This is a genomic window from Mesorhizobium sp. B2-4-13 (genome assembly GCF_006658535.1).
Taxonomy (GTDB): domain Bacteria; phylum Pseudomonadota; class Alphaproteobacteria; order Rhizobiales; family Rhizobiaceae; genus Mesorhizobium; species Mesorhizobium australicum.
This window is the reverse complement of record NZ_VFVB01000002.1, coordinates 219,964-331,253: the sequence shown is the minus strand read 5'-3', so window position 1 is coordinate 331,253 and position 111,290 is coordinate 219,964. Positions and strand designations below refer to the sequence as shown.

Here is a 111,290-nt window from a genome sequence, read left to right as displayed (position 1 = left end):
GTCGCAGACCGCCGTCGGCACGTCCAACACGGTCATCAACGGCAAGACCTACGCCTTTGCCGGCACGACCCCGGACGGCACCGTCAGCGTCGGCGATGCCGGCGCGGAGAGGACGATCACCAATGTCGCCGCCGGACGCGTTTCTTCCGACAGCACCGATGCGATCAACGGCTCGCAGCTCTACGCCACCAACACAGCGATCGAAGACCTGACCAAAACGATCGGCGGCATCGGCGGCACCGTCCAAAACACCGTGCAGTACGACACCGTCACCAATCCGGACGGATCGACGACCAAAATCAACAAGATCACGCTGCAGGGCGGCGATCCGAATGCGCCTGTCGTCATCTCCAATGTCGGCCCCGGCGTTGCCGGCACCGACGCGGTCAACGTCAACCAGCTGAACCTGAACCTGGCTCAGAGCAAGACCTATACCGACCAGGTGGCTGTCACGACGTTGCAACAGGCCAACACTTATACCGACCAGAAGTTCAGCCAGCTCAATTCCGACATCAGCGGCATCAGGGACGAAGCACGGCAGGCGGCGGCAATCGGTCTGGCGGCAGCCTCGCTCCGCTACGACGACCGTCCCGGCAAGCTCAGCGTGGCGGCGGGCGGTGGCTTCTGGCGGGACTCGAGCGCCCTTGCCTTCGGCGCGGGCTACACCAGCGAGGACGGCCGCATCCGTGGCAATGTGTCCGGCACGGCGGCGGGTGGAAATGTCGGTGTCGGCGCCGGGCTGAGCTTCACCTTGAACTGAGGCGGGGACCTGGGGCGGGAATGAACAGGCGAACCGGCCATGTCAGGCCAGGCTCGAATCCGGGAAACCCGTTTGGTTTTCCCGGACTAGCCATGGCATTCCTGACCTGCCTGGCGCTTGCCGGCGGGCTGGCGCCGGCTGCCGCGCAGACGGCTTCGCCCTATAGGGTCAAGCCCTCCGACGTGGTCGTGCCGCCGGACGTGAAGCTCGGACAATACCAGCGCACCATCCGTCCCTTCGAGAACTGGACGCTGATCTGCGACGAGAACCTCAAGGCGCGCAAGAAGGTCTGCAACGTCTCGCAGGTGATCGAGGACGGGGCGGGCAAGATGGCGTTCAGCTGGTCGCTCGCCGCCACCCAGGACGGCAAGCCCTACATGATCCTGCGCACCGCGCCGAACGCCAGGAGCGATGGGCTGGTATCGCTGAAGTTCGAGGGGCGCGCCGAATCCATCGACGTGCATCTGAATGGCTGCAACGAAATGGTCTGTGTCGGCATGCTGCCGGTGGGACCCCTGATGCGCCAGGAGATAGCGCAGAAGGCGACGCCGGCGATTTCCTACCCGACCGTCGATGGCCAGACCGTTACCGTCACCGCAACGCTCAAGGGGCTGTCCGAGGCCCTTGCGCCAGTCAAATAACCGAGGCAGCACCGTGAGCCAGCAAGACCCGTTCATCTCCGCGACGCGCAGCAACCCGACCGTCGAGCCGGACCGCAAGAGGACCGTCGAGCCGCCGCGGCGTTGGCCGCGCGTCATCGGTTTGTGTGCGCTGGGGCTGGTCATGATGGGCATCGGCTTCGCCGCAGCGAACTATGCCGCGATCGCCGGTCTCGTCGGCACGCCGACGGCCGCTCAGGCCGGCACGGCGCCGCCCGCGCTGCCGGACTCGCCCTTCCTCCAACACGTCAAGCAATCCGGCGTGCAGGCCTGTTCAACCGTCTATCCGGTGCTCGGACAGCTCTTGACGACCGGCTCGAAATACAGCGTCAAGTCGCTGTGGAGCGACCAGGCCGCCGACAAGCACGCCGTGCAGGCGCTTGTCGGCCTGGACTATGCGACCGAGCGCTACAGCGGGCCGGCCGCCGGCATCGTTTTTGCTTCGCCCACCGCCACGGGTTGCGAAGGCACCATGGTGCGGGTGGCGCCGTTCGCCAGCCCCTGCGCCGACGTCACGTCCGCGCTTCCGCAAGGCAGCAAGATCACGGATCATCTCGGACAGGTCGAAGTCTACGAGCTTGGCGGCAACACGGGCGAAGCCCTTGTGCTGCCGACCGGCAACACGTGCGTGGTGATTTCCATCGCATCGGCGGCCAAGTGAGAATGTCAGGCGAATGGGCGAGGCGCCCTGGAAAGGATTGCGGACCATGAAATCGCGACGTTTGACAGTCTTGTGCATGGCCTTGCTGTGGAGCGGGCAGGTCGTCTCGGCCGATCTGGTGGAGCCGTCCGAGCCACCGCAGGAGGAGAAAGGCATCTGGGCCGCAATCGCCTACTCCCAGACCGATACCAAATACGGCTTCTTCTGGGGCGCCGACAAGCGGCAGGAAGCGAAGGACATAGCGCAGAAATATTGCGAGAATGCCGGTGGAAAGGCCTGCAACGTCGTTACCGTGTTCCGCAATCACCGTCATTGGACGGACGACGATAAGACCGGATTTCCCTACAAGCATTGCGGCGCGCTCGCCGTGGCAGACAAAGTGGAGCACCGGTTCACCCCGTGGGGCGTGAACTCCGCCGAGACCCGCCGGGAAGCGGAGGATCTCGCCCTGCAAGCCTGCGAGGCAGGGGGGACCCAATGCAAGATCCGTGAATGGGTCTGTACGTGACGATAAACACGGGTCCTCGAGCCGCTACTTCGGGCATTTGCCCGGCACCCAAGAGAAGGCAGCATTCATTGGTTCGTAGACAGCTTTTCCCGAAGGCAGCCGTCATCTGCGCGGCTGCCTTCGCCGCTTCGGTGCCGGCCGTTTTCGCGCAACAGCAGCAGGCTTCGCTTCCCAATGGCGCATCGTCGCTCCAGGAAACCTATCAGGACTGGCAGCTGGCCTGCGGCATGCAGGACAATTCCCGGGTCTGCACGGTCACGCAGGACCAGACGCAGAAAAACGGCCAGAGGCTTCTGGCCGTGGAACTGCGCGTGGGGCAGAAGGGCGGGCTGATCGGAACCTTGCTGCTGCCCTTCGGCATCCTGTTCGAGCCCGGCGTGACGCCCCAGATCGACGACCAGCCGCCCGTCGGGCCGTTGAAGTTCAGGACCTGCCTGCCGAACGGCTGCGTGGCGCTGTTTCCGATCGACCGGGCGCTGATGCAGAAGCTCAAGGCGGGGACCGAGCTGAAACTCGACGTCACCACCGCGGCCGACATCAAGCTGAGTTTTCCGGTGTCGCTGAAAGGCCTTGGCGCCGCCCTCGATCGCATGGTCGCGCTGAGCGCACGTTGACGAGGGTGCCGTACGCGACTGCCGGCGGATGCCAAGGTCCTCGTACCCTGCGGGCGCTCAGCGTCATACCGGAGCCTGACCCGGTCGGGTCATTTCAAAAGGCCCATTGCAGCGCGAGGCCGATAACCGACAATCCCATCGCAGTCGTCGCGAGCCAGCCGAGAAAGCGCAGCCAGCCCTCGACGGGGAATTCGCCCATGATCTCGGAACGCCCGGTCATCAGCATCATGACGACCATTACGGGAACCGCGCATATGCCGTTGATGACGGCGCTCCAGTAAAGCGCCTTGATGGGATCGATCGGCGTCAGCATGATCCCCATTCCCAGCACCACGGCGGCGGCCAAGGTCGCATAGAATGCCATCGCTTGCTTCGGCTTGCGCTCCAGCCCCACTGGCCAGCGGCGCGCCTCGCCCACGGCGAAAGCGGCCGAGCCGGCGAGAACCGGCACGGCGAGAAGGCCAGTGCCGATAATCCCCATCGCAAAAATCACAAAGGCGAATTTGCCCGCGACCGGCTCCAGTGCCTTGGCTGCGTCGGTGGAGGAATTGATGTCGGTCACCCCCGCCCTGTGCAGGGTGGCGGCCGTGGTGACAATGATTGCAATGGCGATCAGGTTCGAAAAAGCCATGCCCACCAAGGTGTCGGCGCGAATGCGCTGGAACGCGCGCGGCGCCTGCCACGGTGCCCATTTCAGCGGCTTGGCCTTCGGGTCGATCTTCTCCTCTTCGACCTCTTGCGATGCTTGCCAGAAGAACAGGTAGGGAGAAATCGTGGTGCCGAGTATGGCCAGAAGCGTCGTGAAGAACGCCCGGCTCCATTCGACATGCGGAACAACGATTCCCTTGAGCGCCTCGCCCCATGGGATATCAGTCAGAAACGCGGCCACCACGTAGGCAAAGAGGCTCAGCGTTGTCCATTTCAGGACCGTGACGTAGCGGCTGTAGTCGAGGAAGACGATCGCCAAAACGCATGCCACGCCGAACGCAACGACGTAAAGCGAGCTTGGGCCGCCCACCAGCAACCACAATGCATCAGCCATCGCGCTCAGGTCCGCCCCGATGTTGATCACGTTGGCGGCGAACAAAAGCAAGGCTACAAAATACATCAGCGGAGACGGGTAGTGCCGTGCGAGGTTGCCGGAAATACCTCGACCTGTCGTCCGGCCTATTCGCGCTGCTATCTCCTGGATCGCGACCATGAGCGGAAAGGTGAAGACCATCGTCCAGCCGACATTGAACCCCAACTGGGCGCCCGCCTGGCTGTAGGTGCCGATGCCCGAAGGATCGTCGTCCGAAGCGCCTGTGATGAAACCAGGCCCGATTGTGCGCAGCAGCCGCTGGAATGGCCCTTTTGCCCGAAGATTGCTCTGTTTCTCAGAGACTTCGGCGCTTATGTTGCTCATGCAGGTGCTCCAAATACGGGGTCCCTTCCGTAATCCGCCTGAAGCAAAATTCGGCGATAGCCATTCGGTTCCGTTAGCTAGCGCTGAAACGCCGTTGGTGCCGTGTCGCCAGGTCGTGCTTGCTTTGCCGGCGATATGCTATTTCTCAGGCGCGCGATCGAGCGAAGGTCTCGGCGATCGCGAGAACCGCGGCGTGTATAGGTCCCGCGGTTAGACTGGGCATGATCGACGCGTCGACGACAAAAAGATTGTCGAGCGCCTTCAGCCGCAGATCCGCATCGACGACGGCGTCCGGATCCTTGCCCATCCTGCAAGTGCCACAGGGATGATGATGCGTGATGACCGACTGCGCGATGAAGTCGTCCATGTCAGCCGCGCTGTTCAGGCTGCCTGGCAGGAGTTCGCGCTCGCGCCAGCCGGCGAGTTCATCCCGATGTCCGATCGTCCGGGCTGCCTCGAGCGCCTGGCGAAACAGCGCACGGTCCCGGCCGCTTTGCAAATATGCGGGGTCGATGATCAACCGATCGTCGAGCTCCGGCCCGCTTATGCGCACGCTGCCGCGGCTCATCGGATGGGTGATCCCGAACAGCAGCGAATATGCCGTGCCGGCGGAAGGCGCCTGAAAGCGTTCGGACACGATGGGCGCGATGCCGCAACCAACGACAATTTCGGGCTGACCGGTACCGGTGAACCCGTCGGCGCGCATATACGCCATCGATTCCGAGTGCTGGAGGCGCGATGGAGGAACGTGCCTGCGAGCCGCATAAAGGTTGCCGGCGCCAAGCAGGTGATCCTGAAGGTTTCGACCGACTTCCGGCATATCGATTAGGCAGCCAACGCCGGCGGTATCGAGCATGTCGTGCGGACCGATGCCCGAGCGCATCAGCAAAGCCGGACTTTCCAGCGCGCCGGCGCAAAGGACAATTTGATCCGCGAGGATTTCGACCGGACCCTGTCGCCCTGCGATTTCGAGGCCGCGGACCCGATTGCTCGCCAGGTTAAGCCGCCGCACTCGCGATCCCGTGAGGATGGTCAGGTTCTCGCGGCCTCGAACAGCCGGCGTGAGCCAGGCGTCCGCCACCGTAACCCGCCGCCCATCGCGAATGTTCAAGGAGTTCGGGGTGACGCCGATCATCTCCCCGCTGTTGTGCCCTTCAAGACGCGGCAGGCCGAGCGAAGCGCCGGCTTCGATAAACGCGCGCGCGACCGGACTGACCTCGTCGGCCGGCAAATGGACGGGCATCGGCCCGCCCTTGCCGTAAAGGCCGTTGCCGCCGAGCGGGTGATCCTCGATAGCCCGAAACGCGGGCAGCAATTCATCCCAGCTCCATCTGTTATCGCCGGTCGCGTCGACCCATGCCTGGAAGTCCCGGGGATGACCACGCATGTAACCCATCGCGTGCAGGCAACTCGAGCCGCCGACCACCCGCCCGCGCGCCCAGCGATGCACCCGGCCAGCGGTCCCGGCTTGCGGCTCCGTGCGATAGTCCCAATCGTAGCCACGGCCCTGAAGTGCCGGCCATGCGGCGGGGTTCCAGATGTCGGGATCCACCGCTTCTTCGCCTGCCTCGATCAGCAGAACGCGGCTGTCCGGCTTTTCACTCAGTCGCGCCGCAAGCAATGCGCCAGCCGACCCGCCGCCGACGATGACGATATCGGCATCCCGTTCGAGCTCAAAATTCGCCCAGCTCATCATCACTCCATCTGACGCTTGCGTATTTGGTCGGCAAGTTTGGCGCCGGCACGAGGTGGCCTACGCATCGAGCTGTGCGCGGACAGTCGATCCGCGACATCCTCAAAGGCTTCGGGTTTCAGGCGGAGCAACTGTCTTTCGAAAGACTCAAATCGCGCTGTCCATGGACATCTTCGCTGCCGCTTTGGCCTTCAACAGGTGATTTTTGGAGGCCTTGCGGGCGGCCTTCTCGTCGCCGGCGGCGATGGATTCGTATATCTCCTTCATCTCCGCCAGGCTGCTCTGTGCCCTGCCATCCAAGGACATCGATCGTCCGCGAAAGAAGCTGATCCTGGCTACAAGGCCACGATGGACCTCCTCAAGGATCGGGTTGCCGCAATTGGCCAGTATGATCGAATAGAAGTCCGCGGCGGTCATGACCTGTGCCAGGCTGTCATTGCTGGACGCCGCCGCTTCGAACGCGGAAAGAGATTTCTCGAGTTCAAGCAACTGCTCCGGGGAAATTCTCGACGCGCAGCGTCCCGCGGCCTCGACTTCAAGCAGCTCTCGAACCTCGTAGATGGCGGTTGCCACCTCCCACGTAAGCGACGGTATCGACGGCCCGCGGTTGGGGACGATCTCGATCAGGCGCTCGGCCTCGAGACTGCGCAAAGCCTCCCTTAGCGAAGGGCGGCTGATGCCAAGCTGTGTGCACAGCTGACTTTCGATGAGGCGGCTTCCCGGCTGGAACAATCCGGAGAAGATGGCGAGCCGCAACTTGTCGACGGTCTCCCGTTGAACTGTTCGTGGAGAAATTCGCAAATTCAAATCTGGAGGCATTTCTAACGTCTCATCGGTTTGAGTCGCAATCTCCTAACCAGCATACGTCACGCCGTGGAAAATAGCCAGATTGTCAAATCTGAAGATTGCAAGAATGTCAGACAATCTGCTTGACGTCCTTCTGGCTGTATGATCCTTTTGACCGAGACGGGCAGTGACGGTGAGGATCATGAACATTGCGGCAGGGATAGCTTCCGACCGATTTGGCTCGCGACGCATCGACACCGGCCGCATCACCGTGAATGTGCGCGAGGCCGGCAACGGCCCGTTGATGCTTTTTTTCCATGGCATTACCTCCAATTCCGCGGTCTTCACGCCGTTGATGGCTAGGCTTTCGGATCGCTTCACGACCGTGGCCGTCGACCAGAGAGGGCACGGCCACAGCGACAAGCCGGAAGGCGGTTACGAGGCGCATGACTACGCCGACGACATTGCCGGCTTGATCCGTACCCTCGACCGGGGTCCTGCCATCCTCGTCGGACATTCGCTTGGCGCGAGAAACTCCGTCACGGCAGCCGTGCGACATCCAGATCTGGTGCGGTCGGTCATCGCAATCGACTTCACGCCCTATATCGAGACCGAAGCGTTGGATGCGCTGGAAGCCCGGGTGAACGCGGGAAGCCAGCTTTTCGAGGATATCAAGGCCGTCGAAGCCTATCTTGCTGGCCGCTATCCGAACATTCCCGCCGACGCCATCAGGATCCGAGCCGAGAGCGGCTATCAGCGGGTCGACGGCGGGCTGCGACCATTGGCGTCGCCCGCGGCCATGGCCCAGACGGCCAAGGGCCTGCGATCGGACCTGGTGCCCGCCTATCGGGATGTGGCGAAGCCCGTCCTCATCGTTCGGGGCGAGGCGAGCAAATTGGTTTCGGCGGCGGCGCTGGCGAAAACAAGCCGGCTACGGCCCGATCTGCCCGTGGTCGTCGTTCCGGGCGCCGACCACTACGTCAACGAGGTATCTCCCGAGATCACGCTGAAAGCGATCACGAATTTCATCGACGCCTGACGGCCCAGCACGCCGTCTTCTTGTACGCAGCATCAGGATAGAAAATGGCCAATGTAAACAAAACCCAGGGTAAGGCGCGCCGTGCCGAGGTCGCTGGCGGCGGCTTTGCCGGTCTGACCGCCGCCATCGCTCTGAGGCAGAACGGTTGGGATGTCAGGCTGCACGAAAAGAGCTCGGAGCTGCGGGCATTCGGCGCGGGCATCTATCTCTGGCACAATGGCCTTCGCGTGCTCGAAGGACTGGGCGCCCTGGATGATGTTCTCCAAGGTTCGCACACGCCCCCGACCTACGAGACCTGGATGCATAACAAGTCGGTTTCCAAGGAGACGTTCAACGGTCTCCCGTGGCGCATCATGACCCGGAGCCACCTGCATGACGCCCTGGTCAACCGCGCCCGCGCGCTGGGTGTCGACGTATCGGTCAACTCCGAAGCGGTTGCCGCCGATCCGGAAGGTCGCCTGACGCTTCAGACGGGAGAGGTTCTCGAAGCCGACCTGATCGTCGGCGCCGACGGTGTTGGGTCCAAGGTCAGGGACTCCATTGGCTTCAAGCAGGACCGATGGGTCTCCAAGGACGGTCTCATCCGGCTGATCGTGCCTCGCAAGAAGAAGGAACTCGGTCACGGCGAGTGGGACAACACCATAGACATGTGGAACTTCTGGCCGCGCGTTCAGCGGATCCTCTACTCGCCCTGCAACGAGAATGAGCTTTATCTCGGCCTCATGGCTCCAGCCGCCGATCCCCGGGGGTCGCAGGTCCCGATCGACCTTGAGGTCTGGGTCGAGATGTTCCCTTTCCTGGAGCCGTGCCTGATCGAGGCGGCGAAGCTGAAAACGGCCAGGTACGACAAGTACGAAACGACCAAGCTTGACAGCTGGACAAGAGGCAAGGTCGCCCTGGTGGGAGATGCCGCGCATGCGATGTGTCCGGCTCTTGCCCAGGGCGCCGGTTGCGCGATGGTCAATGCCTTCAGCCTGTCGCAAGATTTGCAGACTGGCTCTTCGGTCGAGGACGCGCTCGTCGCGTGGGAAAAGCGCATTCGCCCGATCACCGATCGCTGCCAGGCCCTGTCCGGCGACTATGCGGCGAACCGCTCGCTCTCGAAGGGAAACATGTTCACGCCGGCGGCATTGGAAGCAGCCCGCTACGACCCGCTGCGCGGCGTCTTCTCATGGCCGCAGTAGCATCGGACGAGCCGCTCAACGCATTAATCGGCGCGCGCGCAAGCTGCGCTCCCTTCAGGAGATAAAGATGAACTATTCCAGTGAAGTCGAACGGGATTACGATGTCAGGGGGTGGTACGCCTCGGTCCAGGAAAGCCGGCATGATGGCGGCCAGCCTGGCGAGACCCTCGTCAAAGTCGCGACTGGCGTGGTCATCCGCAATCCGTTCGCCGGAAAGTTCGTCGCCGAACTGTCCGACCTGACCAATCCCAGTTCAGCCATCGGTCATGCGCTCGGCGAGCGGGCGGTGGCGCTGCTCGGCAACAGGCCAGTCGAAAGCTATGGCAAAGGCGGTATCGCGGGCACATCCGGCGAGCAGGAACATGTCGTCGCCTGCATCACCACGGTGTTCGGAGATCCGCTGCGTCAGCAAGTGGGCGGCGGCAAGGCCTGGATCTCGTCGGTCAGCAAGGTCGCCGCAGCCGGCACATCCATCGATATCCCGCTTGCCCACAAGGACGAGCTCTACATCCGTTCCCACTATGATGCCGTCACATTTTCGGTGCCGGATGGCCCGCGCCCCGATGAGCTTTTGATCTGCGTGGCCGTCGCATCGGGTCCGCGCGTTCATCAGCGCGTCGGGGGCAAATCCGTCGCCGACCTCAAGGCCGGTGTCTAGTTCGATCGAAATTGGCGAAGGACGAATTCCATGCCCCTGAACATCAAGGACCTCAAGATTACGTCGGCGGATTTCAAGCCGCTCGGGAAGTTGCGCGACGAGCATGCCGGCGACAAAGGCAATGTGTTGCCCAGGCTTACGGTCAGCGGCGTCCCCGCGGGCACGAAGGAACTCGCGGTCATCTGCCATGATCCCGACGCGCCCTTGCCCAACGGCTTCACCCATTGGGTCGTCTACGGCATCGATCCGTCGACCACCGATCTTTCGGACGCGCAGGAAAAGTTTCGCGTCGGGCCAAACGGCGCCGGCGGCAAGCAGTATTACGGGCCCCAGCCGCCTGCAGGCCATGGAGAACATCACTATTACTTCTGGGTCTATGCCCTGGACACCAAGGTCGAAGGGACCCCTACCAGGGAGGAGTTCCTGCAGAAATACGCCGGGAACATCATCGAGCAAAACCGGATCGTTGGCCTCTACGAAAACAAGTGAAATCCGCGACGCCGGCGACCGATAAATAAGAATAAAAATGGTCGCCAGCTCCGCGAAATGGGAGAATTTGGAAATGAAAGACAACAGCCCAGCGCACCAGACGGTCTTCGAAGAGCTGGTCACGGCGACGAAGATCCTTCTGAACGAAGGCATCATGGATACGTTCGGGCACATCAGTGCCCGTGACCCCCAGGATCCCCAAAGCTTCTTCCTGGCGCAGAAGCTTGCTCCGAGCCTGATAACCGTCGACGACATCCAGCGTTTCAATCTCGACGGCGAGACGTCGGACAATCGGCCGTCCTATCTTGAGCGCTACATCCACAGCGAGATCTACAAGGCGCGGCCCGACGTTCAGTGTGTGCTCCACACCCATTCTCCGGCTGTCCTGCCGTACTGCTTCGTCGATACGCCGCTTCGGCCGGTCACCCACATGGGAGCTTTCATCGGCGAGAAAGTCCCGGTCTACGAGATTCGCGACAAGAATGGCGACGAGACGGATCTCTTCGGCGGCAGCCCCGGGATCTGCGCTGATATCGCCGAAAGTCTCGGCCACCAGACAGTGGTGCTCATGGCGCGGCATGGCGTCGTCAATGTCGGCAACTCCGTGCGTGAGGTCGTCTTCCGGGCGTTCTATCTCGAGCAGGAAGCGGCAGCGCTCACGGCCGGCCTGCGGATCGGCAACATCAAATATCTATCGCCGGGCGAGATAAAGACGGCAGGAAAACTCGTCGGCGCCCAGATCGATCGAGGATGGAATCACTGGTCGCAGCGTCTGAGAGAGGCCGGCCTGGCCTAGTGCCGGCCGCCTTGAGGAATACCTAGTCCATCCGGCCCCGGCCGGGATGGTCCAGGCTCGGTTTCAATAGTTCCCTGGCGCAGGAGCGCCGGACCAAGGCAATGAAACGCACCATGCCGCACGCGGAAAGTTACGACTACATCATCGTTGGGGCCGGATCGGCCGGTTGCGTGCTCGCCAACCGGCTGAGCGCCGACCCCGGATGTTCGGTGCTGCTGCTCGAGGCCGGCGGCTGGGATCGCGACCCCATGATCCACATCCCGCTTGGCTGGGGCAAGATCCTGACCGAGCGACGTCACGACTGGATGTATTTCTGCGAACCGGAAGACAATGTCGGCGGACGCAGAGTCGAGTGCGCCCGCGGCAAGGTGATCGGCGGATCTTCGTCGACCAACGCCATGGCCTATGTGCGGGGAAATCGCGGCGATTACGACCGTTGGGCGGCCAGCGGGCTCCAAGACTGGTCGTACGACAAGGTGCTGCCCTATTTCCGCAAGCAGGAGAGCTGGGAAGGAGGCGCGAGCCACTTTCGCGGCGGCAATGGTCCGGTCAGCACCCAGTTCTGCCGTTACAAGGACCCGCTGATCGACGCGTTTGCGCAGGCCAGCGTGGAGGCAGGATATCCACAGACGGACGACTACAATGGTGAGCGGCAGGAAGGTTTCGGCCGCCTCCAGATGACAATCTCGAAAGGTCGGCGCAGCTCGACCGCGTCCGCCTATCTGCGGCCAGCCCTGAAGCGGCCCAATTTGACCGTGCTGACCGGAGCGACGGCGACGAAGATCACGCTGGAGGGCACACGCGCCACCGGGGTGGTTGTGAACCATGGCGGCGGCCAACGGTCGGTCGTCGCCCGCAAGGAAGTCCTGCTCTCGGGCGGCGTCATCAACACGCCGCAACTTCTGATGCTGTCCGGCATAGGGGCGCCAGAGGAACTCGCGACGCACGGTATCCAGACGCGGGTCAACCTGCCGGCGGTCGGCAAGAACCTGCAGGATCACGTCTCGGTCATTCTCATGTACCGGCGCCGGGGGCCGGGCGGCCCTTTCCTTCGCAACATGCGTGCCGACCGGATCGGGTTCGATTTCGCCAAGACCTACTTCACGGGACGAGGTTTCTCGGGAGATGTGCCCGGTGGGGTCGTCGCGTTCCTGAAAAGCGGCCCGGAGCGTCCGTTGCCGGATGTGCAACTGCTGTTCACGGCCGCCCCGCTCGCCGCGTGGCCGTATTTGGAGCCGTTCAAGGCGCCATTTCCGGACGGGTTCGCCACACGGATCGTGGCGACGCAGCCTGAAAGCCGGGGCGCGGTGAAATTGGCCTCGGCCGATCCTCTCGTGGCGCCACTGATCCACCAGAATTTCCTCGCCTCGCCGAAGGATTGGGAGTCGCTTCGGGCCGGCTTCCGAGTGGCGAGGGACCTCGCGTCGCAGCCCTCCATGCAGCCCTTCATCGAGGCGGAGTTTTTCCCTGGCCCGAAGTGCCAGAGCGACGACGAGATCGATGAGCATATCCGCAAGACCTCGATCACCGTGCATCACCCGGCAGGAACCTGCCGGATGGGTGCCGACGCGGCCTCGGTCGTCGACCCGCAATTGCGGCTTCGCGGCGTCGACGGCCTGAGGGTGGTGGACGCTTCCGTCATGCCCGACCTGGTCTGCGGAAACATCAACGCGGCGGTGATCATGATCGCCGAGAAAGCCGCCGACCTTATCGCGGCATCAAAAGCAGCAACGCAAAGCAGGGCAGCATAATGATCCAGCGTATCGCCATCATCGGTCTGGGTACGATGGGGCCTGGCATGGCCGCCCGGCTCGCCAGGGGCGGCCTGCAGGTCGTCGCCTACGATGTTGCCCCGGCCGCGATCGAGCGCGCGGGGTCCATGCTGGGCGTGGCCGAGGGCGTTCTCGACGCCCTGGGTATCGCGGTGCCTCCGGCCGGCGCCGGAACGGTCCGCTTCACGGATGATATCGCAGACGCGGTATCGGGCGCCGACCTCGTCATCGAGAACGTTCCGGAAAACATTTCGATCAAGGCCGATGTCTATCGCACGATCGACAGCCTGATCGCATCGGACACGATCGTGGCGTCCGACACGTCGGGCATTCCGATCACCAAGCTGCAGGCGCACGTCTCCCATCCCGAGCGGATGGTGGGCATGCACTGGTCGAACCCGCCGCATATCATCCCGATGATCGAGGTGATCGCAGGCGAAAAGACCGCGCCGCGTATCGTGACGACGATTCGCGACCTGATCCGCTCGATCGGTCTCTTGCCGGTGGTGGTGAAGAAGGATGTTCCGGGCTTCGTCGAAAACCGCGTGCTCTATGCGTTGCTGCGCGAGGCGGTCGACCTTGTCGAGCGCGGTGTCATCGAGCCGGAAGATCTCGACACCTGCGTCTCGTGGGGCATCGGCTATAAGATCGCGGTCATCGGGCCGATGGCGCTGCTCGATATGGCGGGCCTCGATATCTACAAGTCCGTTTCGTCGTTCCTCAACGCCGATCTCTCCAATCGCGACGATGTCGCGCCGATGGTGCTGGAAAAAACGAACGCGTCGAAGCTCGGCATCAAGTCGGGGGAGGGCATGTTCTCCTACACGCCCGAGCAGACAAAGGCGCTGCAAGGCGAACGGGCGCGCAAGCTCGTCGCGGTGCGGCGCATCCTGGAGGGCCGGGAGTAGCCATGACACATCGTGCTCACAAGGCCGGTCGGGTTGAGGTACCGCATGGAGGGCCAAGCCATGCGTGTTGAAACCATCCGGGCAGCCGGTGGCCGGCCGGCCCATATACGTCACGACGACCTGATCTCCGCCAAGGGCGTTTCGGTTGTCATGGCCAGGCAATTGGTTCTGCAGAACATCGATCTTTCGGTACCGAAGGGATCGTTTGTTTCCCTCATCGGTCCTTCCGGCTGCGGCAAGAGCACCTTGCTCAAGGTTCTGGCCGGACTTGTAAATCCGACAAGCGGCAGCGTTTCGATCGCCGGGCTTTCGCCGGTCGAGGCGGCGCGCAAGCGCATGATCGGCCTCGTCTTCCAAGACGCCAACCTTTTGCCGTGGAAGAACGCCGTCGACAACGCTTCCATGCTGCTCGGCATCGCCGACAAGTCGCTTTCGCGCGCGGAGCTGCGGGCGCGCGGCCAGGAGATGCTTGAGCTGGTCGGCCTGGGCGATGCTGCCCACAAGCGTCCAAACGAATTGTCGGGCGGCATGCGCCAGCGCGTCGCCATCGCGCGGGCCCTGGCGCTCGATCCGGCGGTGCTGCTGATGGATGAACCGTTCGGCGCGCTCGACGCCATTACCCGCGACCAGATGGGTCAGTCGCTGCTGGAGATCTGGCAGCGCACCGGCAAGACCATCGTTCTTGTCACCCACTCCATCGACGAGGCCATTCACCTGTCTCGCCATGTTCATGTGCTGGGAATCAAGCCCGGCCGGATCACCGAGAGCCTCGATATTGGCCTGCCCTATCCGCGCGATCTGTCGGTGACGGAAGATCCGGAGTTCGTCAGGCTGGTGGTTCAACTGCGCACCATGCTGCGCGCCAGCCACCAACCGGGAGGCGCGTCATGAGCGATCAACCCATCACCAATCCCTCCGACTCGCGGCTTACCTCGAGTTGGGTGGCCGCGACCGGCAGCTGGCTGCCGGCGATCATACTTTTGCTGGCGACGATCGTCGTATGGGAAGCCGTGGTGCGAATTTTCGCCATCTCCGCCTTCATCATTCCTGCCCCGTCCGAAATCGCGCAATCGCTGGTCGCGCAATGGGCTACGCTGATGCAAGCGACACTGGTGACGGCAGGCGAGATCCTGTTCGGGTTCCTTGTCTCCGTGGTTGTCGGCGTCGCCATTGCGCTGGTCATCGTGCGCTTCGACTGGCTGGGCCGGGCGCTTTATCCGCTGGTGGTGCTGTTCCAGAACGTGCCAAAGGTAGCGCTGGCGCCGATCTTCATTCTCTGGTTCGGCTATGGGCTCGCGCCCAAGATCGGCCTGATCCTGGTCATCGCCTTCTTTCCGGTGACATTGTCGATGCTGGCCGGCATGCAGTCGGTCGACCGTTCGCTGCTGTCGCTGATGAATTCGGTCGGCGCCAGCCCGACGCAGATCCTGTTCAGGATCCGCGTTCCGCATTCGCTGCCGAACCTGATGGCGGGAACCAAGATCGCGGCCACGCTGAGCGTGATCGGCGCCATTGTCGGCGAATTCGCCGGCGCCTCGGACGGCTTGGGCTACGTCATCCAGTTCGCCTCGACCCAGCTCGACACCGCGCTGGTCTTCGCGGCGCTGCTGCTCGTCTCCGTGCTTGGCATCGCCTTCTACTATGCCGCCGAAATCCTCGAACGCATCGTGGTGCCCTGGGCACCGAAATTCAGCCAGGCCTAGGCCTCTCGATCAACCACCGTCAATAAAAGGGAACAAAAATGCTGAGACGCTCACTTATCAAGGTAGCCACGCTTGCGGCCTTTGCCGGCGCGCTTGGCTTCTCGAACGCGGCGCTGGCGGCTGACAAGGTCACCGTCCAACTCGATTGGGTGGTGCGCGGCAACCACGCCATGTTCTTCGTCGGCAAGGAAAAAGGCTTCTTCGCCAAGAACGACATCGACGTCGCTGAAATCCGAAAGGGTTCGGGTTCGCCGGATGCCATGCGGCTGGTGGGCAACGGGAACGCGGATTTCGGTTTCGGCGATCTTCCCACGCTCGCCGTCGCCCGCTCGCAGAGCGTTCCGGTGGTGGCGGTGGCCGCCGTCAACCAGCACTCGCCGCTGGCAATCATGTCGCTCGCCAAGACGGTGAAGCTCACCAAGCCGGCCGATCTCAAGGGCCTGACCATCGGCATTCATCCAGCGGGCTCGACCTACATCTTCTTCAAGGGCTTCCTGGCGGCCAACGGCCTGACCGAAAAGGACATGACGCTGAACAGTGTCTCGCCGCCCTATGAAAGCTATCTGCTTCTCGGCCGGGTCCAGACGGTGGTCGGCTATGTCGACGCCGAGGTTCCCGAACTGGAAGCCAAGGCGGGCGGTCCCGGTTCGCTCAGCATCATGATGGGCGCCGACCATGGCTGGAAGGCTTATGGCTCCGGCCTGTTCACCTCGGAGACAATGATCAAGGACAAGCCGGACGTCGTCGCCCGTTTCGTCAAGGCCTACAGGGAAGCCTTCGACTATGTTGTCGCCCATCCGGAAGAAGCCGCCGAGATCACGGCGAAGGCTGCTCCAGGCTATGCCGACAAGAAGGATGTGCTGCTGGCCCAGATCAACGCGGACATCGCTTCCACCTTCACCAGCCCCGACACCAAGGACCACGGCCTCGGCTGGATGACGAAGACGCAGTGGGAGGAAACGCTGAAGACGCTCACCGACCAGGGCGTGCTCAAAGCGGCGCTGTCGGCCGACGACGTCTTCACCGACAAGTTCCTGGCGAAGGAATAGGGCACCATGGCCCGGACGGACCGATCAATGAGCGCCTACCGGCATGCCAGGCTGTCCTGCTCCATGCCGCAGGACACCTCGCGCTCGCCTTTGGCGGCGTCGGTTCGGTCGAGCGCGATCTGCCCGCGCGTGGCATATGCGCGACCCGCGAGGCCACACCACAGGCGCTCGACCGGCAGGTTTTCGCGCTTGTCGTTGAGGATGGTGAAGGTGCCGGTCTTGGGATCGAACCAGAGTTCGACACGAGCGCTCATGCCCGGCTCTATCGTGGCGATCCCTTCTGAATACCAGTGGGCGAAGTCGGCGTTGCAGGACACGCCTTCCTTGCCGGCATTCGAAATCGTCAACGGCACCATATCGAGCCCGTCGGTGCCCTTGCGGACGATCACGTGGTGCAACTCAACGGCGTTGGCAAGCGATGTGAACGCCAACATCACGGGGAGGATATAACGGACTTTCACTTTGCCTGAGCTCCATGGGTAGCTTTCTCAGGCAGTCTATCTCGCTTGTGCGCAATAACAATAAAAATATTGATTGGAAATCAAACAGAGAGGGTAACATGTTAAAGATCCTGAAGCGCAGCGTAAGTGCATTAATACTGTCTGGTATCTTGACGGGCGGCGCGCTTGCCGGCGAAGTCAAGTCGATCGCCATCCTCACGCCTGAAGAAGGCACGGACTATGGCTGGAACCAGCAAGGCATCGACGCCGCCAAGGCAGCCGGCAAGGCAGCCGGCGTCGAGGTGGTCGTGGCGCAGGGCCTCGGCTATGGCGATGTCCGTCCGACGCTGCGCGAGCTCGCGTCCGACGGCGCCAGCCTGCTGATCGCGCATGCCAGCGGCTACAACACCTCGGCGCCCGAGATCGCCAAGGAACTGAAGGTTCCGGTAGCGATCGTCGATACGCCGAACGGGCTGGAGAAAGGCCTCGTCGCCGACTACACGCTGAGCGGCCACCAGGGCGCCTATCTGGCCGGCCGTCTCGCCGCCAAGATGTCGCGCTCGAAGTCGGTCGGCATCGTCGTCTCCGGTGAACCGCCATCGTGGAACTCGCAGTCGGCGGCGTTCGCGCAAGGGGTGAAGGCGGAGAACCCGGACGTCAAGATCACCTATGCGGTGATCGGGCCGGCCGCCTACAGTGACGCTGCCGGCGGCAAGCGCGTCACCGAAAGTGTCATCGCCTCGGGCGCCGACATCATTTTCGGCCAGGGCAACGGCTCCAGCTTCGGCATGCTGCAGGCGGTCGAGACGACCAAGGCCGCCGATGGCGGCAAGGTCTATTTCATCGACGTCATCGGCGACAAGTCGCCAATCGACAAGGGCTTCCTGCTGTCATCGGTGGTGTGGAACATCGAACCGGTCTACGCGGCGATGATCGCCGACCTGAAGGCCGACACGTTCGGTACCAAGCATTATTCGATCGGCCTCAAGGACGATTCCGTGCAGTTGCTGAAGACCGCCGCCATCCCCGACAAGGTCTGGGGCGAAATCCAGGCGCTTCGCGAGGACGTCATTTCCGGCAAGATCAAGGTCGAGCCAGTCTATGACGCGGCCGCCGTCAGGGCACTGATGACAAGCGTCGCCCAGTAAGGCGATCAGAAGTCGGCTGCCGGAGGGGCGATCGGTTCGCCCCTCCGGATATTTCCCGTTTTCCAGTGCTGGGCTTTCATGAGCAGTCTTTCTTCATCGCCCGTCGACAGCCGCGACATCGTCGCGCTCGAAGCCGTGACCAAACGCTTTCCCGGCATTGTCGCCAACGACAGCGTCGACCTGTCGATCCGCCCTGGCGAGGTGCATGTGCTGCTCGGTGAGAACGGCGCGGGAAAATCCACCTTGATCGGCATGCTGTCTGGCCTGCAGCAGCCGGACGAGGGGCGCATACTGGTCGACGGCAAGCCGACGCCGATCACGTCGCCGCGCCATGCGCTGGCGCTTGGCATCGGAACGGTGTTCCAACACATGATGCTGGTGCCCACCCTGACGGTCGCCGAGAACCTGCTTCTTGGCGGGCCCTGGTGGCAGCGTCCGAGGACCGAAGAGCTTGCGGCCCGCGTGGCCGAGATCACTGGCAGCCTCGGCATCACGGTAAAACTGCATGCCAAGGTTTCGGAACTTTCGCTCGGTGAGCAGCAGCAAGTCGAAATCCTGCGCGCCATGGTGCGCAACAGCCGGCTGCTGATCCTCGACGAATCCACCTCGATGCTGACGCCGAGGGGCATCGAGGAACTTGGCGCGCTGATGCGGCGCCTCGTCGAACAGGGATTGGCGATCGTCTTCATCACCCACAAGCTCAAGGAGGCGGCCGCCTTCGGCGACCGCATCTCGGTTCTCAAGCTCGGCCGCAAGGTGGGCGAGATCCCGCCCGAGCGGTTTCGCACGCTCGGCGAACAGGAGATTATTTCCGAGATCGTGGAGTTGATGTTCGGCAAGCAGAAGGACGATCCCGAAGCGGTCGAACGTCCGGCCCGCGCCGTCGATGCCAGTGCCGCGCCCCTGCTGCAGGTCGCGGATCTCACGGTCGCGCCGACCGACAATGCACCCGGCCTGTCGTCGGTCTCCTTCGACATCCGTCCGGGCGAGATACTCGGCATCGCGGGAATTGATGGCAACGGCCAGAAACAGCTGGCGGAGGCCTTGGCCGGTCAACGGGTGGCGACCAGCGGCTCGGTCCGGCTGGAGGGCACCCCCATCGAGGCCCTGAGCGTCGGCGAACGCCGCCAATGCGGCCTTCGCTACCTGACCGACGACCGGCTGGGCGAGGGCACCGTCGGCACGTTCCCGGTCTCCATGAACTTCTTCCTCAAGCAGCTAGGGGCGGCGCCCTTCTGGCGCAGCGGCGTCGAGCAGCGCGCCGAGATCGACAAACGCGCCGCCGAACTGGTGCGCGAATACGATGTGCGCACGCCAAGCCTGAAGACGCCCGTTGCGCGGCTCTCCGGCGGCAATATCCAGAAGGTGCTGCTGGCGCGGGAACTGGCCGAAGGCGCCAAGGTGGTGATCTTCAACAAGCCGACCTACGGGCTCGATCTCGCCAACACGCTGGCCTCGCGCCAGCGCATCCGCGACACGGCGGCACGCGGCCTCGCCGTACTCTTGATCTCCACCGACCTCGAGGAACTGCTCAGCATGTGCGACCGCATCGCCGTCATCGCCAATGGCGCCCTGGTCGGCACCGTGGCGAATGCCGACGACGCCCGTGCCAGGGTCGGCCGCCTGATGATCGGACTTGCCGCATGAGCATCGACACCGCACCCACCGCCGGCGCCACCGCACTCGATGCCACGAGCGCCGCCGCCACGCGGCGAGACATAGTGCACCGGCTGCTGATGACGCTTGGGCCGATCCTTGCTGCTCTCGTCATCGCCGGCTGCATTCTGCTTGCCGTCGGCGTCGACCCGCTCGCTTACTATGGCTACGTGCTGGAGAAGGGCCTCTTCTCGCCGCTCGGCATCCAGCAGACGCTGACGCGCATGGCGCCACTGCTGTTCCTCGCCGCCGGCCTGATCGTTGCCTTTCGCGCCGGCATGTGGAACCTCGGCGGCGACGGCCAGTTCCTGCTCGGAGCCGTCACGGCGGCGGCCAGCGCTCCCGTGCTGGTGCAGGTCATGCCAGCCTGGCTGGCGTTGTTCTGCGCGTTCCTGATCGCAATGGTGGTCGCCGTGATCTGGTCGCTGGTGCCGGCGCTGCTGCGCGCCTATCACGGTGTCAACGAGATCATCACCACCCTGATGATGACGTTCCTCGGCACGTCGCTCGCCAATGTGCTGGTCAAGCTGGTGTTTCGCGATCCCGGCACGACCGTGCCGCAGACCCGCACGCTGCCGGTGGAAGACCGGCTGCCGCGCCTGTTCGAAACCACCATCACCAGTGGCCTGCTGCTCGGCCTGGCGGCAATCATCATCGTGCATCTGGTGATGACACGCACGGCGTTCGGCCTGAAATTGCGGATCGTCGGCGCCAATCCACGCGCGGCGGTTCATTCGGGGCTGGGTGTGCCCGGCCTGACGATTGCCGTCTTCGCCATTTCCGCCGGGCTCGCCGGCCTTGCCGGCGCTGTCGACATCGTCGGCGTGCAAGGCAATGTTCGCGCCGACTGGAACCCCGCCTATGGGCTGGCGGTCATTCCGGCCGTGTTTCTCGCCCGCATGAACGGCTTTGCCGCGATCGGCTTCGTGTTCCTGCTTTCGGTGCTGTCGATTGGCGGCGAAAGTGCTGCACGGCGGCTTGGCGTGCCCAATCACTTCACGCTGGTGCTGGTCTCCATCGTGCTGATCGTGCTCGCCTTGGCCGAATATGTCGACCACCGCTATCATCAGTCGAGAAAGGCGTAGGGCATGACCGGGCTCTTCAGCGAAGTCTTTCTCAGCGCATTGCTGTTTGGCGCCGTCACCGCCGCCATTCCGCTGCTGCTTGCCGGACTCGGCGAGCAGATGTCGGAAAAGGCCGGTGTGCTCAACATCGGCATCGAGGGCATGATGCTGGCCGGCGCTTATCTCGGCTTCGTCGGCGCATTCTATTCGGGATCGCTGTGGCTGGGCTTCCTCACCGGCGCTGCGGGCGGCGTCGCGGTGGCGCTGATCATGGCGCTGCTTTGCGTGCGCATCGGGTTGAACCAGATCGTCATCGGCATCGCGCTGACGCTTGGTCTCGAAGGCCTGACGGCGCTGCTCCATCATTTCCAGTTCTCGCGCAGCTATCCCCGCCTGCCGGCGGCGGACGCAACCGTCATTCCGGTGCTGTCCGACATTCCGGTGCTCGGCCCGGCCTTCTTCAGGCATCACTTGATCGTCTATCTGGCGGTCGCCCTGGTGTTCGCCATGAGCTACCTCTACCGCCGCACGCAACTCGGTCTCAACCTGCAGGCAGCGGGCGACAAGCCGGCCGCGCTCGATGTCGCCGGCATCGACGTCATCAGGACCCGCACCATCGCGGTGCTGACGACCGGCGCGCTGGCAGGGCTTGGCGGCGCCTATCTCGCCAATGTCGGAGCGGGCCTGTTCATTCCGTTCATCACCAATGGCGCCGGCTTTCTCGGCATCGTGCTGGCCATGCTGGCGCGGGGACGGCCGATCTGGGTGCTGTTCGGCGCTCTTCTGTTCGGCGTGTGCCTGTCGCTGACGACGGCCATGCAGGTGGCGGGCATCAACATACCGACCGATGTCATCCAGATGCTGCCGTTCCTGGCGGTGATGATCATGCTGGTGCTGTTCGGGCGGCGGGCCAGCCTGCCGGCGGCACTGGGCATTCCATACGAGCGCGGCGCGCGCTGAGAAAAACCAGACGCGCGGATGGAACCCGCGCCGGAAAAGGAGGCAACAATGTCGGATACCAAGGTCTACCTGCTCGACGGCGGCTCACTTGTCCTCGACGGCTATCATGTGTTCTGGAACCGTGGCCCAGGCGGCGAAGTGCGCTTCCCCGTCTATTCGATCCTGATCGAGCATGCCGAGGGCCGCTTCCTCATCGATACCGGCTATGACTACGACCATGTCATGAAGGTGCTGCCCTTCGAGAAGCCGATCCAGGAAAAGCACCAGACCATTCCCGGCGCGCTGGCGCTGCTCGGGCTGGAGCCGAAGGACATCGACGTCGTCGTCAACTCGCACTTCCATTTCGACCATTGCGGCGGCAACAAGTATTTTCCGCATGCCAAGAAGATCTGCCACCGTTCGGAGGTGCCGCAGGCCTGCAATCCGCAGCCCTTCGAACATCTCGGTTATTCCGATCTGAGCTTCTCGGCGGAAGCGGCGGAGGCACGCGGCGCGACCGCGCAATTGCTGGCAGGCACGACACGGGCCAACTCGACCTTCGAGGGCATCGACGGCGACATCGAACTGGCCAAGGGCGTCAGGCTGATCTCGACCCCCGGCCACTCGATCGGCCATTACAGCCTTCTGGTCGAGTTTCCCAAGCGCAAGCCGATCATGTTCACGATCGACGCCGCGTACACGCAGAAGAGCCTGGAAACGCTTTGCCAGGCGGCCTTCCATATCGACCCGGTCGCGGGCGTCAATTCGATGCGCAGGGTGAAGAAACTTGCCGAGGACCATGACGCCGAGCTGATGTACTCGCACGACATGGACAACTTCAAGACCTACAAAACCGGCACACAGTTCTACGGCTGATCGCCGTCAATCCGGAGACCAAGACCATGCGCTATCCCGATCACGCGGATCCGGTCCTCACGCTGACGGCGGGGCCAGTCAATGCCTATGCCGAGGTGCTGCGGGGCCTCGGCCGCACCGTGCTCTACGACTATGACCCGGCCTTCCAGCTCTTCTATGAGAAGGTCGTCGACAAGGCTCAAAAAGCGATGCGGCTTTCCAACAAGCCAGTCATCCTGCACGGAGAGCCGGTGCTGGGTCTTGAGGCGGCAGCGGCGTCGCTGATCACATCGGACGACGTCGTGCTCAACCTTGCCTCGGGCGTCTACGGCAAGGGGTTCGGCTATTGGGCGAAGCGCTATTCACCGCATCTCCTCGAAATCGAAGTGCCCTACAATGAGGCGATCGACCCGCAGGCGGTTGCCGCCATGCTGAAGGCGCATCCGGAAATCACTGTCGTCTCCGTCTGCCATCACGACACGCCGTCGGGCACCATCAACCCGATCGATGCCATCGGCGCGCTGGTGTCGGCGCATGGCGGTTACCTGATCGTCGATGCCGTGTCGTCTTTCGGTGGCATGAAGACGCATCCGGAGGACTGCAAGGCCGACATCTATGTGACCGGCCCGGGCAAATGTCTTGGCGCGCCGCCAGCGCTGACGATCATGGGGGTCAGCGACCGCGCCTGGGCCAAGATGAAGGCCAACAAGGCGGCGCCCCGCGCCTCGATGCTGAGCATCGTCGACTGGGAGAACGCCTGGTCTCGCGACAAGCCATTCCCCTTCACGCCCTCGGTGGCCGAAGTGAACGGCCTCGATGTGGCACTCGATCTCTATCTCAACGAGGGGCCGGAAGCGGTTTGGGCGCGCCATGCACTGACGGCCAAGGCCATGCGGGCAGGCGTCGTCGCCATGGGCCTGTCGATCTGGGCCGCCAGCGATGCAATCGCCTCGCCGAGCACCACGGCCGTTCGCACACCCGACGGTGTCGACGAGAAAGCACTTCGCCAGGCAGCGCGCGCCTGCTACGGCGTGGTGTTTTCGTCGGGTCGCGGTGAAACTTTGGGGAAGCTTACACGCATCGGCCATATGGGCCCGACGGCACAGCCGATCTATGCGATCGCGGCGCTGACGGCGCTTGGCGGCGCCATGAACGCGGCTGGCCAGAAGCTTGCGGTCGGCAAGGGCATCGACGCGGCGCTGGCGGTGATCGACGCCGACGCCTGAACAGACATCAACAGACTGCGCATTGAGGGAGAAATTTCATGACTGAACGGCTTGCGGGAAAGACGGTGCTGGTGACGGGGGCGGCACAAGGCATCGGCAAGGCGATCGCGGTGCGGCTGGCGGCCGACGGCGCGACCGTCATCGTCAGCGACATCAATGCCGAGGGCGCCAAGGCCGCGGCCGCCGAAATCGGCGGCAAGGCGAAGGCGATTGCAGCCGATATTGCCGATCCGGCTTCGGTGAAAGCGCTGTTTGGCGAGATACAGGCACTCACCGGCGGCGTCGACATCCTGGTCAACAATGCCAGCATCGTGCCGTTCGTCGCCTGGGACGACGTCGACCTCGACCATTGGCGCAAGATCATCGACGTCAACCTGACGGGGACCTTCATCGTCACCCGCGCGGCGACCGACCAGATGCGGGCGGCGGGCAAGGCCGGACGCGTGATCAGCATCGCCTCCAACACCTTCTTTGCCGGCACGCCGAACATGGCGGCCTATGTCGCGGCCAAGGGCGGCGTCATTGGCTTCACCCGGGCGCTGGCCACCGAGCTTGGCAAGTACAACATCACGGCCAATGCGGTGACGCCCGGCCTGATCGAGAGCGATGGCGTCAAGGCAAGCCCGCACAACGAGGCGTTCGGCTTCGTCGAGATGCTCCAGGCGATGAAGGGCAAGGGCCAGCCCGAACATATCGCCGATGTCGTGTCGTTCCTGGCCAGCGACGACGCCCGCTGGATCACCGGCCAGACGCTGAATGTCGACGCCGGGATGATCAGGCACTAAGGGCAATCGTCAAGTCCGGCGCCTGCCGGCCCGATCGCCGGCCATCGAAACGTCTGGCTTTTCGCTGGCCTCCAGCCTCCCGGCTAGGTCAGCGTGTTCGCAAAGCCTGGCGTCTACCGGCGGCATTTATCGGGGTGCACCTCGATAACGCCGCCGGGACTTATTAGCGGCTCGCGGTTGCGAGCGATGCATCCGGCCGCTATGCCGGGCCGGGATTTCTTGACGAGAAGGCAGAGCTGATGAAAGTCGTTTCCACGTCCAAGTCGCATGGCGGCGTGCAAGGTGTTTATTCACACGCTTCCGAAGCCTGCGCCTGCGACATGACCTTTGCCGTCTTCGTGCCGCCGCAGGCCAAGGATGGGCCACTGCCGGTGCTCTGGTATCTGTCGGGCCTCACCTGCACTCATGCCAATGTCATGGACAAGGGCGAATACCGGCGTCTGGCGGCCGAGCTCGGCCTGATCGTGGTCTGCCCCGACACAAGCCCACGCGGCGAGGGTGTGGCCGACGAAAAGGATAATTGGCAGTTCGGCTCGGGCGCCGGCTTCTATCTCGACGCGACGCAGCAGCCCTTCGCCAGGAACTACCGGATGCACTCCTATATCGTCGACGAGCTGCCGGCCCTGATCGCCAGCCAGTTCCCCGCCGATATGGAGCGCCAGTCGATTTTTGGCCACTCCATGGGCGGGCATGGCGCGCTGACCATCGCGCTGAAGAACTCCGAGCACTTCAGAAGTTGCTCGGCGTTCGCACCGATCGTTCAGCCGATGACGGCAGACTGGTCGCGGCCGGCTCTGGAAAAATATCTCGGCAAGGACGAGAAATCCTGGCGCGCCTACGATACAACAGCGCTGATCGAAGACGGGCACCGCTTCGGCGAATTCCTGGTCGATCAGGGCACCGCCGATGGCTTCCTCAAGGACGGCCTGCGGCCATGGCTTCTCGAAGACGCCTGCAAGAAGTCCGGCATCGCGCTCACCTTGCGCATGCAGGAAGGCTACGATCACTCCTATCATTTCATCTCGACCTTCATGGACGACCATTTGAAGTGGCACGCCGCGCGCCTGGCCAAGTAGGAGCACGCCAGGGGGCACTCACTCCGTGAGGATCGGGTTCGGGTCCGGCAAGGCAATCCCATAGGCGGTGTCGGCCGCGCCTTCGGCTATGTCGCTGGCGCAGGATCCGCAGGGCAAGAGCCTGAGCACGCTGATGCTGACGCGGCGGCGCGGAAATCGGCCGCGAACTCGATCGTTACGCGCTCAAACGGGTATGGCTGCGTGTATAGCAAAACCGAGCCAAGGTTCTCGGGCGCCGGAGCCCATTAGTTTCTGAAATTATTCTAGAAATTGGTAGCGGGAGAGGGACTTGAACCCCCGACCCCAGGATTATGATTCCCGTGCTCTAACCAACTGAGCTACCCCGCCAGGGCGGCGACAGGCCCGAAATCCGCCTTAAATCGAAAGGCATTTCGAGGCGTTCGCCAAGGTCGCGCGGATATAAGGTTGGGAGGGCGAGCCTGTCAAGCTTCGATGCATTCGATATCAGGGCTATTCTCGATGGGGAAAAAGCTTTGCCGCACGAACAGCTGGTTGGTGCCGCCGGGGTTGAGTTCGACGGGGCACGTCGCTATGTCTCGGCCACGAGTTTTTAGAGTTTGAAACAGATGAAGCCGCGCATTGCAGTCCTCGGTTGCGGATACTGGGGCTCCAACCACATCCGCACCCTCAAGGCGCTCGGCGCATTGCACGCGGTTTCCGACACCAATCGGGCTCGCGCCGAAGGTTTCGCCAGCGAACAGGACTGCCTGGCGATCGAGCCGGACCAACTGTTCGTCCGCGATGACATCGACGCCATCATCATGGCCTTGCCGCCGCAGTTCCATGCCGATCTTGCCGTGCGCGCCGTCGAGAACGGCAAGGACGTGCTGGTGGAAAAGCCGATCGCGCTGACGGTGGCCGATGCCGAGCGCTCGGTGCAGGCGGCCAAGGACAATAGCCGCGTGTTCATGGTCGGCCATGTCCTGCGTTTCCATCCCGCCTTCGAGACGTTGAAAGGGCTGATCGACAAGGGCGAGCTCGGCGAGGTCCGCTACATCCATTCGCACCGGCTGGGGCTCGGCAAGTTCCATACCGAGAACGATGCGCTATGGGACCTGGCGCCGCACGATCTGTCGATGATCTTGGCCATCACCGGCACCGAGCCGATCGAGGTGCGCGGCGAGGGAGCGGCACTCCTCGACAATCTCAGCGATTTCGCGCATCTGCACATGCGCTTTCCCAACGGACTGCGCAGCCATCTTTTCACATCGCGGCTCAACCCTTATCGCGAGCGGCGGCTGACCGTGGTCGGAACCAAGGCGATGGCGGTGTTCGACGATGTCGAGCCATGGGAGCGCAAGCTTGCGGTCTACCGCCACGCCGTGTGGCAGGACAGCGGCCAGTGGGCATTCACCACCAATGAGCCGTCCTATGTCGCGGTTGCCCAGGGCATGCCGCTGACGCGCGAACTGGAGCACTTCATCCACTGCATCGAAACGCGCGCCGAACCACGCACCAGCGGCGAGGAAGCGATCAGGGTGCTGCGCATCCTGACGGCCGGCACCGTCACCCACACCAAATCCACGGCCTGAAGGAAGGCTACGTCGTACTGGTACGTCGCACTCCTGGTACGATGGCCAGGGGAGAGCTACTCGGCGGGAACTTGCGCCGGCTTCGCGGCCAGCCGGCTCAGCATCGCTTCGGCTTCGGCGCCGCGCTCGGAGCGCACGATGAAGCCGCCGCCGAAGACACGGGCCTCGTTGCCGTCGTCGGAATAGAGCACGCAGGCCTGTCCAGGCGCGATGCCGGATTCACCGTCGGCCAGTTCGACCGAGGCCACACCTGCCTCGTGACGCAGCACGGCCGGCCGTGGCGGCCTGGTCGAGCGCACCTTGGCGAACAGCTCGATGCCGCCGGCGGGCACATCGGCGAGGCCTCCGTCTCCCAGCCAGTTCATGTTGCGCAGATAGATCTTGTGCGTCTCCAACGCCTCGCGCGGGCCGACCACGACACGGGCGCGCTCGGCGTCGAGATGGACGACATAGAGCGGCTCGCCGGACGCGATGCCGATGCCACGGCGCTGGCCGATCGTGTAGCGCAGAATGCCCTCGTGGCGACCGAGCACACGGCCGTCGATATGAACGATGTCGCCTGGGTTGGCGGCAGTCGGCTTCAGCTTGGCGATGATGTCGGAATATTTGCCTTGCGGCACGAAGCAGATGTCCTGGCTGTCCTGCTTGGCGGCCACCGTCAGCCCCATCTCCTCGGCGATGGCGCGAACCTGGGGCTTCGACAGGCCGCCGAGCGGAAAGCGCAGGTAGTCGATCTGCGCCTGCGTGGTGGCGAACAGGAAGTAGCTCTGGTCGCGGTCGGCATCGACCGGCCGGTAAAGCGCCCGGTGAGCGCCATTGGCGCCGGAGCGGATGTAGTGGCCGGTGGCCAGCGCGTCGGCGCCGAGATCCTTGGCCGTGGCCAGGAGATCGGCGAACTTGACCGTCTGGTTGCAGGAAACGCAAGGAATGGGGGTTTCGCCGGCGACGTAGCTCTCGGCGAACGGATCGATAACCGCCTTGCGGAACCGCTCCTCGTAATCGAGCACATAATGGGGAATACCCAGCGTCTCGGAAACGCGACGGGCATCGTCGATGTCCTGGCCGGCGCAGCATGAGCCGGCCCGATGCGTTGCCGCACCATGATCATAGAGCTGCAAGGTGACGCCGACGACATCGTAGCCCTCGCGCTTCAACAAGCCGGCGACCACTGATGAATCGACGCCGCCCGACATGGCGACGACGACGCGGGTCTCTTCGGGACGTGTGGGAAGGTCGAGACTGTTCATGGTGCTTTCATTTCGCGGCAGCTCAATGCCAATGTCGAGAATATAGGTCAAGCTTTCATGCGGCGCCAGCTTGCAGGAAGACCCCGGGGTGGCGGACGCTGCGAACGGGCACATTTCTCCCGGCTCAAACGGCGCTTCCGGCCGTATATTTCAAATGCCCGCTAAAAGACTAACGCGGCGTTCACGATCCTTACCTAGTCATTAGGGTCTGCTTAGGCAATTTTTAAAGCTGTGGCGGTAACGTGGCGGGGATTGGGTCTTTGAGTTTTTTGTAGAGAGTACGATGACCGATCTGGTTAGACCTAGAGTCAAATATGTTATCGGGCCTGACGGCAGCCCTCTCACGATTGCCGATCTGCCGCCGACGAACACGCGTCGCTGGGTTATCCGGCGCAAGGCGGAGGTTGTTGCAGCAGTGCGCGGCGGGCTTTTGAGCCTTGAAGAGGCATGCCAGCGCTACAAGCTGACCACGGAGGAATTCCTGTCCTGGCAAGCGTCGATCGACGAATATGGCCTTGCCGGGCTGCGCACCACGCGTATCCAGCAGTACCGGCACTAGGCCGGTCTCACCACAAGCAAAGGGCGCGGCATGCCGCGCCCTTTGCTTTCAGTGTCGCCGCTCAGACCGTCAGCGCTACCTTGCCGATCGGCTTGGTTGCGAGAAAGGCGTGGACGGCTCCCGCCTGGTCGAGCGGAAAAGTCCTGGCCACATGGACGGCAGGCTTTTGCGCGTCGATCAAGCCGGCGAGCCCTCGCGGTCCGGCACCACCGACATGCGCTCGACCCTGATATCGCGCGAACTGGCGTCGGCGCGCGCGGCGTCGTTGACGTTGAGCAGTGACGCCAGCACGCCGCCGGCCTGCGGCGTGGGATCGGGCAATTCAGCGGTGACAAGAACGTCGGGTCCGCCAACTGAATTTTGGGGTAATGGCACCCATTAAATCTCTCCTGCTTGGAGAGTAACGGTCTATTGGCCAGCAAATGGCTCGGTCTGGTGGTCTGCGCGCTGCGCAAAGGCCGGCTGCACAATGGCGCGCTTGCCACGCGTCGAATATGAACTGACCGAACTCGCCCACGACCTGGCCTGATATTAGGGATGCCCGGGCGAGGGCCAGCGCCAAAAAGGAGGATTGGGCGGCGTAGGTCTTGCGTGCCAGCAGCGCTTCCGCGGCGGCTTGCTGTTGCCGGTTCGAGCTGTCGCCTGACAGGGCGCGCGCTTGTGCGCCAAATAGCGCCGATGTCGGCCGACTCAGCCGATCATGGCGCTGCGGCCGCCAGTTTCGGTCTCGCGAACCTTGGTATCGCGCGATTCCAGCATCTCAGCCTTGGAAAGCTCCGCTTCAGCTTCGCCGAGTAATGATTCGGCGGCGCTTCGCTGCTGGGCGAGGTCGCCTTGTGAGTTCCTGAGATTGTCGCGGCGCAGGCGCGCCGCCTTGGCGAAGGTCGGATAGGCGAAATGATTGATATCTGTGATGCCGGCTTTCTTTTCCTCGGCGGTGATCTGAAGCTCCAATTCGACGGCCATGCGCTCGAACTCGGCGATCATCATGTCGAGCTGCAGCAGCTGGCGCCGCTTCTCATTCACCTGAAATTGCTTCAGCCGAACGAGGTTTTCACGTGACTTCATGATTCGGTACTCCCGGAAACGCACACCCGCACATATCGTCCAAACCACCTGGAAAGGTCCAAGCGCTGCCCGTATCCACCGGCTTTCCCCGCACTATGGGAAACAAAACCCTAAAGTTTTTTGCCGACGGTAACCATTCGTTTACGGGCATTGTTAATCATACGGGTCAGGGCTTAAGGCCGGGTAAAAATTCCGGCCGCCGAAGCGAAGCCGCGTCGATGAGTCCCTGGAGTCACTTAGTCCGGGTTATTAATGTGCTGCATTAGGAATTTTGGTCTGTGATTCGTTATTAGATTCAAGAGGGTGTAGAAAGGGGTTAAAAAATCTGATACCGTATTGGACGGGAAATTAGGTTTTGTTAACCATTCGATGGCAGCCTCTGCACAAGGCAACCACTGCTCCGGGACAGGACGGGTCGTGAAATGGTCCGGCGGCAGAAAAGGGGAATGAAATGCGTGTTCTGCTGATAGAAGATGACAGTGCAACCGCACAAAGCATCGAGCTGATGCTGAAATCGGAAAGTTTCAACGTCTATACGACAGACCTCGGCGAAGAGGGTGTCGATCTGGGCAAGCTCTACGACTACGACATCATCCTTCTCGATCTCAACCTGCCGGACATGTCCGGCTACGAGGTCTTGAGAACGCTTCGCCTCTCCAAGGTAAAGACGCCCATCCTCATCCTCTCCGGCATGGCCGGCATCGAGGACAAGGTACGCGGCCTCGGCTTCGGCGCCGACGACTACATGACCAAGCCGTTCCACAAGGACGAGCTGGTGGCGCGCATCCACGCCATCGTGCGCCGCTCGAAGGGACACGCCCAGTCGGTCATCACCACCGGTGACCTGGTGGTCAACCTCGACGCCAAGACCGTCGAAGTCGGCGGCCAGCGCGTGCACCTCACCGGCAAGGAATACCAGATGCTGGAGCTGCTCTCGCTGCGCAAGGGCACCACGCTCACCAAGGAAATGTTCCTCAACCACCTCTATGGCGGCATGGACGAGCCGGAATTGAAGATCATCGACGTCTTCATCTGCAAGCTGCGCAAGAAGCTCGACGCCGCGTCCGGGGGCCAGAACTACATTGAGACTGTCTGGGGCCGCGGCTATGTGCTGCGCGAACCGGAAGATATCCGCGTCAGCGCCTGAGCGCAGTCGGCAACGCACTTCTAAAAAACCCGGCTTGGCCGGGTTTTTTTGCATTGTGGAGCAATTATTTGTTTTTGTGCGACACGACAGACCACCGCGCGGTTTGCCTGGAACAGCTTCCGTTCAGGCAGCGATTTTCAAGGCGCGAAAACGTTCGAGCAGTTGCGGGCGATTGAAGGGCTTCAACAGATAGCCCTGGGCGCCGGCGCGCTTGGCTCGCATGATCGACGCGATATCGAGTTCGACCAGCGAGATCAGGATCTGCGGCCGGATCGGGCTTTCCATGGCGCGCACGCGCCGGATGAGGTCGACCGCCTGCATATCCGGCAAGGCGCCGTCGATGACGATGATGTCGGGCATGTCGGCGGCGCACATCTCCAGTGCGTCAAGCCCGCTGGCCGCCTCGATGACCATCATGTCGGAACCGCCCAGGATGCGTTTTGCAACCTTCCTGATGACGCTTGAATCGTCGACGAACATGCAGCGTTTCATTTCCGCGTCCTCTTTGCCCTTGGGCGATCCGGTCGTGCGGGGCATCTACGGCGCAGCCTAGACCGATCTGGTAAAGAAGCCGAAAAGCCGTTAGGTAAAATTTTTCCAAAGAAACCGTTCGGCGGGTTTTTCCTTGCGGATGCTTCGGTGTCGACGAGCGGGCAAAGATCATCGCGCCGCGATTGTGGCGTCAATGAAATATTTCAGACTGAAATACTTCGTTTGGTCGCGCTGCCGGCGCCGACTTTCAGGCCACTGAAAGAACGATTTCTTCAGGCGTCGCGTGGATCGAAATCGTCATGTTGGCCTCGCGGGCCAACAGCAGCGTGTAATAAGGTTGCACCGAATGCGCGTCGATCGGCTCTTCCGGCTTGTGGCCGGAATGCAGTTCGAGGAATTTCGGCGGCACACGCAGCATCGGCCCGCTTGCCGAAAGCGAAAAACGCGGCTCGGTTTCGAGATTCTCGAGCGTCACGACCAGCTTGCCGCCGCGCGGAATGGCGGCGTTGGCGACCAGCAGCAGGTTGAGCAGCAGCTTGACCTTGTTCTTGGGCAGCAGCGCACGGGTTCCATTCCAGACCAATTCCGGCTTTTCGTTCTTGAGGAAGGCGATGGCGACGGCCTCGGCATCTCCGGTGTCGATCATCATGCCCGCCGAGCCGGCCGCGCCAAAGGCGATGCGGGCGAACTGCAAACGCGCCGAAGCGTTTTTTGCACTCTGACGGATGAGCCGCATGGCGTCTTCGTCGGCGCCGCCCTCGTCGAGCAGTTCAAGCCCGTTGTTGATCGCGCCGACCGGCGAGATGATGTCGTGGCAGACGCGGCTGCATAAAAGTGCCGCCAGGTCGGGAGCGGTAAGGGTGAACAGATCGGCCATCGGCGAAATCCCTGCAAAATCTTCCATTTGACGGCCGAGCGATCGATCTTCGCGCCTGCCCACACGAATCACGCTTCAACCCAAGGCTTTCTGAATACACAGCGCCCGTGCGTGCAGCAACAAATCCAAAATTGCCGTCATGGCATATGGCGCGTTCACGCAGGCTGCGTGTCCCCTCGAGCGGCCAAGAGCCTTCGAACCGCCATCTTCATGTGGGAGTTTAATGGTTGAAAAAGGATTACGGCATAGTTTGCCCCTAACAGTCATCCTTAACGGCCGCCTAAAGAGCCGTACGGATGCGAGGCGTCGGCGAAAGTGCTTCATGACGGAGATTGGAAGCATGTTTTCCCGAATCTATGACCGGAGTTTTCTCCGTGTCCTCTCAATGGCGATCGCGCTCATAGGCGTTCTCGTCTTCTCGACATCGCCCCTGCGGGCGCAGGAGTACACCGCTCAGGAGATTGTCGATTCCGGCCACAAGTTCTTCGGCGCGACGTCGGGCGGGTTGGCCACCGTCGTGGAGAAGATTTTCGCCTCCTACGGTCTGCCCAATGGCTACCTGCTTGGGGAGGAGGGATCCGGTGCGCTGATCGGCGGCCTGACCTATGGCGAAGGCACGCTCTACACCAAGAATGCCGGCGATCACAAAGTGTTCTGGCAAGGCCCGTCGCTGGGCTGGGATTTCGGCGGCGAGGGGTCACGCGTGATGATGCTGGTCTACAATCTCGACGATGTCGGCAACCTCTACAATCGCTATGGCGGCGTCGCCGGTTCGGCCTATGTGGTGGCGGGCGTCGGCTTTAACGTGCTGAAGAACAACAATGTGCTGCTGGTGCCGATCCGTACCGGCGTCGGCGCCCGGCTCGGCGTCAATCTGGGCTACCTGAAACTGACCGAGCGGGCGACCTGGAATCCGTTCTGATCCGGCCGATATGAGCGAATCACGGACGGTTCGAACGGATTCCTCAACCGACGACCCGAATGGGCCGCGGCAAGCCCTTGCCGCGGTGCCGGATTTCCGCCATGCCAAGATGGCACGGTCCAGCCTTCCAAGTTGTCGTCGATAACGGGTAGTCCTTTGGTTCAGTCGGTCCTGTTCTTTGCCCTCGGCTTTCTCTGTGCCGGCTTTCTGGCGCTGATGGTGGCTCCCGCCGTCTGGCGGCGTGCCGTCGCACTGACCCGCAGGCGCATCGAGGCCTCTATTCCGCTGACGCAAGCCGAGATCCAGGCCGACAAGGACCGGATCCGGGCCGAATACGCCATGACGACGCGGCGCCTCGAAATCAACGTCAAGACGCTGCGCGAGAAGGCGGCCGAACAACTCGTCGAGATCAATCGCGGCCGCGAGGCGCTGAAGGCGCTGGCGGTCGAGCGCACGGACAAGGACCACGCGCTCGCCGAACTCGGCGCCAAGAACGAAGCGCTTCGACAGCGCGAAGAGGAACTGCATCAGCTTTCGGAGCGGCTCAAGGAAACCGAACGAAAGCTGGAAAGGCGGGCGCTCGATCTCGAGAAGCTGGAGCACATGTATGACGACGCCAGTTTTGCCTCCAGCAGCCGCCAGATCGAACTCGTGGCCCGCGAATCCGAATTGCAGAAGCTTGCCAGCGATATCGTGCTGCTGCGCGGCCAGCGCAAGGAAGCGGATCGGCGCAGCCAGGAGATCGTGGCCGAAAGCAAGGCCGCGCGCGATGCCCTGAAGGCCGAGAAGAAAAGGGCCGCTGAACTCGACAAGAAGGTCCAGCGGCTGCTCGCAACGCTCGCCGACCGTGAGGACAAGCTTGATCGGCGGGAAAAGGAATTGGCGCGGTTGCGGGAAAAATCGAAAACCGAGGACGGCGCACCGGCCCTGCGGCTGGTCGGCAAGCCAGATGAGCCGGCCCGGCACGAGGAGGCCGGCAAGCGCGACGATTTGGACCGGGCGATTGCCAAGCTTGACGGCGACCGCGAACGGCTGGAGGCCAGGCTGACGGCGCTGGCGCGCGAGAACAAGCGCCTCAAGGCGGATCTCGGCGCTGCGGCATCGTCGGGTTTGACGAACGGCAATGGTGCCGCGCTGCGCGAGCAGATGAATGAGCTGGCGGCGGAGGTGGTCCACCTGACGGCCAAGCTCGAAGGCCCCGATTCACCAATCGCCAAGGCGCTCGCCGCGCCGCAGGACAATCGCTCTGCCGGCAACGACCGCAGCCTCGCCGATCGCGTGCGCGCCTTGCAGAAAGCAGAAGCCAACTGACGCCGTGCAGGCTGACGCTTTCGCCGTGTCCTGGCTCACATGATCGTCAGCGCGAGAAATGATGCAGGGCAATGGCCGAGGCGGCAGCGACGTTCAAGCTGTCGAAGCCCTTCGACATGGTGATCCGCACGGTTTGCAGGCGGGCAAGCAGGCTTTCGGGCAGGCCTTCGCCCTCGGTGCCGAGATAGAGTGCCAGCCGCTCGCCGCGCCGTGCATCGCGTATGTCGATCCGGCCGCGCGGTGACAATGCGAACTGGTCATAGCCCCGGCGGTCGAGATCCGCGGTGAAGCCCCCGGTGTCGGTGAAGGACGCAAAAGGGATCTTGAGCGCGGCGCCGACCGAAACCCGGATCGCCTTGCGGTACAGCGGATCGCAGCATGTCCCGTCCATCAGCACCGCATCGGCGCCGAAAGCGGCGGCGTTGCGGAAGATCGAACCCATATTGTCATGGTTGGCGATGCCGACAGGCACGACGATCAGGGCTTGAGCGGGCAAGGCATCCAGCAATGACCCGGCGGGATGCGGCGTCTCCTTGCGGCCGATGGCCAGGATGCCGCGGTGCATGTGGAATCCGGCAATCGCGTCCATCACCCCGCTGGCGACGACGTAGACCGGCAGATCCGCTTGCACCTTGCGCAGCACCTCCTCCAGGCCGCCAAGCCGGTTTTCCAGGATCAGGATGGATTCGGCGGTGAAGCGGCTCGACGACAAAAGCAGGTCGAGCACCACTTTGCCTTCGGCGACGAAGCGGCCTTGCCGGCCCGCCAGATCGCGCTCGCGAATATCGAGATAGGCTGCGACGCGCGGATCGCGTGGATCGTCGATGCGAATTGGGTCCATGTCCCGCTCAACAATCGAAAGCGCGGTCCGTGCGCCGGGAAAGACACACCAACCACGCTCCGGAAATCGTCAGCGAGGTAAACGACCGCGGCAGCTTCCGGTCAAGTCCCGGCGCGGCGCAACCTCTGCGCCATTTGGGACAGATCCTCCTTGCCGCCGCCGAAAATGCCTTCCAGCATGGCGAGCAGTTCGCGCACGGCATCGGATTTGCAGGAATAGTAGATCATCTGGCGATCGCGGCGGGTGTCCACGAGGTCCAGCGCCCGCAACTTGGCCAAATGCTGCGAGAGGGCGGATTGGCTAAGCATCACCTTTTCGGCGATGGCGCCGACCGACATTTCGCCGTCGATCAGATAGCTCATGATCAACAGCCGTTTTTCGTTGCCCATCAGCATCAGAAATTCGGCAGCTGATTCGGCGTTGGCGATTAGCTTTGTCGAGACCATTGATGCCCCATGCTGTTTGCTCATCGAGGCGCCATGGGGGCAATGGCGCCTGAATCCATAAATTCACGTGTGAAGGTGCCGACGAGTCAGCACCACACCTAAAGCCTAGAACATTTCTTTCAAATCTCAAGCGTTGCTTTTGATCAAATGCAATTTAATCTCGCTTTGCGCCTAGGATGCCGCCTTGGCGGCCCTCGCCATTTCAACCAGAACGGGACGCAATTCCTGCGCAGTCGCCAGTGGTTGCGGAAAGAATACCCGGCAAACATCGTCCCCGGACACCAGATCCATGCCATCGGCGTCCAGCCCGGCGATGCTCCAGCCAGCACCTGGCGCCTTGGCAAAATGATGGGCGTAGTTGGCGATCGCGTCGAGATGGTCCGCATTGATGTGCTCGACGGCTGACTGTTCGCTCGCCGCGAGCTCTTCGACAATCGGCCCGGCGGTGACCAGATCGGCCCGGTCGAGCAGATAGGCCTTGCCGAAGCCGCCGTTGAGACTGGCGCGCTGCGGCTCGAGGCGAAAGATTGAGAAGTCGCCGAGCCCGGCATAGAGGCTCGCCTTGGGATTGCGGTTGAGATAGCGGCGCGCGGCGCGAGCTTGGGCCTGCGAGCCGCGCTCCAGCCGCGAGGCCTGGCAGGCCAGCGTCAGCCGCGGATGCGCCAGCGGATCGCCTTTGCCGGGCTCCCCGAGCAGAAGGGAACAGCGCGGATCGGCAAGCAGGGCCGACGTGTGCGCCGCGAGCATCGACACCAGGACGAGCGGTGCGCCGTCAATGTCGGTGGCGACGCCGACCCGGCTCGCCAGCGGCGCCCCGGTCCCCGGTTCCAGCACCGCCAGGGCGCCGAAACGGGCACTGCGCAGAAGCGTTTTCGCCAGGCGGATCGCCTCGGCGTCGGTCTCGCGGATGACACCCTTCTTTCGATCGTCCAAGGTTTCTCGCCCTGCCAAGTTGATTTCCTATTCCACTTGTCAGCCGATGATGCCGGACTTGGCAAGGGGAGGTGCCCGCGCAAACCGCTTCGCAGCTTGGGGCGACACGCCTTACTTCGGCGCCATGCGGATGGCGCCGTCGAGGCGGATGGTCTCGCCGTTCAGCATCTGGTTTTCGACGATGTGCAGGGCAAGCGCGGCATATTCGGATGGTTCGCCGAGGCGCGACGGGAAAGGCACGGCGGCGCCCAGCGAATCCTGCACCTCCTGCGGCATGCCGGCCATCATCGGCGTCTTGAAGATGCCGGGCGCGATGGTGCAGACCCGAATGCCGGAACGGGCGAGATCGCGCGCCACCGGCAGCGTCATGCCGACGACCCCGCCCTTCGAAGCCGAATAGGCCGCCTGGCCGATCTGGCCGTCATAGGCGGCGACCGAAGCGGTGTTGACGATGACGCCGCGCTCGCCGCCCCGCAGCGGCTCGAGTTTCGCGGCGCGGTCGGCGACCAGGCGGATCATGTTGAACGTGCCGATCAGATTGACCTCGATCACCCTGCGGTACTGGTCGAGCGGATGCGGTCCATCCTTGCCGATCGTCTTCACGCCGATGGCGATGCCGGCGCAATTGACCAGGATGCGCGGCTCGCCCAGCTTGGCGGCAGCCTCGGCCAGGGCGGCGACGGCACTGTCGGCACTCGCGACGTCGCACTGGACGGCGATGCCGCCGATCTCGGCCGCGACCTTGGCCGCGCGCTCGATGCCGACATCGAAGATGGCAACGTTGGCTCCCTTGGCGGCAAGCGCACGAGCGGTTGCCTCGCCAAGGCCGGAGCCGCCGCCGGTCACGATTGCTATCTGGCCGCTGGGATTCATGGCGTCATCCTTCCCGTGAGAATGGGCTTGCTATCAAACAGGGACGGATCAGGCCCGGATTGAAAGGCCGGGTCAAGCCATCGCCTAGACGTGCTCGGCGGCCCTGGCCTGGCTGGCGTGACCGACCTCGCCGGAAAGCCTGGCAACCGCGCCGGGCGTGATCTCGTGCGACAAAAGGCGGTCGAGGTCGACAGGCCTAGGCATCGAAATCTGACCACGGGGGATGCGCTTGAAGCCGAGCGGCCCGTAATAAGGTTCGTCGCCAACCAGGATGACGGCCGGCGCGCCAGCCTTGGCGGCCGCCTCCAGCGCGATCGCTACCAGCCGGCGGCCGATGCCGAGGTTCTTGAAGGCCGGCCGTACCGCGAGTGGCCCAAGCATCAGCGCCCGGCCGGCCCCCGCCGCTATGCGGGTCATGCGCACCGAGGCGACGACGAGGTCGCCGTCGACCGCGACAAAGGACAGGGCGCGCTCGTGGCCGCCGGCCTCGCGGATCTTGTAGGCGGCCAGCACGAAACGGCCGGGGCCGAAGGCCTCGTCGTTAATGGCTTCGATTTGAGGGTCATGCGCCGGAGTTTCCGGCAGGTATTTCACGTCGGCAAGGCTCATGGTCTTTGCGTTCCGGTAGAGGAGGAAAGGTTGCTGCAAACGGCAGCATTCGCCAGTCAGCGCTTCATCAAGCGCGGGCGCCCTTTCGTCGTCGGTCAAACCGGATCAAAGCAAAGTCGAACATGCGGAGTGTCCGCTAGCATCAATTTTGCGCCGCCGCAATCGACCCGTTCGCTGGCACTACCGATTGACGATCTGTTCAGCCCTGGATGCTTTCCGCCTTGCCGCATCGCGCCCTACATGACGGGAAACCCGAAAGGACAATTCATGGGATTGCTCGTCGACGGCAAATGGCAGGATCGCTGGTACGACACGAAGAACAGTGGCGGCAAGTTCGTGCGGGCGCAGTCGCAATGGCGCGACTGGATCACGCACGACGGCAAACCCGCCGAAGGCCGCAGCCGCGGCTTCAAGGCGGAGCCCGGCCGCTATCACCTTTACATCTCACTCGCCTGTCCCTGGGCGCACCGGACGCTGATTTTTCGCACGCTGAAGAGGCTGGAAGGCATCATCTCCGTCTCGGTGGTTCACCATTTCATGGGCGCGGACGGTTGGACGTTTCTCGCCGAGGACGGCGCCACCGGCGACACGCTCTATGGTCTCGACTTCCTGCACCAGATCTACACCAAGGCCGATCCTGCCTATTCAGGCCGGGTGACGGTGCCGGTGCTGTGGGACAAGAAGGAACAGACGATCGTCTCCAACGAATCCTCCGAGATCATCCGGATGCTCAATTCGGCCTTCGACGAATGGGGCGACGCCAGCTTCGACTTCTACCCCGAGGCCTTGCGCGGCGAGATCGACGCGATCAACGGGCTGGTCTATCCCGCCGTCAACAATGGCGTCTATCGAGCCGGTTTCGCCACCACGCAAGCGGCCTATGAGGAGGCGTTCGGCGCGCTGTTTTCGGCGCTCGATACCCTGGAACATCGCCTTTCCAGGCAGCGCTACCTGGTGGGTGATCGCATCACGGAGGCCGACTGGCGGCTGTTCACCACCCTGGTGCGCTTTGACCCGGTCTATGTCGGACACTTCAAGTGCAACCTGCGCCGCATCGCCGATTACCCGAACCTGTCGAACTATCTGCGCGACCTCTATAGCGTGCCTGGCGTCGCCGGGACCGTGAACCTGCGCCACATCAAGGCGCATTATTACGGCAGCCACGAGACCATCAACCCGACCCGGATCGTGCCGGTCGGGCCGACGCTCGACTATGGCGCCGCATGATCGGGCGCGGTTCGGAAGGGCTGCTGCCTGACTACCAATAGGGCGATGCTGGCACGTTGGCGAAAATTTCGGCGATCCGCCGCAGCGTTGCCGGCGTCGTGCCCTCCGGCAGGCGATCGAGCGGGAAAAAGCCGGCCTCGGCGATTTCATGGTCTGGCAGTTTCGGTGCGGTGCGGCTGAAGTGCTCGACGAGGTAGAAGCCGACATGGTCGCGCCGGCTGGCACGGCGGTTGAAATGCATCGATTTGAGAATCGGCGCGTCCGTGATCTGGATGTTGCCTTCCTCGTAAAGTTCGCGCGCCAGCGCTTCGGCCATCGTCTCGCCGACCTCGACGCCGCCGCCGGGAAGCTGCCAACCGGGCACATAGGTATGGCGGATGAGGAAGACGGAATTGGTGGCGGCATCGTGGATCAGGCCGCGCACACCGAGCGTCATCGGCCGCCGCAGCACGAAATAGAGATGGAACAGCCGGGCCCTCAAACCCGCCCAGCCGGTCTGGCGGAACGGAGCCTCCTCGTCGCTCGCCATCAGTAGCGAAACCGTGGGTGGAAAGGGGCGCGCACGTCGCCTATGAAGGAGGGATGTTCAGGCTCGCGCATATTTCCGATGTCCATCTGGGGCCGCTGCCCGATGTATCCTATCGCGATCTCGCCTCCAAGCGCGTGCTCGGTTATGTCAACTGGCAGCGCAACCGCCGCCGCCACATGCACGACGCCGTCATCGACGCCATCGTCGCCGATATCAAGGCGCAAAATCCGGACCATCTCGCCGTCACCGGCGACCTCGTCAACCTGGCCCTCGACGGTGAGATCGAGATGGCCAAACACTGGCTGGAGACGTTGGGGCCACCGCATGACGTTTCGGTGGTGCCGGGAAACCATGATGCCTATGTGCCCGGCGCCTTCGACAAGGTCTGCCGGTCGTGGGCGGCGTGGATGAGCGGAGACGGTGTCAACACGCCGGTCGACCGCAATGCCTTCCCCTATCTGCGCGTGCGCGGCAATGTCGCGCTGATCGGGGTTTCGACGGCGCGCGCCACGGCGCCCTTCATGGCCAATGGTTTTTTCATGGAGGGGCAGGCGGCTCGGCTCGGCAAGATACTCGAGAGCACGGCGAAGCAAGGGCTGTTCCGTGCGATCATGATCCATCATCCGCCCCTGCGGGGCGCTGTCTCCCAGCACAAGCGGCTGTTCGGCATCGCCCGCTTCCACAAAATCGTCCGCCGCCATGGCGCGGAGCTTGTGCTGCACGGCCATTCGCATCTGCCGTCGCTGTTCCAGATTGGGCTTCGCGGTGCAAAGATCCCGGTCGTCGGGGTCGCCGCCGCCGGCCAGGCGCCGGGCGGCAATCACCCGGCAGCACAGTACAATCTGTTCGACATCGACGGCGAAAAGGGTAACTGGCGTATCCACCTGACGCGGCGCGGTCTGACCGGACCCTCAATACCGCCTTCCGATCTGCAGAGCCTCGAACTCGGGGTCGAGCCCGGCGAGGCTATGGCCGCCAGTTGAGAACCATGGCCGAGATGCGGTCCCACAGCAGCGCGGCCGACACCGCCAGACCAACCAGCGCGCCGGCGGCGACCAGCCCAAGCCCGGACAGGAAGGCTGACCAGCCCTTGCCTTGCGTCGATGCTCGCAGCGGTGGCTCGGCTTCCGCGACCTCGGCGCGTTTCATGCCGGCGACCGCCGGCTCGACGCCACCTTCCATCATCCTCTGGCGCTCGACGATGCGCTCGGCCACATAACGCGTCACGGAATCGGCGACCAGCTTCATCTCGGTCGACTCGGCAAGCACGACCCGGCCAATGCGTGTATCCTTGAGGAAGCGGTAGGTGCGACGGTCGCGTCCCATCGCGACATGGCTGACGGCGTCGATCCACAGGCGCGGCTGCAGCCCCGAGGAGACGACAAAGTCGAAATTGTCCATGTCGGCTGGAACGTCGGCGAAGATGGGCGCGAGGTCCGCGGCCAACAGGTCCAGGCGCATGCGGTGCGCCTCACGCATGTCGACGACGACATCGTCGCGGTCAGCGAAGGCATTCTTCACATCACGGATGGCATCGGACAGTTTCTTTGACGGATCGATCTTCTCGCCTGCGTCCTTCATCGGCGTGGCCTCGCGGGTTTGGTTAACAGGCAGTTAACACAGCCGAAGGCAAAATGCACTCGCGAGATCAAGACGGCAAGGCGCCCGCTCGGTGCGCGCGGGACGTCTCAGCCGGTCGCAGCGAGTTTCGGGCGCAAGGGCCTGGCGCGGCAGTTCATGTTGCGCTGGATGATCGTCGCGACCAGATCGGGCGCCTCCTCGATCAGCATATGGCCAGCCTCCAGCACGTGGTGCACGTGAAATCGCGCGGGCAGACCATCCATTTGGGTAACGGGTAGCATCGGGTCATTGCTCCCCCATACCACCATCACCGGCATGGTCAGTGTGTCCAACCGGTCGTGCGGGATGACGCCCTGCCGGTCGTCGCTGGTCATGGCGGCAGCAATCTCGATGAGTTTCTCCACCTGGCCGGGTCGCTCGCGCATGTCGCGAAGGGTATCCACGGTGCGGTCGACGGCGCGCGTCAGCGGTCCCGACATCGCGCTTAGGCACGCCCGGATGTCGGAGGGATCCCATGAGGCGGCAAAGCGGCGCAACAGCGGGCCGTTGATCTCGGGGCCGAAGCCGCCCGGCGCCAGAAGTGTCAGCGAGGCCACCCTCTCGGGTTCGGCCAGTGCCATCAGCGTCGCCACCGCGCCGCCCATCGAGTGGCCCACCAGATGAACGCGCTTCACCGATCGCGCGGCGAGATCGGTCAGGACGGCCCTTGCCGCCACCTTGGCCGGGCCGGCGCCGGGGAAATCGAGCGACAGCCCGTGCCCCGGCAAGTCATAAGCGAGTGTGCGCACCGCAGGCGACAGCGACGGGATCACTTCGTGCCAGACACCGTGGCAGCCGCCAAAACCATGCAGCAGGGCGATGGCCTTCGAGCCAGCACCCTGTTCGGTGGCGTGAAGCGATGCGATCATTGAAATGTGAAAGCTTATTACGGGACGGGAAGATTACGGGACGGGAAGATGGGAATGCGGCTGGATTGCTCCTTGTCCAGCACGATGGCCAGTAAAATTTTCGCGACGACTGGCGTTTGCGCTCTCTCGACCTTGCGAAGTCGCCTGACAAAGCCGACAAATCCGTCGTATCGGGGGTTTGCCACCTGCTTTCGGCGGCCAACAATTCGGTTGGTCCAAACAACCGTTGGTGGGACGTCAGCTCGCGTTGCCGAGGCCCGCCGCGCGCAGAGCCCCAACCAGCCGCTCGGTCAGATCGGGCGGATATTTCCGGTCGATGAAGGTCGCGCGCGGATCGGCGGTGAATTTCGGAAATTTGGCGGTTAGCTCGTCGAGCAGCTTGCGCGCCAGATTGTCCTGGCCGGCGATCTTGGCACCGATCAGCCGGGCTGCAAGATAGTGCGATTTGGTTGCGGTTGTTCTCAAAGAGGAACTGGCGATGGCGGCCTTGTTCGTGTCGCCAAGCATGAGTTCGCCGGCGAAAAGTCCGAAATCCCACCATGTCGGATGACCGCTGGAGGCGTCCACCGCCTGGGCCAGGATCGGCGTCCCCTCGGCATACCTGCCAGCGAAAATCAACCCATAGCCGTAAGCTGCGGCCATGGCGAGATCGTAGGGATTGAGGTCATAGGCCTTGCGCATCCAGCGCAGCGCCTCGTCAGCGTTGCCAAGACGCGAATTGATGTAGCCGTAGGAGCGATGCGCATAAGGACTGGTCGGTCCCATCTGCACGGCGCGATGGGCAAATGTCATCGCCTTCTCGATCGTGGCATCCGGCGGATAGGCGTAGTGGTCGTTCACGGCCTCCAGGTGCAGCGAAGCGAGTTCCGAGTAGACCAGCGGTGACTTGGCGCCGCGTTCGGCGAGGGTTTCGAGGCAGCGATAGGCGGCCTCGTGGGTCCGGGCGTTCTGGTCGAGATAATATTTGTCGTTGAGCGTCAGGCATTGCGTGAGGACGGTCTGAATGCCGCTCTGTTCGATATAGCTGTAGATCGTGCCGGAAGCGGGAAGAGCGGACGTCAAAATGCCGGCTATACGGTTCTCGACGGCGGTCGGTGCGCTGTCGGCGGCGGTCAGGTTGCGCGACAAAAGCACCCGTCCGGTCGCCACGCTCTGCAGTTCAATCGTGATTTCGCCCGTATCCGGCCCAGGCAGAATATCGAAGATGAAGCTTGTGGCATTGGTGGCCGGATCGGTCGTGGCGACCGCGTCGCGACCGATGAAGTCGATCGTATCGAAACCGCTCAGGCCGGCGCGCAGCGATGCGGCGACACGGCTGGCATCCGTGCCACTGGCCTTGACGGCGATGTAGACGAGCGGCAAGGCCTCGCTGGCGGGAGACGGCTCGATGCTGCCGGTGAGGCCTGCGGTCTCGAGCGTGGCCGCAAGGTCGCCGCCTGCCAGCAGCGCACCGCTGCCCTGACGCAGGATCAGAACACCAAGCATGGCGATGACGACGGCGATCGCCATCCAGAAGAATCTGAGGTGACGTGCCACCGACGGCGCCGGCGCAACCATCGGTGCCAGTAAGGCAGGGGCCGCAATGGCACTCTCGGCAGTGCCGCGTTGCGCCGATGGAGCCGCCGCCGCTCCCGTCTGGATGGCGAGTTCGGCCGTCTCAGGCAAGCGGATCGCATTGAGCTCGTAGGCCGGGACATAGCCGCCGCGCGGAATGGCTATGCGGACAGGCTCGGCAACACCTTCATTGGCGAAATATTGCTGCAGCAAGTCGCGCAGCCGGCCGGCCTGAACCCGCACCACCGCATCGGTCGAAGGATCGAAATCGCCGTCCTTGCCGAAGACATCCATGGCGATGGAAAAGCCCTTGAGCCTGTCGGCTTCGCCTGCCTGTTCGCGCTCGACAAGATAACGCAACAGCTTGCGTGCCCGTTCGGATCTTCCGAACGTTTCGCTGGCAAGCAGTCGCTCCAATGTTTCGCGCACTGCGGGGGCGGCAGGCGTGGCATGCTGCAAGTGTCGATCCTCTCGAAGTCGGCACAGGTTAAGGCACGGATCATATAATGCCCGCACCGCCATACAAGTACACACCCATTATGCGATCGCGTACCCCACCGGATATTTTCCCGGTGGTTAATGAGCCGCGCGCGACAGGATGGCCAGGATGCCGGAGCAATCCAGGCCCGAAGGATGGCGGCGCGAGAGCCAATCCCGGCTCTCGCGCCGACGGTAAACTATCGCGCGTTGCGGCCGACGATACGATTGGCCGCTGACGTTACCGCTTCCAGTGAGGCAGCGACGATGTTGGTGTTGATGCCGGCGCCGAACAGCTTGCCGCCGGGATATTCCATCTCGACGTAGGAGATAGCCGACGCATTCGAGCCGCGCTGCATCGAATGCTCGGAATAATCGAGCACCGACATCTCGACGCCGACATGGCGTGACAGCGCATCGACGAAGCCGTCGATCGGGCCGGTGCCGGTGCCTGATATCGTCACTTCCTTGCCATTGTCGAGGATGACCGCCTCGACCACGCGCCGGCCCTTCACCTCGGTGGCCGGGTAAGTGTGATGATCGAGGAATTTCAGGCGGGCGCCAGGCTGGTCGACATAGGTTTCGAGGAAGCGGTCATGAATACGCTTGGCCGGCACTTCCTTGCCTTCGGCGTCGGTGATCGCCTGGATAGCCTGACTGAATTCGATCTGCAGGTTGCGCGGCAAATTGAGGCCGTAATCGGCCTGCAGCACATAGGCAATGCCGCCCTTGCCCGACTGCGAGTTGATGCGGATGATGGCCTCATAGCTGCGGCCGACATCGGCCGGATCGATTGGCAGGTATGGCACTTCCCAGTGCGGTGTGTTGGCCTTCTTCAAGGCCTTCATGCCCTTGTTGATGGCGTCCTGGTGCGAGCCGGAAAAAGCAGTGTAGACGAGTTCGCCGACATAGGGGTGGCGCTCGGGAATCTTCAGCTGGTTCGAATATTCGTAGACATCCTTCATCCGGTTGATGTCGGAGCAGTCGATGCCCGGATCGACGCCTTGCGTGTACATGTTGAGCGCCAAGGTGACGATGTCGACATTGCCGGTGCGCTCGCCATTGCCGAACAGCGTGCCCTCGACGCGGTCGGCGCCAGCCATCAAGCCGAGTTCGGTGGTGGCGATGCCGGTGCCACGATCATTGTGCGGATGCAGCGAGATGATCAGGTTTTCGCGGTTGTCGAGATTGCGGCACATCCACTCGATGCGGTCGGCATAGATGTTGGGCGTCGACATCTCGACCGTCGACGGCAGGTTGATGATCAGCTTGTTGTCGGGTGTCGGCCTGACGATCTCGGTGACGGCGTTGCAGATCTCCAGCGCGACCTCGAGTTCGGTGCCGGTGAAGCTCTCCGGCGAATATTCGAAGCGATAGCCGCCGCCGGCCCTGGCAGCCATGTCGGTGATCATCTTGGCCGCGTCGGTCGCGATACGCTTGATGCCGACGACATCTTTCTCGAAGACGACGCGACGCTGCAACTCGCTGGTCGAGTTGTAGAAATGCACGATCGGGTTGGTGGCGCCCTTCAGCGCCTCGAAGGTGCGGCTGATCAGTTCAGGCCGGCACTGCACCAGCACCTGCAACGACACATCGGCCGGCACGTTGCCTTGCTCGATGCACCAGCGCGCGAAGTCGAAATCGGTCTGCGAAGCCGAGGGGAAGCCGATCTCGATTTCCTTGAAGCCCATGTCGAGCAGCAGGCCGAACATGCGCGCCTTGCGCTCGTGGCCCATCGGATCGATCAGCGCCTGGTTGCCGTCGCGCAGGTCGACCGAGCACCAGATCGGCGCCTTGTCGATCACCTTCGAGGGCCAGGTCCGGTCGGTGAGGCCGACGGTCGGGTAGGGTTGATATTTGCGGGCTGCGTCCGGCATGCCCCGGCCAACTTGCTTGCCGGTCGCGGCCTCGCTGGCGCGGATGTCTTCTCGTGCGTTCATCGTTGTTTCTCCCGGCGGCTGGCGGGTCCACCTTTCAGGCGGATGTGGAGCCAAGCGGCGCCTTTACCAGAATTTCGTTCGCTTGATATGATTTGCCAAGGAGCATGCGCTTGCGCGGCGGTTCGACCGCCGGGCGCTCCTTCAGCGAACCCGGCGATCGCCGATAAGGCCGAGAAGAAGCAGGGTCGAGGCAAGCGCGCGCACGGTCTCGCCGGCAAAGCCGGTCTGACGGGAAGCGGTGGTGGGGCGCGTGTTCATGGCCGCTCTCATACAGGAGCGGCCTGTTGGAGGCAAGCGGGCCGGCCCCCGTCGAATTTTATCTTAACGCGGATGCTCTTCCCCGCGCGCCGCAAATGCGCCAGACTTGGCTTCCGGCGGGGTGCCGTCGGCAGGGGGCGTTCATGAATTTCGTGTTCTTCTCGCCGCATTTTCCCGCCAATGGCGCCGATTTCTGCGACCGGCTGAAGAAGGCCGGCGCGACCGTGCTCGGTATTGGCGATGCGCCCTATGATGCGCTCGACGGCAAGCTGAAGCAGGCGTTTTCGGAATACTACCGCGTCGCCGACATGGAGGATTACGAGCCGGTGTTCCGGGCGATAGGCCATTTCATCCACAAATGGGGCCGCATCGACCGGTTCGAATCGCTCAACGAGCACTGGCTGGAGCTGGAAGCCAACATCCGCACCGACTTCAACATCTACGGCACCAAGCTCGATTTCGTGAAGAATCTGAAGCGCAAGAGCCGCATGCGCGCCTTCTTCCGCAAGAGCGGTGTCGAGACGATCGCCCAGCGCAAATGCTCCGACCGGGCCGGCGCCATGACCTTTATCCGCCGCGTCGGCTACCCCGTGGTGGTGAAGCCGGATTCGGGCTCCGGCGCTTCGAACACGTTCAAGATCTCCAATGCGAAAGAGCTCGACCAGTTCTTCCGGGACAAGCCGGAGGACGTGACCTTCGTCATGGAGCAGTTCATCGAAGGGCTGGTGGTGACCTATGACGGATTGATCAACCGCGACGGCGAGGTGGTGCTGGCGGCCAGCCATCGCTACGACCAGAGCGTCATGGACGTGGTCAACAAGGACCGCCACATGAGCTACACCTGCTTTCCCCGGATCAGGCCCGCCGTAGAGGAGGCCGGCCGCAAGATCCTGAAAGCATTCGACGTGCGCGAACGCTTTTTCCATATCGAATTGTTCGAAACCAGGGACGACCGCATCATCGCGCTGGAGGTCAACATGCGGCCGCCCGGCGCCTGGATGACGGACGCGATCAACTACACGTTCGACATCGATGTCTACGCGGCATGGGCGGACATGGTGGTCAAGGATGCTGCCGGCGGCCCTTATGAGGGCAAGTATTTCACCGCCTATGCCAGCCGCAAGCGCCACCTCGACTATTTGCACAGCCATGCGGACGTGCTAGCCGCCCACCGCGACAAGATCGTCCATCATCAGCCGATAGAAGAGGTTTTCAGCCGGGCCATGGGAAATTACGCCTACCAGATGCGCTCGAAGGATCAGGCTGATCTGCGCGAGGCGGTGGCCTATATCCACGCCGAAAAGGCTTGAGGCATGGACATTTCCTATCACAAGGTCTTCGCCCGCAATCTCGGCCGCGACATGGAGTACAAGCGCTACGGGCATGCCGGCCGGCCGGTCGTGGTGTTCCCGACCTCGCAGGGCCGCTTCTACCAGTTCGAGGATTCCGGCGGAGTGGGGGCGCTCGCCGAGTTCGTCGATACCGGCCGCATCCAGCTGTTCACCGTCGACGGCATCGATACAGAATCCTTCTTCGCCAGGAATGTCGATGCCGCGCATCGCATCGACCGGCACGAGGCCTATTTCCGCTATCTGCGCGAGGAGGCGCTGCCGGAATTCCTGGAAACCGCCGCGCAGGCCAATGGCGGACGGCGGTTGAAGCCGCTGTTCTCGGGCTGTTCGATGGGCGGCTACCATTCCTCGAACTTCGTCTTCCGGTTTCCCGAGCTCGCCAGCGGCGTCATCTCGCTGTCGGGTGTCTATTCGGCCCGCGATTTCTTCGGCAAGGCGCTCGACGGCGACATCTTCTACAATTCGCCGCTCGATTATCTGCCAGGGATCGTCGACCCGAAACTACTGGCGCGGCTGAAGGCGCTCAGGCTGATCTTCTGCTGCGGGCAGGGCGCATGGGAAGAGCGCATGCTGGTCGAGACCCGCCAGCTGGAACAGATCCTGCGCGACAAATCCATTCCGGCCTGGGTCGACTATTGGGGCGGCGACGTCAGCCATGACTGGCCGTGGTGGCACAAGCAGCTGGTTTATTTCTTCGGCCGCTGGCTGGATGACGATCTGATGCACAGGCTGGACTAAGGTGCATTGATATTCAGCTGGCCTGCGAATGGCTGACGCCTACCCTTCCTGGCAGGCCGGCAGGGGTGCGGTCTGGTGCTGCGCCGCGGATCCGCGGCGCAGGCCGAGAAAGACGACGAGGGCGGTGACGATGGTGATTGCCGCCAGCACGATCAGTAGCCTGTCGAACGCCGTTTCGTAGGCATCGACCAGCACGGCGGCGCCGGCCGCCGGCAAATGGTGCACGGTTCCACCGACATTGCCGGTCACCAGCAGTTGCGCCGCGGCGGCCGCGTCGCTGGAAGGCGCAGCGCCCCGAGCGGCGAGTTGCGCGGCGGTGAAGCCTGACAGCGTTGCCATGACGATGGCCAGCGCCACACCTTCGCAAGCGACACGGGTGGTGTTGAAGATGCCGACCGCCATCCCGGCCCGCTCCGTCGGCACGACGCTGACGGCGAGCCCGTCCATCAACCCCCAAGGCAAGGCGATGCCGACGCCGATCAGGATCAGTGGCGCGACCAGCGCAACCTCAACCGGGGGCGTCAGGCTCAGCCAGACCAGGCCGGCCGCCGCGACGAGCAGGCCGACGCCGCAGATCGTGGCCGGAGCGATCCAGCGCGCCAGCTGGCCGGCGAGCAAGGGCAGGAACAACAACGGTCCGGAGAGGCAGATCATCAATTGCCCGGCCTTGATCTCGCTCATCCCCTCGATGCCGATGAAGCGGATCGGTAAAAGTACGAGCAGGACGACGAAGCCATAGGCGGGCGCCGCCGCAAGAAACTGGACGCCGACGAAGCGAGGAAAGCGAAACAGGGTGAGATCGAGCATCGGCCGGCGCACGCGCCGCTCGGCGACGACAAACAGCACAAAGCAAAGGACGGCGACGCCGAGAAGCGTTGCCACCAGCGGGTCGGTCCAGCCGCTCTGGGGTGCCTGGAGCACGCCATAGGTCAGCGAGGCCAGCGCGAAGGTGAACGTGGTGGCGCCCGCCCAGTCGAGGCCGGTCGCATCCGGATCACGCGATTCCCTGATGGTGCGCAGGCCGAGGGTTGCCGAGGCAGCCGCGAGCGCCATCACCAGAACAAAGATCGACCGCCAGCCGAAGGCGGCGATGAGCAGGCCGGAGGCGATCGGGCCGAAGGCCAGCCCGATGCCGAAACTGGTGCCGAGAAAGGAGAAGGCGCGCAGCCGCGATGGTCCCTCGAATTCCTGGGCAAGTGCGGAGGCGCCGCCGGCGAAGGCCAAGGCACTGCCGAGCCCTTGCGCGGCCCTGAAGACGTCGAACCTGGTGATGTCGGACGCCAGCATCGCGCCGAGCGAGGCGATAATGTAGAGGGCGAGACCGACGAGGAAGATCCGCTTGCGGCCATGATTATCGGCCAGCGCTCCGGCCGCCATCAGGCTGGCGGCGAAGGTCAGCATAAAGGCGTTGGTCACCCAGTTGAGCGCGATCGGGCTGCCGCCGAGATCGGCCGCGATGCGGGAGAGCGCGACGGCCGGGCCGGTGAAGGTCAGAGGCATCGTCATAGCGGCGAGGCATACCGACAGGAGCACGAGCCATCGCTCGGCCGGGCCGGTGGCGGTCTTCAAGGTCATGGGTTTTTCCTATCTGAGCGGTCTGCGCCGGCATGCGCGCAACCGCGGCGCCGATCATGCGGACCAAGATAGGTCAGAGACAGATCAGGAATAATATTATTAAATATCCTGATATAACGGACGGAAACGCTCGAATGGAGCAGCATGATGGATCGCCTCAGCGGCCTTCTGGCTTTCGCCCGCACCGCCGAGTTCGGCAGCTTCGTCGCCGCCGGCCGGGCGCTCGGCATCTCCGCTTCAGCGGTCGGCAAAAGCGTCGCGCGGCTCGAACAGGAACTCGGCGTGCGGCTGCTGCAGCGCTCCACGCGGCGGATCGGCCTGACGGAGGAGGGCAAGCTGTTCAACGAGCGCGTGCGGCGCATCCTCGACGACATCGACGATGCCGAGGCGATGCTGTCGCGGACAAGGGAGACGCCGCGTGGGCGGTTGCGCGTCTCCACCCCGATCGTCACCTACCATCTTTTGCTGCCGGTGCTGTCGGAGTTCATGGCCCGCTATCCCGAGATCGAGCTCGATATCGATTTCAACGACCGGATCGTCGACGTCATCGAGGAAGGCATCGACGTCGCCATCCGCAGCGGCGAGCTGCCTGATTCACGATTGGTGTCCAGACCCATTGCGCCCTTCCGCATGCTGCTGTGCGCGGCTCCCTCCTACCTCGATCGCCATGGCACTCCCGGTGTGCCGGCGGATCTCATCAGGCATTTCGGCATAAACTTCCGCTATCTCAACAGCGGCAGGCTGCTGGACTGGCCGTTCATTACCGGGAGCGCCCAACCGCTGATCCGTTCAATGTTGACCTGCAACAACATGGAAGCTTTGAAAGGCGCCACGATCACCGGACTCGGCATCGCCTGCATGCCCGATTTCCTGGTGCGGGACGCGTTGCGCGAGGACCGGCTGCGCACCGTGCTCGACGATCATGTCGACGGCCGTGGCCAGTTCCGGATGCTATGGCCCTCCAATCGCCATCTGTCGCCAAAGGTGCGGGTTTTCGTCGATTTCCTGCCCGAACGCCTGGCAGCCGCGCGATAGCGGTGCCCTGGTGGCAGCCCTCATCATTCCCGGATGCTTCTGGCTACCAGCCGGGCAATGCTGGGGCCGACAAGCAGCACGATCAGGAAGCGCGCCGACTGCAGGGCCATGACAAAGGAGATGTCGACGTTCTGCGCGGCGGCGGCGATGATGGCGACGCTGTCCATGCCGCCAGGGCTGGTCGCCAGATAGGCGGTCAGCGGGTCGACGCCGGCGAGCCGGCTGATGAGGAAGGCAAGGCCGCCGCAAAACGCGATCAGCGCGATGATCGAAGCGATGATCTGCGGCAAAGCGCGTGCCGCGTGGCGCAGGATCGGCCTGGTGAAGTTCAGGCCGATCGCCCAGCCGACCATCGCGTAACTGACCGCCAGCAGCCATTGCGGCAATTGCATCGGCACCCCGAGGCCGAGATGGATGACTGTGCCGAAGATGAAGCTGCCGAGGAAGAAGGGCGAAGGCAGCCGGCAAAGCCTGCCCGCGAGGCCGCCGATGAGCGCCATGCCGATGGTGGCGGCGAAGGGTTGCGGATCGATCTCGGGGAACCAGATAACGGGCGGGACCTCGATGCCCGAGGTGTCGACCCACATCTTGGCGACGAGGGCTGCCGTCATCGAGACGAAGATGACGCGCAGATACTGCATGAAGGCGACAAGGCGCTGGTCGGCGCCGAAGGCGCCGGCCATCAGCACCATGGCGGTGGCGGCCCCCGGCGAAGAACCCCAGACGGCGGTGGTGCCCGGCAGGATGCGCCAGCGGCTGATCAGCCAGCCAAGCAGGCTCGAGGCCGCGACGGTGGCGATCACCACGCCGAGGAACAGCGGCCATTCCTTGTAGAAGACCGGGAAGATATCGGCCGAGATCGAAGCCGCGACGAGGCAGCCGACGACAGCCTGGGCGGCGCCGAACAGAAGCCGCGGCACACGCACCGCGGCACCGTTGGTGCCGGCGACGATGGCCGCCAGCATCGGTCCGATCAGCAGCGCCGCCGGCAAAGCGGCGAGTTCCAGCGCGCCGGCGAAGAGCGCGGAGATGACCAGCAGGATGAGCCACTGCCAAGGCTTGCTCAGCCGCGTCATGCGCTCGATGGCGGGTTGGTCGGAAGATGGCTGCTCGGCCTCGGAATCCATGTTCTGGTCTTAACCCCAGACGCGAAAAATGCGAACGCAAGTGCGCCTGATAAAGCACGTTTCCGCCTCGGGCGCCCGCCTTAGCCCGTTTTGGCTTCAGCCAAGCCGAAGCCGCCCACCGGATGCGTTTCCACCTGGAATTCGAAGCCGCCGATGAAGGGGCGCGCCTTGGCGATCGCCGCCTGGACTTCGGGAAGCTGCAGCGAGGCCTTGTGGCTCGCCTGATCGGTCCACACCTCGGTCACCCAGATCGCGTCGGCGTCGGCCGGGTCGGTGGCGATGATATAGCTCAGGCAGCCGGGCAGGGCGCCAGTGCTCTCACGCAGCACGGCCATGACAGCGTCGCGCTGCCCACGCGCCGCCCGCATCTTGCCGATCAGTCCATACATGTCCTCGTCTCCCCCTGGGTTGGCGCGAAAGGAGTGTGTCCAGTATGCCGGTCGCCGGTCAAGGCATCAACTGGCCGCCATTGACCTCGATCACCTGGCCGGTGATGTAGCCGCTCAACAGGTCCGATGAGAGGAACAGATAGGCGCCGACGCAATCTTGCGCCGTGCCGGCACGGCCCTGCGGGATGGTGGCGACCATGCCCTTCATCTGCTCGTCGGTCGAATAGCGTTCGTGGAAGGGGGTAAGGATGGTGCCCGGCGCCACGGCGTTGACGCGGATGCCGAAGCCGATCAGTTCCTTGGCCATGCCGCGCGTCACGTTGGAGACGAAGGCCTTGGCCGAGCCGTAAAGGCCGGCGCCGCCGCCCGCCCCGTTGCGCGCGGCGATCGACGAGGTGTTGACGATGAAGCCGCCCTGTTTTTTCAGCCACGGGATCGCCTTGCGCGAGGCGGTCAGCACCGAGCGTGCGTTGAGGTCCATCACCGCGTCGTAATGCGCCTCGGTCTGCTCGGCATAAGGCACGCGGCCAAGCATGCCGCCGGCATTGTTGACCAGCCCGTCGAGCCGGCCGAAATGCCGCGCGCTGTCCTCGACGACGCGTTCGACATCGGCAGGGAGAGAAAAGTCGCCTTGGACGAGGAACACCTCACCGCCGCCGTCGCGGATGGTCTGGCCGCGTTTCTCGGCGGCGTCGCGGCTGGAATTGTAGTGCAGCGCCACCTTGCATTCCTGCCCGGCATAAGCGAGCGCGAGCGCCGCGCCGATGCCGGTTGAGGCGCCGGTGACCAGCACCGCCTTGCCGGCGAGGTCGGGGATGACAAGACCAAGGGCTGTCTCTGGCACTGCTGTTCCTCCGGGGGATTTCCAAGTTTCTTGGCGGGTGTTGCCACCCTTGCATTCAAGTCAGTGCCGCTTCAAGGCCTGAGATAGACATAGCCCTGGCTTTGCAGTTCGGCGAGCTTGACGACGCCACCCCTGTCGGCGGCATGGAAGCCGTCGAGCAAATCGGCGAGCGTAATATCCATGCCGTGCATGGTGTTGCCGCAGGCATGCGGGTCGAGCCCTTGCTGGACAAGGCCGGTAAAGCGCCCGGAAATCGCCGCCGATATGCCCTTCGACTTGAAGCCGGCAAGCGCCGGACCGTGCACGACCAGCGCGATATCGACGTTGCCGCCCGTGCCCTCATAGTGGTTCTTGATGTTGCCGAGCACGAAATTGACCTTGTCGAGGTCGCTGAGGTGATAGGCGACCTTCAGCCTGGCAGGCTCGGTGGTTGCCGCCTGCACCGCCCGCAGGCCGAGAAGCGTCCCGGCTCCGGCGAGAGCCGCGTGGAACATGTCACGTCGGCGCATGGCGTGCCTCCCTGGCTTGCCGGCCCAGCGCGATTTGCGTGGCCGCGGCCGCAATACTAGCATAAATTGACGTTACGTCCTGTCGATGCGGAGGGGGGCACATGGCGTTCAGGGAATGGAAGACGGTTGCCAGCGCCGGATTTGGCGCCGCACTGCTTGGCGGACTTGTGGGTTCTGCTTTTGCCGACAATATGCTCAAGCTCACCGAACTCAGCCCCAACGGGGCGAACGCCTGTTTCGGCCGAGTCTATGACGCGGCGCACCTCAAGGCGCATCCGAAGCAGAAGGTGACGCGGATTTTCTTCTACTACGGCCATGATCCGGTCAGCCGTCCGAATGAGGAACCGAACGCGAATTCCGATACTTCCTACAATGGGTTCCTCACCACCACGGTGCGTGGCGCCAAGGCGCCGGAATGGGCCGGAGGCTGGTGCAATCACGAGTCCGAGGATGGCAAATCGGGCCCGATCCGTTGCGGCATGGACTGCGACCGTACGCTGGCGTCGCTGAAGATCGACGGCAAGGGTCGGCTGATCCTGTCGGACCTGTCGTCCGATATCTACCTCGACGCCGGTTCGGAAGAAGAACTCGGCGCGGCTGAATACGACAGGCAGGCGCTTGGCAAGGAAGACGACAATTTCCGCCTCGATCCGATGCCGGCGGCGAGCTGCAAGGCTGAATTCGCCCGCATCGATCCGATCGACCCGGCGCTCGGGCCGCCGCTTCGCGAGCGGCTGAAGCCCGACCAGGCCTTCTGCTACGGGCGCGACTATGACGCTGCGCATATGAGTTCGCATCCCGAGCAACTGACGCAGTCGATCCGGGTGTTTCGAGGACCGGTCGAACTGGCGTCCTTCGCCTCGGGAGGCGACGCCGCGAACTGGCCCGACGGCGCCGACATCGCGGTCTCGGTCACGACGCGGCAGAAGGGGGCCAAGGTTACGCAGACCTATTCCTGCCAGGGCGAGGCCGACCAGTGGCGCTGCGCGGCGAGTTCGAAGACGAGCAATTTCTCCTGCGACATCGCGCAAAAGGAAATCTTCCTCAAGCGGGGCGCGAACGGCACCATCATTCTGGCCAATCCAAACAGCAGCCTGGCGGTCGTCGACCTGTGCTCGAAGGCGGCCGACGGCAAGACGATGTCCGACGACAAGGTCTATCGGCTGGAGCCAATGCCACAATCCGCCTGCGCGTCGTAACCAGCGTTTCGTCATCCTTGGGTCGCCGCTACGGAGCTGCGCTCCTGCTTCGCCCAAGGATGACGAAGTCGAGAAACTCCGGTTAGCTCTTTGTTTTTACGCAATTCCGGACGGAAAGCCGCTCACGCTTTCTTGGAATTGCTCTTCCAAGGTCAGCGACAGTGACCCGCCTCAGGCGAACGGCACCGCGGTCGTGCCCTTGGGCAGCTTGGCTTCGTCGTCGGGCTCGACATGGATGGTCACGCGCACCGAGGGGAGTTCGGCCTTCAGCGCGTCTTCGATGCGATCGCAGATGACATGGCTGGCGCCGACCGACATGTCGGCGTCGACGACCAGATGGAACTCGATGAAGGTGGCGCGGCCGGCGATGCGGGTCTTGAGGTCGTGCACCTCCATGGCGCCCTTGCAATTGGCCGAGATGATGTCGCGGATGCGCATGTGCTCCGCCGTGTCGACGGCCCGGTCCATCAGGCCGTTCATCGACGAGCCGATGACATGCCAGCCCTGCCACAGGATGTTGAGCGCGACGATGACGGCCAATGCCGGGTCGAGGATCTGCCAGCCGGTCAGGATCGCTCCGACCAGGCCGCCGAAGACGCCGACCGACGTCACCACATCGGTCATGATGTGATTGCCGTCAGCGACCAGCGCCGGCGATTTCTCCGCCCGGCCCGTGCGGATCAGCATCCAGGCCCAGAAGGCGTTGATGACGGTGGCGACGCCGTTGACGGCAAGGCCTTTCCAAGGCTGTTCGAGCGGCGCCGGGGCCTGCCAGGAGCGCCAGACTTCGTTCAGAATCAAAAGCGCGGCGAGCACGATCAGCACGCCTTCCAGCACGGCGGAGAAATACTCGGCCTTGTGATGGCCGAAGGGGTGGTCCTGGTCGGCCGGCTTGTGGCTGACCTGGATCGCCCAGAAAGCGGCAATCGACGCGATGACGTTGACGATCGATTCCAGCGCGTCCGAATAGAGCGCGACGGAGCCGGTCACGTACCAGGCGGCGGCTTTCAGCGCGAGCACGACAAAAGCGACCACGATCGACCAGAAGGCAAGGTTGGCGACCTTGCGCTTCGCGGCCGCCCTGGCTGCGATCGCCATCGTGTTCTCGGCTTCGGCCATTGGCGTCAGGCTGCCTTTTCCTTGGCCTTTCGCGGCAAATGCGCGACGATGTTCTCGATGATGCGCATGCCGGCATTGTGGCCGAGCGTCATGATCGATTCCGGGTGGAACTGGACCGCGGCGATCGGCTCCTTGCGGTGCTCGAAGGCCATGATGACGCCGTCTTCCGTCTCGGCCGTAACCATGAAATCGTCGGGCAGGCGTACCGGATCGGCGAAGATCGAGTGGTAGCGGCCGACGGTGACTTCCTTGGGCAGGCCGGAGAAGATGATGCCCGGCTTCGAGACGCGGATACGCGACGGCTTGCCGTGCATGGGAATGTGCAACTGCCTGAGTTCTCCGCCATAGGCTTCCGCCAGTGCCTGCAGGCCGAGGCACACGCCGAAGATGGGCAGGTCGCGCGCGCGCGCCTTTTTGATGGTCGCGGCGCAGTCGAAGTCCTTCGGCGTGCCGGGTCCGGGTGACAGCACGACGAGGTCGGGCTTCAGCCGGTCGAAGACTTCCTCCGGCACCGGCGAGCGCACGGTCGAGACATTGGCGCCGGTCTGGCGGAAGTAGTTGGCCAGCGTATGGACGAAGGAATCCTCGTGGTCGACCAAAAGGATGTTGACGCCGTCGCCGACGCGCGCCGTGGTGCGCTCGGTGCTGGTCGAATTGCCCGTCTTGGCGTCGCGGATCGCGGAGAGCATGGCGGATGCCTTCAGTTCGGTTTCAGCTTCTTCTTCCTCTGGAATGCTGTCGAAGAGCAATGTAGCGCCGGCACGAACCTCGGCGATGCCGTCCTTGATGCGGATGGTGCGCAAGGTAAGGCCGGTATTCATGTCGCCGTTGAAGTTGACCATGCCGATCGCGCCGCCATACCAGGCGCGCGGGCTTTTCTCGTTCTGCTCGATGAAGCGCATGGCCCACAGTTTCGGTGCGCCGGTGACGGTGACGGCCCAGGCGTGCGAGAGAAACGCGTCGAAAGCGTCCATGCCTTCACGCAAGCGGCCCTCGATGTGGTCGACGGTGTGGATCAGGCGCGAATACATCTCGATCTGGCGGCGGCCGATGACGCGTACAGAACCCGGCTCGCAGACCCTGGACTTGTCGTTGCGATCGACGTCCGAGCACATTGTGAGCTCGGATTCGTCCTTCTTCGAATTGAGCAGCTTCAGGATCTGCTCGCTATCGGAGATGGCGTCGTCGCCGCGTTTGATGGTGCCGGAGATCGGACAGGTCTCGACGCGGCGGCCGTTGACGCGCACGAACATCTCCGGCGACGCACCGATCAGGTATTCGTTCTCGCCCAGGTTGATGAAGAAGGAATAGGGCGACGGGTTGATGGACTTCAGCTTGCGCGAAATCTCGGAGGGCTGGGTCTCGCAGCGCTCGTAGAACATCTGACCGGGGACGACCTCGAACAGGTCGCCACGCTTGAACGAGTCCATCGCGCGGCGCACCAGATTGGCGTATTCGCCGGGCTCATGGTCGCCGCGTGGCGGGATACGGTCGGCGGTCTTGAACGGCTCGGCGATTTGGTCGCGTGGCAGGCCTTCGGTCGAAAAACCTTCGCCCGCATAGTCGTAACGGTCGGTCCAGGCCTTGGCCGAGTAGTGGTCGACGACCAGGATCTCGTCGGGCAGGAACAACACCAGGTCGCGCTGGCTTTGCTTGCGCACGAGCGTGTGGTCGACCGGGTCGAACTGGAAGGCAAGGTCGTAGCCGAAGGCGCCGTAGAGACCGAGATTGGCGTCTTCTGCCGTCTTGAACAGCGCGGTGATGGCGCGTAGCACAGTGAAGACCGAGGGAACGCGGCTGCGTTCCTCCTCGGTGAAGACACGGCCGGGTTTGGCGACATCGAGGCGGATCAGCTTTTTCGAGGTCTCGGCGATCGTGACCTCGGCGAGGCCGCCCAGTGTCCTGCCGATGACCGGCAACAGCGCCTCGCCACGGCCGTTCAGCGCCTCGATACGCATGGCGCGGCCGCGTGCCGAGATGACCAGCGGCGGATCGATGATGGCCGTATCCCAGCGCGTGTAGCGGCCGGGATATTCGTAGTTCGAGGAAAATACCGCGCCCCGGCGCGAGTTCAGCCCCTCGACATAAGTGTCGATCGCGCCTTCATAGGGGCGGTCGTGGCGCTCGCGGGTGATGGTGATGCCACCCGCCGTCGCGAAGCTTTCAGCGCCGTTTTCCAGAACCTTCAACGTCATTGCCGTCTCCATCAGCTACTTGGGCAACGGACCCGGGAATGGCTTTAAAAAACAAATGGCCGCCCGGACATTCCGTTGCGGCCACCCTCTATTTTCACGCGCACGCGTTCGAACAGGCCGCTGTCAGCAGGCCCACCACCAAATGGTCTTGATCGAACGCATGTTCATGGCGATTCCCTTAGCGGCGATTGGGCGGCCGCGCAACTGGATTCGACGCAGGCTCAATCCTCCAGCGTGCCCGACCTTGCATCGGCGCTCTTCCTGTCGCCAACCAGTTTCAACAGGTCTTCGCCGGAGCGGATGATGCGGCGCGAGCGGCGGGTCAGGATGATGCCGTCCTGCGGCGCGAACACTTCCGTGCGGCCATCGGCTTCGCCTGGCGCGTGAACGATGGTAGCGAGCCGCGCGCCCCTGGTGACGCGGTCGCCGGGCTTAACGTCGTAGAGGACCGCACCGCCACGGGGCGCCGGCATCATGTCGATATTTTCTAGAGGTGCCGCGACGCCCTTGAAGGGGCCGGGCGCGGGCAGGGCGGTGTCGGATATCACGCCGCGCGCCACCAGCAGCCGGTAGAGGCCTTCGGCGTCGGACTTGGCCAGCGCGCCGTCGACATCGAGAATGCCGCGATATTCGACAGTGGTGGCGACGCGCCTGTCGAACTTCGCCACATCGGCCGATGCGTTCTGGTAGGGCATGATCGAAGCGCCCTCGAAGGTGCCGTCGGTGTCCTCGCTCCACAGCACCACGGCATCGACGCCCATGGCGGCGGCGCAATCGGCCATCCCGGGCCACAGGCTGGTGTGGACGTAGAGATAGGCAAGACCCTCATCGTCGCAGTGCAGGTCGAGCACGATGTCATGGCCGAGCGAAAGCTGCACCAGGCGCGACTTCAGCCGCTGGTCGGCGCCGCCAAAGGTGGCGTCCGGCAAGAGCCTGGCGTCGGGCGCGGCCAGCAGCGGAAAGCCGCGGTTGAAGTTGGTGCGGGTGCCGAGATGAAAGCGACCCTGGTGCTCACCGAAATGGTATTGCGCGCGGCCGATCGGGTTGGCCCAGGGCACGATGGTGATGTTGCCCCTGATGCGACCCTCGGCCTCGGCCTTGTTCAGCATCGGCATCAATGCATCGATGGCGACGACGCCAGGCAATTCGCCGGCATGGAGCGCTGCCTGCAGGTAGGCCGAAGGTGCTGTCTTGTCGGCGCCGGCCAAGCGGAGCACCGGGAATTCGTGGGAAACGCCGTCGCTGTCGCCGGCGATGCGTTCGATCGATTTCTGCATGACGTTCTCCATGAAAGCGAGAAGACATGCCCATTGGAAGGTACCGATGTCGATTGGTCCAGCCCGCCGCGCTATGGGCGCAAGGGCCTATTCCGCGGCAGCGTGAAGCGTGACAGGCGCGCGCCTGTCCAGCGCCGCCGACAGCACCGCAACGGCGACCGCCAGCAGGGCTAGCACCGCGCCGACCAGTGGCAAACCGGCATAGGAAACGCCTGATGACAGCGCCACGCCGCCGATCCATGCGCCGCCGGCATTGCCGACATTGAAGGCGCCTTGATTGAGCGTGGCTGCAAGGTTCGGTCCTTCGGAAGCCGCCTCGACGACCCGGATCTGCAGGGGTGGCACGACGACGAAGATGAGCAGGCCCCAGAGGAAGACGATGCCGATGGCAACGCTGGCGATCGTGCCGAACTGCATGAAGCCGACGAACAGCAGGGCCATCAGCAGCAAGGTGGCGATCACTGTCGGCATCAGTTTCCAGTCGGCAAGCCTGCCGCCGATGATGTTGCCGATGGTCATGCCGGCGCCGAACAGCAAAAGCACCCAGGTGACCGCCGCGGTCGACAGGCCCGACACGTCGGTGAGGTATGGCTTTATGTATGTGAAAACGGCGAACAGGCTGGCCGAGGTCAGCGCCGCGATCAGCATCGCCAGCCACACCTGCAGCTTGCCAAGCACACGGACTTCGGCGCGCAGACCGCCGCCGCTCGGTTCCGTGACGTCGGACGGTACCAGCCAGGCGATGGCCGCGACCGAGATCAGGCCAATGCCGACCACGGCCAGAAAGGTGGCCCGCCAGCCGAAGGCTTCGCCGAGTGCGGTGCCGGCGGGAACCCCGAGGATGTTGGCGAGCGTCAGGCCCGCGAACATCAGCGCGATGGCGCTGGCGCGCTTGTTGCGCGGCACAAGGCTTGCCGCGACGACCGAGCCGATGCCGAAGAAGGCGCCATGGCCGAAAGCGGTGAAGACGCGCGCCGCCATCAGCAGCCAGTAATTGGGCGCGATGGCGCAGAAGACGTTGCCGACGACGAACAGGGCTGCAAGTCCCACCAGCACGGGCTTGCGCGGCAAATGCGCGGTGGCCATGGCCACGACAGGCGCGCCGAAGACGACTCCCTGCGCATAGCCGGTGACCAGCAGGCCGGCGGCGGGGATCGTCACGCCGAGATCGGCGGCGACCTCGGGCAGCAGGCCCATGATGACGAATTCGGTGGTGCCGATGCAGAAGGACGCAATGGCAAGCGCAAGGATCGGCAAAGGCATGGGAGGTCCAGACTGAATCGGTTCAATTTCAGACTGCGCGAGGACCCCTGCCGGGCGCAACAGACATTGCCGCAATGCAGCAATGCAGAAAGCATGGAGCGGACGTCTCCTCTTCTAACGGCCCGACGCAGACCGATCCTTCAAGGGCTGAAACGATGTCGCTTCGTCTCAGTTCCGTCTGCTGCCCGACACGATATCTTGAAGCCGGCGCGGCCCCAGCAATAAATGCGTGATGACGACCGTGAAATCGCGGAGCCTTCGGCAAGGCACAGGCGACGATTGAAGGGGCAGCGGCTGACAGTCTCACGCCAGCGGCTTCAGCTCCTGGGCGATGGTGGGCAGCAGCTCCGAGACGGTGGGATGGATGTGCACGGCGCGCGCCAGTGTGTCGACCGGCGCCTTGGCGTACATCAGGTCCAGCACGCAATGCACCGCCTCGTCACCGCCCGGACCGAGCACGGAGCAGCCGAGGATCTCCCTGGTGTCGGCGTCCACGAGGATCTTCATGAAACCCTGCGTCTCGCCCTTTTCGACGGCGCGGCCGACACGGGTCATCGGCCGCCGGCCGACCAGGGCGCGACGTCCGGATTTCCTCACCGCCGTCTCGGTCATGCCGCAACGGCCGAGCGGCGGATCGATGTAGAGCGCGTACGCCTCGATGCGGTCGCTGATCCTGCGCGGATCCTTGTCGAGCAGATTGGCGGCGACGATCTCATAGTCGTTGTAGGAGGTGTGGGTGAAGGCGCCCTTGCCGTTGCAGTCGCCCATCGCCCAGATGCCTGGCACGCTGGTGCGCAGCTGGTCGTCGACGACAACCGCGCCGCGTCCGTCGACCTCGACGCCCGCCTTGTCGAGGCCGAGATCGTCGGTATTGAGCGTTCGGCCCAGCGCCAGCAGCACATGCGAGCCGACCGCGGGCGGCTGGCCCGTGGAGAAACTCACGGCAATGTCCCCGCCCTGCTTGGCGAAGCCGATGTCGTCGGCGCCGACATGGACCGCGATCCCTTCATTTTCGAGGATCGACAGGATGGCGGCCGAGACGTCCTCGTCCTCGCGGCCGGTGAGGCGCGGGCTCTTTTCGATGACGGTGACTTCCGAACCGAAGCGGCGGAACATCTGCGCGAATTCGAGCGAGATGTAGCTGCCGCCGACGACGATCAGGTGGCGCGGCAAAACGTCGAGATCCATCATCGACGAGTTGGTCAGATAGTCGATGTCGTGGATGCCGGGCAGGTCCGGCACCGAGGCGCGGCCGCCGGTGTTGAGAAAGATCTTGTCGGCGGTCAACAGGTCGTCACCGACGCGCACCGTGTTGGCGGATTCGAAGCGTGCATGGCCGCGATAGAGCGTGCAACGCTCCATTCCGGCGATCCAGGTCTCCAGATTGCCGCGGGCGTCGTTGGTGACCTTGTCCTTGCGCGCCTTGATCCTGCTGTAATCGATCCCGACGGGACCCGGGAACGTCACGCCATAGTCGGCGGCGCGCCGCGCCAGATGGGCGGCATAGGCGCTGGCGACCATGGTCTTGGTCGGCATGCAGCCGGTGTTGACACAGGTGCCGCCGACCAGCTTGCGCTCGATCAGCGCCACGCTCATGCCGGCTGCCGTCAGACGGCCCGCCAGGGGCGACCCCGCCTGGCCAGCGCCGATGACGATGGCATCGAAGGTCCTTGCGTTCAAGGTCTGGGCCGTCATGCCACCGCCGCCACGATCAGCAGGCCGCCGATGATCGCCACCGCATCCTCGATGAAGGCCGCGGGCGGATCCTTGCCGAAAACGGCCGCCAGCCGGCCGCGCGCTTCGGCACCACCCAGGGTGCCGATGACCGCGCCGATCGCTCCGGCGATCAGGCACACGATGGTGGCGCCGCTGGTCGCGCCGATCACCGCGCCGCTGAACGCGCCGAGCAGAATGCGGGCGCCGAACTGCTGCGGCACCTTGCGGCTTGGCGTCGACGGCAGCTGGTCGGTGACCAGTTCGACTATGGCCAGGACGGTGAAGATGCCGACAGCCGCCCAATGGCCCATGAAGCTCGCCCAGGTGCCGGCACCCGGCAGCCAGCCGAGATAGGCGCCCCAGGCAACGGCGGCAGGTGCCGTCATGGCGCGCAGGCCGGCAATGACGCCGATCAGGAGTGCAAGAATGTAGAGCATGGTCGATCCCCCTCGATCCCGGGCCGGTACAGCCTTGAAACGGCAAGCTACCATAGGCCGGATATTTGGCTAGGCCGCAGACTCACAAGCGCACAGCCACGGCGGATCGAGGCAAGTCAGTTGGCTGATGGAGCGTTGATCGCAAATTGCGCGGCGAAAGCCCTGATATAAGCGGGCCGAGCTTCCCCGCGCGCCACATAGGCGGCCAGGTTTTGGTATTCATCCAGAATGCCTGACATCCTCAGTCGCAGCAGCACTGACACCATCAGTAGATCGCCGGCGCTGAACGCATCATCGAGCCAGTCCGCGACGCCCAAATGAGCCGAGAGACAGTCCAGCCGGGCGCGAACACGGTCCTTTACCAGCGGCAAGCGCGCCTCGCTCCAGGGCTTGTCGGCTTCGAAAATTCTTGCCGTGGTCAGTTCGAGGATCGGCGGCTCTATGGTGTTCAGTGCGGCGAACATCCACGTGATCGCTCGCGCGCGGGCGTTGCGCTCCTTCGGCAGCAGGCCCGCATGCTGCTCGGCAAGATGAAAGACGATCGAGCCGGTCTCGAACAGCGAGAGAGAACCGTCCTCATAGGTAGGGATCTGGCCGAAAGGATGGATGGCCAGATGATCAGGCGCCTTCATGCCCGCGAAGGAAACAAAACGAACCGCGTAAGGCTGCCCCACTTCTTCCAGCGCCCAGCGAACACGCGTATCGCGGGCCAGTCCCTTGCCGCCATCGGGCGATCGTTCAAACGCCGTGATGGTGATTGTCATCGCATTTGTTCCTTGCCTGGGCGAATTTCTTCGGCTTCCTACCGAGGACGAATGAGCTTCCCGGAAATCGACATCGGTCCTGAACTATTTTCATTGCCGGAGCAGATCGGGAATGCCGCCAATCAACAAGGCCGCGCATCCTGGTTTATGGATTTCACGTCAGTCATCGCCTTGGCGTGTCCGCAGTGATGTAAAAAAAATGGAGGCACTGCCATGGTTCAGAGCGAACGCGCGAAAATGGCTGATGATGAATGGTATACGTGCCTGGATGACGATCTTGGCGCGTTGCGCGGCTTGGCCGCGGATGCGGTGTTCGAGCACAATACGCTGCCGCCTCGCCGACGCGGGAATCTCGGGCCGGCCCTGCGGACACTGCTGGGCGGCGTGGGCGAGGGTGCCCGCATCGAGGCGCCGTTCCATTGCGCCTACGGCTTCAACATCTTTCTCGGCGCCGGCACCTTCCTCAATGCCGGCTGCACCATTCTTGACACCGCGCCGGTGCGTATCGGCGAGGGGACGCTGCTTGGCCCCAATGTGCAGATCTATTGCGCCGAGCACCATAAGGAGGCGGCAAGGCGCCAGGCGGGGCTGGAGATCGCCAAGCCGGTCACGATCGGTGACAATGCCTGGATCGGCGGCAGCGCGGTCGTCCTTGGCGGCGTCAGCATCGGCGAGGGCGCCATCGTCGGCGCCGGGGCGGTGGTGACGCGCGACGTGGCGGCGCACACGACCGTGGTCGGCAACCCGGCGCGGGTGGTCAGGCGGGGCTGACACTACGCGGCGGGAACCTGATCGTCGCTTCAAAACCGTCCCGTCGGCCGGATGCCGGTGAGGTCAGGACAAGCGTCGCATCGATCTGCTGCAGGATTTTGGTGACGATCGCCAGTCCCAGGCCTGATCCTTCGGCACGCGTCCCACCGCGTTCGAACCGTTTGACCAGACCGCCGGGAGCTGACGCCACCGGACCTTGGTTGATCACGCTGAGCCGGGCATCGTCAGTGATGCGAACGACAACCTCGCCGCCCTCGGCGCCATGCCGCAAGGCGTTCTCGATGAGGTTGCGCAGGATAATGGCCAATGCATCCGTATCGATCGCGGCCAACGCCTTGCCTTGGTCGGACGCTTCAAGACGAAGCCGACCCCTGTTCTGGCCGTGCTGCTCGAAGTCGGCGACCACCAATGCGGCGACCGCAGCGAGATCGGCTGGCTTGCCGGCGATCGCTACTCCGGCGTCGGCGCGCGCCAGCTGCATCAGCTTTTCGGACAGGCCGGCGAGGTCGGACAGAGCCGCCTTGATCTGGCGCGGGCGTTTTCTTGCCGCCTCGTCGGATGTTTCCGCGATCAGGCGCTCCGTTTGTGCCAACGCCCCAGCGATTGGTGTGCGCAATTCATGCGCGGCGTTCGCCGTGAACTCCTTTTCAGCATCGAGCGCCATATGCAGGCGCCGCATCAGGCTGTTGACCGACTTGGCGATGGCGGCAAGTTCGGAGGGCAGGTCCTCGGTGCGGATCGGAGCAAGGTTGTCGCCGTGGCGGGCGCTGATTTCGCCGCGCAGTGTCGCGATCGGCCTCAGGAAACGCGTCAGGGTCAGCCACGCGACAAGTGCGCTCAACGGGATGAGAATGACCATCGGTATGAGGAAGCCGGTGGCGGCTTCGAGCGTTTCCTCATTGCGCCGTGAATCGAGCTCGGCGACCTGGATGAGTATTGTGCCGCTGACCGCGGGCTCGGTGTAGATGCGCCATCCGGCTGCCTCCGAGAAGCCCTGCGCGAGCTCAGCCGTGAGCGGCTCCGCGGGAGCGTCATGGGAATGCATGAGAACGCGGCCGCCGGCGTCCCGCACCTGGAAGATGAGGCGGCCGCCTTCGTCGTCCGAAACAGCCTCCCCCAGCCTGCGCGGCGATTGCGATGCCTCACGCCCGAACATATCGTCGATGACCAGCGGCAGCAGTCTGCGGGCTGCCTCCTGCATCGAATTGTCCATGGCTTCATTGATTTCGCGGTGCAGCGTGATGCTTCCGGTGCCAGCGGCGACCAGGCCAACAGCGACCGTGACGAGGATCAGCGACGACACGAGGCGACCGGCAAGGCTGCTGAAGACCTTCATGGGAGTGCAAGGCGGTAGCCCAACCCCCTCACGGTTGTAAGGACCTGGCGCCCGATCTTCTTGCGCAAGCGGCTGACATAGACTTCGACAGTGTTGCTTTCGATCTCCGCGCCGAAGGCATAGAGCGCCTCCTCGATCTGGTTCTTGCCGACTGTCATGCCGGGCCGGCGCAGGAACTGCTCCAGCACCGCCCATTCGCGCGATGTCAGCATGGCCTCCGTGCCGTCGATGGTAACGCGGCGCGCGGCCTGGTCGATTTCGACGGCTCCGAGCCGGATCAAAGGGTTGGGGTTTCCGGCATAGCGGCGCGCGACCGCGGCAAGGCGTGCAGACAACTCGCTGAGATCGAAGGGCTTGACCAGATAGTCGTCCGCCCCGGAATTCAGCCCCGCTATGCGGTCTGAGAGCTGGTCGCGCGCGGTCAGGATGATGACCGGCGTATCGGTGCCTTCACGACGCAGCGTTTTAAGGAATTCGAGACCCTTGCCGTCGGGCAGATGCAGGTCAAGCAGGAGGAGCACATAGGAAACTACACGGAGGTGATCGCAGGCACCGCCAAGCGTCGTGCTCCAGTCCACGGCGTGGCCGTCGGCAGCGATATGATCGCGCACCGCTTCGCCCAGCACCGGATCATCTTCGATCAACAGAACGCGCACTTCGCCTCCGTGTCGCTGCACACGCGCCTTCATGCGGCACGAGGCTGACAGGAAGCTGAATGAAAGCCAACTGAGGCTTTTACCCGATGCGATGCGTGTTCAGGCTGCTGTCAGGTTTCGCGGCCAAGGTCCTCGACATCGGAATCGGCCGATGGAGAAAATAAGATGAAGACCTTGATCCTGACCGCGCTGGTTATGGCTTTTGCCAGACCGGCCTTCGCCGCCGACAAATGCGATGTGCCGACCGGCCAGTGGCAGCCGCGCGAAGCCTTGCAGAAGAAGCTCGAAAGCGAAGGCTGGAAGGTTCGCAGCATCAAGACGGAACACGGCTGCTATGAAGCCAAGGCGCTTGACGCCAATGGCAAGAAGCTGGAAGCCGTCTTCAATCCCAAGACGCTGGAGTCGGTCGGTGCCGATTCCGATGACGGTTGACGGCCATGAACGCCACTGTTTCGACACGAGAAACCTCGGTCGAGTCGACACGAGAGGCCTCGGTCGAGGTCTGGAGCCCCTACGTCCGCCTCTTTCACTGGTCGCTAATCCTTTGCGTCGCGGTGGCGTGGCTTTCTTCAGGCGAAATCATGAAGGTGCATGAACTGGCCGGCTACAGTGCCGGGGTTCTGATTGCCTCGCGTTTGATCGCCGGTCTGGCGGGGTCGGGATACACGCGCTTCCGTCAGTTTGTGCGTGGACCGCGCGTGGTGAGTTCTTATCTCGCCGACGTGGCGCATGGCGATGAAAAACGCTATCTCGGCCACAACCCCGCCGGCGGTGCAATGGTGCTGGCGCTTCTGGCTTGCGTGGCAGGAATTGCGCTCACCGGCTGGATGCAGACCACCGATGCCTGGTGGGGCGTGGCCTGGGTCGAGGATACGCACAAGATCCTGGGCAATGGTGTCCTGGTGCTGATTGGACTTCATGTCGGCGGCGTGCTGTTCGCCAGTCTGCGTCATCATGAAAATCTGGTTCGCGCCATGATCACCGGCCGTAAACGCGCGGCCTCGCCGCAAGACGTTGGCTGACCGCGGAGAGCGGAAATGCAAGGGCACCGCAGCGACGCGACGCCCTTGCCGTTCGATCACGATGACAGGGCCAGCGCCACCCGTCCGTCCTGATCGACCCGTCTGGAAAACTCGCGCCGATATTGCGCGGGTGATGTCCTTAGCCGCGCGGCAAAATGTTGGCGCAAGGAAGTTGCGCTGCCGAAGCCGGCCTCGAAGGCGACCATGTCCACCGGCTTGTCCGTCGTCTCCAGCAGCCTCTGCGCCAGCGCGACGCGCTGGTCGGCCAGCCAGTCGCCGAAGCTGGTACCTGTCGTCTGCTGGAAACGGCGGGTAAAGGTGCGGCGGGTGAGACCGGCCGCGTCAGCGACGCTGTCGAGACTGTGCGGTTCGCCTGATGTCGCGCGCACCATGTCGAGAGCCTGGGTAAAGCGGTCGGCGGCTGGGCTCGGCGCTACCGGGCGTTCGATGAACTGCGCCTGTCCGCCCTGTCGGTGCGGCGAAAGCACGATGTGCCGGGCGAGCCGCAGTGCCGCCTCGGCGCCATAGCGTGCGCGTACGATGTGCAGGCAGCAGTCAAGCCCGGCGGCGACGCCGGCGGAGGTGACGATGTCGCCGTCATCGACGTAAAGCACGTCCGCATCGACCGAAATGTCGGGATGGAGAGCCTGCAACTGATCCGTATAGGCCCAATGCGTGGTCGCCTTCCGTCCCGAAAGCAGGCCGGCGGCGGCGAGGGCAAAGGTGCCGAGGCAGAGGCCCACGATCAGCGCGCCGCGCCGGTGGGCGCGGCCGAGCGCTTCCTCGAGCGGTTTTGCCACAGGCGCTCCGAGATCCTTCCAGCTCGGGATGATGACGATATCGGCGTCTTCGAGCGCGGCAAGCCCGTGCGGGACCAGGATGCTCAATCCGGCGTCGGTCTGGATCAACCCTTCCTCCACCCCGCAGACGCGGAAGTCGAAGCGCGGCAGGCCGAGCCTGGTGCGGTCGGCGCCGAACACCAGGCACGGCACGGAGAGATGGAACGGACTGATGCCGTCGAAGGCGAGGACGGCGATGATGGGAGCGGTCATGGGGCGTTTCCAGTGTGAAGGAGGATTGTCCCAATTCTTTCGTATGATGTCAATCGGGCCACTGTTGGCGCCTCGGTCAGCAGGCTATCTTCGGTCCATCGCATTCAAGCCTGAAAGGAAATATCATGTCTGCCCCAGCCAACACCGCGCCGCGCCGCGCGCTGCTCGTCGTTGACGTCCAGAATGACTATGACGGCGGCAACCTGGCGATCCAGTATCCGCCGTTCCGCGACAGCGTCGTCAACGTGACGCGTGCCATGGATGCCGCATCGGCAGCAGGCATCAAGGTCGTGGTCGTCAAGCAGATGGCGCCCGAGACGTCGCCGATCTTCGCCCGGGGCAGCCATGGCGGCGAACTGCATCCCGAGATCGCCAGGCGCGGCCGCGACCATTATGTCGAGAAGAACTTGCCAAGCGCCTTCACCGGTACCGACCTCGAGGACTGGTTGCGCGCCAACGCCATCGATACGATCGCGGTCGTCGGCTACATGACGCATAATTGCGACCTGTCGACCATCATCCATGCCGTGCATATGGGCTTCGCGGTCGAGTTCCTGTCCGACGCGACCGGTTCGGTGCCTTACGCCAACAGCGCCGGTTACGCCTCGGCCGAGGAGATCCATCGCGTGGTGAGCATCATCCTTCAGTCGCGCTTCGCCGCGGTGCTCAAGACTGCCGAATGGATCGACTGCCTGGAGACCGGCGCGCTGCCGGAACGCGACACGATCCATGCGTCCAACCAGCGGGCGCTGTCGCGCAGCGCCGCGTAGGACGATCCGCAAACGAGAAGGGCGCCGCGGCGATGCGGCGCCCTTCTTGTTCTTGTCGAGATGAAGATCAGAACAGGCCTTCGATCTGGCCGGCCTCGTTGAGGAAGATCTTTTCCGACGACGGCTTGCTCGGCAGGCCAGGCATGGTCATGACCTCGCCGCAGATGATGACGACGAAGCCGGCGCCGGCGGACAGCCTGACCTCGCGCACCGGCACGGTGTGGCCGGTCGGCGCGCCGCGCAGGTTCGGGTCGGTCGAGAACGAGTACTGTGTCTTGGCCATGCAGACCGGAAGGTTGCCGTAACCGGCATCCTCCCAGGCCTTCAACTGGTCGCGCACCGATTTGTCGGCGATGGCTTCCGAGCCGCGATAGATGCGCTGAACGATGGTGTTTATTTTCTCGAACAGCGGCATGGAGTCGGGATAGAGTGGCGCGAACTGCGAGGCGCCGGATTCGGCGAGCGCCACCACCTTGTTGGCAAGCTCCTCGATGCCGGCGGAGCCGTTGGCCCAGTGCTTGCACAGGATCGCTTCCTCGCCCATCGAGGCGACATAGTCCTTGAGCGCCTGGATCTCGGCGTCGGTGTCGGAATAGAAGTGGTTGATGGCAACGACCGCCGGGACGCCGAACTGCCTGATGTTCTCGATGTGGCGTCCAAGGTTCGGGCAGCCCTTCCTGACGGCTTCGACATTCTCCTTGCCAAGGTCTTCCTTCTTGACGCCGCCATTCATCTTCATGGCGCGTACGGTGGCGACGATGACGGTGGCGGCCGGCTTCAGCCCGGCCTTGCGGCACTTGATGTCGAAGAACTTTTCGGCACCCAGATCAGCACCAAAACCGGCTTCGGTGACGACGTAGTCGGCAAGCTTGAGCGCCGTTGTGGTGGCGACGACCGAATTGCAGCCATGCGCGATGTTGGCGAACGGGCCGCCATGCACGAAGGCCGGGTTGTTCTCCAGCGTCTGCACCAGATTGGGCTGCATGGCGTCCTTGAGCAGGACGGCCATGGCGCCATCGGCCTTGAGGTCGCGGGCATAGACCGCCGACTTGTCGCGGCGATAGGCGACGATGATGTCGCCGAGGCGCTTTTCCAGGTCCTTCAGGTCGGTGGCGAGGCAGAGGATGGCCATTACTTCCGAGGCGACGGTGATGTCGAAGCCGGCTTCGCGCGGAAAGCCGTTGGCGACGCCGCCGAGCGAGCAGATGATCTCGCGCAGCGCCCGGTCGTTCATGTCCATGACGCGGCGCCACACCACACGGCGGGTGTCGATGCCGAGTTCATTGCCCCAGTAGATGTGGTTGTCGATCAGGGCCGACAAAAGGTTGTGCGCCGTGGTGATGGCGTGGAAGTCGCCGGTGAAGTGGAGGTTCATGTCCTCCATCGGCACGACCTGCGCGTAACCGCCGCCGGCGGCACCGCCCTTGACGCCGAAATTCGGGCCGAGCGAGGCTTCGCGGATGCAGACGATCGCCTTCTTGCCGACGCGGTTGAGGCCATCACCGAGGCCGACGGTGGTGGTGGTCTTGCCCTCGCCGGCCGGGGTCGGGTTGATGGCGGTGACGAGGATCAGCTTGCCGTCCTTGTTGCCCTTCACCGACTTGATGAACTCGGCCGAAATCTTGGCCTTGTCGTGGCCGTAGGGCAGCAGATGTTCGGTCGGGATGCCGATCTTCTGGCCGATCTCCTGGATCTGCTTTTTCCTGGCGCCACGCGCGATCTCGATGTCGGACTTCACTTCGGCCATGACGGCGTTCCTCTGGATTGGACGGTGGAGGGGACGGGATTGATCTTACTCGCAAGAAGGCTGGAGCCGGACGCGCGGGGCATCTAACCCTGTCGCTGCGGCGGCGTCAACTTTCATGCAACTATGTTTCCTATAGAGAAAATTCCTCTGCGGCGGGCCGACCTATTCCCGGTTCTTTATGGCTCCGCTTGCCGCGCCGTATAGAAGCCAGAGCAGGGGCGCTTCCGCCGTCTCAAAACAGCCGCACAATGCACGGAATGCGACAGACGCGACGACGCAAATCCGCCATCGCGAGTGTTGCCGTGGGACAGCGCTACTGCGTCAGCACGTTGCTGATTTCAACCATGTTCGAGCGCACCCGAAGCACGTAGAAGCCCATCGTCGTCAGATGGGTGGGCAGCAGCCAGCCGTCCTCGCGGCCATTGGCGATGATGAAGGGCTGGATGCGCAGGGCCGACACGAACTGCGCGTCCATCGTATCCCACAGGCTCTGCAGGTGCTTTTCCTTGATGACGTCCTCGAAGTCGGCCTGGGCGCCCTTCATCAGGCCGTAATAGGCATAGAGCTGGCCATAGGCGAACCAGTAGCGGTCGTCGGCGCGGGTGTCGAACCAGCCATTGTTGTGGTTCTCGGCACGCTCCTTGAGGATGGCGGAGGTCGAGCCGATGTCACTGGCGATGCGATCGATATACTGCTTCAGATTGTCGGCGCGGGCATCGAAAGTGGCCTGGCAGGTGGCGAGCCGGGCATTGAACGAACGCAGCTTGCGCACGGCGTCGCGATAGTAGCTCGGCGTCGGTGTCTTCGGTCCAAACGGGCTCACGCCGAAATACCAGGTATACTCGTCGAACTGCAGATTGCCACGCGCGTCCTGCAGGTCGGCATCGATCTGCGAGGTGGTGCGCACGCGGCCGAGATTGTCGGCAAGTTCGGTCGCCGTGCGTCGCACCGCCTGGTTGATGCCGCGCTGGAAAGAGGCCTTGTTGTCCATCCACGGGGTGTTGTCCCAGTCAATGCCGAACAGGCCGAGCTTGTAGAGGATCATCGACGAGATCCAGGCATTCTGGTTGACGTTGAAGTCAGTCAGGTCCGCCGCCACCTGGGCGATGCCGGAGTTGCCGCAAGTCTTGGCCGTGTCGGTGCCGGCGCCGGCGGCCACCTGTTCACCGGCGGAAACGTTGCGCTTCTCGAACGTATAGGTGTCCGGGTAGTTCGGGTTGAACCTGTTCCACCACTGGGTGGCGTAGAAGAAGTTGGCGTAAAGGCCGATCAGCACCAGCAAGGCTAGGCCGACGACGGCCTTCAGGATCCAGCCGCGCTGCGTGTACCAGCGGCCGGCCCACAAGAAGGGCCACAGGATCACGCCGATCAGAAGGCCGATGCCGCGGCCGATCCACTGGAACAGCTTGACGAAGAAGTTCACGATCGGGTCGAGCATGGCTGTATCACCCCCTCAGCACGATGCCAAAAAGTTGCAGGCTTTTTGGATAACATCATGCACCAAAACAACAAGTTAGAACGGAATGACGGTTATATCGTTCTAGTCGGTCAGGCCGTAGAGGCGTGTGCGAAACGCCACCTTTTCCTTCAAATATGTGGTTTTCAGAACGTCCACAACATGCGATCGCCAAGCGTCGCTGAAGCCGTCATAGTCCTTGTAGAAGCCGTCCTTGTTGAAGATGTAGCGCGATACGAAGTCAGACGGCACGAAATCCGAGATCAGCCGGTTGGTCAGCCAGGCGTCGGGATGATCAGGCTTGGCGCGGACCACCAGGAAGCGCTGTTGCGGGAAGACGTCCTCGATCTTGAGGTGGCCGAGCTGGGCGATCTCGCGCTTGGCGGCGTTGAGGAAGGGAAAATTGCCGTCCCTGGTGATCAGGTCGGCATGGCTCTGGATCCAGGTCTGCAGCCAGACCTTGTCGACATCGGTCAAATTGCGGTTCGGCTCGGCGTCGCGGATCAGCGCGCGCACCACCATTTCGGCGCGGTGCTCGAGATAGCCCGAGGTTTCGATCCAGGAGGCGCGCGGCAGTTCGATGCGGCCGGTGGCGGCCAGGAATTTGAACACCTTGTCGGCGTCCTTGATGGAGAGATAGCTCACCTGCCAGGGCCGCGAGCGGCGGAAACCTGGAGCCGCCGGATCGCTGATCACCGTCGTCATGTCGGGATCGACGAACACGTAGAGGCCGCCGAAATGGCTGGTCCAGTAGGCGTTGTGGCGGAAGATCACCTGGTCGGGCACCAGCGCGTTCTCCCTGATGTCGCCGCAGACCTTGGCGAGTTCCACCATGCGGGTCAGCATGGCATTGTCGCGCCAGGCGTCGGGCTCCTGCTTCAGCCGGTCGACGAGCTTGCCGAGCTCGGCCGCCTTGCCCAGCACGTCCTCGGCCGACAGCACCTTGAACTCGACCTGGCTGATCGACAGCAGGTCCTCGATGTCGTTGACCTTGGGAACGGAATCCTCCATCTCGCCGTAGATCACGTCCTTGATGGTCAGCGCGTCTATGGCGCGCTGGTTCCTGGACATGAATTCGAACATCAGCTGCGAGGTGTTCGAGAAGGCCGTGTGCACCACCGGCAGGTCGATCTGCGACGGCGTCAGGATGATGAAGCGGCGGTTGACCTCATTGGGATCCAGATAATCGTAGTCGCCACACTCCTCGGCCACTTCGGGCGAAAAGCCGGTGCGGTCGATCTGGAAGCTCTTCAGCTTTGTCGGCTTGAGACCGAAAGCCGCCAGCGCCTTGTTGTAGCGCTGGATGAGATGCGGCTCGTCGACCGTGAGCAGCCGGCCGTAGATGAGTTCGTTGTCGCGCAGGAGATCGGGTTTTTTGCTCATCTTGCCTTCTCCCCGTTCACGGGGAGAAGGTGCCCGAAGAGCGGATGAGGGGCGGCGCAAACGCTCATCATCTCGTCTCCAAGATTGAAGGCAGAAACTTCGCGTCGATGCCAATCATCTTCTTGTTCAGCCGACCATCCACGGCCGCAACGATGGTTTCCAATACGCTCTTTCGGCCGCTCAAAACATCAGCGTGCCAAATCCTCAATACCGACCAACCATTAGCGTTCATCGTTTCGTCCCTGTAGCGATCCCGGGATCCACCTGCATACTGGCTGCCATCGACCTCCACGACCAGATTAGCCTCACGACAGGCAAAGTCGGCGAAATAGGGCCCGATGGGCAGTTGGCGAATGAATTTGTGGCCATTCAATCGTCGCCCACGCAGTTCATGCCAGAGCTTTTCCTCGGCATCGTTCTCGATTTTCCGAAGCTCGCGGGCTCTTGCCACCTTGGGCTCGTTTCCACCACGCATGGCGCTGCCCCTCATCCGCCCTTCGGGCACCTTCTCCCCGTGAACGGGGAGAAGGAAGAAGAGCTCGCCTCACGCATTCCACAGACCCTTCTTCTTCATCTCCTCCATCTCGCGCGCTGCGCGTTCGCGCAGCCTTGCGTCGCGCAGCAGCTTCTCCACCGCGGCATCGTCGGACTTGTCGGAATAGCGGAACTCGGAATCGGCGTAGCGGTTGATCTCCTGCATGACCATGGCAAGCGAGAACGGCCCGCGCAATTCCTCGATCATCGCTTTCTTGTCGTCGTAGCTCTTGTGCATGAAGGCTTCCGGCTTTTCGAACCAGTCGTCGGGAAGCTCGATGTCCATGGCACGCATCTTGATGGCGTCGGTGACGTTCTTGATGGCGCGGCCGGTGAAGCGCGGCTCGGCGTCCTTGATCAGGTGCAGGTAGGTGCCGATGTCGGCCATGGTCCTGGGCGCGCCATTTTCCTTCATGTAGCGCTCGTAGACCCGCACCAGTCCGTCCTCCCGCGGCTTTTCATGCTCTTCATAGGCTTCGGTCACGGCGCGCTGGATCTCCTGCGCGGCGTAGAGTTCGTGCTTGCCCAGGGGGATTTCGTGGTTCTTGCCGGCGAGCAGCACGAAAATGTCGATATAGTCGTCTCGGGTCTGCGGCCCGTCGACCAGCCAGCGGGCGCCGGCGCGCTGGCGCAGCGCATCGTCGACATTTTCGGGATAGTTGGAAAACATGCCGAACGAGCAATTGCCACGCACCACGGTGGCAGCACCGGCGAAGGCGTCCATCAGCACGCCGGTGATCTCCTGCTGGCCGGCCGATGCGCGGTCGTCGGAACGGCGGGCGGCCACCTGGTCGATGTCGTCGATGGTGCCGAAGCCGATGACGCGCGGGTTCAACACATTGTTGATGAACTGGCGGCAGTTCTGGCCAGACTTGCCTTGGTAGGACGAAATCTGGTCGACGCCGAAATTTTCATAGGCAAAGGGATAGCCGGCGACCTGGCAATAGCCGTTGACAAGGCCGGCGATCATCTGGATCAGCGTCGTCTTGCCGGTGCCGGGCGCGCCGTCGCCGATGAAGGTGAACAGGAAGCCGCCGAGCTCGACGAACGGGTTCAGTTCACGCTCGAAATCATAGGCCATCAGCATCTTGGCGAGCTTGACGGACTGGTATTTGGCGATGTGGTTGCCGACGACCTCTTCCGGTTTCTTGAAGGTCATCACCAGCGGCTTGGAGCGCTTGCCCGGCGCCACGTCGAAGCCGTCGAGGGTGAAGTCGTCGGCGTCGATGCGGATATGGGCGTTCTCGAACGGGCCGATGCCGTCGAAGCGGCTTTTGCGCGCCAAAAGCCCGTCGATGGCGACGCGGGCGAAGGCGCGCGTCCTGGTCGTCAGGTCGCCGTCGTCCGTCGAGCCCGCTATCGCCTTGTCGAGGCCGGCCAGGATCGATTTCACGGCATCCTGGGGCGTGTCGAACAGGAAGTCCGGCTCGGGGATATCGTTCGGCGCCTCGCCGTCGCCGTCGATGAGCTGGAACAGATACGAGGCGAGGCTGAAGGCCGAAATATAGGCCGAAGCCGACAGCAGTTTCTTGAAGGTGGACGCCTCGTCGCCTTCGAGCGGCGCGCGGGTGTTCCTGGCCTGCAGGCTTTCGAGATCGGAGCCTTCGGCGAAGACGTCCGATACCGCCAGCGCGATCGCCGTGCCGCGGCGGGCGCGAAAGAGCAGCGTGTGCTGCGGGATGGTCAGCAACTGGTCGTCGGGATGAACGGCGCCGACCGTCTTCGACAGCTCGACCTCGCGGGTGCGGCGCACCTGACCGACCGAGACGGTGGAGACGAAGCGGCGGTTGGTGCCGGCCAATGCCGTACCGGATTCGCGCGATGGATCCTCCAGCACGACGATGCGGGTGATGAAGCTCTGCGCGGTGGCCCGGTGTTTTTCGATAGCCGCTTCCGGGATGGTGGTCAGGCCGGTGTCCATGAAGGGTGCTCCGCGGTGTGACGGTCAGACGTCTGAGATGACCTGCCCATTCGACAGGATGTGAACCTTGTAGCCGCCAAAGATCTTCTGTGCTTCGCCGGCCGCGTAAAGCGCCTGGTAGGCTTCGTGCGGGATCAGCGCGTGGTTTTCGTAGCTCGACACGCCCTGGCGGGCGGCTTCCAGGTCGTCGGTGTTGATGAAGAATTCCTGCGTCGTCTTCTCGCTGGAGAACAGGCCCTTGCGGCCGGGCTTCTCGCCCTTGGAATAGACTTCCTGGATGGTCCAGGTCAAAAGCCAGGCATTTTCGGGCTTGCGCACTTTGGCCAGCACTTCCGTCACCGTCGAGTTGTTGTCGGTGATGCCTGCCGAGTAGAAGGGGCCAAGCACCACCCGCCTCAGCTGTTTGGGGTGCAATGGCTCGAAATCCTTGTCGAGATTGACCGCGATGGTCGCCGGCGACAGCGTATAGGCCGAATTCTTCTCGGTGAAATCGTCGAAGCGGTGGGCAAGCTCGGGGTTGAGCAGGCCGTCGACGGGCAGCGGAATGTCGACCTTGTCGTTGAGCTTGCCGCTCCGGTCGACAAGCTGGCGGACCATGCTTTCCGAGGAATCCTCCACCGTCACCATGTAGACCAGAGGCAGGTTGGCGCTGCCGTCGAAGCTTGCCCAGTGGACGAGGTAATAAGGCCGCGCCGTCTTCGGATTGACCGACACCTTGGCCGTCTGCGCCAGCGTGAACGGACCGAAGGTCTGCTCGCTCTTGACGTCTTCGAGATAGAGCCGCTCGGCCATCGATTTCTGCAGCGCCTCGGGAAACTCCTTGTGGCGCAGGATGAAGTCGGCCATCTCCTCGCGCAGCTCGCCGGCCTGGGGGATGTTGGCGAGCCGCGCGTCGGCCTGCAGGCGGTCGTTTTCCAGTTCAAGCAGGTTCTGGAACACCGGGTAGCCGCTCTCGGCGCGCGAAATGCGGAACGTGTCCATGAAGCCCAGCCGGTTGCGCCAGCAGGAAAAGGACTTGTCGAGCCGAGCGATGTACTCGGCAACGATCTTGGCGACGATGCCGTGTCGGTAAAGCGGCGAGCGGTCGTCGCGCATGAACACTTCAAGGCCGCTGAGCGCGGCCGTGATTGCCGAGAAATACCGCGCCGCGGCGTCGTTTTCGGGGGGCATGCTGTCAGTCCTGGGATTGTCGCACCGGTGCGCGCGGCAATTATGACTGCACGTAGTTGGCCGAATTGTGCTTCTTCAGCACTTCGTCGAAGCGGCGGGCAAAGGCATCGTCGGCCAGCTTCTTGCGGCGCTGGATGTCGGCGCTGGCGACCATGTTCTTCTCGTGCATCTCCAAGAGATCGCCGATGTGCTTCTGCGAGGCGGCGCCGATGCCGGCCATGGTTTCCTCGGCCGTGTTGTCGACCTGGCTGCCCAGCGTGTTGATCTTGTGGGCGACGTCCTGCTGGGCGGCCGTCTTCAGCGAGTCCTCGAGCGCCTTGTAGAGCACGATGCGCTGTTCGGTATCGATGGTCAGCTTGTTGATCAGCGTCGACTGCGCGGCGATCTGGTTGTTGAGCGAATCGACGAAGGTCTGGAACATCGAGGTATAGCGCTCCAGCGTCTGGCTTTCGGCCAGCAGCTCCTGCTCCTTCGCCTGCTTTTCATTGTATTCGGTGGCGAGCTTGGAACGCTCGCCCTCGAGCTGCGTGCGGTCTTTCTGGCTGGTCGAGGCGGCGATCCTGTTTTCGATGTCGAGCAGCATCGGATTGAGCTCCTCGATGCGCTTCTGCACGGTTTCGAGGTTGGTCATGGTGGTCTTGCGGCGCTCGATCACCTGCGACAGGCTGGCCTCGGAGGTCTTGTAGCGCTGGTCGAGAATTTCCTTCTGCGCCTTCAATATGCCGACGATGGTATCGGACTTGGCCAGCAGCTCCTGCAGGTTGCCGGCCAGCGACATGTTGCGGACGCGATCGGTGCGCATGCGCTGCTTGCGCTGCGCCGAAAAAACGCCGACGAAGTTTTCCCAGCCGGTATAGTTCTTCATGCTCTCGAACTCGGCGCCGAAAACATTGGTGGCGTCCTCCAACCCGATGATCAGGTCGGCGATGTTGCCTTCCATCACCTTCTGCTGCTTCAGTACATCCTCGATGCGGGCGTTCTCGATGTCGAAGTTGGCGTCGCCGATCTTCTTGTCGGTGGTTGCAAGCGTGTCGAGCACGGTGCCGGATTGCTCGATCTTGGTGCGCATGTCCTGGACGACCTGCTTGGTCTTGGCAATTTCGGCATCGAAATCCTGCAATGTCGCCATAGGGGCCTCCCGCTTCGGCTTCCGCTCGCTGGTTGCGAACAGCGGCGAATATATGTGGGGTATCAGGGGATTGAAAGACGTGAAGACAGTGGGTGGCGCGAAAACAAATATCCGGCCGAACCCTTGAAAGCCAATGGAGCCGTGGTCATGGCGTGATCAACTGGCAGGCCAAGCCTTGTTCAGCTGGTTTTGAACTTTCATGCCGGCAAAGCAATCCATCCACGCGGAAGCGAATGGCTCCTAAACTCGACAACAACTGGCCATTTGCAGCCCCACACGGCGGCACAAGCCGGCCCGTCCGACGACGAACGGCGTCTGCTCAGGGTTTGGGGTCGGCCTTCAGATAGGCGACGACGTTGGCGATGTCGTCGTCATTGCTGAGGCCGCCAAAGGCCATCCTGTTGCCGGGCACCTTCAGCTTGGGCGATCTGAGGTATTCGGCAAGATTTGCCTCGTCCCAGAGGAGGCCGGCAGCACCCGCGCTCTTCATGGCGTCCGAATAATGCCCGAGGAAGCTTTCGGCGGTTCCCGCCTTGCGGCCGACGACGCCCATCAGATGCGGGCCGACCTTGTCGCGGTCGGACGCCGCCTCATGGCAGGCCATGCATCGGTTGAAAACATGTTTGCCCAGCACAGGATCGCCCCCGGCCCGGGCGGTAACGGAGGTGGCAAGCAAAAGAAGGCTGGCGGACAAGGCGGCTCGAAGCATGGCTGACCCCGGGAGGCTCTGGCTGAGGGTGGGAAAATAGGGCGCTGGCCTTAACAAAGGCACCATAGAACGGCGCGGCCGACAAGAGGTGGCAGCCAGCTACCCACGCCGACGCCCCAGCGAGCCCCATTCAGCGGCTGATAAAGCCGATGAAGTCGTCAGGTGCGGCGCGGCCCATTTCCTCTTCCCAATGCCGGCGGCAGAGCGAGACATAGACGTCCTTGCCGATCGCCACCTGTTCGCCCTGCCTGGCCACCTTGCCGTCGGGACCGAGGCGCACGACCATCGTCGCCTTGCGGCCGCAGCGGCAGATGGTGCGCACTTCGCGCAGATCGTCGGCGATCGCCAGCAGCGCGCGCGAGCCGGGAAACAGCTTTCCCTGGAAATCGGTGCGCAGGCCATAGCACATGACCGGGATGTTGAGCCGGTCGGCGATGCGGGCAAGCTGCCAGACCTGCTCCTCCTCCAGGAACTGCGCCTCGTCGACAAAGATGCAATGCACCGCCGTGTGCTGGTGATGCTCGGCGACGCGGGCGAACAGGTCGTCGCCGTCGCGGAACATCTCGGCTTCCGTTTCCAGCCCGATGCGCGACGAGATCAGGCCGGTGTCACCCTTGCGGTAGTGGCCGGCGACGAACAGCATCGTCGTCATGCCGCGCTCGCGGTAATTGTACGACGCCTGCAACAGCATGGTCGTCTTGCCGGCATTCATCGTCGCGTAGTGGAAGTAAAGCTTGGCCATGCCGCTCTTTTAAGCCGACTTGCCAGGCCTCGGGGAGGGGCCGGCGCCGCATTCCCCTGAAAAAGCCGCCATTGCCGAGGCAGATTGCGCTTGGGCTCGGCGCGGAAAGCGTCAGCTGTGTCGCTGATGGGCCAGCCAGCGCCGTTGATCGTGATTGTCTTAGCGCTTGAAACCACTCCAGAATGGTGTTTGGCTGACGAAACAAGGCGGGCACAAAAACCGTAACTTCGCTTCGCCAAAGAATCGAAATGGGAGAATACAGATGTCGCGCATGAATTCCTTCGTCGCCGGCCTAGGCCTGGCGGCTTTCCTGTCCACGAGCGCCGCCTTCGCCGGCGATCCGGCAAGCTGCAAGGCGGTTCGCCTCTCCGATGTCGGCTGGACCGACATCCAGGCCACCACCGGGCTGGCCTCGGTGCTGCTCACCGCGCTCGGCTACGAGCCGCAGGTGATCCAGCTCTCGGTTCCGGTGACCTATGCGTCGCTGAAGAACAAGGACCTCGACGTCTTCCTCGGCAACTGGATGCCGTCGATGACCAATGACATCAAGGATTATACGGCCGACGGTTCGGTCGAGACCGTCAGCCAGAACCTGGCCGGCGCCGGTTACGGCATCGTCGTGCCGACCTATGTCGCGGATGCCGGCGTCAAGTCGCTGACCGACCTCGGCAAGTTCAAGGACAAGTTCAACGGCAAGATCTACGGCATCGAGGCCGGCAATGACGGCAATCGCATCATCCTCGACATGATCAAGAACCCGAAGGACAATCTCGACGGGTTCGAGCTGGTCGAATCCTCGGAGGCCGGCATGCTGACGCAGGCCGAGCAGTCGATGAAGAGCAATGAGTGGATCGCCTTCCTCGGCTGGACGCCGCATCCGGTGATGGGCGCCATGAAGATCACCTATCTCGACGGCATGGGCGACAGCGGTTTCGGCGCGGCCACCGTCTCGACCAATGTGCGCAAGGGCTACATGACCGAGTGCCCGAATGTCGGCAAGTTCATCGCCAACCTGAAGTTCAATCTGGATATGGAAGGCCAGATGATGGACGCCATCCTGAAGGGCAGCGATGCCAACAAGGTGGCAACCGACTGGTTGAAGAAAAACCCGGATGCGGTCAAGCCGTGGATCGCCGGCGTGACCACCTTCGACGGCGGCGACGCTGCGGCGGCGGTCAAGACCGCGCTCGGAAGCTGAGCCGACTTTGATTTCGGCGTGACCGAAACAGAGGGCAGTCTTTGTGGAAAAGGCTGCCCTTTTTCGTATCCTGTGACAAGATGACGTCGCGACAGTACGGGGCCGAAGGCAGAGCTCTGGCAAACGAGGGGTGAGATGGATCCGATTTCCAAGTTCATGGTCGATCACAAGATCCCGATCGGCGCCTGGGGAAAGGCGTTCTTCGGTTTCCTTACCGACAATTTCGACACCGTCTTCAGGGCGTTCTCGAATGGCCTCAATTTTCTGCTCGACGGGCTGGTCAACATCCTGCTGATGGTGCCGCCGGTGCTGCTCGCTTTGGTGATTGCCGTCATCGCCTGGCTGCTGCAGCGTTCGCGCCCGCTCGCCATTGGCGTTTTCATCGGGCTGATCTTCATCATCAACCAGAACCTTTGGAAACAGACGGTGCAGACGCTGGTGCTGGTTGTCGCGGCGGCGGCGGCGGCGATGGCGATCGGCGTGCCGCTCGGCATCTGGGCCGCGCACAAGCCGAAGGTCTATCGCATCATGCTGCCGGTGCTCGACCTGATGCAGACGCTGCCGACCTTCGTCTACCTGATCCCGGTGCTGACGCTGTTCGGTCTTGGCAATGCGCCCGGCCTGATCGTCACCATCATCTTCGTCATCCCGACCGCGGTCCGGCTCACCCATCTCGGCGTCGTCTCGGTACCGAAGTCGATCATCGAGGCCGGCGAGGCCTTCGGCGCCACCAAGAGCCAGCTGTTGTGGAAGGTCGAGCTGCCCTCGGCGCTGCCGACCATCATGGCGGGTCTGACGCAGTCGATCATGCTGTCGCTGTCGATGGTGGTGTTCGCGGCCCTGATCGGCGCCGGCGGGCTCGGCACGGAAATCAACCGGGCGCTCGGTTCGCGCCGCATCGATCTGGGCCTTGAGGCCGGTCTCGCTATCGTCGTGCTCGCCATCGTGCTCGACCGGATGACCCGCATTGGCGTTGGAGGCAAGAAATGACCGTCGCCGTCGATTTCAGGAATGTCGATATCGTCTTCGGCGCCGACCAGGCCGGCTCGCTGGCGATGATCGACAAGGGCGCCACCCGGGCCGAAATCCTCGAGAAGACCGGCAATGTGCTCGGCTGCGCCGGCGCCAGCCTGACCGTGCATGAAGGCGAAATCTCGGTGCTGATGGGCCTGTCCGGTTCGGGCAAGTCGACGCTGCTTCGCGCGGTCAACCGGCTCAACGTGGTGTCGCGCGGCCAAGTGTTGGTCAAGGACGGTGACCGCACGGTCGATGTCGTCACCTGCGACGAGCCGACCCTGCGGCGGCTGCGCCAGAAGCAGGTGGCGATGGTGTTCCAGCAGTTCGGCCTGCTGCCATGGCGCACGGTGGAAGAAAATGTCGGGCTCGGCCTCGAACTCGCCGGCGTGCCGGACGCCGAGCGCAAGGAGCGGGTGCATCGCCAGCTCAAGCTGGTCAATCTCGACCAATGGTCGAACAAATACGCCCATGAGCTGTCGGGCGGCATGCAGCAGCGCGTCGGCCTGGCGCGTGCCTTCGCCACCGAGGCGCCTATCCTGTTGATGGACGAGCCGTTCTCGGCCCTCGACCCGCTGATCCGCACCAAGCTGCAGGACGAACTTCTGCAGCTGCAGGCGGAATTGAAGAAGACCATCATCTTCGTCAGCCACGATCTCGAGGAGGCACTGAAGATCGGCAGCCACATCACTATCATGGAGGGCGGCCGTATCGTCCAGACCGGCGCGCCGGAAGACATCGTGCTGCGCCCCGCCAACGATTATGTCCGCGACTTCATCGCCAATGTGAACCCGCTCTCGGTGCTGACCGCCTGGAACGTGATGCGCGACCGCCGCGATCTCGAACAGGGCAAGGACGGCTGGGTGTGGCTCGACCGGCGCAAGACGACGCGCTTCAAGATCGACGAACACGGGCTGGTGGCGGCGGCCGAGCGCGACGGCAAGCCGGCCGTATGGGTGTCCTGCGCCGATGTCGAGGGCCAGCCGGAGGAGTTGGCGCAAGTGTTCTGGGCCAATCCCGGCACCTCGCTGAAGACCGTGATGCTGGCCATGCACCGGTCGCAGACCGCACCCGTGGCGCTGTTCGACGACCAGTCGCGCTTCGTCGGCGCGATCGGCATCCGCGACGTGCTGAGCGCGGTGCTGCGGCGCTGATGCATGTCGCCCAAAAGTGACCTCGGTTTTGGGAAGACGACATGCACAAAAACGAAGACTGAAGCGCGGCGCCTGATCCGCTTCGGCGCGACGCGCTTCAGGCGGCTATGTCCTAAGCCGCCATCGGCAGGCGCAACTCGGTCAGCAGGCCGCCGTCTGGATGGTTGGATAGGCGCACTTCGCCGCCCGCCGCGCGCGCGATGTTGCGGGCAATGGTCAGCCCCAGCCCGAGACCGCCGGTCTGGCGGTTGCGGGACTGTTCGAGACGCACGAAGGAGCCGAAGACGGCGTCGATCTGGGCCTGGGGAATGCCCGGTCCCTCGTCACGGATGGCGAGCGTGATCGTGCCGTCCAAGCGGCTGAGGCTGAGATGCGCTTGCTTGCCGTAGGTGACGGCGTTCTGCACCAGATTGGTGACGCAGCGCTTGAGAGCCACCGGCCGCGCCATGCAGATCAGGCCTCGCGAACGGACGTCGTCATTGTCGAAGGACACGGTCTCGTAGCTGTCGGCGACCGATTCGACGAGCGACCAGAAATCGATCCGTTCGGCCTTCTCTTCCGTGACCTCGAATTTGGCGAAGTCTATCACGGAACTCGCGATGCTTTCGATGTCGGCGAGATCGTGGGCGAGCGCCTGGCGCGCCGGTGATCTGCGCAACAGCTCCAGGCGCAGCCGCATCCTGGTCATCGGCGTGCGCAGGTCGTGCGCGAGGGCCGCCGCCAGGTGCTCACGATCCTCGACATATTCGCGCAGCCTCGCCTGCATGGCGTTGATCGCCTTGGCGGCGGCGCGTACCTCGCGGCTGCCGCTCTCGGCGATCGGCGGGCTCTTGAGGTCGTTGCCGATCCGGTTTACGGCGGTTTCCATCATCCGATAGGGCGCGGTCAGCCGGCGCAGCGACCAGATCGACATGATCACCACCAGCCCCGCGATCAGCGAATAGAGCGGCAGGCTATCGACGCTCAGGATCGGGCCGACGGGCGTGATCGGTTCGGTGAAATTCAGCCATTGGCCGTCGGCGAAGCGCAGCGAAGCCGTCAGCTTGTCGCTCTGGGCGAAATCGGCGGCCAGCACCAGAAGATCCCGCTCCACCTGGCCGATCTCGGGTCCCGGTGCCGCGCCGCCGGCATCGTCGGCTTCGCGCGTCGCCGGATCGCGCCGCACGCGCGCGTCGGTGATACCGAACTTGGACAATCGGCCGACGAGAATGTCTTCCAGTTCGGCCAGTTCGTCGTCGCCGGCGATCGAGGAGGTGACGGCGGGCGTGTCCGAGACGGTGAGCGCGTAGGTGGAGTTGAACAGCCCGGTCGCCGTCGCCTTGCGCTCCTCCGGCGTGGCGTCGTGCATCAGCTGCACGAGCGAGAAGGCGCGGTCGTTGAGGCGGTAGAGGTCGACCACGTCGTTGGCGGCGGCGCGGTCGCGCGATACGATATAAAGCGTCGCGACCTGACTGATCAGCAGGCCGGCAATGACGATCAGCAGCACCCAGACAGGCAAGGTCTGCGGCAGGAAACGTCTCATTCGGATGTCGTCTCGGGCAGGAACTGGTAGCCGCCGCTGCGCACGGTGAGGATCAGTTTGGGCGTCTTGGGATCATCTTCCATCTTGCGCCGCAGCCTGGAGACAAGGATGTCGATGCTGCGGTCGAAGGAATAGTCGCTGTCGCCGCCGGACAGTTCGATGAGCTGATCGCGGGTCAGCACGCGCTGGGCGCTCTTGACGAAGGTCTGCAGGAGGTTGAACTCAGCCATGGTCAGTTCGACCCTGACATCGTCGGGCGCGGTCAGCCGCCGCCGCGAGCAGTCCATCGTCCAGCCGGCGAAGTGGTAAATCTGCTTGGTGGTGGCGCGCTTGGGCTCGGCGGCGCCATTGCGCCGCAGCACGGCGCGGATGCGGGCCAGCAATTCGCGCGGGTCGAAGGGTTTGGGCACATAGTCGTCGGCGCCCATCTCGAGCCCGACGACCCGGTCGGTCGTCTCGGTGACGGCGGTCAGCATGATGATCGGCGTCGTATACTGGGCGCGGATGTCGCGGCACAGTTCCAGCCCGCTCCTGCCGGGCAGCATCACGTCAAGCACGATCAGATCCACCTGCGTGCGGCGCAGGATGGTTTCCATCTCGGTGCCGTCGGCGGCAACCGAGGTGTGCAGACCCCGCTTCTGGAAGAACTCCTGAAGCAGGTCGCGAATGCCCTTGTCGTCGTCGACGATCAGTATGTGTGTCTCGGATTTCACAGCTGCCCTGTCTGGTTTGCGAGCCACGCCATTTTTGGCTCGTGAGCCACACGATAGAATTCGGGCCGTATGTTGGCCAGTGCCTTGCTTTTCAAGGAAAAATGAATTCCGCCGTCTCCACATGAAGCAACGGCCAGCTTGGCGTGGCCTGGCCAGACACAATTCAGAAACAAAATTCTACAATCGGGAAAAACTCCTGAAAAGGTAGGCCGGCATAACGGTGCCGTGGCGGTCAGGTCATCGGCTGCGACGCTAGTCTCCGGGTTCACGGATAAACCGATGCCAAGATTGTCGATCAGTTTGTTGGGAGTTTTGCTGGGCCTTGGCCTGCTCACTGCCGCTGTCGACCAATCAGACGCAAAGGCGCCGCTGACCCGGAGCGAACGGTGCGCCAATCTCAGCCACCAATTTGATGAAGCCCTCGAAACCCATGCCACGGCAACGCAGGTCACCGCGGCAAAGGCACTTCAGAGAAAGGGCAACCGGTACTGCGCCGCCAAGAAACAGGCGCAGGGCATCCGGATGCTCGCCAATGCTTTGAAGCTGCTTGGAGTGACACCGAACGACCCGGTCCAGTGACACTCAAAACGACCCGCACAAAAAAGGAAAACGAAGCCATGAAAAAATCCCTCCTGTCCGCCCTTGGTCTCGCCGTCGCTCTCGCCTTCTCGATGCCCGTTCTCGGCAACGCTGCCGCGACCACGACCGCTGCCCCGGCCGCTGCCACCACGACCACCGCTCCGGCTGCCGCCGCGACGACCACTGCTCCGGCCAAGGCTGCTCCGAAGAAGGTCGCCAAGAAGACCGTTTGCAAGGTGACCAAGAAGCACAAGTGCCCGGTCAAGAAGGCCCCCGCGATGGCGGCTCCCGCGAAGGCGGCTCCTGCGAAGGCTGCTCCCAAGAAGCCCTGATCAGCTTCGAGGTTAGTTCTAGCAAGGCCGCCCCAGCCGCAAACCGGCTGGGGCGGCCTTCTGCCAAGGGCATGGTCGATGAGCTGAACGCCGGCGGCTTCCAGCCACGCATCTCGATCGTGCTTAACCCGTTTGCAATGCCGGCCCTGTAGGACAATCCGCATGAAGAAGCGGCTTTCGTCCATTTTTCGCTCCATGGTGATCGGCGGCCTGGTTGCCACCGGCGTCGCCAGGGTGCTGATTCTGCTCACCGCCAGCCCCGTGCCGGACCCTGCAAGCGGGCGCACCGAGCCTTCGCTGTTCGCACCGGCGATTTCCAGCAACTGGGATTACATCACGCCGGTGCAGGCATGGCTTTTGATCGTGCTCGCCGGCGTGACGCTGATCTGTGTTGCCGGATGGCCGATCGCGGCATGGCTGGAACGCCGGGCGGATGCCGACCCAACGCGCCGCGTCTTCGGCCGTCAGGGCCGTTGAACCGCGACCGACAATTCCCCACATGACCCCGGAGGACCGGGCCCGCCCGCCGACGGTCCGTAAATGGACGATCACTGCCGCCCGTGGCAAAATGCGGACTTAAGCTGATCGCGAAAACAGTCGGTTCGAATGCCTGAAATCACCACAAAACCGCGCACCAAGGTCAAGCCGCAGACAGAGCGGCCGAAGCTCTACAAGGTCATCCTCGTCAACGACGATTTCACGCCGCGCGAATTCGTGGTCACGGTGCTGAAGGGCGAGTTCAAGCTCTCGGAGGACCAGGCGCACCGGGTCATGATCACCGCGCACCAGCGTGGCGTCTGCGTGGTCGCGGTCTTCACCAGGGATGTCGCCGAGACCAAGGCGACGCGGGCGACCGACGCCGGCAAGGCCAAGGGCTACCCACTGCTGTTCACGACGGAACCGGAGGAGTGAGGAGGGGCTCGTCATAGCCTTGGTTTCGACGATTGGCGAAACCACTCGCGACAGCGTCGCTCTCCGCGTCACTACACGGGGAGAAAGTAGGAGCGCACCGCTCTATCGTCCCTCGCGGTACCACATCGAACCCATCGCCAGGAGCAACAGGCCCAGGCCAAGGAAGCCGCCGAACAGCGGCACGCGCGACACGGCCTTGAGCACACTGTCGTCGGTGGTGCGCAGGCCGATCCAGTCGCTGCCCGACGCCTCGCCGGCCGAGCGCACCGGCACGATGGAAGGCAGCGTCACGTCGCTGCCCGCGGCAGACGCCAACCGGCGCACGCTGCCGCCGGTGGCTTCCGCCGGCGCCTTCAGCCGCTCCTGCGTGGAGACGACGTCGGCGAATTCCGGAGCGTTGACCGGTCCGACATGGGCAAGCGCGGTGAGATCGCCATTGGCGACCTGGAAGAGTCCGATCTCGCTGGTCTGGATGCTGCCGAGGAAGACGCCGGGCTCGGACTTGTCGAGCTTGACGGCGAGCGTCTTGCCGGAGGGGGTGATGATCTGCGCCGGGCCGGGATCGTCGGCCATGGTCTGGCGGCGGATCTCCAGCACCATGCCGCGTCCCTCGGCGGTCAGCCGCTCTTCCTCGAGCTCGGGCTCCTTCATCAGCCAGTGGGCGATGCGCCGGTAGAGCTGGACATGCGGGCCGCCGCCCTCGAAGCCGCGCGCCCACAGCCAGCCCTGGTCGGACAGAAGCATGCCGACGCGGCCTTCGCCCCTGCGGTCGAGCAGGAGCAGCGGCCGGTTGTCGGCGCCCTTCATTACCACTTCACCCTGCGGGTTCTGCACGCCGATGGTGCGGAACCAGCGGCTCCAGTGCGGCGGCTCGGTGGCCGAACCGTCGAGGCCGCGCGTCACCGGATGACGCTGACCGAGTTCGGTGAGGCGGGGATAAAAGGCCTTGTCGACAACCTCGCCGGTCGGCATGGCCGGCAGCGCCGACATCAGCGGCGTGCGTGCGATCGAAGCCTCGCCGGCATATTCGGGACCGGCGGCGATCAGCAGCGCGCCGCCCTTTTCGACATATTCGGAGATGTAATCGTAATAGAGGATCGGCAGCACGTCGCGGTGCTGGTAGCGGTCGAAAATGATGAGGTCGAAATCCTTGATCTTTTCGACAAACAGCTCGCGGGTCGGGAAGGCAATCAGCGACAATTCGTTGATCGGCGTGCCGTCCTGCTTCTCCGGCGGCCGCAGGATGGTGAAATGAACGAGATCGACCGAGGCGTCGGATTTCAACAGATTGCGCCAGGTGCGCTCGCCCGCATGCGGTTCGCCCGAAACGAGCAGAACGCGCAGGTTCTCGCGGATGCCGTCGACCAGCGCGATGGCGCGGTTGTTGGTGTCGGTCAGTTCGCCCGGCTCACGGTCGATGGCAAGTTCGATGATGTTGCGGCCAGCACCCGGGATGGTCACCTGCAGCGGCATGGCCTGGCCGACCGTGGCATGCTCGACCGAAACCTGCTCGCCATTGACCGAGACCCGCACATCGACCGGTCCGGTCTCGTTTTCGGTCGAGATGACGCGATAGCTCATGTCGAGCGGCTTGCCGACGAGGCCGAAACGCGGCGCGTTCTCGAAACGTATACGACGGTCCTTCTCATGGTCGTTGCCGGTGATCAGGGCATGCAGCGGGGCGTTGAACCCGGGCGTGCCCGACGGCGTGTCATGCACCTCGCCGTCGGTGACCATGATGGCGCCGCCGATGCGCGAGGGCGGCACGTCGCGGAAGGCGCCTTCCAGCGCTCCGAACAGCCGCGTTTCCGTGCGCTCCTCGGCGGCGTCGGATTTGCCGGCCTCGACGACACGGACGTCGAACTGCTTGAAGCGGCCAAGACGCTGCTGCAACCCGGCCACGGCCTCGTCGGTCTGCCTGGTACGGTCGCCAATGTCCTGGCTCTGGCTGCGGTCGACGACCAGCGCGACGACGCTTTTCAGCGGCTCGCGCTCCTCGTTGAGGAATACGGGGTTGAAGAGGGCGGCGGCGAGCGCCAGCAGGGCGACCAGGCGCAGGACCGCGCCGCGCTGGCGAAACCACAGGCCGACGAGCGCCAGCAGCGCCAACGGTACCAGCACCAGGGCCAGAAGCGGCCAGGATAGAAGCGGTTCGAAGGAGATCGACCAGTTCATGCTTCATCCTCTCCGTTGTGGAGAGAGTTGACCCGCTGTGGGGAGTAAGAACGTCATCCTACTGCCCCAGCCGTTCGAGCAGGATGGGAACATGCACCTGGTCGGATTTGTAGTTGCCGGTCAGCATGTACATCATGATGTTGACGCCGGCGCGCAGCGCGTAGACCCGCTGCATCGGATCGTTCGGCACGGTCGGCAGCAGCGGATCGCCATTCTCGTCAACCGCCCAGGCGCCGGCGAAATCATTGGCGGTGATCATGATCGGCGATACGCCGTCACCGGTGCGCACCGGCCGGTTGTCGGCATTGCTGGCATCGAGCGATGCCTCGACCCAGAGCGGGCTGCCGGCGAAGCGGCCGGGAAACTCGGGCAGGATGAAGAAGGATTTGGTCAGCACATGGTCCGACGGCACCGGCTCCAGCGGCGGCACGTTGAGGTTGCCGAGGATGTCGCGCAGCCGCTCGGTCGCCGGGCTGGTGGAATCGGCGCCGATGCCGTTGGCGAACTGGTCGCGGGTGTCGAACAGCACGGTGCCGCCCTGCTGCATATAGGCGTCGATGCGGGCGATCGCGGTCTGGCTTGGCATCGGTGCCGCCGGATCGATCGGCCAGTAAATCAGGGGATAGAAGGACAGTTCGTCCTTCGAGATATCGACGCCGGCCGGCGCCCCCGGCTCCAAGGCGGTCTTCTCGATCAGGAAACGGGTCAGGCCCTCGAGCCCGGCGCGGCTGATCGAATCGACACCCGGGACGCCTGTCAGCACATAGGCGATGCGGGTTTTCGAAATCGCCTCGATAGCGACCTGATCGCCCGGCTTGGCATCGTCGGCGCGCGCGACATCGGCATGGCCGAACAGTGCGCCAAGCGCGATCAGCACGGCGGCTGTGGTCGCGGCCGCACCGGCACGGCCCGGCCGGCGCGAAAAGAGGCCGCCCATCCACAACACCGCCAGCGTGTCGAGCAGCATCAGCAGCAGAGCCGCCGCGACCAGCGTGCCCTTCAGGTTGCGCGATTCATCGAAGGCGTACTGGACGGTGGTAACAGGCACCGTCACTTGCGGGCGCGCCAGCGGGGCAAAGGTGCTTGAGGCGTCGAGCAGATTGTGGGCGAAGACGCCGGTCTCCGAGCCGTAGAGGCCAGGCGGGTTCTCGAAGGTGACCGGCAGTGGTCCTGCGCCCGGCACCAGCGGCCGTGCATCCGGTGTCGGCGGCACCAGCGAGCCGTCGGCCGCGATCATCCGATAGGGCGCCAGCGACGTGGCGGCGGCTTCGGCATTGGCGATCGCCGCGCCCTGGTTGCGCGACAATTGCACGATGCGGCGCAGCATCTCCACGAAACTGCCCGAGATCGGCAGGTTCGACCACGTCGCCTCGGGCGTCACATGGAACAGCACCAGCGTCCCCTTGCCCTTCTTCAGCCCGGTCACCAGCGGCGTGCCGTCGGCGAGGGCCGCCCAGGTGCGCTCGACGATGTCGGGTGTCGGTTCGGCCAGCACCTGCCTGGTCACCGTGACCTCGGTCGGCGGCGCCAGGTCGGCGAACGGGCCGGCCTTGGGAAATTCGGTGACCGGCTGCGGCGAGGTCCATGACAGCGCGCCGCCGAGCGAACGCTCGCCGGTGCGCAGGCGGACCGGCAGCAAATCGTCGTCATTGCCGGCAGCGGCCAGCCGCGAGCCGGCGAAACGCACGAGCGTGCCGCCATTGTCGACCCAGTCGACCAGTCTTTGCCGGACCTGTGCGGGAATGGTGCCGATATCGGCCATGACGATCATCGCCGGCTTCTGGTCGAGGATCTGCGGGATGGCGTCAGCGAGATCGGCGCTGGAGGGCTCGACCAGATCGGCGAAGGGCTGCAGCGCGCGCCTGATGTAGTAGAGCGGCGACAGAAGCGGCTGCGCCTGGTCGGCCTCGGCTTGCGACAACAGCCCGACGCGGCGGCGTTTGGAGCTTTCGTCGAGCACGCGCACGGCACCCGCATGCCGTTCGCCATCGAGCGCGATCGAGGCGAAATCGTTGCGCAATTCGAACGGCACCGCCATGGTGCCGGTGGCCGTGGCTTCGCCCGGCGCGAAGCTCAGGGTCGCATCGGCGATGCGGCGGCCCTTGTCGTCGAATGCGCCGGCGGTGACCTGCGCCGGGGCGGGGTCGCCGGGCGCGCGGATGGCGGTCAAACCAAAGCCATCAACCTGGTTTTCGGCTGATGTCAGGCCAGTCAGCGACAGCCGGTCGGCCACCGCCCAGACGATACGGGCGGCATTTTTCGACAACAGCGTGTTGAAGGCGGCCTCGTCGCCCTTTGCCGCCAGGCCATCGGCCAGCACGGCGACGCTGGCGCCAGGCAAGGTTTCCAGCATGCCGGCGACGCGGGCATAGACGGCGGGCCGGTCGGTGGGGATCGGCCGCGGCTTGGCGGCGCGCAGCCGGTCGAGCGCGACGGCGGCATCGAAGGGGCCGATCTCCGCATTGGGCTTTTCGGCGGTGAAGGCGATGATAACAGGCACCCCGTTCGAGCCGGCGTCCTTGATCAGCCGCTCGGCGGTGGCGACGCGCTTGTTCCAGTCGGCGGCACTCGCCCAATCATTGTCGATGACCAGGGCAAGCGCGGCACCCTCGGCCGGCAGCTTTTCGCGCGGGTTGAACACCGGTTCGGCCAATGCCGCGACGACGAGGGCGGCCATCAGCAGCCTGAGCAGCGTCAGCCACCAGGGGCTGCGCTGCGGGGTTTCCTCACGCTTGAGCACACGGGCCAGGATCTTCAGCGGCGGGAACACCTCGGTCTGCGGCTTGGGCGGCGTCAGCCTCAGCAGCCACCAGATCACCGGCAGCGCCAGCAGGCCCCACAGCACCATGGGGGCGCCGAAGGAGAGCGGCAGCCAGCTCATGCGACCGCCTTTCCAGGCTGCTCGCCCTTGGCGATCAGCCTGGGCTGATCGCCGGCAATGATACCGGCATGCCCGCCATCGGCGGTCATCGCCATGTGCAGGCGCACCAGCGCGTCGGACGCGAGCCGGTCGGTGTGGTTGACGGTAAAGCTCCAGCCAAGCCGCTTGCACCAGCCGGCCAGCTCCTGGCGGCGAGCGGTGTAGAGCAGGCGGTATTCATCGGCCAGCATCTCGGCGCGGCCGGCGGTCAGCTTGTCGCCGGTCTCGGGATCGGTGAACTCGGTGCGGCCGGCATAGGGGAAGGTTTCCTCGGCCGGGTCGGCAACCTCAATCAGATGGGCGCGCACGCCGTGGCGGGCGAGCACGTCGAGCCAGGCCATGGTTTCCTCGACGGGATCGAGGAAATCGCTGGCGATGACGATGTCGCAGAAGCGCCTGATGTTGGAGAGATCGGGTTTTGCCGGCAGTTCGCCGGCATGCATGAGCTGGGCGGCGATGCGCTCGGCGCCGTTGCGGGCGGTGAATGGATCGGTCAGATCAGGCCAGGCGATGCGTTCGCCGCTGCGTGACAAAAGCTCGGCCATGGCCAATGTCAGCACCAGCGCGCGCGATTGCTTGGAAACGCCGGCTCCCGTCGATTTGTAGAGCATGGATGGCGAGGGGTCGGCCCACAGCCAGACGGTGTGGGCGGCTTCCCATTCACGGTCGCGCACATAGGTGTGGTCGTCGCGGGCCGAGCGGCGCCAGTCGATGCGCGAGGCGTCGCCTTCGACATAGGGCCGGAACTGCCAGAAATTCTCGCCGATGCCGCGCTTGCGGCGGCCATGCCAGCCGGCGATCACGGTGTTGACGATACGGCGCGCCTCGACCAGCAGGTCGGGAACCAGCGAAGCCCGCAACCGGCCTCGGGCGAGCGCATCGCGCGTCGCTGCCGGGGCCTGGACTTCGCCGATACGCGCCATCAAATGCCTTTCACAAGTTTCGCCACCACGTCGCGCACGCTGGTGCCCTCCGCGCGGGCGGCGAAGGTCAGCGCCATGCGATGCTGCAGCACCGGTTCGGCCAGCGCCCTGACATCGTCGACCGAAGGCGCCAGGCGTCCGTCGTAGAGCGCGCGGGCCCTGGTGCACAGCATCAGCGCCTGGCTGGCGCGCGGGCCCGGGCCCCAGGCGACATGCTTGTCCGTGTCGGCATTGCCCTGGCCCGGACGCGCCGAGCGCACCAGGGTAAGGATCGCCTCGACGACGCTTTCGGGTACCGGCATGCGGCGGATCAGTGTCTGGATCTCCTTCAGCCGCGCCGGCTGCAGCACGTTCTGGGCTTTCGCGTCCTCGACGCCGGTGGTTTCCAGCAGGATGCGGCGCTCGGCCTCGATTTCGGGGTACAAGATGTCGACCTGCATCAGGAAGCGGTCGAGCTGGGCTTCGGGCAGCGGATAGGTGCCTTCCTGCTCCAGCGGGTTCTGCGTCGCCAGCACATGGAAGGGGGAAGGCAGGTCATAGCGCGCGCCGGCAATGGTGACATGATATTCCTGCATCGCCTGCAGCAGCGCCGACTGCGTGCGCGGCGAGGCGCGGTTGATCTCGTCGGCCATCAGCAGCTGGGCGAAGATCGGCCCGGAAATGAAGCGGAAGGAGCGCTTGCCGGTCTCGTCCTGCTCCATGACCTCGGAGCCGAGGATGTCGGACGGCATCAGGTCGGGCGTGAACTGGATGCGGCGCGAATCGAGCCCGAGCACGACGCCCAACGTCTCCACCAGCTTGGTCTTGGCGAGGCCCGGCACACCGACCAGAAGCGCATGGCCGCCGGCCAGCAGCGCCACCAGCGTACGCTCGACGACGTTCTCCTGGCCGAAGATCACCCGGCCAACCCCGTCACGGATCCTGGAGATGTCGGCAAGTGCCTTCTCGGCCTCGGCGACCATGTCCGTTTCGCTGATCGGGCTTTCCTTGACCATCACGCTCATGCCGCATCGATCCCTTTGGTTGGAAATGCCATGGTTTGGAAATGCTGGCCCGCACCATACCATAGACTGCCGCGATTCGGCCTCGCGGAGCGCCTATGGTTGAACTTAAATCACAGACTTAGGCTGACAAGCGGAACAACAGTGACTATTTCGTGACGATGAGCGAACACCACGAACATCGCCAACAAAGCCTTACGCAGGCCACCGAGGCTCGGGGCCTCGAGGCGCTGATCTCGCGCGCGGCCCGCGCAGGCAAGGGCGCGGCGCCGGTCGAGCGCTGGAATCCCGACTTTTGTGGCGATCTCGACATGGAAATCAAGGCCGACGGCACCTGGTTCTACCTGGGCACGCCGATCGGCCGCATGCCGCTGGTGCAGCTTTTCTCCTCCGTGCTGCGCAAGGACGCCGACGGCAGGACCTATCTGGTGACGCCGGTGGAAAAAGTCGGCATCCGCGTCGCCGATGCGCCTTTCGTCGCCGTCGAGATGGATGTTTCGGGCGAAGGCGAGGATCAGGTCATCACCTTCCGCACCAATGTCGGCGACGTGATCGAGGCCGGACCGGAGCGGCCGCTGCGCTTCGTCGACGAGAACGGGACCGGCGGTTTGAAGCCGTATCTGCTGGTGCGCGGCAGGCTGGAGGCGCTTGTGGCGCGGCCGGTCATGTACGAACTGGTCGGGCATGGCGAGGAGATCGAAATCGACGGCAGGACGATGTTTTCAGTGCGCTCCAAGAACGCCGTGTTTCCGATCATGCCGGCCGATCAGTTGAAGCGGTTGAGCGCATGATGGACCAGGTATCGCCGGCGCCGTTTTCGTCGGCGGATTTTCGCGCGCGCTTTGCCGCGCAGCCGGAGGCGCATGCCGGCGGCGACTATGGCGATCACCGCTTCAATCCCGGCCATCCACGCCTCAACCCTGGCAAGCCGCTGCGCAACGCCGCGGTGCTGATCCCGGTGGTCGACCATGACGGCGAGGCGACGGTTCTGCTGACCAAACGGGCCGAAAAACTCCGCAATCATTCCGGGCAAGTGGCTTTCCCGGGCGGCACGATCGATGCGACCGACGCAAGCCCGGAAGCGGCGGCGCTGCGCGAGACCTTCGAGGAGATCGGCCTTGGCCAGGATCGCATCGAGATCATCGGCCGGATGCCCGATTACGTCGCCGGCAGCGGCTACCGCATCGCGCCGGTGCTAGGCATCGTGCGGCCACATTTCCAGCTGACCCTGAACGCGGATGAGGTCGACGCCGCCTTCGAAGTGCCGCTGCGCTTCCTGATGAATGCGGCCAACCACAAGCGCGACAGCCGCATCTGGAACGATCTCGAATGGTTCTTCTACGACATGCCCTATGGCGACCGGCGCATCTGGGGTGTCACCGCCGGGATCATCCGCACACTGTATGAAAGGCTCTATGCGTGAGTGTTTCGATCGCGGGCAGGGCGGACTGGCTCTTCGACAAGCATCTGCAGCGCCTGCTTGGCGCGCTCACCGAAGGCGGTGAAGAGGCGCGCATCGCCGGCGGCGCCGTTCGCAACGTGCTGATGGGCCAGCCTGTCACCGACATCGACATAGCGACCTCTTGCCTGCCGCGGGAAACCATTCGCCGCGCCGAGGCGGAAGGTTTCAAAGCGGTGCCGACCGGTATCGAGCATGGCACCATCACGGTGGTCGCCGATGGTAAACCTTATGAAATCACCACCTTGCGCGCCGATGTCGAGACCGATGGCCGTCGCGCCAAGGTGTCGTTCGGGCGCGACTGGAAGCTCGACGCCGAGCGGCGCGACTTCACCATCAACGCGCTCTATGCGGAGGCCGACGGCAGCGTTGTCGACCTTGTCGGCGGCATCGCCGACATCGAGGCGCGCCGGCTGCGCTTCATCGGCGACCCGGAGGCACGCATCCGTGAGGATTATCTGCGCATCCTGCGCTTCTTCCGCTTCTTCGCCTGGTATGGCGAAGGCCGGCCCGACGCCGAGGGGCTGAAGGCCTGCGCCCGGTTGAAGGAAGGCCTCGCCCAACTCTCGGCGGAGCGCATCTGGTCCGAACTGAAAAAGCTCTTGTCCGCACCCGATCCCTCGCGGGCGCTGCTCTGGATGCGGCAGGCCGGTGTCTTGACCGCCGCGCTGTCGGAAAGCGAGAAATGGGGCATCGATGCGATCCACGGATTGACCAGGGCCGAGAAGGACCTGGGCTGGGCGGTGGATCCGATGCTGCGGCTGGAGGCGATGGTGCCGCCGGATGCGGCGCGCATGAAGACGCTTGCGGAGCGGCTGAAATTCTCGACCGCTGAAGCGGATCGCCTGCGCCATTGGTCGATGGCAATCGCGGTCGAACCGAAGACGACCGAGGGCGAATTGGCGAAGAGGCTCTATCGCGGCGACCGCCAAGGATTTGTCGACCGCCTGCGGCTTTCGCTTGCCGCGGCACGGGTGCGGGCCGTCGAAGACAACGAAGCGCTGCTCGAAGCCGGCGGCTTTTCGCGCCTGCTTTCCTTTGCACTCAAATGGAAAAAGCCCGAATTTCCCTTGCGAGGCGCCGATCTGACCGCGCTCGGCGCAACACCAGGGCCGAAGCTCGGCGAAATCCTCAAGAACCTGGAAGCGGAGTGGATCGATGCGAGTTTCACGCCCGATCGCGACGCACTGATCAAGCGCGCCGCGGAGGCACTTGAAGGCTGACGAGGATCAGGCCGCGTCGCGGACCTTCTCAATTCGGGAGCGGATAGCCTCGATCATCGTCTCGCGGATGGTCGTTTCGCCATGCGTCTCACGCATATGCTCGACGGCACGGCGCATCACTTCGGCCTCCTCGCCGGCACGAGTATGCCACTCACAGCCGGGAACCAGCGACCCGCAGTGAAATTCCTTCATCGGATTTCTCCTTTTCCTCCGTGGAGCCTGCGAGGCTCCGGTACTTTTTTGGCTCATGATCCGACTTTTCCGATCATGGGCGGGGGTGAGAACCATAACACAGATGGTGTGATATTGGTTGCGGTCAACGGTGAAAGGGCGGAGCAGCGCTGCTCCGCCCTCTTACGCTAGCCCGGCGGGCAGGCCGTCACTTCACGATCTTGACTGCCTCGGCAACTTTGTCCTTGCCGCTCATGTCCCACGAAATTCTGACCTTCTCGCCGACCTTCAGGCCAGGATCCTTGAAGGTTTGGGGAAGCGTAAAAGACGATCCATTGTCGAGAACCAGGCTCTTGGCCGTCGCATCGAAGCTCTTGACCGTTCCGGTGGTGTGCTTGACGGCGGCGAACGCCACCGAACCGGAAGCAAGAAAGGCAGCCGCGGCAGCGGAAACAATGATCTTTCTCATGCTGATATACTCCTGGGAAAGCGGCCATCCTTTGACGAAGATGATCCGCATCGTCTTCGGGCCGTCCGGTCGCGTCGAGTCGTGGTTCGCCTGTTCCGACGCAATTCCGAAGGGAAAACCGCATTTTCCTGGAATTGCCCTCAGGCAAACCACCGGCGCTTCCCGACCCGAATGCGATAAATAACCCAGCTTTTTCAGATGGATATTAGACGAAAAAGATATTCATTGCGTCACATTCCGCGCCCAGATTCGAACAATGGGACATCAATGCGGCCTCACATCGCGCTCACAATTTTTTATGGCCAGCGCACCTCCGGCGGCAGGCTGGACAGGATCGAGGCGACATTGCCGCCGGTCTTCAGCCCGAAGATGGTGCCGCGATCGTGAAGAAGGTTGAATTCGACATAGCGGCCGCGGCGAACGAGCTGTTCGTCGCGGTCGCCATCGGTCCAGTTCTCGTTGAAGTTGGCGCGCACGAGGTGACCGTAGACCACGAGAAAAGAGCGCCCGACATCCTGGACGAAGTTGAAATTGGCATTCCAGCCGCCCTTCTCCTCTTCCGGATGCAGGTAGTCGAAGAAGATGCCGCCGGTGCCGCGCGGCTCGTTGCGGTGCGGCAGGAAGAAGTACTCGTCGCACCAAGCCTTGAATTTCGGATAGTCGGCGACGGCGGCATTCTTCTCGCAAGCGAATTGCATGGCACGCTGGAAGGCTATCGTGTCGGGATCGTCCTGCGTGCGGCGGCGGTCGAGCACCGGCGTCAGATCGGCGCCGCCGCCGAACCACTGGCGCGAGGTCACCACCATGCGGGTGTTCATATGCACGGCCGGAACGTTGGGGTTCCAGGGATGCGCGATCAGTGAAATGCCCGATGCCCAGAAGCGCGGGTCTTCCTCGGCGCCGGGCATCTGCTTCCTGAATTCGGGCGAGAACTCGCCATAAACCGTCGAGGTGTGGACGCCGACCTTCTCGAAGACGCGGCCGTGCATCATCGACATTGTGCCGCCGCCGCCCTTGCCGTGATCGCGCTCCCAGGGCGTCTTTTCGAAACGGCCCGGTGACCACGAAGCCAGCGGCCCGCCGAGATCCTGCTCGATCTGCTCGAAAGCGCCGCAGATGCGCTCGCGCAGCGCCTCGAACCAAAGCCGGGCCTTCATCTTCTTTTCTTCGATGTCGGCAGGCAGCCCCGCCGGTATTTCAGGTCGTTCCAAGTGCCGTCTCCGGTTGCGGGGCGGTGAGTCGACAAAAGACTCGTCTTTTCCGGGCGCGATCCCTAATCTCTTAAGGGACAGGGTCAAGTCACTTTGGTTTCGCGCATGATCCTTTCCGAAACCCGATTCCGATTTCGGGGTCATGCGCCAGGTGCAAGGAGTTGTTTCGTGCGCACCCCGGCAAGACCGCCGCTGGATGGCCTGAAGAAAAGGCTCGATCAAAGCCGGGCAGAGCGCGCACGCATGCCGCGCGACGGTTTTTTGCGCGAGACCTTCGTCCTGCCGCGCTCGGACGCCCGTCTCAAGGCCAAGGAATGGTTCGAGCGCTTCCCCAAGCAGGCCTACTGGACCGAGATCGAAAGCTGGTTCGAACGCCCGGGCGATCTGATCGAGTTCACGATAAGGCGGCTGCCGGTTGCGGATTAGCGCTCGACCAGCAGGCGCCTCGCGCCCGTTCCCTCCCTTGCCAGCCGATCCCCCTTATTGCGAAGTGGGCATTTGTCGATCGACATGCAGCCGCAGCCTATGCAGTCGGTCAGGCCGTCGCGCAACTTCTTTAGCTGGCTGATTTTCTGGTCGAGGCTATCGCGCCAAGCCGTTGAAAGCAGATTCCAATCCTCGCGCGTCGGCGTGCGGCCTTCAGGTAATGATTCAAGAGCGGCACCGATTTCCGCGAGCGAGATGCCGACCTCCTGGGCAATCCGGATGATGGCCACCCGGCGCAGCACGTCACGGCCGTAGCGCCGCTGGTTGCCTGCCGTGCGATGGCTGCGGATCAGACCGCGGGCCTCGTAGAAATGCAGTGCCGACACGGCCACGCCGTTGCGCGCGGCCACCTGGCCGACCGTCAATTCCGTTACCGGCGCCATTTTCGCACTTTCCGCTTGACCTCAAGTTAAGTTGAGCTTGTAGCCAAGAAAGCCTGACTGTGCAAACCAAAGGAGAAGGCGGATGTGCGCCTGGGCAAAAATCACCGCTGACGGCGCTGCCGGCGATCCCCTATCGGAGTTGCCGGGCGGCTTCGCCCGCCACCATGGCGACGGAAAGGGCGACGTTGATGCTGCGCGCGCCGGGCTGCATCGGGATGGTCAGCCGCGCATCCGCCGCCTGATGGACTGGATCCGGCACCCCCGCGGATTCGCGACCGAACAGGAGGATGTCGCGGTCGGTGAAGCTGAAGTCGGTGTAGGTAGTCGTAGCCTTGGTCGACAGCAGCACCAGGCGATCCGCGCGGGCCTTGCGCCACTCCTCGAAGGCGTCCCAGTCGACATGCCGGGTCAGGGCAGCCATTTCAAGGTAGTCCATGCCGGCGCGCTTGAGCGCTTTGTCGGAGAGCGGAAAGCCGGCCGGCTCGATGATGTCGACGCCGAGGCCGAGGCAAGCGGCGAAGCGCAGGATTGTCCCGGTATTGCCGGCAATGTCAGGCTGGTAGAGCGCGATGCGGAGACCAGGGTTCACTTCCGCGTCCTTCTAATAAGTGGCAGATCGGCCACAGCAGCTTCCTGGTTTTGGAAATTCCTGGACCTGCGGGTGGCCATTTTTTTCGAAGTCGGGTATACGACCAGCATTGTCAACCCGAACCGATGGAGGGGTAATTCATGATGGCCATGTACATCCAGCGCCCCACCTGTGGGCTTATTTGCGCCCTGGCGGTTTCGGTACGACGTTTCTCCTGATCTTTTAGACACTTCCGCACCGATTTCCGCCGAAACCATACCCTGGTCTTCGAAGGAATCCCGCGATGTTTTTCAAGCTGCCGAAGGGGCCGATGGCCCCGTCCCAACGCGTTCCGACTGATCCGCCGCCGATCCCGCGGCACGATGTCGATCATCCTTTTTATCTCTATTTCAACACGGAGGACGGACCGATGTTCGATCCCTACAGAATACCGGGCTCGAGGAGCCTGCAACACCCGAAGGTGGTGGCTTGGGCGCTGTTGATCGGCGACACCTATTCTTCGGCGGTTCATGCCGAAGTACGCCGGCGTCCACATCGCGGCATGCTGCCGGATGTCGATTTCTCGCGCGCGGTACCCGATCCGAGCCGGCCGTCCCTGGTGCGCCGGATCATCCGGCTGATCCGGCCAGGCGCGAAAAACCGGACTGATGGCGCCATGTCGTCAGGATCGACAAAGGTGGCTGTCGGCGAAAAGCCGGCGAACCCCTATATAGCGCGAAGCAGGGCCGACGCTCCGGATGATTCCGGAGCGTCGGCCCTCGATTCCATGCGGTCCGAGGACTTCGTACGCCGCCAAGCCGCGTAAGCGGAAACAGATCTCACAGGCGTGACCTATGTTGTTGTTTAGCTGGTTTGAAAGAAAGCTCGATCCGTTCCCGGCCGCGGAACCGGTCGAGCCGCCCAAGACGCTTGTTGCCTTCTGCCTGCATTATACGCGCGGGGCATGGCCCTATATTCTTGTCGATGCGGTGCTGGTCGCGGCCATCGCCATCGCGGAAGTGTGGATGTTCGGCTTCCTCGGCCGCATCGTCGACTGGCTGTCGGGGCAGAACCGCGAGACCTTCCTGCAGACGGAGGGCTGGAAGCTCGCCGGAATGGCCTTCATCGTACTGTTTGCGCTGCCCGGCACGGTCTGGCTGCATTCCCTGCTCAACCAGCAGACGCTGATGGGCAATTACCCGATGCGCATCCGCTGGCAGGTGCACCGCTACCTGCTCAAGCAATCGATGAGCTTCTACCAGGACGAGTTCGCCGGCCGCATCGCCACCAAGCTCATGCAGACCGCGCTTGCCGTGCGCGAATGCGTCATCAAGGTGATCGACGTCCTGAACTACGTCGTCGTCTATTTCCTCGGCATGCTGTTGATCGTGGGTTCGGCCGACTGGCGGCTGGCCGCGCCGCTCGGCGTCTGGATGGTCGGCTACATGCTGCTGCTGCGCTTTTTCATCCCGCGACTGGGCAAGGTCGGCGAAGAGCAGGCCAATGCGCGCTCGACCATGACCGGCCGCGTCGTCGACAGCTACACCAACATCCAGACGGTCAAGCTGTTTTCCCATTCACGCCGCGAGGCCGCCTTCGCCAGGGAAGGCATGATGGGCTTCCTCGACACGGTCTACCGGTCGATGCGGCTGGTGACACTGCTGTTCGGCTCGCTCTACATACTGAACGCGCTGCTGCTGTTCTCGGTCACCGCCATCTCGCTGTGGCTGTGGATGGGGCAAGTGGTGACGATCGGTGCGGTCGCCGTGGTCATCGGCCTGGTGCTCCGGATGTGGGGCATGTCGCAGTGGATCATGTGGGAAATGTCGAGCCTGTTCGAGAATATCGGCACGGTGCAGGACGGCATTGCCTCGATTTCGTTGCCGCGCCTAGTCGAGGACAGGCCCGATGCCAAGGAGATCATCGTTTCCAAAGGCGATATCCGCTTCGAGGATATCCGCTTCCATTATGGCAAGCAGAAGGGCGTCATCGAAAACCTGTCGCTGGCGGTGAAGCCGGGCGAGAAGGTCGGCATTGTCGGCCGCTCGGGCGCCGGCAAGTCGACGCTGGTCAATCTCCTCCTGCGCTTCTACGACCTGGAAAGCGGCCGGATCCTGATCGACGGCCAGGAGATCGCCGGCGTGAAACAGGATTCGCTGCGCGCCCAGATCGGGATGGTCACGCAGGACACCTCGCTGCTGCATCGTTCGGTGCGCGAGAACATCCTCTACGGCCGGCCCGACGCCACCGACGAGATGCTGCTCGAGGCGGCGCGGCGGGCCGAGGCGATCGATTTCATATCAGGACTTTCGGATCATCATGGACGCAAGGGGTTCGACGCCTATGTGGGCGACCGCGGCGTCAAACTGTCCGGCGGTCAGCGGCAACGCATCGCCATTGCTCGCGTTATGTTGAAGGACGCGCCCATACTTATCCTTGACGAGGCGACGTCGGCGCTCGATTCCGAGGCGGAAGCCGCCATCCAGGAGAACCTCTACAAGCTCATGCAAGGCAAGACCGTCATCGCTATCGCGCACCGGCTGTCAACCATCGCGGCGATGGACAGGCTCGTCGTGATGGACCAGGGTCGCGTCATCGAGGAGGGCTCGCACGAGGAACTGGTCGCCAGAGGCGGGCTCTACGCGCAGCTCTGGCAGCGCCAGTCGGGTGGGTTCCTGCTCGATGACGTCCCAGTCGAAGCCGCCAATGACGCAATAGCAAAGGGGCAAGCCGCAGAATGATGGCCCCCGCATGATGACAGCCGTCTACCGCTGGTTCGAAAACTGGGTCTACCCGTTCAGGGAGCCGGCGAATCTTCGACCACCGGCCAGCGTCACGGGCTTCCTCTGGCACTATGTCGGGCAAGCGAAGTTCGCCTTCTTCGCGATGCTGGTCATCGGCGGCATCGCGCCGCTGGTCGAGGCCGGCCTGTTCTATTTCGTCGGACGGCTGGTCGATATTCTCGACCAATTGCCCGGCGAACGGAGCTGGCACGCGCTGTGGACCGCCGCCGGCCCCGAACTGGTGTTCATGGTCGCGGTGGTGCTGATCATCCGCACCGTGGTCGTCGCCTTGTCGGCGCTGGTCGACGAACAGACGATCACGCCCGGCTTCTACAATCTGGTGCGTTGGCAGGCGCACCGGCACGTCTCGCGCCAGTCCTACGCCTTCTTCCAGAACGATTTTGCCGGCCGCATCGCGACGAAAGTCTGGCAAGCCGGGCAGGCGACGGGCGACCTGATGGAAAGCTTCATCGAGGTCGTCTGGTTCATGGTCGTCTATACGGTGACGACGCTGGCGCTGGTCGCCGGGCTTGACCTCAGGCTGGCGGCACTCGTGGTGGTCTGGATCACCGCCTTCGGCTTTCTGGCGAAGCGCTATTTGCCGGCAATCCGCAAGCACGCCGAAGCGACGGCGGAGGCGGGCTCCATGATCAATGGCCGCATTGTCGATTCCTACTCCAACGTGCAGACGCTGAAACTGTTCGCGGCCGACGGCGACGATCGCTACATCAGGAACGGCTTCGACATCTATCTCGACGCATTGCGGCCCTTCACCCGCCGCTTGACCGGCGTGCGCATGGCGCTGACGACGCTGTCGGGCATCATGATCACGGCGATCGGCTGCTTTGCCGTTTATCTCTGGGTCGAGGGCTCGATCACGGTCGGGGCGGTCGCCTTCACGCTCAGCCTGGTGCTGCGGCTCAACATGCTGCTCGGCCGGTTGATGATGCAGATGAACGGCATCTTGCGGAATCTCGGCGTGCTGGAGAACTCCAAGGCGCTGATCTCGCAGCCGCTCGGCCTGACCGATGCACCGGACGCCGGGGAACTGGTCGTGGCGGGCGGGCGCATCGACGTAAAAAATGTCGAGTTCCACTACGGCAAGGGGTTTGGGGTGCTGAACGGCATCAACCTTATCGTCAAGCCGGGTGAGAAGGTCGGGCTGGTCGGGCCTTCGGGCGCCGGCAAGACGACGCTGGCGAACCTTATCCTGCGCCTCTACGATCTCGAAAGCGGCCAGATCACCATCGATGGCCAGGACGTCTCTGGTGTAACGCAGGATTCGTTGCGCGCCAATATCGGCGTCGTCAGCCAGGATACGGCCCTGTTCCACCGTTCGCTGCGTGACAACATCAAGCTCGGCATGCCCGACGCAACCGATGCGCAGGTCGTCGCGGCGGCGAAAAAAGCCGAGGCCCATGAATTCATCCTGACTTTGCGCGACAACAGGGACCGCCAGGGCTACGAAGCCTTTGTCGGCGAGCGCGGCGTGAAACTGTCGGGCGGTCAGCGTCAGCGCGTGGCGATCGCCCGCGTCTTCCTCAAGGACGCGCCGGTCCTGATCCTCGACGAGGCGACGTCGGCGCTCGATTCCGACATCGAGGCGGCGATCCAGGAGAATCTGACGCGGCTGATGGAGAACAAGACCGTGATCGCGATTGCCCACCGGCTGTCGACGATCGCGGCACTTGACCGCCTGGTGGTGCTCGACGGCGGCCGCATCGTCGAGCAAGGCACACATGACGAACTGGTGGCGCTCGACGGGCTTTATGCCCGGCTGTGGAAGCGCCAGTCCGGCGGGTTCCTCTATCACGAGGAAAGCGTGCTGGAAGAGACGCGGCCGGCGGAGTAGGTGCATGGGTGGATCGCCAGAGTTCAGTCCGGAGATCGGCTACACGCTCAAGCGTTTGCGGCCTACCGTGGCGGCTTTCGACGCGTTGAAGGAAGAGAGCCGGCTGGAAGGCTACTGGATGCTGGTGCGTCTGGGCGATGGCTGGGCAAGCGGCCGCAACAAGTTCCTGAAGCGGGGGGAGGCGCTGTTCGGAACCTGGCATGGCGCCGAACTCGCCGGTGTCTGCGGGCTGAACATCGATCCATATTTCGAGGGCAGGGACCACGGCCGGGTCCGCCACCTGTTCGTCAGCGCGCGTCACCGCCGCGCCGGCCTTGGCCGAACCCTGGTCGAGACCGTGATCGACCGAGCCCGCCAGTATTTCACCGTGTTGAACACCCGCGCGCCGCCAGAAGCCTTCGCTTTCTATGAACGGCTTGGTTTTCAGCCCGTGGAGGGTGAAGAATTCGTCACCCATCGCATGGTGTTCAGGAAAGGGAACTGAAATGTCCTTGCGTCCGCCATCCCATCTTGCCGGCACGTCGGCCGCCGACGCGGCCTTCGACGCGCTTGGCCATGAAATCCTGGCAGAGAAGGCGGCGGCGCTCGGGCGGGCCGGCCAGCGCGTCGAAGAAACCTTGGCGCGGTTGCGCGATAACGGGGACGATGGGTTGCGCCCCCGTCTGCTCAAGGAGGCTGCCGTGGCCGTTCACGCCTATTTCATCCAGCGCGAACTGTGCGGCCTTCGCAAGCATGACGCCGTGATCCGCGAATACAATATCCCCAAGGCGGTTCTAGTGAGGCTGGGCGCCGCGTAAAATCAGTTTTTAGGAATCACTCCAGCCATTCGGTGATGAAGCTGCCGTTTTCGTGAATGTCGGTCGTTTCCAGCGGACCGGGACCGAGATTGGTGAATTTGTGCGGCGTGTTGGGCGGCACGATCAGGATCTGCCCCGCCGAAGCCTCGATTTCCTGGTCACCGACCGTGAAGAGGCCGGTTCCCTGGCGGATGATGAAGATCTCCGCATAGGGATGGGCGTGCAGCCGCGTGCCGCCGCCGACGTCGGGCAGGTGATTGAAGATCAGGCAGGAGTTTGAGCCGTAGGCACCGCACTGCAGTTCGCCCTTCCAGTGGTCGGAACGAACAGCCCATTGCTCGCGATCGATGACGTGCGCCATGCGAAGGAGGATAGATCACACCGGCGCCGTGTGTCGAGGCAAGCCGGAGCCTTGGATTTTGCTGATATTTCCCGGTTGTTTAGCCGCCCTTTGCAGCCATTCGCCGTCCCGCCGGACACGAGGGGATTTTGTCCCCGCGACAATCTGCCCTTGTGCCTTCACCCGTCTGGACAAAAACGGGCTTCACGCATAAACCGAAGTCCAAATGCCGGAGGAATTCGCTAGCCTGTTCGCCATGCGCTGTCGGGTTGGCGTGATTGAGCGGGGAACAAGGCTCGGCCACCGGCGCGGAAGAGGCGAAAGGATCAGGCACCCGTGAGCGCAACCGACATCCACGATCCCAATCGTCGAGATTTTCTCTACGTCGCCACCGGCATGGCCGCCGTGGTCGGCGCCGGTGCCGTGGCCTGGCCGTTCATCGACCAGATGCGCCCCGACGCCTCGACGCTGGCGCTCGCTTCGGTCGAGGTCGATGTCTCCTCGCTGACGCCTGGCAGCTCGCTGATCGTCAAGTGGCGCGGCAAGCCGGTCGTGGTGCGCAACCGCACCGAGAAGGAAATGAAGGACGGCGAGGCCGTCAGCCTCTCCGATCTCAAGGATCCGATTGCCCGCAACGCCAATTTGCCGTCCGATGCGCCGGCGACCGACGCCAACCGCACCACGCCAGGCAAGGAAGCCTGGATGGTGATGGTTCAGGTCTGCACCCATCTGGGCTGCATCCCGCTCGGCCAGGAAGGCGATTTCGGCGGCTGGTTCTGCCCGTGCCACGGTTCGCAATACGACACGGCCGGCCGCATCCGCAAAGGCCCGGCGCCGGAGAACATGGCGATTCCGGTATTCAAATTCGTTTCCGACACCAAACTCCTTATCGGTTGAGGCAGGGGATATTTCGATGAGCGAGGGACACTCGACCTACACGCCGAAGACCGGTATCGAACGCTGGTTCGACGCCCGCATGCCGCTGCCCAGGATGGTCTATGACAGCTTCATCGCCTACCCGGTGCCGCGCAACCTGAACTATATGTGGACCTTCGGCGGCATCCTGGCGATCATGCTGGTGGCGCAGATCCTGACCGGCATCGTGCTGGCCATGCACTATACGGCCGACACCAATCTCGCCTTCGGTTCGGTCGAAAAGATCATGCGCGACGTGAATTCCGGATGGCTGCTGCGCTACATGCACGCCAACGGCGCCTCGTTCTTCTTTATCGCCGTCTATTTGCACATCTTCCGCGGCCTCTATTACGGCTCCTACAAGGCGCCGCGCGAGCTGCTGTGGATCCTCGGCTGCATCATCTACCTCCTGATGATGGCGACCGGTTTCATGGGCTATGTGCTGCCATGGGGGCAGATGAGCTTCTGGGGCGCCACTGTCATCACCGGCTTCTTCAGCGCCATTCCTCTGGTTGGCGACTGGATCCAGCAGCTCCTGCTCGGCGGCTTCGCCGTCGACAATCCGACGCTGAACCGCTTCTTCGCCCTGCATTACCTGCTGCCTTTCATGATTGCCGGCGTCGTCGTGCTGCATGTCTGGGCGCTGCATGTCGTCGGCCAGTCGAACCCGACCGGCATCGAGGTCAAGTCGAAGACAGATACCGTGGCCTTCACGCCCTACGCGACCATCAAGGACGCGTTCGGCATGATCGTGTTCCTGTTCGTCTTCGCCTACTTCGTCTTCTACCTGCCGAACTATCTCGGCCATCCGGACAACTACACGGTCGCCAACCCGCTTAAGACGCCGGCCCATATCGTCCCGGAATGGTACTTCCTGCCGTTCTACGCAATCCTGCGCGCCATCACGTTCAACATCGGGCCGATCAATTCCAAGCTCGGCGGCGTGCTGTGCATGTTCGGCGCCATCGTCATGCTGTTCCTGGTGCCGTGGCTCGACACCTCCAAGGTGCGCTCGGCGGTCTACCGGCCCTGGTACAAGCTGTTTTTCTGGCTGTTCGTGGCCGATGCCATCCTGCTGGGCTGGCTTGGCTCGCAGCCGGCGGAAGGCAGCTATGTGTTCATGGCGCAGATGGCGACGCTGTTCTACTTCGCCTTCTTCCTGATCGCGCTGCCGGTGCTCGGCTTGATCGAGACACCCCGCAGGCTGCCGAACTCGATCACCGAGGCGGTGCTCGAAAAGAACAAGGGTGGCAGCGGGCATCCGGCGGGCGCCACGGCAGCACCTGAGACCAAGGGCTGAGCGGTAGGGAATCTAAGGGGATTTGGCATGAAAAAGATTCTCACCTCGCTTGCGCTGGTCGGCCTCGTGGCCGCCGGCACCGGAGTTGCAGGCACTTGGGCGTTCGCGGCCGAAGAGGCGCACAACGCGGCGGCACCGACGCATTTCCCGATCAACGAGCCGAAGGAAATGGGCTGGAGCTTCACCGGCCCGTTCGGCACCTATGACAAGGCGCAGTTGCAGCGTGGCCTGAAGGTCTACAAGGAAGTCTGCTCGGCCTGCCATTCGATGAACCTGGTGGCGTTCCGCACGCTTTCGGACCTCGGTTACAGCGACGCGCAGATCAAGACGCTGTCAGCCGAATACACCATCCATGACGGCCCCAACGATGCCGGCGACATGTTCGACCGTCCCGGCAAGCCGTCCGACCATTTCCCGGCCCCGTTCGCCAATGAGGAAGCCGCCGCTGCCTCGAATGGCGGTGCGGCGCCGCCGGATATGTCGTTGCTGGCCAAGGCGCGCGGCGTCGAGCGCGGCTTCCCGCAGTTCGTCTTCGATATCTTCACCCAGTATGATGCCGGTGGTCCCGACTACATCCATTCGCTCTTGACCGGCTACGACCAGACGCCGCCCGCCGGCATGGTCATCCCCGAAGGCACGCACTACAACCCGTACTTCATGTCCGGCGTGTCGCTGAAGATGCCCAAGCCGCTCTCCGACGGCCAGGTCACCTATGACGACGGTTCGCCGCAGACCATCGACCAGTATTCCCGCGACGTGGCTGCCTTCCTGACATGGGCTGCCGAGCCGCACATGGAAGACCGCAAGAAGATGGGCTTCCGCGTGCTGGTGTTCCTGCTTCTGTTCGGCGCCCTGGTCTACCTGACCAAGCGCAAGGTGTGGGAAGCCGTCGCGCACTAGGCCTGTTGATCTTCAGGTGAGGCCGGTCTGCAAACCATGGCTTCCTGCGCTTCCGGTGCTCACGTACTTCAAGTACGCTCCGCTCCGGTTCTCGGAAACCATCGTTTTCGATTCCGCCTGACCTGAATCTCAAAGGCCCTGGGCCGTTCAGTGTACAACATGGGGCGCCGCGAGGTGCCCTTTCTGCTTTTTGAGTGGATTGCGCCTCCACGTCTCGGCGGTGTCACATGGCCGTCACCACACATCGCGATCCTGCGGCGCTCTCATCAAAGGATCACGCCCATGAAAAGATACGCATCGCTTGCGGCAGGCCTGCTGCTGCTCGTCGTTGGTTCCGCGGCCCGCGCCGAAGACGCAAAACCATTCATCACCAACAAGGATGTCGACCTGACGATGATCCTGCCGCCGCCGCCGGCCAATGATTCGGCTGAGACCAAGGCCGAGCTTGGCGAAGTGCTGACCATGCAGGTCACGCGCACACCCGAGATGGAAGCCCGCGCCATCGCCGACGCCGAGGAAAACGTCTGGCGTTTCGCCGATGTCATGGGGCCGAATTTCAACAAGGACAAGCTGCCGAAATTCAGCGCCTTCTTCGATCGCGTGGTGGAGACCGAAGGCGCCGTCGTCGATCCGGCCAAGGATGTCTGGAAGCGCCCGCGTCCGCACCAGCTCAGCGATCTCGTCAAGCCGGTGGTCAAGCTGTCGAGCTCCGGTTCCTGGCCGTCCGGCCATGCGACCGTCGGCACGATGATGGGCATCATCCTGTCCGACATGGTTCCGGAAAGGCGTGCTGAGATCATGGCGCGCGCGGCCGAGTTCGCCCACAAC

General features: G+C 63.5%; 113 protein-coding genes, 1 tRNA gene and 1 pseudogene (2 of these 115 only partly in view). 59 read left to right on the top strand and 56 right to left on the bottom strand.

Features of this window, described 5'->3' with window-relative positions:
- From FJ936_RS05795 to FJ936_RS05775, 5 genes are all read left to right on the top strand, one after another.
- Nucleotides 1–760: the 3' end of a YadA-like family protein gene (locus FJ936_RS05795; RefSeq protein ID WP_141906215.1), read on the top strand. 3,659 nt of this gene lie to the left of the window's left edge; only the last 760 of its 4,419 coding nucleotides appear in the window; its start codon lies beyond the left edge, outside the window; the stop codon is at nt 758–760.
- A 92-nt stretch (nt 761–852) separates the two neighbouring features.
- Nucleotides 853–1,401, top strand: a complete 549-nt coding sequence (locus FJ936_RS05790) for an invasion associated locus B family protein (protein ID WP_140617616.1) — start codon at nt 853–855, stop codon at nt 1,399–1,401.
- A 13-nt stretch (nt 1,402–1,414) separates the two neighbouring features.
- Nucleotides 1,415–2,080 carry a hypothetical protein gene (locus FJ936_RS05785; protein ID WP_140790982.1) on the top strand — a complete coding sequence of 222 codons (666 nt, stop codon included), beginning with the start codon at nt 1,415–1,417 and terminating at the stop codon, nt 2,078–2,080.
- Nucleotides 2,081–2,126: 46 nt separating this feature from the next.
- On the top strand, nt 2,127–2,588 hold the full coding sequence (locus FJ936_RS05780) for a DUF4189 domain-containing protein (protein ID WP_015315968.1): 462 nt from the start codon (nt 2,127–2,129) through the stop codon (nt 2,586–2,588).
- A 68-nt stretch (nt 2,589–2,656) separates the two neighbouring features.
- Nucleotides 2,657–3,202 (top strand): invasion associated locus B family protein, encoded by a 546-nt coding sequence (locus FJ936_RS05775; protein WP_140790980.1) that lies wholly within the window; start codon nt 2,657–2,659, stop codon nt 3,200–3,202.
- 94 nt (nt 3,203–3,296) lie between these two features.
- Here FJ936_RS05775 and FJ936_RS05770 read toward each other — a convergent pair whose 3' ends face one another.
- From FJ936_RS05770 to FJ936_RS05760, 3 genes are all read right to left on the bottom strand, one after another.
- A complete protein-coding gene (locus FJ936_RS05770) occupies nt 3,297–4,607 on the bottom strand; it encodes a divalent metal cation transporter (RefSeq protein WP_140790977.1) in 1,311 nt (436 codons plus the stop codon).
- 145 nt (nt 4,608–4,752) lie between these two features.
- Nucleotides 4,753–6,300, bottom strand: coding sequence for a GMC family oxidoreductase (locus tag FJ936_RS05765; protein WP_140790975.1), 1,548 nt, complete (start codon nt 6,298–6,300; stop codon nt 4,753–4,755).
- Nucleotides 6,301–6,447: 147 nt separating this feature from the next.
- Complete coding sequence (locus FJ936_RS05760; RefSeq protein WP_140617621.1) at nt 6,448–7,119, bottom strand: GntR family transcriptional regulator; 672 nt, start codon at nt 7,117–7,119, stop codon at nt 6,448–6,450.
- A 169-nt stretch (nt 7,120–7,288) separates the two neighbouring features.
- On the opposite strand from FJ936_RS05760, the gene FJ936_RS05755 reads away from it, so the two are divergent.
- The 10 genes from FJ936_RS05755 (at nt 7,289) to FJ936_RS05710 (ending at nt 16,684) form a co-directional block, all read left to right on the top strand.
- Entirely contained in the window at nt 7,289–8,125 is an 837-nt protein-coding gene (locus FJ936_RS05755) for an alpha/beta hydrolase (RefSeq protein WP_140790972.1), read from the top strand.
- A gap of 44 nt (nt 8,126–8,169) precedes the next feature.
- The gene (locus FJ936_RS05750) at nt 8,170–9,309 is read left to right on the top strand and encodes an NAD(P)/FAD-dependent oxidoreductase (protein WP_015315974.1); all 1,140 of its coding nucleotides are present in this window, start codon (nt 8,170–8,172) and stop codon (nt 9,307–9,309) included.
- Between the two features lie 67 nt (nt 9,310–9,376).
- Nucleotides 9,377–9,967 (top strand): amino acid synthesis family protein, encoded by a 591-nt coding sequence (locus FJ936_RS05745; protein WP_041163678.1) that lies wholly within the window; start codon nt 9,377–9,379, stop codon nt 9,965–9,967.
- A 30-nt stretch (nt 9,968–9,997) separates the two neighbouring features.
- Complete coding sequence (locus tag FJ936_RS05740) at nt 9,998–10,456, top strand: YbhB/YbcL family Raf kinase inhibitor-like protein (RefSeq protein ID WP_015315976.1); 459 nt, start codon at nt 9,998–10,000, stop codon at nt 10,454–10,456.
- Nucleotides 10,457–10,529: 73 nt separating this feature from the next.
- Nucleotides 10,530–11,252 (top strand): class II aldolase/adducin family protein, encoded by a 723-nt coding sequence (locus FJ936_RS05735; RefSeq protein WP_140790970.1) that lies wholly within the window; start codon nt 10,530–10,532, stop codon nt 11,250–11,252.
- A gap of 113 nt (nt 11,253–11,365) precedes the next feature.
- Nucleotides 11,366–13,003 (top strand): choline dehydrogenase, encoded by a 1,638-nt coding sequence (locus FJ936_RS05730; protein ID WP_140790988.1) that lies wholly within the window; start codon nt 11,366–11,368, stop codon nt 13,001–13,003.
- Entirely contained in the window at nt 13,003–13,932 is a 930-nt protein-coding gene (gene fhmpcd1, locus FJ936_RS05725; protein ID WP_140790968.1) for a 5-formyl-3-hydroxy-2-methylpyridine 4-carboxylate 5-dehydrogenase, read from the top strand. Before FJ936_RS05730 ends, fhmpcd1 begins: the two co-directional genes overlap by 1 nt.
- A gap of 60 nt (nt 13,933–13,992) precedes the next feature.
- Complete coding sequence (locus FJ936_RS05720; protein WP_140790966.1) at nt 13,993–14,823, top strand: ABC transporter ATP-binding protein; 831 nt, start codon at nt 13,993–13,995, stop codon at nt 14,821–14,823.
- On the top strand, nt 14,820–15,635 hold the full coding sequence (locus tag FJ936_RS05715; protein ID WP_140790963.1) for an ABC transporter permease: 816 nt from the start codon (nt 14,820–14,822) through the stop codon (nt 15,633–15,635). Before FJ936_RS05720 ends, FJ936_RS05715 begins: the two co-directional genes overlap by 4 nt.
- Nucleotides 15,636–15,673: 38 nt before the next feature.
- Nucleotides 15,674–16,684, top strand: a complete 1,011-nt coding sequence (locus tag FJ936_RS05710) for an ABC transporter substrate-binding protein (protein ID WP_140617626.1) — start codon at nt 15,674–15,676, stop codon at nt 16,682–16,684.
- A gap of 35 nt (nt 16,685–16,719) precedes the next feature.
- Here FJ936_RS05710 and FJ936_RS05705 read toward each other — a convergent pair whose 3' ends face one another.
- A complete protein-coding gene (locus FJ936_RS05705) occupies nt 16,720–17,145 on the bottom strand; it encodes a hypothetical protein (protein WP_140790961.1) in 426 nt (141 codons plus the stop codon).
- Nucleotides 17,146–17,243: 98 nt separating this feature from the next.
- Between FJ936_RS05705 and FJ936_RS05700 the strand changes: the two genes are divergently transcribed.
- From FJ936_RS05700 to fghA, 8 genes are all read left to right on the top strand, one after another.
- Nucleotides 17,244–18,272 carry a BMP family protein gene (locus tag FJ936_RS05700; protein ID WP_140790959.1) on the top strand — a complete coding sequence of 343 codons (1,029 nt, stop codon included), beginning with the start codon at nt 17,244–17,246 and terminating at the stop codon, nt 18,270–18,272.
- Between the two features lie 78 nt (nt 18,273–18,350).
- Nucleotides 18,351–19,919 (top strand): ABC transporter ATP-binding protein, encoded by a 1,569-nt coding sequence (locus FJ936_RS05695; protein WP_140790957.1) that lies wholly within the window; start codon nt 18,351–18,353, stop codon nt 19,917–19,919.
- Nucleotides 19,916–21,013: an ABC transporter permease gene (locus FJ936_RS05690; protein WP_140790955.1), complete on the top strand. Its 1,098-nt coding sequence runs from the start codon at nt 19,916–19,918 to the stop codon at nt 21,011–21,013. Before FJ936_RS05695 ends, FJ936_RS05690 begins: the two co-directional genes overlap by 4 nt.
- A gap of 3 nt (nt 21,014–21,016) precedes the next feature.
- A complete protein-coding gene (locus tag FJ936_RS05685; protein ID WP_140790953.1) occupies nt 21,017–21,952 on the top strand; it encodes an ABC transporter permease in 936 nt (311 codons plus the stop codon).
- Between the two features lie 48 nt (nt 21,953–22,000).
- Entirely contained in the window at nt 22,001–22,807 is an 807-nt protein-coding gene (locus FJ936_RS05680; RefSeq protein ID WP_140790951.1) for a 4-pyridoxolactonase, read from the top strand.
- Between the two features lie 26 nt (nt 22,808–22,833).
- Nucleotides 22,834–24,012, top strand: coding sequence for an alanine--glyoxylate aminotransferase family protein (locus FJ936_RS05675; protein WP_140790949.1), 1,179 nt, complete (start codon nt 22,834–22,836; stop codon nt 24,010–24,012).
- Between the two features lie 38 nt (nt 24,013–24,050).
- Nucleotides 24,051–24,797: an SDR family NAD(P)-dependent oxidoreductase gene (locus FJ936_RS05670; protein WP_140790947.1), complete on the top strand. Its 747-nt coding sequence runs from the start codon at nt 24,051–24,053 to the stop codon at nt 24,795–24,797.
- Nucleotides 24,798–25,036: 239 nt separating this feature from the next.
- Nucleotides 25,037–25,873: an S-formylglutathione hydrolase gene (fghA, locus tag FJ936_RS05665; protein WP_140790945.1), complete on the top strand. Its 837-nt coding sequence runs from the start codon at nt 25,037–25,039 to the stop codon at nt 25,871–25,873.
- A 271-nt stretch (nt 25,874–26,144) separates the two neighbouring features.
- Here the strand turns inward: fghA and FJ936_RS05660 are convergent.
- Nucleotides 26,145–26,221 (bottom strand) — tRNA-Met (locus tag FJ936_RS05660).
- Nucleotides 26,222–26,460: 239 nt separating this feature from the next.
- Here FJ936_RS05660 and FJ936_RS05655 point away from each other — a divergent pair.
- Nucleotides 26,461–27,426 (top strand): Gfo/Idh/MocA family oxidoreductase, encoded by a 966-nt coding sequence (locus tag FJ936_RS05655; protein ID WP_015315992.1) that lies wholly within the window; start codon nt 26,461–26,463, stop codon nt 27,424–27,426.
- A 56-nt stretch (nt 27,427–27,482) separates the two neighbouring features.
- On the opposite strand, the gene mnmA is transcribed toward FJ936_RS05655, so the two are convergent.
- Nucleotides 27,483–28,673, bottom strand: a complete 1,191-nt coding sequence (gene mnmA / locus FJ936_RS05650) for a tRNA 2-thiouridine(34) synthase MnmA (RefSeq protein ID WP_041163680.1) — start codon at nt 28,671–28,673, stop codon at nt 27,483–27,485.
- 283 nt (nt 28,674–28,956) lie between these two features.
- On the opposite strand from mnmA, the gene FJ936_RS05645 reads away from it, so the two are divergent.
- Entirely contained in the window at nt 28,957–29,232 is a 276-nt protein-coding gene (locus FJ936_RS05645) for a DUF1153 domain-containing protein (RefSeq protein WP_006203587.1), read from the top strand.
- A 177-nt stretch (nt 29,233–29,409) separates the two neighbouring features.
- Here FJ936_RS05645 and FJ936_RS30825 read toward each other — a convergent pair whose 3' ends face one another.
- The gene (locus FJ936_RS30825) at nt 29,410–29,607 is read right to left on the bottom strand and encodes a hypothetical protein (protein WP_246671857.1); all 198 of its coding nucleotides are present in this window, start codon (nt 29,605–29,607) and stop codon (nt 29,410–29,412) included.
- 315 nt (nt 29,608–29,922) lie between these two features.
- The gene (locus FJ936_RS05630; RefSeq protein ID WP_140617636.1) at nt 29,923–30,300 is read right to left on the bottom strand and encodes a flagellar export protein FliJ; all 378 of its coding nucleotides are present in this window, start codon (nt 30,298–30,300) and stop codon (nt 29,923–29,925) included.
- Nucleotides 30,301–30,751: 451 nt separating this feature from the next.
- On the opposite strand from FJ936_RS05630, the gene ctrA reads away from it, so the two are divergent.
- Complete coding sequence (gene ctrA / locus FJ936_RS05625) at nt 30,752–31,447, top strand: cell cycle two-component system response regulator CtrA (RefSeq protein WP_006203583.1); 696 nt, start codon at nt 30,752–30,754, stop codon at nt 31,445–31,447.
- Nucleotides 31,448–31,570: 123 nt separating this feature from the next.
- Here ctrA and FJ936_RS05620 read toward each other — a convergent pair whose 3' ends face one another.
- On the bottom strand, nt 31,571–31,939 hold the full coding sequence (locus tag FJ936_RS05620; RefSeq protein WP_015315995.1) for a response regulator: 369 nt from the start codon (nt 31,937–31,939) through the stop codon (nt 31,571–31,573).
- 247 nt (nt 31,940–32,186) lie between these two features.
- On the bottom strand, nt 32,187–32,816 hold the full coding sequence (locus tag FJ936_RS05615; RefSeq protein WP_015315996.1) for a histidine phosphotransferase family protein: 630 nt from the start codon (nt 32,814–32,816) through the stop codon (nt 32,187–32,189).
- A 385-nt stretch (nt 32,817–33,201) separates the two neighbouring features.
- On the opposite strand from FJ936_RS05615, the gene FJ936_RS05610 reads away from it, so the two are divergent.
- Both FJ936_RS05610 and FJ936_RS05605 read left to right on the top strand, forming a co-directional pair.
- Nucleotides 33,202–33,738 carry an EipA family protein gene (locus tag FJ936_RS05610; RefSeq protein WP_224583420.1) on the top strand — a complete coding sequence of 179 codons (537 nt, stop codon included), beginning with the start codon at nt 33,202–33,204 and terminating at the stop codon, nt 33,736–33,738.
- 156 nt (nt 33,739–33,894) lie between these two features.
- Nucleotides 33,895–35,049, top strand: coding sequence for a hypothetical protein (locus FJ936_RS05605; RefSeq protein ID WP_141906214.1), 1,155 nt, complete (start codon nt 33,895–33,897; stop codon nt 35,047–35,049).
- A 46-nt stretch (nt 35,050–35,095) separates the two neighbouring features.
- Here the strand turns inward: FJ936_RS05605 and FJ936_RS05600 are convergent, their stop codons facing one another.
- The 5 genes from FJ936_RS05600 to FJ936_RS05580 form a co-directional block, all read right to left on the bottom strand.
- Nucleotides 35,096–35,890 (bottom strand): RNA methyltransferase, encoded by a 795-nt coding sequence (locus FJ936_RS05600; RefSeq protein ID WP_140790942.1) that lies wholly within the window; start codon nt 35,888–35,890, stop codon nt 35,096–35,098.
- 101 nt (nt 35,891–35,991) lie between these two features.
- On the bottom strand, nt 35,992–36,336 hold the full coding sequence (locus FJ936_RS05595) for a metalloregulator ArsR/SmtB family transcription factor (protein WP_015316000.1): 345 nt from the start codon (nt 36,334–36,336) through the stop codon (nt 35,992–35,994).
- Between the two features lie 171 nt (nt 36,337–36,507).
- Entirely contained in the window at nt 36,508–37,269 is a 762-nt protein-coding gene (locus FJ936_RS05590; protein WP_140790940.1) for a HugZ family protein, read from the bottom strand.
- A 111-nt stretch (nt 37,270–37,380) separates the two neighbouring features.
- Nucleotides 37,381–38,142, bottom strand: coding sequence for a 3-hydroxyacyl-CoA dehydrogenase (locus FJ936_RS05585; RefSeq protein WP_015316002.1), 762 nt, complete (start codon nt 38,140–38,142; stop codon nt 37,381–37,383).
- An 84-nt stretch (nt 38,143–38,226) separates the two neighbouring features.
- Nucleotides 38,227–38,751 carry an N-acetyltransferase gene (locus FJ936_RS05580; protein WP_015316003.1) on the bottom strand — a complete coding sequence of 175 codons (525 nt, stop codon included), beginning with the start codon at nt 38,749–38,751 and terminating at the stop codon, nt 38,227–38,229.
- Nucleotides 38,752–39,018: 267 nt separating this feature from the next.
- On the opposite strand from FJ936_RS05580, the pseudogene FJ936_RS05575 reads away from it, so the two are divergent.
- Nucleotides 39,019–40,009 (top strand): annotated as a pseudogene (locus FJ936_RS05575) (glutathione S-transferase family protein).
- Here FJ936_RS05575 and FJ936_RS05570 read toward each other — a convergent pair.
- Nucleotides 40,010–40,507, bottom strand: coding sequence for an NUDIX domain-containing protein (locus FJ936_RS05570; RefSeq protein WP_015316005.1), 498 nt, complete (start codon nt 40,505–40,507; stop codon nt 40,010–40,012).
- Between the two features lie 53 nt (nt 40,508–40,560).
- On the opposite strand from FJ936_RS05570, the gene FJ936_RS05565 reads away from it, so the two are divergent.
- Entirely contained in the window at nt 40,561–41,490 is a 930-nt protein-coding gene (locus FJ936_RS05565; RefSeq protein ID WP_140713562.1) for a metallophosphoesterase, read from the top strand.
- On the opposite strand, the gene FJ936_RS05560 is transcribed toward FJ936_RS05565, so the two are convergent.
- The 4 genes from FJ936_RS05560 to leuA all read right to left on the bottom strand — a co-directional run bounded on the left by FJ936_RS05560 (nt 41,474) and on the right by leuA (nt 46,967).
- Nucleotides 41,474–42,088 carry a hypothetical protein gene (locus tag FJ936_RS05560; RefSeq protein WP_015316007.1) on the bottom strand — a complete coding sequence of 205 codons (615 nt, stop codon included), beginning with the start codon at nt 42,086–42,088 and terminating at the stop codon, nt 41,474–41,476. The two genes, FJ936_RS05565 and FJ936_RS05560, sit on opposite strands and share 17 nt — an antisense overlap.
- A 107-nt stretch (nt 42,089–42,195) precedes the next feature.
- Nucleotides 42,196–42,996: an alpha/beta fold hydrolase gene (locus FJ936_RS05555; protein WP_140790936.1), complete on the bottom strand. Its 801-nt coding sequence runs from the start codon at nt 42,994–42,996 to the stop codon at nt 42,196–42,198.
- Nucleotides 42,997–43,233: 237 nt separating this feature from the next.
- Nucleotides 43,234–45,009 carry a hypothetical protein gene (locus FJ936_RS05550; protein WP_140617646.1) on the bottom strand — a complete coding sequence of 592 codons (1,776 nt, stop codon included), beginning with the start codon at nt 45,007–45,009 and terminating at the stop codon, nt 43,234–43,236.
- A gap of 218 nt (nt 45,010–45,227) precedes the next feature.
- On the bottom strand, nt 45,228–46,967 hold the full coding sequence (gene leuA, locus FJ936_RS05545; RefSeq protein ID WP_140790934.1) for a 2-isopropylmalate synthase: 1,740 nt from the start codon (nt 46,965–46,967) through the stop codon (nt 45,228–45,230).
- Nucleotides 46,968–47,368: 401 nt separating this feature from the next.
- On the opposite strand from leuA, the gene FJ936_RS05535 reads away from it, so the two are divergent.
- Nucleotides 47,369–48,535 (top strand): ATP-grasp domain-containing protein, encoded by a 1,167-nt coding sequence (locus FJ936_RS05535; protein WP_141906213.1) that lies wholly within the window; start codon nt 47,369–47,371, stop codon nt 48,533–48,535.
- A 3-nt stretch (nt 48,536–48,538) separates the two neighbouring features.
- Nucleotides 48,539–49,315, top strand: coding sequence for an alpha/beta hydrolase-fold protein (locus FJ936_RS05530; RefSeq protein WP_140790930.1), 777 nt, complete (start codon nt 48,539–48,541; stop codon nt 49,313–49,315).
- 39 nt (nt 49,316–49,354) lie between these two features.
- Here the strand turns inward: FJ936_RS05530 and FJ936_RS05525 are convergent, their stop codons facing one another.
- Nucleotides 49,355–50,890, bottom strand: a complete 1,536-nt coding sequence (locus FJ936_RS05525; protein ID WP_140790929.1) for an MFS transporter — start codon at nt 50,888–50,890, stop codon at nt 49,355–49,357.
- Nucleotides 50,891–51,037: 147 nt separating this feature from the next.
- Here FJ936_RS05525 and FJ936_RS05520 point away from each other — a divergent pair, with 147 nt between their 5' ends.
- Nucleotides 51,038–51,925, top strand: a complete 888-nt coding sequence (locus FJ936_RS05520) for a LysR family transcriptional regulator (protein ID WP_140790927.1) — start codon at nt 51,038–51,040, stop codon at nt 51,923–51,925.
- A 23-nt stretch (nt 51,926–51,948) separates the two neighbouring features.
- Here the strand turns inward: FJ936_RS05520 and FJ936_RS05515 are convergent, their stop codons facing one another.
- From FJ936_RS05515 to FJ936_RS05500, 4 genes are all read right to left on the bottom strand, one after another.
- Nucleotides 51,949–53,052, bottom strand: a complete 1,104-nt coding sequence (locus FJ936_RS05515) for an AbrB family transcriptional regulator (RefSeq protein ID WP_140617652.1) — start codon at nt 53,050–53,052, stop codon at nt 51,949–51,951.
- An 80-nt stretch (nt 53,053–53,132) separates the two neighbouring features.
- Entirely contained in the window at nt 53,133–53,441 is a 309-nt protein-coding gene (locus FJ936_RS05510) for a putative quinol monooxygenase (RefSeq protein ID WP_015316017.1), read from the bottom strand.
- 58 nt (nt 53,442–53,499) lie between these two features.
- On the bottom strand, nt 53,500–54,285 hold the full coding sequence (locus FJ936_RS05505) for an SDR family oxidoreductase (protein ID WP_141906212.1): 786 nt from the start codon (nt 54,283–54,285) through the stop codon (nt 53,500–53,502).
- Nucleotides 54,286–54,356: 71 nt separating this feature from the next.
- Nucleotides 54,357–54,794, bottom strand: a complete 438-nt coding sequence (locus FJ936_RS05500; protein WP_015316019.1) for a DsrE family protein — start codon at nt 54,792–54,794, stop codon at nt 54,357–54,359.
- Nucleotides 54,795–54,895: 101 nt separating this feature from the next.
- Here FJ936_RS05500 and FJ936_RS05495 point away from each other — a divergent pair, with 101 nt between their 5' ends.
- Complete coding sequence (locus tag FJ936_RS05495) at nt 54,896–55,993, top strand: hypothetical protein (protein WP_140790923.1); 1,098 nt, start codon at nt 54,896–54,898, stop codon at nt 55,991–55,993.
- A 171-nt stretch (nt 55,994–56,164) separates the two neighbouring features.
- Here the strand turns inward: FJ936_RS05495 and FJ936_RS05490 are convergent, their stop codons facing one another.
- The 7 genes from FJ936_RS05490 to FJ936_RS05460 form a co-directional block, all read right to left on the bottom strand.
- Nucleotides 56,165–57,112 carry a cation diffusion facilitator family transporter gene (locus FJ936_RS05490; protein WP_140617656.1) on the bottom strand — a complete coding sequence of 316 codons (948 nt, stop codon included), beginning with the start codon at nt 57,110–57,112 and terminating at the stop codon, nt 56,165–56,167.
- Nucleotides 57,113–57,117: 5 nt separating this feature from the next.
- Nucleotides 57,118–59,307: an anthranilate synthase gene (locus FJ936_RS05485; protein ID WP_140790921.1), complete on the bottom strand. Its 2,190-nt coding sequence runs from the start codon at nt 59,305–59,307 to the stop codon at nt 57,118–57,120.
- Nucleotides 59,308–59,528: 221 nt separating this feature from the next.
- A complete protein-coding gene (locus FJ936_RS05480) occupies nt 59,529–60,584 on the bottom strand; it encodes a succinylglutamate desuccinylase/aspartoacylase family protein (RefSeq protein ID WP_140790919.1) in 1,056 nt (351 codons plus the stop codon).
- A gap of 87 nt (nt 60,585–60,671) precedes the next feature.
- Nucleotides 60,672–61,847 carry an MFS transporter gene (locus FJ936_RS05475; protein ID WP_141906211.1) on the bottom strand — a complete coding sequence of 392 codons (1,176 nt, stop codon included), beginning with the start codon at nt 61,845–61,847 and terminating at the stop codon, nt 60,672–60,674.
- A 303-nt stretch (nt 61,848–62,150) separates the two neighbouring features.
- Nucleotides 62,151–63,527, bottom strand: coding sequence for an FAD-containing oxidoreductase (locus tag FJ936_RS05470; protein WP_140790986.1), 1,377 nt, complete (start codon nt 63,525–63,527; stop codon nt 62,151–62,153).
- 11 nt (nt 63,528–63,538) lie between these two features.
- Entirely contained in the window at nt 63,539–64,000 is a 462-nt protein-coding gene (locus FJ936_RS05465) for a DUF4126 domain-containing protein (protein ID WP_140790915.1), read from the bottom strand.
- 116 nt (nt 64,001–64,116) lie between these two features.
- Complete coding sequence (locus tag FJ936_RS05460; RefSeq protein ID WP_140790913.1) at nt 64,117–64,764, bottom strand: glutathione S-transferase family protein; 648 nt, start codon at nt 64,762–64,764, stop codon at nt 64,117–64,119.
- A gap of 51 nt (nt 64,765–64,815) precedes the next feature.
- Between FJ936_RS05460 and FJ936_RS30445 the strand changes: the two genes are divergently transcribed.
- Both FJ936_RS30445 and FJ936_RS05455 read left to right on the top strand, forming a co-directional pair.
- On the top strand, nt 64,816–64,953 hold the full coding sequence (locus FJ936_RS30445; RefSeq protein WP_181171287.1) for a hypothetical protein: 138 nt from the start codon (nt 64,816–64,818) through the stop codon (nt 64,951–64,953).
- 24 nt (nt 64,954–64,977) lie between these two features.
- The gene (locus tag FJ936_RS05455; RefSeq protein ID WP_140790911.1) at nt 64,978–65,535 is read left to right on the top strand and encodes a sugar O-acetyltransferase; all 558 of its coding nucleotides are present in this window, start codon (nt 64,978–64,980) and stop codon (nt 65,533–65,535) included.
- Here the strand turns inward: FJ936_RS05455 and FJ936_RS05450 are convergent.
- Together FJ936_RS05450 and FJ936_RS05445 are read right to left on the bottom strand one after the other, a co-directional pair.
- Nucleotides 65,522–66,871: an ATP-binding protein gene (locus FJ936_RS05450; RefSeq protein WP_140665152.1), complete on the bottom strand. Its 1,350-nt coding sequence runs from the start codon at nt 66,869–66,871 to the stop codon at nt 65,522–65,524. The two genes, FJ936_RS05455 and FJ936_RS05450, sit on opposite strands and share 14 nt — an antisense overlap.
- The gene (locus FJ936_RS05445; protein WP_140665149.1) at nt 66,868–67,527 is read right to left on the bottom strand and encodes a response regulator; all 660 of its coding nucleotides are present in this window, start codon (nt 67,525–67,527) and stop codon (nt 66,868–66,870) included. Before FJ936_RS05445 ends, FJ936_RS05450 begins: the two co-directional genes overlap by 4 nt.
- 165 nt (nt 67,528–67,692) lie before the next feature.
- Here FJ936_RS05445 and FJ936_RS05440 point away from each other — a divergent pair, with 165 nt between their 5' ends.
- The gene (locus FJ936_RS05440; protein WP_140665146.1) at nt 67,693–67,959 is read left to right on the top strand and encodes a PepSY domain-containing protein; all 267 of its coding nucleotides are present in this window, start codon (nt 67,693–67,695) and stop codon (nt 67,957–67,959) included.
- Nucleotides 67,960–67,964: 5 nt separating this feature from the next.
- Complete coding sequence (locus tag FJ936_RS05435) at nt 67,965–68,549, top strand: cytochrome b/b6 domain-containing protein (protein ID WP_140790984.1); 585 nt, start codon at nt 67,965–67,967, stop codon at nt 68,547–68,549.
- 56 nt (nt 68,550–68,605) lie between these two features.
- Here the strand turns inward: FJ936_RS05435 and FJ936_RS05430 are convergent, their stop codons facing one another.
- Complete coding sequence (locus FJ936_RS05430) at nt 68,606–69,601, bottom strand: helix-turn-helix domain-containing protein (RefSeq protein ID WP_140790909.1); 996 nt, start codon at nt 69,599–69,601, stop codon at nt 68,606–68,608.
- Between the two features lie 125 nt (nt 69,602–69,726).
- Here FJ936_RS05430 and FJ936_RS05425 point away from each other — a divergent pair, with 125 nt between their 5' ends.
- Nucleotides 69,727–70,371 carry a cysteine hydrolase family protein gene (locus tag FJ936_RS05425; protein ID WP_140617662.1) on the top strand — a complete coding sequence of 215 codons (645 nt, stop codon included), beginning with the start codon at nt 69,727–69,729 and terminating at the stop codon, nt 70,369–70,371.
- A 67-nt stretch (nt 70,372–70,438) separates the two neighbouring features.
- On the opposite strand, the gene FJ936_RS05420 is transcribed toward FJ936_RS05425, so the two are convergent.
- The 9 genes from FJ936_RS05420 to FJ936_RS05380 all read right to left on the bottom strand — a co-directional run bounded on the left by FJ936_RS05420 (nt 70,439) and on the right by FJ936_RS05380 (nt 81,162).
- The gene (locus FJ936_RS05420; protein ID WP_015316036.1) at nt 70,439–72,118 is read right to left on the bottom strand and encodes a formate--tetrahydrofolate ligase; all 1,680 of its coding nucleotides are present in this window, start codon (nt 72,116–72,118) and stop codon (nt 70,439–70,441) included.
- A 313-nt stretch (nt 72,119–72,431) separates the two neighbouring features.
- The gene (locus tag FJ936_RS05415; RefSeq protein ID WP_015316037.1) at nt 72,432–73,556 is read right to left on the bottom strand and encodes a DUF2333 family protein; all 1,125 of its coding nucleotides are present in this window, start codon (nt 73,554–73,556) and stop codon (nt 72,432–72,434) included.
- A gap of 102 nt (nt 73,557–73,658) precedes the next feature.
- On the bottom strand, nt 73,659–74,957 hold the full coding sequence (locus tag FJ936_RS05410; RefSeq protein ID WP_140617664.1) for a DUF6638 family protein: 1,299 nt from the start codon (nt 74,955–74,957) through the stop codon (nt 73,659–73,661).
- Between the two features lie 67 nt (nt 74,958–75,024).
- A complete protein-coding gene (locus FJ936_RS05405) occupies nt 75,025–75,432 on the bottom strand; it encodes a DUF559 domain-containing protein (protein ID WP_140617665.1) in 408 nt (135 codons plus the stop codon).
- Between the two features lie 69 nt (nt 75,433–75,501).
- On the bottom strand, nt 75,502–77,412 hold the full coding sequence (locus FJ936_RS05400; protein ID WP_140617666.1) for an ATP-binding protein: 1,911 nt from the start codon (nt 77,410–77,412) through the stop codon (nt 75,502–75,504).
- A gap of 24 nt (nt 77,413–77,436) precedes the next feature.
- Entirely contained in the window at nt 77,437–78,582 is a 1,146-nt protein-coding gene (locus tag FJ936_RS05395) for a hypothetical protein (RefSeq protein WP_140617667.1), read from the bottom strand.
- A gap of 40 nt (nt 78,583–78,622) precedes the next feature.
- Entirely contained in the window at nt 78,623–79,711 is a 1,089-nt protein-coding gene (locus tag FJ936_RS05390; protein WP_141906210.1) for a hypothetical protein, read from the bottom strand.
- 319 nt (nt 79,712–80,030) lie between these two features.
- On the bottom strand, nt 80,031–80,420 hold the full coding sequence (locus FJ936_RS05385) for a cytochrome c family protein (protein ID WP_140617669.1): 390 nt from the start codon (nt 80,418–80,420) through the stop codon (nt 80,031–80,033).
- 130 nt (nt 80,421–80,550) lie between these two features.
- The gene (locus FJ936_RS05380; protein WP_140617670.1) at nt 80,551–81,162 is read right to left on the bottom strand and encodes a thymidine kinase; all 612 of its coding nucleotides are present in this window, start codon (nt 81,160–81,162) and stop codon (nt 80,551–80,553) included.
- Between the two features lie 262 nt (nt 81,163–81,424).
- Here FJ936_RS05380 and FJ936_RS05375 point away from each other — a divergent pair, with 262 nt between their 5' ends.
- The 3 genes from FJ936_RS05375 to choV all read left to right on the top strand — a co-directional run bounded on the left by FJ936_RS05375 (nt 81,425) and on the right by choV (nt 84,528).
- Nucleotides 81,425–82,360 carry a choline ABC transporter substrate-binding protein gene (locus tag FJ936_RS05375; protein ID WP_023781406.1) on the top strand — a complete coding sequence of 312 codons (936 nt, stop codon included), beginning with the start codon at nt 81,425–81,427 and terminating at the stop codon, nt 82,358–82,360.
- Nucleotides 82,361–82,495: 135 nt separating this feature from the next.
- Complete coding sequence (choW, locus tag FJ936_RS05370; RefSeq protein ID WP_140665124.1) at nt 82,496–83,350, top strand: choline ABC transporter permease subunit; 855 nt, start codon at nt 82,496–82,498, stop codon at nt 83,348–83,350.
- Entirely contained in the window at nt 83,347–84,528 is a 1,182-nt protein-coding gene (gene choV, locus FJ936_RS05365; protein ID WP_015316047.1) for a choline ABC transporter ATP-binding protein, read from the top strand. Before choW ends, choV begins: the two co-directional genes overlap by 4 nt.
- Before the next feature lie 112 nt (nt 84,529–84,640).
- Here choV and FJ936_RS05360 read toward each other — a convergent pair whose 3' ends face one another.
- Together FJ936_RS05360 and FJ936_RS05355 are read right to left on the bottom strand one after the other, a co-directional pair.
- A complete protein-coding gene (locus tag FJ936_RS05360; protein ID WP_140617672.1) occupies nt 84,641–86,050 on the bottom strand; it encodes an ATP-binding protein in 1,410 nt (469 codons plus the stop codon).
- Nucleotides 86,047–86,763, bottom strand: a complete 717-nt coding sequence (locus tag FJ936_RS05355) for a response regulator transcription factor (RefSeq protein WP_015316049.1) — start codon at nt 86,761–86,763, stop codon at nt 86,047–86,049. The genes FJ936_RS05360 and FJ936_RS05355 overlap by 4 nt, the downstream gene beginning before the upstream one ends.
- Nucleotides 86,764–87,042: 279 nt before the next feature.
- Between FJ936_RS05355 and FJ936_RS05350 the strand changes: the two genes are divergently transcribed.
- The 4 genes from FJ936_RS05350 to clpS all read left to right on the top strand — a co-directional run bounded on the left by FJ936_RS05350 (nt 87,043) and on the right by clpS (nt 88,586).
- Entirely contained in the window at nt 87,043–87,342 is a 300-nt protein-coding gene (locus tag FJ936_RS05350; RefSeq protein ID WP_015316050.1) for a hypothetical protein, read from the top strand.
- A 38-nt stretch (nt 87,343–87,380) separates the two neighbouring features.
- A complete protein-coding gene (locus tag FJ936_RS05345) occupies nt 87,381–87,674 on the top strand; it encodes a hypothetical protein (protein ID WP_140617674.1) in 294 nt (97 codons plus the stop codon).
- A 162-nt stretch (nt 87,675–87,836) separates the two neighbouring features.
- Nucleotides 87,837–88,151 (top strand): hypothetical protein, encoded by a 315-nt coding sequence (locus tag FJ936_RS05340; RefSeq protein WP_140665118.1) that lies wholly within the window; start codon nt 87,837–87,839, stop codon nt 88,149–88,151.
- Between the two features lie 129 nt (nt 88,152–88,280).
- Nucleotides 88,281–88,586: an ATP-dependent Clp protease adapter ClpS gene (clpS, locus tag FJ936_RS05335; protein WP_015316053.1), complete on the top strand. Its 306-nt coding sequence runs from the start codon at nt 88,281–88,283 to the stop codon at nt 88,584–88,586.
- Nucleotides 88,587–88,688: 102 nt separating this feature from the next.
- Here the strand turns inward: clpS and FJ936_RS05330 are convergent, their stop codons facing one another.
- The 4 genes from FJ936_RS05330 to FJ936_RS05315 are packed head-to-tail and all read right to left on the bottom strand — an operon-like array spanning nt 88,689 to nt 95,608.
- Nucleotides 88,689–90,761, bottom strand: a complete 2,073-nt coding sequence (locus FJ936_RS05330) for a hypothetical protein (protein WP_141906209.1) — start codon at nt 90,759–90,761, stop codon at nt 88,689–88,691.
- A gap of 58 nt (nt 90,762–90,819) precedes the next feature.
- A complete protein-coding gene (locus FJ936_RS05325; protein ID WP_141906208.1) occupies nt 90,820–93,642 on the bottom strand; it encodes a DUF4159 domain-containing protein in 2,823 nt (940 codons plus the stop codon).
- Entirely contained in the window at nt 93,639–94,604 is a 966-nt protein-coding gene (locus FJ936_RS05320) for a DUF58 domain-containing protein (protein ID WP_141906207.1), read from the bottom strand. Before FJ936_RS05320 ends, FJ936_RS05325 begins: the two co-directional genes overlap by 4 nt.
- Entirely contained in the window at nt 94,604–95,608 is a 1,005-nt protein-coding gene (locus tag FJ936_RS05315; RefSeq protein ID WP_023770308.1) for a MoxR family ATPase, read from the bottom strand. The genes FJ936_RS05320 and FJ936_RS05315 overlap by 1 nt, the downstream gene beginning before the upstream one ends.
- A 158-nt stretch (nt 95,609–95,766) precedes the next feature.
- On the opposite strand from FJ936_RS05315, the gene FJ936_RS05310 reads away from it, so the two are divergent.
- The 3 genes from FJ936_RS05310 to FJ936_RS05300 are packed head-to-tail and all read left to right on the top strand — an operon-like array spanning nt 95,767 to nt 98,287.
- Nucleotides 95,767–96,396 (top strand): DUF1285 domain-containing protein, encoded by a 630-nt coding sequence (locus tag FJ936_RS05310; protein ID WP_015316058.1) that lies wholly within the window; start codon nt 95,767–95,769, stop codon nt 96,394–96,396.
- Nucleotides 96,396–97,028 carry a CoA pyrophosphatase gene (locus FJ936_RS05305; protein WP_140665112.1) on the top strand — a complete coding sequence of 211 codons (633 nt, stop codon included), beginning with the start codon at nt 96,396–96,398 and terminating at the stop codon, nt 97,026–97,028. Before FJ936_RS05310 ends, FJ936_RS05305 begins: the two co-directional genes overlap by 1 nt.
- Nucleotides 97,025–98,287, top strand: coding sequence for a CCA tRNA nucleotidyltransferase (locus FJ936_RS05300; protein WP_141906206.1), 1,263 nt, complete (start codon nt 97,025–97,027; stop codon nt 98,285–98,287). Before FJ936_RS05305 ends, FJ936_RS05300 begins: the two co-directional genes overlap by 4 nt.
- 6 nt (nt 98,288–98,293) lie before the next feature.
- Here FJ936_RS05300 and FJ936_RS05295 read toward each other — a convergent pair whose 3' ends face one another.
- From FJ936_RS05295 to hemF, 3 genes are all read right to left on the bottom strand, one after another.
- On the bottom strand, nt 98,294–98,479 hold the full coding sequence (locus FJ936_RS05295) for a DUF1059 domain-containing protein (RefSeq protein WP_015316061.1): 186 nt from the start codon (nt 98,477–98,479) through the stop codon (nt 98,294–98,296).
- Between the two features lie 187 nt (nt 98,480–98,666).
- Nucleotides 98,667–98,927 carry a DUF1344 domain-containing protein gene (locus tag FJ936_RS05290; protein WP_015316062.1) on the bottom strand — a complete coding sequence of 87 codons (261 nt, stop codon included), beginning with the start codon at nt 98,925–98,927 and terminating at the stop codon, nt 98,667–98,669.
- Nucleotides 98,928–99,223: 296 nt separating this feature from the next.
- Entirely contained in the window at nt 99,224–100,138 is a 915-nt protein-coding gene (hemF, locus tag FJ936_RS05285; protein WP_015316063.1) for an oxygen-dependent coproporphyrinogen oxidase, read from the bottom strand.
- Nucleotides 100,139–100,306: 168 nt separating this feature from the next.
- Here hemF and FJ936_RS05280 point away from each other — a divergent pair, with 168 nt between their 5' ends.
- Nucleotides 100,307–100,564 carry a hypothetical protein gene (locus tag FJ936_RS05280; protein WP_027030665.1) on the top strand — a complete coding sequence of 86 codons (258 nt, stop codon included), beginning with the start codon at nt 100,307–100,309 and terminating at the stop codon, nt 100,562–100,564.
- Here FJ936_RS05280 and soxR read toward each other — a convergent pair.
- Nucleotides 100,561–101,007 carry a redox-sensitive transcriptional activator SoxR gene (soxR, locus tag FJ936_RS05275; protein ID WP_141906205.1) on the bottom strand — a complete coding sequence of 149 codons (447 nt, stop codon included), beginning with the start codon at nt 101,005–101,007 and terminating at the stop codon, nt 100,561–100,563. The two genes, FJ936_RS05280 and soxR, sit on opposite strands and share 4 nt — an antisense overlap.
- Before the next feature lie 130 nt (nt 101,008–101,137).
- Entirely contained in the window at nt 101,138–101,596 is a 459-nt protein-coding gene (locus FJ936_RS05270) for a tRNA (cytidine(34)-2'-O)-methyltransferase (RefSeq protein WP_141906204.1), read from the bottom strand.
- A 283-nt stretch (nt 101,597–101,879) separates the two neighbouring features.
- Here FJ936_RS05270 and FJ936_RS05265 point away from each other — a divergent pair, with 283 nt between their 5' ends.
- From FJ936_RS05265 to FJ936_RS05245, 5 genes are read left to right on the top strand one after another with little or no spacing between them, the layout of a single operon-like run.
- Nucleotides 101,880–102,401 (top strand): hypothetical protein, encoded by a 522-nt coding sequence (locus FJ936_RS05265; protein ID WP_181763094.1) that lies wholly within the window; start codon nt 101,880–101,882, stop codon nt 102,399–102,401.
- Nucleotides 102,402–102,429: 28 nt separating this feature from the next.
- Complete coding sequence (locus FJ936_RS05260; RefSeq protein WP_141906203.1) at nt 102,430–104,316, top strand: ABC transporter ATP-binding protein; 1,887 nt, start codon at nt 102,430–102,432, stop codon at nt 104,314–104,316.
- 10 nt (nt 104,317–104,326) lie between these two features.
- A complete protein-coding gene (locus FJ936_RS05255) occupies nt 104,327–106,210 on the top strand; it encodes an ABC transporter ATP-binding protein (RefSeq protein ID WP_141906202.1) in 1,884 nt (627 codons plus the stop codon).
- Between the two features lie 4 nt (nt 106,211–106,214).
- Entirely contained in the window at nt 106,215–106,694 is a 480-nt protein-coding gene (locus FJ936_RS05250; protein WP_140793089.1) for a GNAT family N-acetyltransferase, read from the top strand.
- Nucleotide 106,695: 1 nt separating this feature from the next.
- Nucleotides 106,696–107,007 carry a DUF6665 family protein gene (locus FJ936_RS05245; protein ID WP_140793087.1) on the top strand — a complete coding sequence of 104 codons (312 nt, stop codon included), beginning with the start codon at nt 106,696–106,698 and terminating at the stop codon, nt 107,005–107,007.
- A 16-nt stretch (nt 107,008–107,023) separates the two neighbouring features.
- Here FJ936_RS05245 and FJ936_RS05240 read toward each other — a convergent pair whose 3' ends face one another.
- Nucleotides 107,024–107,368, bottom strand: coding sequence for a cupin domain-containing protein (locus FJ936_RS05240; protein ID WP_140793085.1), 345 nt, complete (start codon nt 107,366–107,368; stop codon nt 107,024–107,026).
- A gap of 315 nt (nt 107,369–107,683) precedes the next feature.
- Between FJ936_RS05240 and petA the strand changes: the two genes are divergently transcribed.
- The 4 genes from petA to FJ936_RS05220 all read left to right on the top strand — a co-directional run.
- Nucleotides 107,684–108,244 carry a ubiquinol-cytochrome c reductase iron-sulfur subunit gene (gene petA, locus FJ936_RS05235; protein ID WP_015316073.1) on the top strand — a complete coding sequence of 187 codons (561 nt, stop codon included), beginning with the start codon at nt 107,684–107,686 and terminating at the stop codon, nt 108,242–108,244.
- Nucleotides 108,245–108,260: 16 nt separating this feature from the next.
- Nucleotides 108,261–109,562 (top strand): cytochrome b N-terminal domain-containing protein, encoded by a 1,302-nt coding sequence (locus tag FJ936_RS05230; RefSeq protein WP_015316074.1) that lies wholly within the window; start codon nt 108,261–108,263, stop codon nt 109,560–109,562.
- Nucleotides 109,563–109,589: 27 nt separating this feature from the next.
- Nucleotides 109,590–110,462, top strand: a complete 873-nt coding sequence (locus FJ936_RS05225; RefSeq protein ID WP_141906201.1) for a cytochrome c1 — start codon at nt 109,590–109,592, stop codon at nt 110,460–110,462.
- A 282-nt stretch (nt 110,463–110,744) separates the two neighbouring features.
- Nucleotides 110,745–111,290, top strand: the 5' portion of a protein-coding gene (locus tag FJ936_RS05220) for a phosphatase PAP2 family protein (RefSeq protein ID WP_015316076.1). 150 nt of this gene lie beyond the right edge of the window; only the first 546 of its 696 coding nucleotides appear in the window; the start codon lies at nt 110,745–110,747; its stop codon lies beyond the right edge, outside the window.

Excerpts from the sequence above, each read along its gene's own strand:
- FJ936_RS05790 (WP_140617616.1), top strand. The coding sequence starts at position 853 with ATGGCATTCCTGACCTGCCTGGCGCTTGCCGGCGGGCTGGCGCCGGCT.
- FJ936_RS05780 (WP_015315968.1), top strand. The coding sequence starts at position 2,127 with ATGAAATCGCGACGTTTGACAGTCTTGTGCATGGCCTTGCTGTGGAGC.
- FJ936_RS05770 (WP_140790977.1), bottom strand. The coding sequence starts at position 4,607 with ATGAGCAACATAAGCGCCGAAGTCTCTGAGAAACAGAGCAATCTTCGG.
- FJ936_RS05765 (WP_140790975.1), bottom strand. The coding sequence starts at position 6,300 with ATGAGCTGGGCGAATTTTGAGCTCGAACGGGATGCCGATATCGTCATC.
- FJ936_RS05760 (WP_140617621.1), bottom strand. The coding sequence starts at position 7,119 with ATGCCTCCAGATTTGAATTTGCGAATTTCTCCACGAACAGTTCAACGG.
- FJ936_RS05755 (WP_140790972.1), top strand. The coding sequence starts at position 7,289 with ATGAACATTGCGGCAGGGATAGCTTCCGACCGATTTGGCTCGCGACGC.
- FJ936_RS05750 (WP_015315974.1), top strand. The coding sequence starts at position 8,170 with ATGGCCAATGTAAACAAAACCCAGGGTAAGGCGCGCCGTGCCGAGGTC.
- FJ936_RS05745 (WP_041163678.1), top strand. The coding sequence starts at position 9,377 with ATGAACTATTCCAGTGAAGTCGAACGGGATTACGATGTCAGGGGGTGG.
- FJ936_RS05740 (WP_015315976.1), top strand. The coding sequence starts at position 9,998 with ATGCCCCTGAACATCAAGGACCTCAAGATTACGTCGGCGGATTTCAAG.
- FJ936_RS05735 (WP_140790970.1), top strand. The coding sequence starts at position 10,530 with ATGAAAGACAACAGCCCAGCGCACCAGACGGTCTTCGAAGAGCTGGTC.
- FJ936_RS05730 (WP_140790988.1), top strand. The coding sequence starts at position 11,366 with ATGCCGCACGCGGAAAGTTACGACTACATCATCGTTGGGGCCGGATCG.
- fhmpcd1 (WP_140790968.1), top strand. The coding sequence starts at position 13,003 with ATGATCCAGCGTATCGCCATCATCGGTCTGGGTACGATGGGGCCTGGC.
- FJ936_RS05720 (WP_140790966.1), top strand. The coding sequence starts at position 13,993 with ATGCGTGTTGAAACCATCCGGGCAGCCGGTGGCCGGCCGGCCCATATA.
- FJ936_RS05715 (WP_140790963.1), top strand. The coding sequence starts at position 14,820 with ATGAGCGATCAACCCATCACCAATCCCTCCGACTCGCGGCTTACCTCG.
- FJ936_RS05710 (WP_140617626.1), top strand. The coding sequence starts at position 15,674 with ATGCTGAGACGCTCACTTATCAAGGTAGCCACGCTTGCGGCCTTTGCC.
- FJ936_RS05700 (WP_140790959.1), top strand. The coding sequence starts at position 17,244 with ATGTTAAAGATCCTGAAGCGCAGCGTAAGTGCATTAATACTGTCTGGT.
- FJ936_RS05695 (WP_140790957.1), top strand. The coding sequence starts at position 18,351 with ATGAGCAGTCTTTCTTCATCGCCCGTCGACAGCCGCGACATCGTCGCG.
- FJ936_RS05690 (WP_140790955.1), top strand. The coding sequence starts at position 19,916 with ATGAGCATCGACACCGCACCCACCGCCGGCGCCACCGCACTCGATGCC.
- FJ936_RS05685 (WP_140790953.1), top strand. The coding sequence starts at position 21,017 with ATGACCGGGCTCTTCAGCGAAGTCTTTCTCAGCGCATTGCTGTTTGGC.
- FJ936_RS05680 (WP_140790951.1), top strand. The coding sequence starts at position 22,001 with ATGTCGGATACCAAGGTCTACCTGCTCGACGGCGGCTCACTTGTCCTC.
- FJ936_RS05675 (WP_140790949.1), top strand. The coding sequence starts at position 22,834 with ATGCGCTATCCCGATCACGCGGATCCGGTCCTCACGCTGACGGCGGGG.
- FJ936_RS05670 (WP_140790947.1), top strand. The coding sequence starts at position 24,051 with ATGACTGAACGGCTTGCGGGAAAGACGGTGCTGGTGACGGGGGCGGCA.
- fghA (WP_140790945.1), top strand. The coding sequence starts at position 25,037 with ATGAAAGTCGTTTCCACGTCCAAGTCGCATGGCGGCGTGCAAGGTGTT.
- FJ936_RS05655 (WP_015315992.1), top strand. The coding sequence starts at position 26,461 with ATGAAGCCGCGCATTGCAGTCCTCGGTTGCGGATACTGGGGCTCCAAC.
- mnmA (WP_041163680.1), bottom strand. The coding sequence starts at position 28,673 with ATGAACAGTCTCGACCTTCCCACACGTCCCGAAGAGACCCGCGTCGTC.
- FJ936_RS05645 (WP_006203587.1), top strand. The coding sequence starts at position 28,957 with ATGACCGATCTGGTTAGACCTAGAGTCAAATATGTTATCGGGCCTGAC.
- FJ936_RS05630 (WP_140617636.1), bottom strand. The coding sequence starts at position 30,300 with ATGAAGTCACGTGAAAACCTCGTTCGGCTGAAGCAATTTCAGGTGAAT.
- ctrA (WP_006203583.1), top strand. The coding sequence starts at position 30,752 with ATGCGTGTTCTGCTGATAGAAGATGACAGTGCAACCGCACAAAGCATC.
- FJ936_RS05620 (WP_015315995.1), bottom strand. The coding sequence starts at position 31,939 with ATGAAACGCTGCATGTTCGTCGACGATTCAAGCGTCATCAGGAAGGTT.
- FJ936_RS05615 (WP_015315996.1), bottom strand. The coding sequence starts at position 32,816 with ATGGCCGATCTGTTCACCCTTACCGCTCCCGACCTGGCGGCACTTTTA.
- FJ936_RS05610 (WP_224583420.1), top strand. The coding sequence starts at position 33,202 with ATGGCGATCGCGCTCATAGGCGTTCTCGTCTTCTCGACATCGCCCCTG.
- FJ936_RS05600 (WP_140790942.1), bottom strand. The coding sequence starts at position 35,890 with ATGGACCCAATTCGCATCGACGATCCACGCGATCCGCGCGTCGCAGCC.
- FJ936_RS05595 (WP_015316000.1), bottom strand. The coding sequence starts at position 36,336 with ATGGTCTCGACAAAGCTAATCGCCAACGCCGAATCAGCTGCCGAATTT.
- FJ936_RS05585 (WP_015316002.1), bottom strand. The coding sequence starts at position 38,142 with ATGAATCCCAGCGGCCAGATAGCAATCGTGACCGGCGGCGGCTCCGGC.
- FJ936_RS05580 (WP_015316003.1), bottom strand. The coding sequence starts at position 38,751 with ATGAGCCTTGCCGACGTGAAATACCTGCCGGAAACTCCGGCGCATGAC.
- FJ936_RS05570 (WP_015316005.1), bottom strand. The coding sequence starts at position 40,507 with ATGGCGAGCGACGAGGAGGCTCCGTTCCGCCAGACCGGCTGGGCGGGT.
- FJ936_RS05565 (WP_140713562.1), top strand. The coding sequence starts at position 40,561 with ATGTTCAGGCTCGCGCATATTTCCGATGTCCATCTGGGGCCGCTGCCC.
- FJ936_RS05560 (WP_015316007.1), bottom strand. The coding sequence starts at position 42,088 with ATGAAGGACGCAGGCGAGAAGATCGATCCGTCAAAGAAACTGTCCGAT.
- FJ936_RS05555 (WP_140790936.1), bottom strand. The coding sequence starts at position 42,996 with ATGATCGCATCGCTTCACGCCACCGAACAGGGTGCTGGCTCGAAGGCC.
- leuA (WP_140790934.1), bottom strand. The coding sequence starts at position 46,967 with ATGAACGCACGAGAAGACATCCGCGCCAGCGAGGCCGCGACCGGCAAG.
- FJ936_RS05535 (WP_141906213.1), top strand. The coding sequence starts at position 47,369 with ATGAATTTCGTGTTCTTCTCGCCGCATTTTCCCGCCAATGGCGCCGAT.
- FJ936_RS05530 (WP_140790930.1), top strand. The coding sequence starts at position 48,539 with ATGGACATTTCCTATCACAAGGTCTTCGCCCGCAATCTCGGCCGCGAC.
- FJ936_RS05525 (WP_140790929.1), bottom strand. The coding sequence starts at position 50,890 with ATGACCTTGAAGACCGCCACCGGCCCGGCCGAGCGATGGCTCGTGCTC.
- FJ936_RS05520 (WP_140790927.1), top strand. The coding sequence starts at position 51,038 with ATGGATCGCCTCAGCGGCCTTCTGGCTTTCGCCCGCACCGCCGAGTTC.
- FJ936_RS05515 (WP_140617652.1), bottom strand. The coding sequence starts at position 53,052 with ATGGATTCCGAGGCCGAGCAGCCATCTTCCGACCAACCCGCCATCGAG.
- FJ936_RS05510 (WP_015316017.1), bottom strand. The coding sequence starts at position 53,441 with ATGTATGGACTGATCGGCAAGATGCGGGCGGCGCGTGGGCAGCGCGAC.
- FJ936_RS05500 (WP_015316019.1), bottom strand. The coding sequence starts at position 54,794 with ATGCGCCGACGTGACATGTTCCACGCGGCTCTCGCCGGAGCCGGGACG.
- FJ936_RS05495 (WP_140790923.1), top strand. The coding sequence starts at position 54,896 with ATGGCGTTCAGGGAATGGAAGACGGTTGCCAGCGCCGGATTTGGCGCC.
- FJ936_RS05490 (WP_140617656.1), bottom strand. The coding sequence starts at position 57,112 with ATGGCCGAAGCCGAGAACACGATGGCGATCGCAGCCAGGGCGGCCGCG.
- FJ936_RS05485 (WP_140790921.1), bottom strand. The coding sequence starts at position 59,307 with ATGACGTTGAAGGTTCTGGAAAACGGCGCTGAAAGCTTCGCGACGGCG.
- FJ936_RS05480 (WP_140790919.1), bottom strand. The coding sequence starts at position 60,584 with ATGCAGAAATCGATCGAACGCATCGCCGGCGACAGCGACGGCGTTTCC.
- FJ936_RS05475 (WP_141906211.1), bottom strand. The coding sequence starts at position 61,847 with ATGCCTTTGCCGATCCTTGCGCTTGCCATTGCGTCCTTCTGCATCGGC.
- FJ936_RS05465 (WP_140790915.1), bottom strand. The coding sequence starts at position 64,000 with ATGCTCTACATTCTTGCACTCCTGATCGGCGTCATTGCCGGCCTGCGC.
- FJ936_RS05460 (WP_140790913.1), bottom strand. The coding sequence starts at position 64,764 with ATGACAATCACCATCACGGCGTTTGAACGATCGCCCGATGGCGGCAAG.
- FJ936_RS30445 (WP_181171287.1), top strand. The coding sequence starts at position 64,816 with ATGAGCTTCCCGGAAATCGACATCGGTCCTGAACTATTTTCATTGCCG.
- FJ936_RS05455 (WP_140790911.1), top strand. The coding sequence starts at position 64,978 with ATGGTTCAGAGCGAACGCGCGAAAATGGCTGATGATGAATGGTATACG.
- FJ936_RS05450 (WP_140665152.1), bottom strand. The coding sequence starts at position 66,871 with ATGAAGGTCTTCAGCAGCCTTGCCGGTCGCCTCGTGTCGTCGCTGATC.
- FJ936_RS05440 (WP_140665146.1), top strand. The coding sequence starts at position 67,693 with ATGAAGACCTTGATCCTGACCGCGCTGGTTATGGCTTTTGCCAGACCG.
- FJ936_RS05435 (WP_140790984.1), top strand. The coding sequence starts at position 67,965 with ATGAACGCCACTGTTTCGACACGAGAAACCTCGGTCGAGTCGACACGA.
- FJ936_RS05430 (WP_140790909.1), bottom strand. The coding sequence starts at position 69,601 with ATGACCGCTCCCATCATCGCCGTCCTCGCCTTCGACGGCATCAGTCCG.
- FJ936_RS05425 (WP_140617662.1), top strand. The coding sequence starts at position 69,727 with ATGTCTGCCCCAGCCAACACCGCGCCGCGCCGCGCGCTGCTCGTCGTT.
- FJ936_RS05420 (WP_015316036.1), bottom strand. The coding sequence starts at position 72,118 with ATGGCCGAAGTGAAGTCCGACATCGAGATCGCGCGTGGCGCCAGGAAA.
- FJ936_RS05415 (WP_015316037.1), bottom strand. The coding sequence starts at position 73,556 with ATGCTCGACCCGATCGTGAACTTCTTCGTCAAGCTGTTCCAGTGGATC.
- FJ936_RS05410 (WP_140617664.1), bottom strand. The coding sequence starts at position 74,957 with ATGAGCAAAAAACCCGATCTCCTGCGCGACAACGAACTCATCTACGGC.
- FJ936_RS05405 (WP_140617665.1), bottom strand. The coding sequence starts at position 75,432 with ATGCGTGGTGGAAACGAGCCCAAGGTGGCAAGAGCCCGCGAGCTTCGG.
- FJ936_RS05400 (WP_140617666.1), bottom strand. The coding sequence starts at position 77,412 with ATGGACACCGGCCTGACCACCATCCCGGAAGCGGCTATCGAAAAACAC.
- FJ936_RS05395 (WP_140617667.1), bottom strand. The coding sequence starts at position 78,582 with ATGCCCCCCGAAAACGACGCCGCGGCGCGGTATTTCTCGGCAATCACG.
- FJ936_RS05390 (WP_141906210.1), bottom strand. The coding sequence starts at position 79,711 with ATGGCGACATTGCAGGATTTCGATGCCGAAATTGCCAAGACCAAGCAG.
- FJ936_RS05385 (WP_140617669.1), bottom strand. The coding sequence starts at position 80,420 with ATGCTTCGAGCCGCCTTGTCCGCCAGCCTTCTTTTGCTTGCCACCTCC.
- FJ936_RS05380 (WP_140617670.1), bottom strand. The coding sequence starts at position 81,162 with ATGGCCAAGCTTTACTTCCACTACGCGACGATGAATGCCGGCAAGACG.
- FJ936_RS05375 (WP_023781406.1), top strand. The coding sequence starts at position 81,425 with ATGTCGCGCATGAATTCCTTCGTCGCCGGCCTAGGCCTGGCGGCTTTC.
- choW (WP_140665124.1), top strand. The coding sequence starts at position 82,496 with ATGGATCCGATTTCCAAGTTCATGGTCGATCACAAGATCCCGATCGGC.
- choV (WP_015316047.1), top strand. The coding sequence starts at position 83,347 with ATGACCGTCGCCGTCGATTTCAGGAATGTCGATATCGTCTTCGGCGCC.
- FJ936_RS05360 (WP_140617672.1), bottom strand. The coding sequence starts at position 86,050 with ATGAGACGTTTCCTGCCGCAGACCTTGCCTGTCTGGGTGCTGCTGATC.
- FJ936_RS05350 (WP_015316050.1), top strand. The coding sequence starts at position 87,043 with ATGCCAAGATTGTCGATCAGTTTGTTGGGAGTTTTGCTGGGCCTTGGC.
- FJ936_RS05345 (WP_140617674.1), top strand. The coding sequence starts at position 87,381 with ATGAAAAAATCCCTCCTGTCCGCCCTTGGTCTCGCCGTCGCTCTCGCC.
- FJ936_RS05340 (WP_140665118.1), top strand. The coding sequence starts at position 87,837 with ATGAAGAAGCGGCTTTCGTCCATTTTTCGCTCCATGGTGATCGGCGGC.
- clpS (WP_015316053.1), top strand. The coding sequence starts at position 88,281 with ATGCCTGAAATCACCACAAAACCGCGCACCAAGGTCAAGCCGCAGACA.
- FJ936_RS05330 (WP_141906209.1), bottom strand. The coding sequence starts at position 90,761 with ATGAACTGGTCGATCTCCTTCGAACCGCTTCTATCCTGGCCGCTTCTG.
- FJ936_RS05325 (WP_141906208.1), bottom strand. The coding sequence starts at position 93,642 with ATGAGCTGGCTGCCGCTCTCCTTCGGCGCCCCCATGGTGCTGTGGGGC.
- FJ936_RS05320 (WP_141906207.1), bottom strand. The coding sequence starts at position 94,604 with ATGGCGCGTATCGGCGAAGTCCAGGCCCCGGCAGCGACGCGCGATGCG.
- FJ936_RS05315 (WP_023770308.1), bottom strand. The coding sequence starts at position 95,608 with ATGAGCGTGATGGTCAAGGAAAGCCCGATCAGCGAAACGGACATGGTC.
- FJ936_RS05310 (WP_015316058.1), top strand. The coding sequence starts at position 95,767 with ATGAGCGAACACCACGAACATCGCCAACAAAGCCTTACGCAGGCCACC.
- FJ936_RS05305 (WP_140665112.1), top strand. The coding sequence starts at position 96,396 with ATGGACCAGGTATCGCCGGCGCCGTTTTCGTCGGCGGATTTTCGCGCG.
- FJ936_RS05295 (WP_015316061.1), bottom strand. The coding sequence starts at position 98,479 with ATGAAGGAATTTCACTGCGGGTCGCTGGTTCCCGGCTGTGAGTGGCAT.
- FJ936_RS05290 (WP_015316062.1), bottom strand. The coding sequence starts at position 98,927 with ATGAGAAAGATCATTGTTTCCGCTGCCGCGGCTGCCTTTCTTGCTTCC.
- soxR (WP_141906205.1), bottom strand. The coding sequence starts at position 101,007 with ATGGCGCCGGTAACGGAATTGACGGTCGGCCAGGTGGCCGCGCGCAAC.
- FJ936_RS05265 (WP_181763094.1), top strand. The coding sequence starts at position 101,880 with ATGTTTTTCAAGCTGCCGAAGGGGCCGATGGCCCCGTCCCAACGCGTT.
- FJ936_RS05260 (WP_141906203.1), top strand. The coding sequence starts at position 102,430 with ATGTTGTTGTTTAGCTGGTTTGAAAGAAAGCTCGATCCGTTCCCGGCC.
- FJ936_RS05255 (WP_141906202.1), top strand. The coding sequence starts at position 104,327 with ATGATGACAGCCGTCTACCGCTGGTTCGAAAACTGGGTCTACCCGTTC.
- FJ936_RS05250 (WP_140793089.1), top strand. The coding sequence starts at position 106,215 with ATGGGTGGATCGCCAGAGTTCAGTCCGGAGATCGGCTACACGCTCAAG.
- FJ936_RS05245 (WP_140793087.1), top strand. The coding sequence starts at position 106,696 with ATGTCCTTGCGTCCGCCATCCCATCTTGCCGGCACGTCGGCCGCCGAC.
- FJ936_RS05240 (WP_140793085.1), bottom strand. The coding sequence starts at position 107,368 with ATGGCGCACGTCATCGATCGCGAGCAATGGGCTGTTCGTTCCGACCAC.
- FJ936_RS05230 (WP_015316074.1), top strand. The coding sequence starts at position 108,261 with ATGAGCGAGGGACACTCGACCTACACGCCGAAGACCGGTATCGAACGC.
- FJ936_RS05225 (WP_141906201.1), top strand. The coding sequence starts at position 109,590 with ATGAAAAAGATTCTCACCTCGCTTGCGCTGGTCGGCCTCGTGGCCGCC.